103 protein-coding genes (2 of these 103 cut by a window edge) are annotated in these 115,343 nt (G+C 44.8%); 54 read left to right on the forward strand and 49 right to left on the reverse strand.

Annotation, left to right across the window (positions count from 1 at the left end; genetic code table 11):
- The 4 genes from ACYX4N_RS03500 to ACYX4N_RS03515 form a co-directional block, all read left to right on the forward strand.
- Positions 1–1,631: the 3' portion of a carbon starvation CstA family protein gene (locus tag ACYX4N_RS03500; protein WP_476055621.1), read on the forward strand. The gene continues 55 nt to the left of window position 1, outside the view; 1,631 of the gene's 1,686 nt are visible here — the last part of the coding sequence; its start codon lies off the left edge, out of view; its stop codon occupies positions 1,629–1,631.
- 269 nt (positions 1,632–1,900) lie between these two features.
- Positions 1,901–3,082 (forward strand): SO_0444 family Cu/Zn efflux transporter, encoded by a 1,182-nt coding sequence (locus tag ACYX4N_RS03505; RefSeq protein ID WP_476055622.1) that lies wholly within the window; start codon positions 1,901–1,903, stop codon positions 3,080–3,082.
- A gap of 148 nt (positions 3,083–3,230) precedes the next feature.
- On the forward strand, positions 3,231–4,313 hold the full coding sequence (locus ACYX4N_RS03510) for a CNNM domain-containing protein (RefSeq protein WP_476055623.1): 1,083 nt from the start codon (positions 3,231–3,233) through the stop codon (positions 4,311–4,313).
- 45 nt (positions 4,314–4,358) lie between these two features.
- Complete coding sequence (locus ACYX4N_RS03515) at positions 4,359–5,552, forward strand: energy transducer TonB (RefSeq protein WP_476055624.1); 1,194 nt, start codon at positions 4,359–4,361, stop codon at positions 5,550–5,552.
- Positions 5,553–5,585: 33 nt separating this feature from the next.
- On the opposite strand, the gene ACYX4N_RS03520 is transcribed toward ACYX4N_RS03515, so the two are convergent.
- The 6 genes from ACYX4N_RS03520 to pdsR form a co-directional block, all read right to left on the reverse strand.
- A complete protein-coding gene (locus ACYX4N_RS03520) occupies positions 5,586–6,812 on the reverse strand; it encodes a porin family protein (protein WP_476055625.1) in 1,227 nt (408 codons plus the stop codon).
- The gene (locus ACYX4N_RS03525) at positions 6,812–7,468 is read right to left on the reverse strand and encodes a methylamine utilization protein (RefSeq protein ID WP_476055626.1); all 657 of its coding nucleotides are present in this window, start codon (positions 7,466–7,468) and stop codon (positions 6,812–6,814) included. The genes ACYX4N_RS03520 and ACYX4N_RS03525 overlap by 1 nt, the downstream gene beginning before the upstream one ends.
- Before the next feature lie 187 nt (positions 7,469–7,655).
- Positions 7,656–8,336 (reverse strand): Fe2+-dependent dioxygenase, encoded by a 681-nt coding sequence (locus tag ACYX4N_RS03530; protein WP_476055627.1) that lies wholly within the window; start codon positions 8,334–8,336, stop codon positions 7,656–7,658.
- A gap of 72 nt (positions 8,337–8,408) precedes the next feature.
- A complete protein-coding gene (locus ACYX4N_RS03535; protein ID WP_476055628.1) occupies positions 8,409–10,715 on the reverse strand; it encodes a TonB-dependent receptor in 2,307 nt (768 codons plus the stop codon).
- 272 nt (positions 10,716–10,987) lie between these two features.
- Positions 10,988–13,156: a proteobacterial dedicated sortase system histidine kinase gene (gene pdsS / locus ACYX4N_RS03540; protein ID WP_476055629.1), complete on the reverse strand. Its 2,169-nt coding sequence runs from the start codon at positions 13,154–13,156 to the stop codon at positions 10,988–10,990.
- 60 nt (positions 13,157–13,216) lie between these two features.
- Complete coding sequence (gene pdsR / locus ACYX4N_RS03545; RefSeq protein ID WP_179984790.1) at positions 13,217–13,906, reverse strand: proteobacterial dedicated sortase system response regulator; 690 nt, start codon at positions 13,904–13,906, stop codon at positions 13,217–13,219.
- 731 nt (positions 13,907–14,637) lie between these two features.
- Between pdsR and ACYX4N_RS03550 the strand changes: the two genes are divergently transcribed.
- Genes ACYX4N_RS03550 through trmB form a run of 3 tightly spaced genes read left to right on the forward strand, consistent with a single transcriptional unit; the run spans position 14,638 to position 17,089 of the window.
- Complete coding sequence (locus tag ACYX4N_RS03550) at positions 14,638–15,570, forward strand: ABC transporter ATP-binding protein (RefSeq protein WP_476055630.1); 933 nt, start codon at positions 14,638–14,640, stop codon at positions 15,568–15,570.
- 26 nt (positions 15,571–15,596) lie between these two features.
- The gene (locus ACYX4N_RS03555) at positions 15,597–16,412 is read left to right on the forward strand and encodes an ABC transporter permease (RefSeq protein ID WP_474829535.1); all 816 of its coding nucleotides are present in this window, start codon (positions 15,597–15,599) and stop codon (positions 16,410–16,412) included.
- Complete coding sequence (gene trmB, locus ACYX4N_RS03560) at positions 16,412–17,089, forward strand: tRNA (guanine(46)-N(7))-methyltransferase TrmB (protein WP_476055631.1); 678 nt, start codon at positions 16,412–16,414, stop codon at positions 17,087–17,089. The genes ACYX4N_RS03555 and trmB overlap by 1 nt, the downstream gene beginning before the upstream one ends.
- 105 nt (positions 17,090–17,194) lie before the next feature.
- Here the strand turns inward: trmB and ACYX4N_RS03565 are convergent, their stop codons facing one another.
- On the reverse strand, positions 17,195–17,926 hold the full coding sequence (locus tag ACYX4N_RS03565) for an EAL domain-containing protein (protein WP_476055632.1): 732 nt from the start codon (positions 17,924–17,926) through the stop codon (positions 17,195–17,197).
- A 558-nt stretch (positions 17,927–18,484) separates the two neighbouring features.
- On the opposite strand from ACYX4N_RS03565, the gene panP reads away from it, so the two are divergent.
- Positions 18,485–20,119 carry a pyridoxal-dependent aspartate 1-decarboxylase PanP gene (gene panP, locus ACYX4N_RS03570; protein ID WP_476055633.1) on the forward strand — a complete coding sequence of 545 codons (1,635 nt, stop codon included), beginning with the start codon at positions 18,485–18,487 and terminating at the stop codon, positions 20,117–20,119.
- 158 nt (positions 20,120–20,277) lie between these two features.
- On the opposite strand, the gene panC is transcribed toward panP, so the two are convergent.
- The 7 genes from panC to sfsA all read right to left on the reverse strand — a co-directional run bounded on the left by panC (position 20,278) and on the right by sfsA (position 26,297).
- Complete coding sequence (gene panC / locus ACYX4N_RS03575) at positions 20,278–21,129, reverse strand: pantoate--beta-alanine ligase (RefSeq protein WP_476055634.1); 852 nt, start codon at positions 21,127–21,129, stop codon at positions 20,278–20,280.
- An 11-nt stretch (positions 21,130–21,140) separates the two neighbouring features.
- The gene (gene panB, locus ACYX4N_RS03580; RefSeq protein WP_014980494.1) at positions 21,141–21,935 is read right to left on the reverse strand and encodes a 3-methyl-2-oxobutanoate hydroxymethyltransferase; all 795 of its coding nucleotides are present in this window, start codon (positions 21,933–21,935) and stop codon (positions 21,141–21,143) included.
- Between the two features lie 41 nt (positions 21,936–21,976).
- The gene (gene folK, locus ACYX4N_RS03585) at positions 21,977–22,492 is read right to left on the reverse strand and encodes a 2-amino-4-hydroxy-6-hydroxymethyldihydropteridine diphosphokinase (protein WP_474804270.1); all 516 of its coding nucleotides are present in this window, start codon (positions 22,490–22,492) and stop codon (positions 21,977–21,979) included.
- A complete protein-coding gene (gene pcnB / locus ACYX4N_RS03590; protein ID WP_334060752.1) occupies positions 22,485–23,807 on the reverse strand; it encodes a polynucleotide adenylyltransferase PcnB in 1,323 nt (440 codons plus the stop codon). Before pcnB ends, folK begins: the two co-directional genes overlap by 8 nt.
- Before the next feature lie 98 nt (positions 23,808–23,905).
- Entirely contained in the window at positions 23,906–24,817 is a 912-nt protein-coding gene (gene gluQRS / locus ACYX4N_RS03595) for a tRNA glutamyl-Q(34) synthetase GluQRS (RefSeq protein ID WP_476055635.1), read from the reverse strand.
- A 73-nt stretch (positions 24,818–24,890) separates the two neighbouring features.
- Complete coding sequence (gene dksA, locus ACYX4N_RS03600; protein WP_012519849.1) at positions 24,891–25,340, reverse strand: RNA polymerase-binding protein DksA; 450 nt, start codon at positions 25,338–25,340, stop codon at positions 24,891–24,893.
- A 240-nt stretch (positions 25,341–25,580) separates the two neighbouring features.
- Positions 25,581–26,297, reverse strand: a complete 717-nt coding sequence (sfsA, locus tag ACYX4N_RS03605; protein WP_269918532.1) for a DNA/RNA nuclease SfsA — start codon at positions 26,295–26,297, stop codon at positions 25,581–25,583.
- A 191-nt stretch (positions 26,298–26,488) separates the two neighbouring features.
- On the opposite strand from sfsA, the gene pepB reads away from it, so the two are divergent.
- Complete coding sequence (pepB, locus tag ACYX4N_RS03610) at positions 26,489–27,772, forward strand: aminopeptidase PepB (protein ID WP_474804281.1); 1,284 nt, start codon at positions 26,489–26,491, stop codon at positions 27,770–27,772.
- A gap of 47 nt (positions 27,773–27,819) precedes the next feature.
- On the opposite strand, the gene ACYX4N_RS03615 is transcribed toward pepB, so the two are convergent.
- The gene (locus ACYX4N_RS03615) at positions 27,820–28,002 is read right to left on the reverse strand and encodes a helix-turn-helix domain-containing protein (RefSeq protein ID WP_118491748.1); all 183 of its coding nucleotides are present in this window, start codon (positions 28,000–28,002) and stop codon (positions 27,820–27,822) included.
- Positions 28,003–28,501: 499 nt separating this feature from the next.
- Here ACYX4N_RS03615 and ACYX4N_RS03620 point away from each other — a divergent pair, with 499 nt between their 5' ends.
- Positions 28,502–29,104, forward strand: coding sequence for a YhgN family NAAT transporter (locus ACYX4N_RS03620; protein ID WP_118491750.1), 603 nt, complete (start codon positions 28,502–28,504; stop codon positions 29,102–29,104).
- Entirely contained in the window at positions 29,105–29,683 is a 579-nt protein-coding gene (locus tag ACYX4N_RS03625; protein WP_476055636.1) for a YjaG family protein, read from the forward strand. It abuts the gene before it with no gap.
- Between the two features lie 63 nt (positions 29,684–29,746).
- Here ACYX4N_RS03625 and rsmD read toward each other — a convergent pair whose 3' ends face one another.
- On the reverse strand, positions 29,747–30,409 hold the full coding sequence (gene rsmD, locus ACYX4N_RS03630) for a 16S rRNA (guanine(966)-N(2))-methyltransferase RsmD (RefSeq protein ID WP_476055637.1): 663 nt from the start codon (positions 30,407–30,409) through the stop codon (positions 29,747–29,749).
- Between the two features lie 66 nt (positions 30,410–30,475).
- Here rsmD and ftsY point away from each other — a divergent pair, with 66 nt between their 5' ends.
- From ftsY to ftsX, 3 genes are read left to right on the forward strand one after another with little or no spacing between them, the layout of a single operon-like run.
- Complete coding sequence (gene ftsY, locus ACYX4N_RS03635) at positions 30,476–32,125, forward strand: signal recognition particle-docking protein FtsY (protein WP_476055638.1); 1,650 nt, start codon at positions 30,476–30,478, stop codon at positions 32,123–32,125.
- 26 nt (positions 32,126–32,151) lie between these two features.
- Complete coding sequence (gene ftsE / locus ACYX4N_RS03640; protein ID WP_474804292.1) at positions 32,152–32,865, forward strand: cell division ATP-binding protein FtsE; 714 nt, start codon at positions 32,152–32,154, stop codon at positions 32,863–32,865.
- Entirely contained in the window at positions 32,862–33,842 is a 981-nt protein-coding gene (gene ftsX / locus ACYX4N_RS03645; protein WP_474856483.1) for a permease-like cell division protein FtsX, read from the forward strand. The genes ftsE and ftsX overlap by 4 nt, the downstream gene beginning before the upstream one ends.
- Here the strand turns inward: ftsX and ACYX4N_RS03650 are convergent, their stop codons facing one another.
- Positions 33,843–35,078, reverse strand: a complete 1,236-nt coding sequence (locus ACYX4N_RS03650; protein ID WP_476055639.1) for an EAL and HDOD domain-containing protein — start codon at positions 35,076–35,078, stop codon at positions 33,843–33,845. It lies immediately after the preceding gene.
- Between the two features lie 154 nt (positions 35,079–35,232).
- A complete protein-coding gene (locus tag ACYX4N_RS03655) occupies positions 35,233–36,459 on the reverse strand; it encodes an EAL and HDOD domain-containing protein (RefSeq protein WP_476055640.1) in 1,227 nt (408 codons plus the stop codon).
- Between the two features lie 626 nt (positions 36,460–37,085).
- Between ACYX4N_RS03655 and rpoH the strand changes: the two genes are divergently transcribed.
- Positions 37,086–37,940 (forward strand): RNA polymerase sigma factor RpoH, encoded by an 855-nt coding sequence (gene rpoH, locus ACYX4N_RS03660; RefSeq protein ID WP_179984771.1) that lies wholly within the window; start codon positions 37,086–37,088, stop codon positions 37,938–37,940.
- A 199-nt stretch (positions 37,941–38,139) separates the two neighbouring features.
- Here the strand turns inward: rpoH and ACYX4N_RS03665 are convergent, their stop codons facing one another.
- The 3 genes from ACYX4N_RS03665 to pip form a co-directional block, all read right to left on the reverse strand.
- Positions 38,140–39,054, reverse strand: a complete 915-nt coding sequence (locus ACYX4N_RS03665) for a bifunctional GNAT family N-acetyltransferase/hotdog fold thioesterase (protein ID WP_474804303.1) — start codon at positions 39,052–39,054, stop codon at positions 38,140–38,142.
- 232 nt (positions 39,055–39,286) lie between these two features.
- Positions 39,287–39,724: a D-aminoacyl-tRNA deacylase gene (gene dtd / locus ACYX4N_RS03670; protein ID WP_474804305.1), complete on the reverse strand. Its 438-nt coding sequence runs from the start codon at positions 39,722–39,724 to the stop codon at positions 39,287–39,289.
- Positions 39,721–40,698 (reverse strand): prolyl aminopeptidase, encoded by a 978-nt coding sequence (gene pip, locus ACYX4N_RS03675; RefSeq protein ID WP_474804307.1) that lies wholly within the window; start codon positions 40,696–40,698, stop codon positions 39,721–39,723. Before pip ends, dtd begins: the two co-directional genes overlap by 4 nt.
- 188 nt (positions 40,699–40,886) lie before the next feature.
- Between pip and ACYX4N_RS03680 the strand changes: the two genes are divergently transcribed.
- Complete coding sequence (locus ACYX4N_RS03680) at positions 40,887–41,129, forward strand: hypothetical protein (RefSeq protein WP_025257569.1); 243 nt, start codon at positions 40,887–40,889, stop codon at positions 41,127–41,129.
- Positions 41,126–41,764, forward strand: a complete 639-nt coding sequence (locus tag ACYX4N_RS03685; RefSeq protein WP_179984767.1) for a DUF2959 domain-containing protein — start codon at positions 41,126–41,128, stop codon at positions 41,762–41,764. Before ACYX4N_RS03680 ends, ACYX4N_RS03685 begins: the two co-directional genes overlap by 4 nt.
- Before the next feature lie 116 nt (positions 41,765–41,880).
- On the opposite strand, the gene ACYX4N_RS03690 is transcribed toward ACYX4N_RS03685, so the two are convergent.
- Both ACYX4N_RS03690 and metF read right to left on the reverse strand, forming a co-directional pair.
- The gene (locus ACYX4N_RS03690; RefSeq protein WP_179984766.1) at positions 41,881–42,765 is read right to left on the reverse strand and encodes a virulence factor BrkB family protein; all 885 of its coding nucleotides are present in this window, start codon (positions 42,763–42,765) and stop codon (positions 41,881–41,883) included.
- Between the two features lie 210 nt (positions 42,766–42,975).
- Entirely contained in the window at positions 42,976–43,863 is an 888-nt protein-coding gene (metF, locus tag ACYX4N_RS03695; RefSeq protein WP_476055641.1) for a methylenetetrahydrofolate reductase, read from the reverse strand.
- A 160-nt stretch (positions 43,864–44,023) separates the two neighbouring features.
- Between metF and metJ the strand changes: the two genes are divergently transcribed.
- Positions 44,024–44,356 carry a met regulon transcriptional regulator MetJ gene (gene metJ, locus ACYX4N_RS03700; protein ID WP_014950979.1) on the forward strand — a complete coding sequence of 111 codons (333 nt, stop codon included), beginning with the start codon at positions 44,024–44,026 and terminating at the stop codon, positions 44,354–44,356.
- 162 nt (positions 44,357–44,518) lie between these two features.
- Here metJ and ACYX4N_RS03705 read toward each other — a convergent pair whose 3' ends face one another.
- Positions 44,519–45,754, reverse strand: coding sequence for a malic enzyme-like NAD(P)-binding protein (locus tag ACYX4N_RS03705; RefSeq protein WP_474829584.1), 1,236 nt, complete (start codon positions 45,752–45,754; stop codon positions 44,519–44,521).
- 646 nt (positions 45,755–46,400) lie between these two features.
- Between ACYX4N_RS03705 and ACYX4N_RS03710 the strand changes: the two genes are divergently transcribed.
- Positions 46,401–46,718 carry a hypothetical protein gene (locus ACYX4N_RS03710; RefSeq protein ID WP_476055642.1) on the forward strand — a complete coding sequence of 106 codons (318 nt, stop codon included), beginning with the start codon at positions 46,401–46,403 and terminating at the stop codon, positions 46,716–46,718.
- Between the two features lie 174 nt (positions 46,719–46,892).
- On the opposite strand, the gene rpmE is transcribed toward ACYX4N_RS03710, so the two are convergent.
- Complete coding sequence (gene rpmE, locus ACYX4N_RS03715; protein WP_012519872.1) at positions 46,893–47,105, reverse strand: 50S ribosomal protein L31; 213 nt, start codon at positions 47,103–47,105, stop codon at positions 46,893–46,895.
- A 453-nt stretch (positions 47,106–47,558) separates the two neighbouring features.
- Here rpmE and priA point away from each other — a divergent pair, with 453 nt between their 5' ends.
- The 5 genes from priA to hslU all read left to right on the forward strand — a co-directional run bounded on the left by priA (position 47,559) and on the right by hslU (position 53,380).
- The gene (priA, locus tag ACYX4N_RS03720) at positions 47,559–49,748 is read left to right on the forward strand and encodes a primosomal protein N' (RefSeq protein WP_476055643.1); all 2,190 of its coding nucleotides are present in this window, start codon (positions 47,559–47,561) and stop codon (positions 49,746–49,748) included.
- 132 nt (positions 49,749–49,880) lie between these two features.
- The gene (locus ACYX4N_RS03725; RefSeq protein ID WP_474804324.1) at positions 49,881–50,471 is read left to right on the forward strand and encodes an SPOR domain-containing protein; all 591 of its coding nucleotides are present in this window, start codon (positions 49,881–49,883) and stop codon (positions 50,469–50,471) included.
- A 72-nt stretch (positions 50,472–50,543) separates the two neighbouring features.
- Positions 50,544–51,281, forward strand: a complete 738-nt coding sequence (locus ACYX4N_RS03730; RefSeq protein ID WP_476055644.1) for a hypothetical protein — start codon at positions 50,544–50,546, stop codon at positions 51,279–51,281.
- Between the two features lie 163 nt (positions 51,282–51,444).
- Complete coding sequence (gene hslV, locus ACYX4N_RS03735) at positions 51,445–51,969, forward strand: ATP-dependent protease subunit HslV (protein ID WP_025257580.1); 525 nt, start codon at positions 51,445–51,447, stop codon at positions 51,967–51,969.
- Between the two features lie 82 nt (positions 51,970–52,051).
- Positions 52,052–53,380, forward strand: coding sequence for an HslU--HslV peptidase ATPase subunit (hslU, locus tag ACYX4N_RS03740; protein ID WP_118491788.1), 1,329 nt, complete (start codon positions 52,052–52,054; stop codon positions 53,378–53,380).
- A gap of 121 nt (positions 53,381–53,501) precedes the next feature.
- Here the strand turns inward: hslU and ACYX4N_RS03745 are convergent, their stop codons facing one another.
- The 7 genes from ACYX4N_RS03745 to ACYX4N_RS03775 form a co-directional block, all read right to left on the reverse strand.
- Entirely contained in the window at positions 53,502–53,945 is a 444-nt protein-coding gene (locus ACYX4N_RS03745; protein WP_476055645.1) for a helix-turn-helix domain-containing protein, read from the reverse strand.
- A 9-nt stretch (positions 53,946–53,954) separates the two neighbouring features.
- A complete protein-coding gene (locus ACYX4N_RS03750) occupies positions 53,955–54,230 on the reverse strand; it encodes a DUF4258 domain-containing protein (RefSeq protein WP_474856473.1) in 276 nt (91 codons plus the stop codon).
- Between the two features lie 207 nt (positions 54,231–54,437).
- On the reverse strand, positions 54,438–55,436 hold the full coding sequence (locus tag ACYX4N_RS03755) for an ATP-grasp domain-containing protein (RefSeq protein WP_476055646.1): 999 nt from the start codon (positions 55,434–55,436) through the stop codon (positions 54,438–54,440).
- 112 nt (positions 55,437–55,548) lie between these two features.
- Positions 55,549–55,770: a hypothetical protein gene (locus tag ACYX4N_RS03760; RefSeq protein WP_476055647.1), complete on the reverse strand. Its 222-nt coding sequence runs from the start codon at positions 55,768–55,770 to the stop codon at positions 55,549–55,551.
- Between the two features lie 47 nt (positions 55,771–55,817).
- On the reverse strand, positions 55,818–56,129 hold the full coding sequence (locus ACYX4N_RS03765; protein ID WP_474804341.1) for a helix-turn-helix domain-containing protein: 312 nt from the start codon (positions 56,127–56,129) through the stop codon (positions 55,818–55,820).
- Positions 56,126–58,402, reverse strand: a complete 2,277-nt coding sequence (locus tag ACYX4N_RS03770; protein ID WP_476055648.1) for a peptidase domain-containing ABC transporter — start codon at positions 58,400–58,402, stop codon at positions 56,126–56,128. The genes ACYX4N_RS03765 and ACYX4N_RS03770 overlap by 4 nt, the downstream gene beginning before the upstream one ends.
- A 2-nt stretch (positions 58,403–58,404) precedes the next feature.
- Positions 58,405–59,658, reverse strand: a complete 1,254-nt coding sequence (locus ACYX4N_RS03775; protein WP_476055649.1) for an HlyD family secretion protein — start codon at positions 59,656–59,658, stop codon at positions 58,405–58,407.
- A 432-nt stretch (positions 59,659–60,090) separates the two neighbouring features.
- On the opposite strand from ACYX4N_RS03775, the gene ACYX4N_RS03780 reads away from it, so the two are divergent.
- Positions 60,091–61,635: a hydroxymethylglutaryl-CoA reductase gene (locus ACYX4N_RS03780; protein ID WP_476055650.1), complete on the forward strand. Its 1,545-nt coding sequence runs from the start codon at positions 60,091–60,093 to the stop codon at positions 61,633–61,635.
- A gap of 76 nt (positions 61,636–61,711) precedes the next feature.
- On the opposite strand, the gene ACYX4N_RS03785 is transcribed toward ACYX4N_RS03780, so the two are convergent.
- The gene (locus ACYX4N_RS03785; RefSeq protein WP_476055651.1) at positions 61,712–65,047 is read right to left on the reverse strand and encodes an amidohydrolase family protein; all 3,336 of its coding nucleotides are present in this window, start codon (positions 65,045–65,047) and stop codon (positions 61,712–61,714) included.
- Between the two features lie 259 nt (positions 65,048–65,306).
- Between ACYX4N_RS03785 and ACYX4N_RS03790 the strand changes: the two genes are divergently transcribed.
- Positions 65,307–67,523 (forward strand): molybdopterin oxidoreductase family protein, encoded by a 2,217-nt coding sequence (locus ACYX4N_RS03790; protein ID WP_476055652.1) that lies wholly within the window; start codon positions 65,307–65,309, stop codon positions 67,521–67,523.
- Between the two features lie 173 nt (positions 67,524–67,696).
- On the opposite strand, the gene gorA is transcribed toward ACYX4N_RS03790, so the two are convergent.
- The 5 genes from gorA to ACYX4N_RS03815 form a co-directional block, all read right to left on the reverse strand.
- On the reverse strand, positions 67,697–69,046 hold the full coding sequence (gorA, locus tag ACYX4N_RS03795) for a glutathione-disulfide reductase (protein WP_476055653.1): 1,350 nt from the start codon (positions 69,044–69,046) through the stop codon (positions 67,697–67,699).
- Positions 69,047–69,288: 242 nt separating this feature from the next.
- Entirely contained in the window at positions 69,289–70,593 is a 1,305-nt protein-coding gene (nosR, locus tag ACYX4N_RS03800) for a response regulator c-di-GMP phosphodiesterase, NosR family (RefSeq protein ID WP_476055654.1), read from the reverse strand.
- Positions 70,594–70,658: 65 nt separating this feature from the next.
- Complete coding sequence (locus tag ACYX4N_RS03805; protein WP_476056414.1) at positions 70,659–72,338, reverse strand: sensor histidine kinase; 1,680 nt, start codon at positions 72,336–72,338, stop codon at positions 70,659–70,661.
- 11 nt (positions 72,339–72,349) lie between these two features.
- On the reverse strand, positions 72,350–73,174 hold the full coding sequence (locus ACYX4N_RS03810; protein WP_476055655.1) for a phosphate/phosphite/phosphonate ABC transporter substrate-binding protein: 825 nt from the start codon (positions 73,172–73,174) through the stop codon (positions 72,350–72,352).
- 22 nt (positions 73,175–73,196) lie between these two features.
- Complete coding sequence (locus ACYX4N_RS03815) at positions 73,197–73,757, reverse strand: response regulator (protein ID WP_474856461.1); 561 nt, start codon at positions 73,755–73,757, stop codon at positions 73,197–73,199.
- Positions 73,758–74,062: 305 nt separating this feature from the next.
- Between ACYX4N_RS03815 and prlC the strand changes: the two genes are divergently transcribed.
- From prlC to ACYX4N_RS03855, 8 genes are all read left to right on the forward strand, one after another.
- Entirely contained in the window at positions 74,063–76,099 is a 2,037-nt protein-coding gene (prlC, locus tag ACYX4N_RS03820) for an oligopeptidase A (RefSeq protein WP_474856460.1), read from the forward strand.
- A gap of 6 nt (positions 76,100–76,105) precedes the next feature.
- Positions 76,106–76,807: a DNA-3-methyladenine glycosylase I gene (locus tag ACYX4N_RS03825; protein WP_476055656.1), complete on the forward strand. Its 702-nt coding sequence runs from the start codon at positions 76,106–76,108 to the stop codon at positions 76,805–76,807.
- A gap of 187 nt (positions 76,808–76,994) precedes the next feature.
- Positions 76,995–77,792, forward strand: a complete 798-nt coding sequence (gene ubiE, locus ACYX4N_RS03830) for a bifunctional demethylmenaquinone methyltransferase/2-methoxy-6-polyprenyl-1,4-benzoquinol methylase UbiE (RefSeq protein ID WP_269918560.1) — start codon at positions 76,995–76,997, stop codon at positions 77,790–77,792.
- Positions 77,792–78,427: a ubiquinone biosynthesis accessory factor UbiJ gene (locus tag ACYX4N_RS03835; RefSeq protein ID WP_476055657.1), complete on the forward strand. Its 636-nt coding sequence runs from the start codon at positions 77,792–77,794 to the stop codon at positions 78,425–78,427. The genes ubiE and ACYX4N_RS03835 overlap by 1 nt, the downstream gene beginning before the upstream one ends.
- A 23-nt stretch (positions 78,428–78,450) precedes the next feature.
- Positions 78,451–80,079, forward strand: a complete 1,629-nt coding sequence (ubiB, locus tag ACYX4N_RS03840; RefSeq protein ID WP_476055658.1) for a ubiquinone biosynthesis regulatory protein kinase UbiB — start codon at positions 78,451–78,453, stop codon at positions 80,077–80,079.
- A 293-nt stretch (positions 80,080–80,372) separates the two neighbouring features.
- A complete protein-coding gene (cspE, locus tag ACYX4N_RS03845) occupies positions 80,373–80,582 on the forward strand; it encodes a transcription antiterminator/RNA stability regulator CspE (protein ID WP_012519905.1) in 210 nt (69 codons plus the stop codon).
- Positions 80,583–80,932: 350 nt separating this feature from the next.
- Positions 80,933–81,577, forward strand: a complete 645-nt coding sequence (locus tag ACYX4N_RS03850; RefSeq protein ID WP_476055659.1) for a hypothetical protein — start codon at positions 80,933–80,935, stop codon at positions 81,575–81,577.
- Positions 81,578–81,643: 66 nt separating this feature from the next.
- Complete coding sequence (locus ACYX4N_RS03855) at positions 81,644–82,126, forward strand: Lrp/AsnC family transcriptional regulator (protein WP_476055660.1); 483 nt, start codon at positions 81,644–81,646, stop codon at positions 82,124–82,126.
- Between the two features lie 42 nt (positions 82,127–82,168).
- Here ACYX4N_RS03855 and ACYX4N_RS03860 read toward each other — a convergent pair whose 3' ends face one another.
- The 4 genes from ACYX4N_RS03860 to ACYX4N_RS03875 form a co-directional block, all read right to left on the reverse strand.
- Positions 82,169–82,333, reverse strand: a complete 165-nt coding sequence (locus ACYX4N_RS03860; RefSeq protein ID WP_014950935.1) for a hypothetical protein — start codon at positions 82,331–82,333, stop codon at positions 82,169–82,171.
- Positions 82,334–82,723: 390 nt separating this feature from the next.
- Positions 82,724–83,731: a cytochrome d ubiquinol oxidase subunit II gene (locus ACYX4N_RS03865; RefSeq protein WP_474856454.1), complete on the reverse strand. Its 1,008-nt coding sequence runs from the start codon at positions 83,729–83,731 to the stop codon at positions 82,724–82,726.
- A gap of 11 nt (positions 83,732–83,742) precedes the next feature.
- Entirely contained in the window at positions 83,743–85,116 is a 1,374-nt protein-coding gene (locus ACYX4N_RS03870; RefSeq protein WP_474856453.1) for a cytochrome ubiquinol oxidase subunit I, read from the reverse strand.
- Positions 85,117–85,127: 11 nt separating this feature from the next.
- Entirely contained in the window at positions 85,128–85,685 is a 558-nt protein-coding gene (locus tag ACYX4N_RS03875) for a GbsR/MarR family transcriptional regulator (protein ID WP_136783374.1), read from the reverse strand.
- 223 nt (positions 85,686–85,908) lie between these two features.
- On the opposite strand from ACYX4N_RS03875, the gene ACYX4N_RS03880 reads away from it, so the two are divergent.
- Positions 85,909–88,635: an ATP-binding protein gene (locus ACYX4N_RS03880; protein ID WP_476055661.1), complete on the forward strand. Its 2,727-nt coding sequence runs from the start codon at positions 85,909–85,911 to the stop codon at positions 88,633–88,635.
- A gap of 159 nt (positions 88,636–88,794) precedes the next feature.
- On the opposite strand, the gene ACYX4N_RS03885 is transcribed toward ACYX4N_RS03880, so the two are convergent.
- The 4 genes from ACYX4N_RS03885 to ubiD form a co-directional block, all read right to left on the reverse strand.
- On the reverse strand, positions 88,795–89,820 hold the full coding sequence (locus ACYX4N_RS03885) for a substrate-binding periplasmic protein (protein WP_476055662.1): 1,026 nt from the start codon (positions 89,818–89,820) through the stop codon (positions 88,795–88,797).
- A gap of 274 nt (positions 89,821–90,094) precedes the next feature.
- Positions 90,095–91,507 (reverse strand): M28 family metallopeptidase, encoded by a 1,413-nt coding sequence (locus tag ACYX4N_RS03890; protein WP_476055663.1) that lies wholly within the window; start codon positions 91,505–91,507, stop codon positions 90,095–90,097.
- A 201-nt stretch (positions 91,508–91,708) separates the two neighbouring features.
- Positions 91,709–92,404 (reverse strand): NAD(P)H-flavin reductase, encoded by a 696-nt coding sequence (gene fre / locus ACYX4N_RS03895; protein ID WP_476055664.1) that lies wholly within the window; start codon positions 92,402–92,404, stop codon positions 91,709–91,711.
- A gap of 97 nt (positions 92,405–92,501) precedes the next feature.
- Positions 92,502–93,968 (reverse strand): 4-hydroxy-3-polyprenylbenzoate decarboxylase, encoded by a 1,467-nt coding sequence (gene ubiD, locus ACYX4N_RS03900; RefSeq protein ID WP_476055665.1) that lies wholly within the window; start codon positions 93,966–93,968, stop codon positions 92,502–92,504.
- 297 nt (positions 93,969–94,265) lie between these two features.
- Here ubiD and ACYX4N_RS03905 point away from each other — a divergent pair, with 297 nt between their 5' ends.
- Together ACYX4N_RS03905 and ACYX4N_RS03910 are read left to right on the forward strand one after the other, a co-directional pair.
- Complete coding sequence (locus ACYX4N_RS03905; RefSeq protein WP_118491853.1) at positions 94,266–94,517, forward strand: TIGR02647 family protein; 252 nt, start codon at positions 94,266–94,268, stop codon at positions 94,515–94,517.
- Positions 94,518–94,679: 162 nt separating this feature from the next.
- Positions 94,680–95,324, forward strand: coding sequence for a tetratricopeptide repeat protein (locus ACYX4N_RS03910; protein ID WP_476055666.1), 645 nt, complete (start codon positions 94,680–94,682; stop codon positions 95,322–95,324).
- Between the two features lie 181 nt (positions 95,325–95,505).
- Here ACYX4N_RS03910 and ACYX4N_RS03915 read toward each other — a convergent pair whose 3' ends face one another.
- Positions 95,506–96,075: a cytochrome b/b6 domain-containing protein gene (locus ACYX4N_RS03915; RefSeq protein WP_476055667.1), complete on the reverse strand. Its 570-nt coding sequence runs from the start codon at positions 96,073–96,075 to the stop codon at positions 95,506–95,508.
- A gap of 101 nt (positions 96,076–96,176) precedes the next feature.
- Entirely contained in the window at positions 96,177–96,458 is a 282-nt protein-coding gene (locus ACYX4N_RS03920) for a PepSY domain-containing protein (protein WP_476055668.1), read from the reverse strand.
- 312 nt (positions 96,459–96,770) lie between these two features.
- Between ACYX4N_RS03920 and ACYX4N_RS03925 the strand changes: the two genes are divergently transcribed.
- Complete coding sequence (locus ACYX4N_RS03925) at positions 96,771–99,134, forward strand: TonB-dependent receptor (protein WP_476055669.1); 2,364 nt, start codon at positions 96,771–96,773, stop codon at positions 99,132–99,134.
- A 63-nt stretch (positions 99,135–99,197) separates the two neighbouring features.
- Here the strand turns inward: ACYX4N_RS03925 and ACYX4N_RS03930 are convergent, their stop codons facing one another.
- The gene (locus ACYX4N_RS03930) at positions 99,198–100,898 is read right to left on the reverse strand and encodes an alkaline phosphatase D family protein (protein WP_476055670.1); all 1,701 of its coding nucleotides are present in this window, start codon (positions 100,896–100,898) and stop codon (positions 99,198–99,200) included.
- A 308-nt stretch (positions 100,899–101,206) separates the two neighbouring features.
- Between ACYX4N_RS03930 and rnr the strand changes: the two genes are divergently transcribed.
- From rnr to secY, 16 genes are all read left to right on the forward strand, one after another.
- Positions 101,207–103,624 carry a ribonuclease R gene (gene rnr, locus ACYX4N_RS03935; RefSeq protein WP_476055671.1) on the forward strand — a complete coding sequence of 806 codons (2,418 nt, stop codon included), beginning with the start codon at positions 101,207–101,209 and terminating at the stop codon, positions 103,622–103,624.
- A complete protein-coding gene (gene rlmB / locus ACYX4N_RS03940; protein ID WP_476055672.1) occupies positions 103,625–104,365 on the forward strand; it encodes a 23S rRNA (guanosine(2251)-2'-O)-methyltransferase RlmB in 741 nt (246 codons plus the stop codon).
- Positions 104,366–104,887: 522 nt separating this feature from the next.
- On the forward strand, positions 104,888–106,576 hold the full coding sequence (locus tag ACYX4N_RS03945; protein ID WP_476055673.1) for a S8 family serine peptidase: 1,689 nt from the start codon (positions 104,888–104,890) through the stop codon (positions 106,574–106,576).
- A 310-nt stretch (positions 106,577–106,886) separates the two neighbouring features.
- Positions 106,887–108,281 carry a DUF4397 domain-containing protein gene (locus ACYX4N_RS03950; RefSeq protein WP_476055674.1) on the forward strand — a complete coding sequence of 465 codons (1,395 nt, stop codon included), beginning with the start codon at positions 106,887–106,889 and terminating at the stop codon, positions 108,279–108,281.
- A 132-nt stretch (positions 108,282–108,413) separates the two neighbouring features.
- The gene (locus ACYX4N_RS03955) at positions 108,414–110,522 is read left to right on the forward strand and encodes a GAF domain-containing hybrid sensor histidine kinase/response regulator (protein ID WP_476055675.1); all 2,109 of its coding nucleotides are present in this window, start codon (positions 108,414–108,416) and stop codon (positions 110,520–110,522) included.
- Between the two features lie 220 nt (positions 110,523–110,742).
- Positions 110,743–111,111, forward strand: a complete 369-nt coding sequence (rplN, locus tag ACYX4N_RS03960) for a 50S ribosomal protein L14 (RefSeq protein WP_012519228.1) — start codon at positions 110,743–110,745, stop codon at positions 111,109–111,111.
- Between the two features lie 12 nt (positions 111,112–111,123).
- Entirely contained in the window at positions 111,124–111,438 is a 315-nt protein-coding gene (rplX, locus tag ACYX4N_RS03965) for a 50S ribosomal protein L24 (protein ID WP_014950912.1), read from the forward strand.
- A 17-nt stretch (positions 111,439–111,455) separates the two neighbouring features.
- Entirely contained in the window at positions 111,456–111,995 is a 540-nt protein-coding gene (gene rplE, locus ACYX4N_RS03970; RefSeq protein WP_012519226.1) for a 50S ribosomal protein L5, read from the forward strand.
- Between the two features lie 12 nt (positions 111,996–112,007).
- The gene (gene rpsN / locus ACYX4N_RS03975; RefSeq protein ID WP_012519225.1) at positions 112,008–112,313 is read left to right on the forward strand and encodes a 30S ribosomal protein S14; all 306 of its coding nucleotides are present in this window, start codon (positions 112,008–112,010) and stop codon (positions 112,311–112,313) included.
- A 13-nt stretch (positions 112,314–112,326) separates the two neighbouring features.
- Entirely contained in the window at positions 112,327–112,719 is a 393-nt protein-coding gene (gene rpsH / locus ACYX4N_RS03980; protein ID WP_012519224.1) for a 30S ribosomal protein S8, read from the forward strand.
- Between the two features lie 13 nt (positions 112,720–112,732).
- On the forward strand, positions 112,733–113,266 hold the full coding sequence (rplF, locus tag ACYX4N_RS03985; protein WP_334059908.1) for a 50S ribosomal protein L6: 534 nt from the start codon (positions 112,733–112,735) through the stop codon (positions 113,264–113,266).
- Between the two features lie 12 nt (positions 113,267–113,278).
- On the forward strand, positions 113,279–113,632 hold the full coding sequence (gene rplR / locus ACYX4N_RS03990) for a 50S ribosomal protein L18 (RefSeq protein ID WP_014950908.1): 354 nt from the start codon (positions 113,279–113,281) through the stop codon (positions 113,630–113,632).
- A 9-nt stretch (positions 113,633–113,641) separates the two neighbouring features.
- Positions 113,642–114,142 (forward strand): 30S ribosomal protein S5, encoded by a 501-nt coding sequence (gene rpsE / locus ACYX4N_RS03995; RefSeq protein WP_012519221.1) that lies wholly within the window; start codon positions 113,642–113,644, stop codon positions 114,140–114,142.
- Between the two features lie 6 nt (positions 114,143–114,148).
- Positions 114,149–114,328, forward strand: coding sequence for a 50S ribosomal protein L30 (gene rpmD, locus ACYX4N_RS04000; RefSeq protein WP_012519220.1), 180 nt, complete (start codon positions 114,149–114,151; stop codon positions 114,326–114,328).
- Positions 114,329–114,331: 3 nt separating this feature from the next.
- On the forward strand, positions 114,332–114,766 hold the full coding sequence (gene rplO / locus ACYX4N_RS04005; protein ID WP_012519219.1) for a 50S ribosomal protein L15: 435 nt from the start codon (positions 114,332–114,334) through the stop codon (positions 114,764–114,766).
- 5 nt (positions 114,767–114,771) lie between these two features.
- Positions 114,772–115,343, forward strand: the beginning of a protein-coding gene (gene secY / locus ACYX4N_RS04010; protein WP_012519218.1) for a preprotein translocase subunit SecY. 748 nt of this gene lie beyond the right edge of the window; the window shows 572 of its 1,320 coding nt (coding positions 1–572); it begins with the start codon at positions 114,772–114,774; its stop codon lies off the right edge, out of view.

Here is a 115,343-nt window from a genome sequence, read left to right on the forward strand (position 1 = left end):
TCGTATATTCGAAGTTTATTGCGAACCGTATATTCAAGTTGGATGATAGTTTTGTAACCCCCGCCCATACCATGCAAGATGGTGTCGACTTTGTTCCCACCAATAAAGTAGTGTTATGGGGTCACCATTTTACCTCGGTAGCCGGAGCTGCGCCGATTGTAGGCCCCGCAATTGCCGTTTATTGGGGCTGGGTACCCGCTGTTCTGTGGGTGGTATTTGGAACAATTTTGTTTGCTGGTGTGCACGATATGGGCGCCTTATGGGCCAGCGCTCGCCACAAAGGGAAATCCATGGGAGCGCTCTCTGAGAGTGTTATTGGTAAACGCTCCCGCTCACTCTTTATGATAGTGATTTTCCTAGTACTTTTAATGGTTAATGCCGTTTTCGGCGTGGTTATCGCTAATTCCTTTGTTTCCCAACCTAATGCGGTTTTCCCTGCGTGGATGGCGATTGCCGTTGCATTAGTTATTGGTCAGCTACTAAAGCGTAACTTCAGTCTTATTCCTTTGTGTCTTGTCGGTATTATCGTGCTTTACGCATCGGTCTATGCAGGCAGTTATATTCCACTGAGTCTACCGGAAACCATGTTTGGTTTAGCCGATAAAGCAAATTGGATTATCATTCTTTTCGTTTACGCTGCCATTGCATCATTACTACCAGTTTGGATGTTGCTTCAACCACGTGACTTCATTAACGGCATGCAGCTATTAGTGGGCCTATTTTTGCTTTACGGTGCGGTATTCTTTGCTATGCCAGACATCACTGCGCCAGCGTTTAACACGCAAACGGCGGTAGATTCACCAAGCCTGATTCCATTGCTGTTCGTTACCATTGCATGTGGTGCGGTTTCTGGCTTCCACGGCATAGTGTCATCAGGTACTAGTTCCAAGCAGCTTGATAAAGAAACAGACGCACGCTTCGTAGGTTACCTTGGCGCCGTGGGCGAAGGTTCACTTGCGCTTATTACTATTGTCGCGGTTAGCGGTGTAGCGTTCGCTGCGTCACCTGAAGAATGGCACGAAGTCTATAGCCACTTAGGCGCTGGAAGTGTCGGTGCATTTATCACAGGTGGTGCGAATCTTATTCAACAGGGCTGGGGATTGCCAGTAGATTTCTCTTCAACGATCCTTGCGGTAATGGTTGTCCTGTTCGCAGGCACTACTATGGATTCAGGCGTAAGGTTACAGCGCTACATCATACAGGAATGGGGCGATATCTATTCTATTGGAGCACTGAAAAACGGCGTAGTAGCGACGCTTGTGGCGGTGGGCTGCTGTTTGCTACTCGCATTTGGCGCAGGTGGTGCGTCAGGCAGTGGCGGTATGATTATTTGGCCTTTATTTGGCTCTACTAACCAGATACTAGCCAGTTTAACCCTGTTAGTAATCTCGGTGATGCTGATTAAATTAGGCCGACCAGCGAAATATACGCTCATTCCAATGGTGTTTGTGCTTATCATGGCTTTCTTTGCTGGCCTGATAAAGCTTAAAGAGTACTACGTAGAAGGAAACTATCTGTTGGTCTTCTTAGACGCAGTAGTGCTGGTGGTTTCAGTACTCGTAATGCTCGAAGCTTTCTCTGTAGTGTCTAAGCTTAAAAAAGAGAAGCAACATAAGGCTACACAAGAATAAGCACCTTAATGATTAACTGAACAATTATCCGATTTTTCATGGTTGACCTCTGAGTTTAAAAAGCACACTCACGAGACAGTCAACATTCGGCCAGTACATTTGTACTGGCCATTTTTATGCCTCTACAATCAACCTAATCAGTTTTGTTGATTTTCTGTGACACCTTATATCTGTTACTATCTCTAGTGTTCAATACAAGGTGACTTTGTCTGCAAGCAGGATATGCTTACGAGCATTGAAGCTTAAGGCAAGGTTACAAGAGAGGCTATGTGTCAGATATCATTTTACTAGGGCAAAACTTTCTAGCGCTATTCATGGAATCAGCACCATGGCTGCTATTGGGTTTACTGGTCGCAGGAGTGATGCATGAGCTAGTGCCTGTATCTTTTTTAGAAAAGCATATGGGTAGCGCATCATTTGGCTCTATTAGCAAAGCTGCTATTATCGGCGCGCCTTTACCACTTTGTTCATGTGGCGTTATTCCGGCAGCACTCGGTTTACGCCGAAGCGGCGCATCTAAGTCTTCAACGATATCTTTTTTAGTGTCCACACCAGAAACGGGTGTAGATAGTGTGTCAGTTTCCTACGCTTTGTTGGGGCCTTTGTACGCTATCGTGAGACCTATTGCAGCAATCATAAGTGCAATCTACGCAGGTTTGATGGTACGCTTTTTTGCGGAGCGCAGCGAGCTAGCAGTGCAGAGTGAACCTGTAGCTGCTTCAGCCACTTCATCGTGTTGCAGCAGTAAAGCAGAGCCAGAGGTTGTGAAGAAACCAGAGGGTAAGACCCAATGCTGTGACAGCGAGTCTGCCCATCAGCACGATCACCGTGCTGGCCAGCATGATCATAATCTACCGCGCAAATCATCTCAGGTGGCTAAGGTATTGTCTTATGCAAGTGGCAAGCTGCTAGAAGATATTGTGGTGTGGCTACTTATTGGTTTAGCCCTCGCCGCCGCCATTAAAACTTGGGTGCCCACCGACTTTCTTACCCAGTGGGGAGATGGTGTGGTCGCTATGCTTGTTATGGCACTTATTGGTATTCCTATGTACATATGCGCTACCGCGTCTACACCGCTTGCGGTTGGCTTTTTGGCTGCAGGGTTATCTCCTGGTGCCGTGCTTGTGTTTTTGATGGCAGGCCCTGCCACTAATGTGTCTACTATGGGCATGATTAAACAAGAAATGGGTACGCGAACTCTTGCGCTTTATTTGTTCAGCGTTATCTCGGCAAGCATAGGCTTTGGTTACGCGCTAAACTACCTAGTGTCCTCGTTTTCTCTATCTTCGATGATCAAAACAGCCAGCCACGTTCATGAGCACGGCGCAGGTGTTCAAATAATCTATGCTTTGTGTGCAATTTTGCTGGCGGGATTGATGTTAAGGCTGGGTGTGAAAAAGCTTCAGCAATATCGCCATAATCACGAACAGCACTCGGCATGCTGTGGTTAGGTTTAACGCTGCAGTTGCTACTCCTCATTCAAGCGCTCGAATGTTATTTACAGAGCGCTTGTATATCCCGCTCTATTATCCATAATAGTCGCTCAACTTCTTTAAATTAAAACGCGTTTAAACCTACAGGGACGCTTGGAATAATTACATGCTTTTACTTATTGTGTACGTCTTCATTGCACTGGGCTTTTCTTTTTTGTGCTCAATCGCAGAGGCTGTAATTCTGAGCGTTTCGTCAGCGTATATCTCTGTTCTAGAAAAAGAGGGCAAAGCTAGTGGTGGGCTATTGCGTAAGCAAACCGATAATATCAACACCCCGCTATCTGCTATTTTAACGCTGAACACCATTGCCCATACCATGGGGGCTGCCGGCGCAGGTGCGCAAGCAGCGGCCGTATTCGGCGACGCCTATTTAGGTGTTATTTCAGCTGTCCTTACTCTGCTTATTCTAATTTTTTCAGAGATTATTCCAAAGACGCTTGGCGCTACTTATTGGCGAACACTTGCCCCTGTAACGGCATACTTTCTCAAATACCTTTCAATCGTGCTTATGCCGTTCGTTAAAATGTCTGAGCTCATGACTAAAGGATTCAAGGAAGACAGCCCACTTCGCGGATTGAGCCGCAGTGAACTTCATGCCATGGCAGAGTTGTCAGGGCAGGAAGGGCAGTTAGCTAATCATGAAGCGGCGTTTTTGCAGAGCTTATTAAGCTTGCACGAGCTTAGAGTTAAAGATGCTATTACCCACCGAACGGCGCTATTTAAAGTATCAGAGTCGATGACGGTGGAAGCGTTTTTCCATAAACACGCCAATATTGAGTTTTCACGTATACCTGTATTTGAAGATAGTGACTCAGAGAACATTACTGGCTACGTAATGCGCTCTGACTTGTTGGTCGCGCAGGCGAGAGGTAACACTGATAAGCCGCTTTCTGAATACGCCAAAGACTTGGTCACAGTATTAAACACCATGCCTTTATCGGTAACTTTTGAGCACTTCATTAATAAGCATGTACACATGTTGTTGGTAGTAGATGAGTACGGTGGCTTAGAAGGCGTTTTAACCTTAGAAGATTTGCTTGAACGCTTATTGGGCGTAGATATTGTAGACGAAAAAGATACAACAGTGAGTATGCGTCGGTTAGCGAAGATGATGACAAAGCGTAAGGAGCAGATGATGATTAAAAATGTTCCCGATGCGTCACTTGAAAAATCATCGAGGAAAAAATAACCTATATTGCAACAAAGGCCTAAACCGTTATTAAGGATGATAGTTATGTTTAAAGCGATATTGAAAAAAGCTAAACGACGTAAAAGCCTACCAGCACCCCTATCAATGAACCGGCACGAGGCTGAGCAAAAACCGCTCGCCTTTATGGTAGCTGTTTTACTCACTTCTGGTTATATGGCTGGCGCAACTGCACAAGAGTTGAGCATTCCCTGTGATGAAGTTGAAGAGAAAGCATTAGCAGAAGCCAAGACTAACGAAGTGGAGCGGATAAGTGCATTTAAACCCGCGACCCCGTTAGAGCGCGTTGACCCTAGATATCCTTCTTCTGCAGCGAGAAAAGGCCGTGAAGGCTGGGTTAGGCTGAGCTATGTTATTGATGAGGAAGGCAGAGTGAAAGACCCTGTCGTCGAAGACTTCTTCGGAAGCCCCTCTTTCAAGCGCAGTGCACTATCAGCGGTTAAGAAGTGGCAGTATGACCCTGCAATAAAAAACGGTGAACCTACTCAACAGTGTCACCAAGCCGTTCAAATGGACTTCGCGTTAGCCGGAAAAACAGGCGCCACCCGTAAGTTTATTAAAGCCTATAAAAACGTAGATGAAATATTTAACGCCGGAGAAGTAGAGGCGGCAGATGAAGCTCTCAAAGAGTTATTAAGCTGGGATACGTTAAATCGGTACGAGAATGCGTGGTTACTCAACTTGGAGTCACAGATTGCAGGTGCTAAAGGTGACATCGAAAGAGAAGCGACAAGCTTAACGCGGTTGCTTGCTAGCAATGGACAAAAGCGCCTTGACAATGCGGTGTTCGATGATGACTACGTGGCTTACGTGCTTCAAAGAAAAGTCCTTCTAGATACGCAGCGGGGGTATTTTGCAGATGCCTTAAAGTCTTACAGCAGGCTTCAAGAAATGGAGGATCAACAAAAGCGTATCGAAGAAACTGCTTCCATAATAAATCAGATTGAAACATTTATTGCGTCTGAAAAGAATCTCCAGGTACCTGTGAACATGGGGAACAACGGGCAATGGTTCCACACGCTGGTGAGAAACAAGTTTGCTTTTAATAACATACAAGGCGAACTTGATACGGTGGAAGTTCGCTGTGACTCCCACCGAGAAAAGTTCACCGTAGCCGAGGCTCATGTTTGGCATATCCCACAAAGCTGGGGGCAATGTCAGGTTATGGTTAAAGGTGACAGTGAAACGAAATTTGACTTAATTGAGGTTGCCGAAAGTTAGATTTCGCCAGACTGAGCTTTAAAAAGCTATAGTTCAGAGTGTTGCGGTTAACGCCACTTGAAAGAGGTGTTCTGTGAAATTCTCACTAGGCTGAAAAAAGCGCAAATTTTCTTGAAGACCTGAATTTAGCTGCCATTCTGTCGTTATGGAAAAATGAGAGGTTGCGTCGTACTTTACGCTAAAAGTAAAGGCGTGCCCTCTACTTCCATTAGGGTCGTACGTAGTGTTGTCATTATCACTCACGCGATACCAGCCTATGCGTGCTGCCGCGGTTAAGTCTTTCAGTCCCACCGCATTCAAATCTAAGGCAGCGGCAATATAAGCGCTCGCAAAGCCATTATCGACAATATTTTCGCCCATTAAGGTGTCGCCATACAAAAATTGAGAAAACAGTGTTATTTCGGGGCGAGGTAAATAGCGCAGTGTTAACGAATGAAAACGTGTATGCCACGCATAAAGTCGATCTGGGTCGACTACATTGGCATCTGCGTTGTTATCGTAATAGTAATAGCGCATTTCAGCGCTGCGCTTGTACGCCACATGTGCCCCAAAATAATAGCCGAAGCGGTTGTCTATTTCTCTAAAGGGTTCGGTCCAAGCGGGCGCACCCAGGCCGTCTTCGTCAACCACACCTGGGATAGGCAAAAAGTTCACCCGATCGTTGTAAAGGGACTGTCTGTCGTGAAGAGCAAAGCCTCGCCAAGAAAGTAGGGTACCTGTGGTGTCGTTTCCTTTGAACAAACTGCCTAATATCTTCCACGACCAGTTGCTTCGCACTTGCCTACCGCTTTGCCTAAAACTTAACTCAATGCCGCCTGTTCTTAGTTCTTCACCTATCCAGCTGTTTATGGCTGAGTTAGTGAGGAAGTGAGGTGATAGCCAAGCAATGTCTGTATTTTCAGCTGAAATAGCAGGATAAAATGCACCTACTTTTACTTCTGGCTTTATAGATGAGGCGCTAAGTGGCCGATATTTTAAATAGAGCTGAGAAAAGTTGAGTCGTTCCTCACCGTCACTGTAAGCGTTTAAAGCACCAGATAATGTCCAATCGTCAAACAGACGCTGGTTGGTTGAGATAACTGCTTGAGAAAGGTGTAAGCCATCACCTTCGAATCGCTGGTGGTTTTGGCCAAAGTCTTGAAAACTTTGTGTGTTTTCTTTCAGCGCCCAGGTTCCGCGCAACAAAAAGTCTGTTTCTGCGTAGCTTGCGATAGAGAAAACTAACGACAATAGGGCTAATGATTGAGTGACAAACCGCATCAATAGTCGCCGAAACCAGAATCGAATCCGTCATCCCTAATTATGTTTGTATTAAGTGCCCATGTTACTTGAGTATCGGCAGACACAGAAATGGACTGTGCAGGGAGCGCTTTTTCACCTTCCACTTGCGGGTGCCAAAAACGGACGGTGTACTCACCATGAGGAAGTGAAATTGAAGACTGCCCTTCAGTATTAGTTTTTCCAAAAAAAGGAGAGTCTGAGACTACAATGTAGCCCAGCATCCAATCATGAATATTACAGCCAATATCCACAATACCTGCATTTTCAAAGCGTAAAGGCTCTGCCGTAAACTCTTTATAGAGCTTTAGTTCGAATTGTTTCGTAGGTGAAAATGAATAGACGTGGTGAAACAAATTATCCGCATTAGGGAAAGTCACTTCAGTACCCGCTTTTACCACAAGCACGTGAGGTTCAAACTGTTTATCTATTTGATTCATTACGGCTGGTTTTTGGTGTGGCATTTGATGCTCATCCACCTCAAACTGGGGCTCAAATAGAAATACGCCGTTAACGACAGGCTCACCATCGCTATCATTCAGTGTGATAGAAAAGCTAGCGGTTTCGCCGTTTTGTCCTAAGGCCATACTTGAACAAGCCATAAAAAGAAGGGCGGTAAAAAGTGTTTTATATTTCATTCAAGTACCACAGCACAAAGTATAAAAAGAAAGCGTCAGTTGAATTAACCATAGAATAAACCCAGTAATATACAACTGCGCTACACCATTAGTATAAGACCTTGTTGATTACGTTTTTATTTCGTTCGCTCCCAAGAAAACTTTCGCGATAGTACTTGTGCCAGATTGTGCTTGAGTTTAATAGCGGTTAAAGCTGAGAAAACTTTCTGACCAGGTTGTGGTAAACATGATGAAGTCCATCAAGCTGCTCTCGCTCTGCGGTGCCGGAGTTGACCAGCGACTGGATGCTTTGATCAAGCTGGAAGAGCGTTTCACGCATTTGTTGGTCGCTCACCATACTTTGCAGCCAGGTGATAGCGGCAATGCGCTCGCCTTTAGTGACAGGCGTAACCTTGTGTAGACTTGAAGATGGATAGAGTATGGCGCTTCCGGCATCGCATTTAACTTTTTGCTCGCCAAATCCTGTCTGAATAACAAGTTCACCGCCTTCGTAGTCATCTTTATCGGTAAGAAAAATCGTCATCGACATATCGCTGCGTAAGACATCGGGCGTATTCGGAATACGCATAATGGCGGCGTCTACATGGTAGCCATAGGTTTGCGATTCGCTGTAGCGGTTAAAGCACGGCGGGAAAATACGTTGAGGAAGGGCAGCGGAGATAACTTTGGGGTGGTTACCTAATTTGCTCAGCAATTGGTTAGCAAGCTGCTGAACACGTTTGTCCTGTGCATCTGCCTGACCGTTATTTTTGACGCCTGCAGCCATACCCATCGCCGTATTTTTACCGTCAACAAAGGGAACATCGTTAAGCTGCTGACGAAACTGCGCAACATCGCTTTTCGTCAATAAGTCATCAATAATAATCATGTTTTCAGTGCTTTTTAGAGTGTTTTTAATATAAAAAGACCTAGGCAGTCGCCTGCCTAGGTCATGCTAGCATTAAAATTCGTAGCTAACGGTACCTGTAATGTTGCGACCATCACCGATATACATGAAAGCGCCAGAACGGTAGGCTGCTGTCCAGTATTCTTCGTCAAACAAGTTACCTATGTTAACACGGAAAGTCAGTGACTCTGAGTGATAGTAGTTAGCGAATAGGTTAACCACTTGATAGTCAGGAACTACGATAGAGTACTCACCGGTTTCAGCACTATAGCCCGCTGCGGTATCTGGTTGACCGCCATACATTTCCGACTGGTAGCTGTAGTCTCCACCAAAGGCAAACTTCTCATTAGGCTGATAGCGCATTTGAATGTAGAAGCTTTCGTCAGCGAAGTTGCTTAGCGCAAGGCCGATATTATCTTCGCTGTAAGACTCAAGAATTTCTGAATCCATAAATGCAGCAGACGCCTGGATGCTAAGCTTATCTGTGATATCACCGCTTAAACCAAACTCAATACCTTCTACACGGTTTTCACCTGTGTTCAATGTACCTAGCGTTGAATAAGCATCACCAACACTCTCGTGTACGTCGCTCTTAGTGATGCGGAATAGTGCGGCGTTTGCTACAAGCTTTTCATTGAATAGTGACCACTTAGTACCTAACTCAATGTTTTCAACCTGCTCTGGATCAGCTTGAGACGCTTGCTCTGGCGTACCACAAATACCGCCATAACCACAGTTAGCACCAAGATCTGATTCACCGCCGTTTATGTTGGTTGCCGTGCTATACGAAGCGTAGATGTTACCGTTTTCGGTCACATCGTACACTAGCCCTAAGTGACCATTGTAGAGCTCATCTTCGAAGGCATACACTTGCTCACCACCACGACCCGACGTCGCATTAGTATAGTCGTAGCTATCTACACGCAAGCCTGCGAAAACATTAAAGTTATCGGTCAGCTCAAAGGTGTCCATAACGTATAGTGAGTAAGTTTCAATGTCGAATAGTGCATCCACGTCGCCACGGGTAAAGGCTTTGCCCATCAACGAACTAATGTTATCAACTTCATTGCCACTGCCATCTAATAGGCAGTAACTTTCAGATACACCGCGACGACCGCCGGTTAAACAGTTTGATGGATTAGTGTAATCCATATTGAACACGCCGTTGTCTACCGACTCATCTGTATATTCAAAACCGAATACAAAGCGGTGATCAACGCCTGCGAAAGCCGTATCCCAGAATAGGTTAAACTGGGTAGTTACGTAGTCAACTTCCTGCCAACCTTGGTGATTGCTTAAAGATAGTGTGTAAGCACCTGGTGCAGTAGGGTCGGTTGCGTCACGGTTTGTGCCACGCATACCTGTGGTAATGTATTCGTTTTCCGTTTTACCTACACGAGTTGCGTTATAAAAACGCACGTTGTCACTGATATCGTACTCAGTACGTAAAGTGAATGTAGTTACTTCCGAGTTTTGGAAGTCTTCGTCTTGTGCATATACAGGAATATCTTCAAGCGGGTAGCCAGCATCCCTGTCGTAATAGCTACCTAAGTCAGGAATGTCTTCTGCATTGAGGTAATACAAGTCGCCAGTGAATGACAAACGGTCAGTAGGCTGATTCACATAAGAAAGCTGCACCCCTTCACGATCACGTTCAATGCCTTCACGGCCAGGCTTATCTTCTGACGAGTAAAGTCCATTTAAGCGCACCGCGCTGGTTTCAGTTAGCGTTTTGTTTAAATCGACAGTTAAACGTGTGTGCTCATCGGTACCTACTGCGGCATCAACACGACCGAAGTTATAAGCGGTAGAAGCTTTTTTAGTGATAGAGTTAACCGCACCACCTGAAGAGCCACGGCCTGCAAAGGTAGAGCTAGGACCTTTGGTAATTTCAACGCGTTCGGTAGCGAAGCTTTCACGGGTTGTCATACCTGGGTCGCGAAGCCCATCAACGAATACGTCGCTACGTGCTTCATGACCACGAATTATATAGCGGTCACCAAAAGCATTACCATTCTCACCCGTACCTAAAGTTACGCCTGCCTGTGCCTGCAGTATGTCTTTTAAGTCTGTTCTTCCGCTTTCTTGAATTTGGTCTTGAGTAAGAACGCTAATGGTTTGTGGGGTATCAACAAGGTCTGCTAAGCGACGAGGATCGCCAGATTTATTGTAGCGGTAGATAGATTGCTGTACGCCGTGAATTTTAATCAGTTCTATTGCTTCGTCAGAGGCGGCTTCACATTCTGTCGAAGTTGCATCACTACACGATTCTACTTCTTCCTGAGCCATTACTGCACCACTACCAAATGCCAGTGCAGCGGCAATAGTCTGTGCGCCCATAGTTAACTTAGTGTTTTTCATCCTGTTTCCCTTGAGTGTGTGTAAGGAGGACGAAGTCTATGAAATATGTAAAGCAATGTAAATATAAATGATAAACATTCTCATTTGATATATTTAAAAGAGTTTTTAGTAACGCTTAATTTAAATATTCCTTATATTTCTGTTAGTTGTTTTTGTGAGATAGCTTGCCACTTAACAAAAAGGACGTCTCATGAGGAGAGACTTTTGCTTTGCTATTAGATTCTCCGACTATTTATAACAAGTAACTTTGCCAAAAATGGCTTATATCAGAATTAAAGCGGCAGAGTAACGGTAACGATGACACCCGTGCCATCTCCTCTGTCATTTAATAAGAGCTGACCTTTATGAAAAATGGCTATCATGTTTGCGATATAAAGTCCTAGCCCTAAATGAGGAGAGTGAGTAGCGTTTTGCACGTCATTTTCTTTTCTTACCGATACCATGGATTGGGTAAGCTGACTCTTCATTCCTTTGGGAAGTAAAGGCCCAGGGTTACTCACCGACAACCGCACGGATTTGTCCTGCTTTTCTAGTTTGACGATGATTTCATCATTGTCTTTGCTGAAGTCCACAGCGTTTGACACGATTTTATCGAAAAGCTGGGCAATAAGTTCGGGTGACCCCTTAATAAGCAAACTATTGTCAGTGGAAATAAAGGTCCATTTTCTTTGCGCATAAGCGTGCTGATAGCCCTGAACACATCCGTCAATCACCTTGATAATATTAAAGGTTTCTAAGTCTTCCTGCTCAATCGCTTGCTCTAATCGCGTAGCCTCGCTCATACTGTTTAATATGGTACTTAGACGATTTACGCCCGATTGAGCTCTTTCTACAAACACCGCTTGTTGGTCAGCATCATTAACGTGAGAAAGCATATCTAACGATGACTTCACCACAGCGATAGGTGTTCTTAGCTCATGTGACAAACGAGAGGCCATGTTCTCTAGATAAGAGTTGTATTGCTGTAAGCGTGAAAGGACGTCCGCAAATGAACGGGATAAATCGCCAATTTCATCACGTTGGTTAGATACCGGCAGTGTGCCAATAATTTTACCATTGTCATCAATGACAGCCTCGGTGTTATCACGAAGGGACCGAATACGATTTGAAATTCGCGTAGCAAATAGCAGTAGCCCTAATGTACCTATGGTCATTACTGCTAAAATAACGTGGAAAAGTTGTTCTAGGGCTCGGTTTCGCAATGTGCGAATGCCATTAGTAGTTTGTTCTACAATTACCGCCCCCATTACATTACCTTCAATAAAAATAGGGTATGCAGCAGAAAGTACAATGGCTTTGTTATCGGGTGACAAGCGCCAAAGTGATTCAGGCTGACCATTTAACGCCGTACCTAAATCCTGCCCCACTAGTGCATAGGCATCGTCTAACTCATCGATAAAGTCGGCAGGTGGGCGCGTAAGAATTTGGTAGTAAAGTGGAAGTAACCACTCACTCTCTATCCAGTGCCAAACCGCATTAGATGAGGCTTCTTTTTCATCGACTTTAATGCCTGTAGCCGATTGGATATCACCAGCGCGAGCGAGCACGCGTTTGTGCTTGTCCACAACCCACACCCGTGAATCGGCATATTTCAAGCCTGCCAAGATACGCTCAATTTCAGGGGAAGGTGTTATGACAGTGCCCAGTTCAGCGAGTTCTTTTGTATTTGCCGTGCCAAGCGCGTATTGCTTCAACCTGCTGTTTTCATCATCAACATCGACGAGTGAAAATGCTAAGCCGCCTGTAGTCATAGACAGCGGGAAGCGCAGTTCAACATTGTAGCCATTGGCGGTTTCCTGCCAGCGACCTTGAATTGAAAGAGCGTTCTCTATTGCCCGTGTTGTAGACGTGTTGCTAGCAAGTTTGTACGCGTTTACCCAGCCACTTTCATAAGGCGCAACAACGTATCTTGCTAGTTCGCCCTCTGGGGTTTCCATGCCGATAAGTAAATGGTCGCCCGTTTCTACGCTTAAGCTATTGGGTTGCCGCCATAACAGCGCGTCATCGCTCACTTCAAACATGGCATACAGAAATTGTCCGTAGCGTCCCACCATATGTTTAAATGACAAGCTAGTGGGTTCGCCAGCAAAGTCGTTGTAATACTCAATGACTTCATTACTGCCATACTCGCTCATTAATTCGCTAACTTGCTGCCAGTCATTAAGTTCGCCATCTAGCTGAATAGGATAAGGAATAGGCGGCGCGTAAAGGTCTGTACCGGGGCGTACGTCTTGAAGATAAGCTGATTGACTATCAAATAAAGCGGGTCGTTCGTGAAGAGCAGTGGCAACGGCTCGCGCCGTACCTATCATGGTTTGCTCCTGACCATTTCTAAGGTACTGCTCAAGCTCCCACACGTAGTTATAGCCCAAGTAGGGAATGGTGAATAGGAACAACGACAGCACCATAAGCTGAAGGCGGATAGAAAAGCGAAATCCCATGTGCGTAGTCGGTTGCCTCTATTTTTTTACTGATGATACACAGCGTTAAACCCACGTACTTTAAAGCTGCCAGCGATACCCCATACCGTACACGGTATCGATATGATCAAAGTTTGCGTCAAGCTGCACAAATTTCTTGCGCATACGTTTTATGTGAGACGTAATGGTGGTGTCGTCGACTACCATTCTCGACTCATCCATAAGCTGTTGACGGCTTTTTACGTGACCTGGTCGCTTGATGAGTGCGTGCAGCATCCAGAACTCTGTTACCGTCAGTAAAACAGGTTGGTTTTGCCAGCTTACCGTCATTCTCGATACATCTACTTTTAAGTCACCTACTTTTAGCTCATCTTTTTGCTCTGTGGGAGCAGCAAGCAAATCTGTACGTCTAAACAGTGCGGCAATTCGGGCTAGCAGGTGGGCCATGCTGATATCTTTAGTTAGATAATCATCAGCGCCCATTCTAAGGCCACTAATAGTATCGACATCGTTATCCCGCGCAGTAAAAAAGATAATAGGAAGGGTTTGAGAAAGACCTCGCAGTTGCTGGCAAAGCATAAAGCCACCTTCTATTTCATCTTTCAAACCAATATCAATAATGGCTAAGTCGGGTAGGGTGTGGTTAAACGCTTCGGCCGCAGAGGGTCTGTCTTCATAGGCATTTACGCTATATCCCTGCGCTTTAAGCGCCATAATGTAGTTTTCGCGAATGGCCGCGTCATCTTCCACTAATGCAATTGTCTTTGGCATACATTAACCCACAATTATAATTCCAATAGAACGCACACTATACCTATGAACAAAAGCTATTGCCTGAGTTCGACATAAAATCCTCAAACTTGCCTCATTTGCGCCATATTTGAGAGGCGTCGAGCGAAATTTTTATTAATAGAGCATTCTACAACACGAGCTTCTATCTGGCTCAGCGCTCCATTGTACTGTCTGTATGGATTGTTATTAAACCATCATTACATTTCCACAATTAGGCGTCTTTTCTGCCATTTATACCGTGTTAAATAAACATCGTCTGTCGAACACAGTGCGCATCGCTTCAAAACAGGCTTCTATACCTAGTCTGTTTTAGCAAGTGCAATGTGGTTAAAGCAGACTGTGCTGTTGACGTCTCTTTTATTCTCAAGAGAGTGACAAACAGCACCGTGGAAGCGGTAAGGCTGAACTTCTACGTGCATATTTCTATTGGCTTATAGCTACCCTTTGCGCTACGTGCTCCCCCAACGGTACGCAGCGCTTTTTTATTAGGGTTGAAAAAGTGCTTTTCGCTCTCATTTTCTAACTGTTTAAAGCAACCACTAAACGCGAGTGTATTCATTTAATAGCATGAACTAGGTTACACTTCGTTGGCTATATATTGTTAGCGACAGATAACGACATCTCACTAAAGTTGGTTAGGGCGTACTGACCTTTGGCTTTTATCAAAGGTCAGTATGTCTTAGTAGTCACACTCTCACTACGGGCAAATCATGAAAGCGTTGGACATTAAAGGGTTAACCAAAACCTACAAAGGTGGCGTACAGGCACTAAAAGGCGTCGACCTTACAGTACAAGAAGGAGACTTCTTTGCATTACTCGGCCCTAATGGGGCGGGAAAATCTACCACCATTGGCATTATAAGCTCACTTGTTAATCAAACTAACGGCAGCGTTTCGGTGTTTGGTTATGATCTCACCACGCAAAAAGAACAAGCTAAAGCCTGCATTGGTCTGGTACCACAAGAGTTCAACTTCAACCAGTTTGAGACCGTACTGCAAATTGTGCTTAACCAAGCAGGGTACTATGGCGTACCGCGTAGTGTTGCGAAAGAACGCGCTAAAAAATACCTTGCTCAACTGGATCTATGGGAAAAGCGCGATGCCCGCGCCCGCGAGTTATCAGGTGGTATGAAACGCCGCTTAATGATTGCTCGTGCGTTAATGCATGAACCAAAGCTACTTATTCTAGATGAACCAACTGCAGGCGTAGATATTGAAATTCGCCGCTCCATGTGGGGCTTTTTAGAAGAAATAAACCGTCAGGGTATTACCATTATCCTTACCACCCACTACCTTGAAGAAGCAGAGATGCTGTGCCGCAATATCGCCATTATTAATAAGGGCACCATTGTAGAGAACACCAGCATGAAGGCGCTGCTGTCTAAGCTTAATGTAGAAACCTTTGTGTTAGATATTAAAGCCCCAAATGGCGTGTCGACCACAGACAACCTGCTAACCGGTTTCGAGCACCGCTTGATTGACGACCACACCCTTGAAGTTGATGTAGAGAAGACCGAAGGACTAAACCCAGTTTTCACGCAACTCAGTGAAAAGGGCGTTCAAGTAATGAGTATGCGCAACAAATCAAATCGCCTTGAAGAATTGTTTGTGCGTTTAGTTGAATCAGTGAAACAAGCTAGCTAAGCCCACAGCAGGAAACGGTGAAAAACATGAAAACTGAAAGTACACAAATGAACACAGAAGAAAACGTGGGTTGGTTTAAACAAAACTATGTAGCGCTAACCACGATTTGGATAAAAGAATGCACGCGCTTTTTGCGCATATGGGTACAAACCCTAGTGCCACCTGCTATTACGATGAGTCTTTATTTCGTTATATTCGGTAGCCTTATCGGTAACCGTATTGGCGAAATGGGGGGCTTTACCTACATGGAGTTTATTGTGCCCGGACTTATTATGATGTCGGTGATCACAAACTCTTACGCCAATGTGTCATCTTCATTTTTTAGCGCAAAGTTCCAGCGCAATATTGAAGAGCTATTGGTATCGCCTGTACCCACTTCAGTTATCATTCTTGGGTATGTGGGTGGCGGTGTAGCACGCGCTATTCTCATAGGAATAATCGTTACCTTGGTGTCGCTATTTTTCGTTGACGTACAAATACATCATTTAGGCATTATTGCGCTGACGTTATTGCTCACCTCTACCTTGTTTGCTACAGCAGGCCTGATTAACGCAGTGTTTGCCAAAACCTTTGATGATATCAGCGTGGTGCCAACGTTTGTTTTAACGCCGTTAACTTATTTAGGCGGCGTATTCTATTCTCTTACGCTATTGCCTGAATTCTGGCAATGGGTGAGCAAAGCGAACCCTGTTGTATACATGGTTAACGGGTTTCGATACGGCTTCTTAGGTGTATCTGACGTGAACGTGACACTATCGCTTACTTTGTTAGTGGGCTTCAACGCGTTGCTATTTAGCGTAGCGTACTATTTACTTAAAACCGGTAAAGGTATACGTAGCTAATGGCGAGCGGTAACTCTAGAGAAATCACTACATCGCAGGTGGGTATTCACGATAAGTTAGACGACTTAGTAAAAAAGTACCAAGTCAGTGAAAACAAGAGGCCCATTAGCGAGCATACACAAGCCGCCTTTGACGAGGTAAGTGCGTGGCTTGATGCTGGCGACGGCTTCAACGGCGAGGTTATTCTAGACTCTTGCTGTGGTGTTGGCGAAAGTACGGCAAACATAGCAAGAGCTAACCCCGATGCCCGTGTTATCGGCATTGATAAGTCAGCTTTACGGGTAGATAAGCATGAGCATTACAGCGCGCAGCAGGATAACTATCGGGTGATCCGTGCTGATGTAAATGACTTTTGGCGCTTGGTAAAACAGTCTAACTGGAAGGTGACGCAGCACTTTTTACTGTACCCTAACCCGTACCCCAAAAAGACCCAGGTTCAAAAGCGTTGGCACGGCAGTGCGGCCATGGTGGATTTGATGGCTATTACCCCCAATATTGAGGTGCGAAGCAACTGGCTTATCTACCTGATGGAATTTGCGCAAGCGGCTAAACACTACGGCATAGTGTCAGACTTATCTGAAGTCACCGGCGACAATCACATGACGCCGTTTGAACGAAAGTACCGAGGTAGTGGGCAGTCGTGCTGGCAGCTAAATTGTCGCAGCGAAGAAAGTTAATAAGGCTCTCAATATTTGAGCGGCAGCTTACTTTGGATAAAAGGGCGGGGAGCTTACTTCAATACCTCGCCCTTTTTTCGTCTATATCGCTAAACGACTAGCCTATTAATGCCGTGCTGTGGCAGAGCGTACGTTCGCTAAAGGCGGGCTGAATACATAGCCCTGTGCATAGCGAATGGGCAGGCGCTTTACGCGTTCTAAATGCGCTTCATCTTCAACGTGTTCAGCTATGGTGCTTACGCTATGTCGTTCACACAGCGACAATAAATAGTCCACATACTCTCTTACTGCCTCTTGTTCGTCGTAATGTTTAATGAGTCCACCGGCTAGCTTTATGCCTCGAACTGGCAGGTTCATCAACGCCCGTATATTCCCTGGGCAAGAGCCGACATTGTCAATGAACACACCTAGCCCGGCGTGCATACTTTTTTCTATAAACTCGGTTAAGCTTTTAGGATTAGACAGCGCGGTAGAAGCACTGACTTCAATGCTTACTCGCTCTGGCGCTGGGTAACTCGCTAAGTGGGTTATAAGTGTGTTGGTAAGTTCCTGGTTATACAAATCTTTGGCACTTATATTAATATTCCAAGGAATATTCACATCGTGAAAGTAACTGGCACACTGAACGAACATACTTGCTGCAAGTGAATTTACATGTTGCTCTCGTTCAATAAGATAAAGAAATTCGCTGGGCAGAAAGGTTTTATCCCCTCGTGTAATAAGGCGCGCCAAGCATTCGTATCGCCATACCCCTTGGCTATTTAAATCAACAATGGGTTGAAAGTAGGGGACAATATCTTCTATGGAGAAATCCTCGGATATTTCGCGTATGGGCATAAACCGACCTCCTTGCAATAATGTATCTAATAGTGACTGATACGTCCCCGACACCTGCGCTTAACAGTTATAGCAGGTTGCGCATCTGCACTATTCATAAATTAAATATAGTTGAGAGTGCAAAATTTTGCGGTACTAATTTGAAAGAAGTATGGTTTATCCTTGCAGGTCACATCACTAGACAGCTAAAGGTATAGTGTGTCCGTCATGTCCATGAAAATTGACTAACTAGTCTGAATGTTTCACATAAGACGGTGAATTGGCGGTTTCTGCCTCTTGGCGAGCATTGCAATCTGATGTAAAGTGCCACACCCTGAAAGTATTGTGATAAGTTTCAGGTTTGGCAACGAATGGACCGCGTCAACGCGCATTAGCCTAGCCGATATCTAGTTTTTTATAGCAAAGAGGTATAGGGGTTAAATAGCTGCTGTTTAAGAAGCATGCTAAATGGCTGAAGGAAAAGTAAGTGTCAGGCCGGTATCCTACAAAACCGCCTGTTTATTTCGCCCAATAAATGTAAGCGAAATGTGTGATTGTTTAAAGTATGAGGTGTGTTGAGTGGGTGAAGCGCAAGTTAGTTTAGAGCACCTGTTTAGGGTCTTTACCAAACCTGAACACAAAGACTCAAAGCTGGCTCAAATAGAGCAGCATTTATCTGACAATATCTTAGATTTTTTGTCGCAGCATGTAGTGACAAAAAAAACGTCGTTAGAAGAAATTGAAAAAGATTTTTCAGACTCCAAAGTGCCTGAGTCGCCTGAGTTTGTGTCTACTCATGCTGAAAGCTTACTTGATAAGCTCGTTGCACACTCTGTAAATACTTACTCGCCTACTTTTATTGGTCACATGACCTCTGCGCTACCTTATTTCCACCTACCGCTTTCTAAGTTAATGGTAGGGCTTAACCAGAACTTGGTTAAAATAGAGACCTCTAAAGCTTTCACACCGCTTGAACGTCAAGTGCTGGGTATGATGCACAACCTTGTGTACGACCAGCCTCAAGATTTTTATGATGAGCATTTGCACAGTGCAGCACACTCATTAGGTGCATTCTGTTCAGGCGGTACTATCGCCAATATCACTGCTTTGTGGGTAGCTCGCAATAAATTACTCGGCCCGCAAAAAGGCTTTTCAGGCGTGGCTAAAGCGGGTCTTGCCGCTGCTTATCGTCACTACGATATTAATAACTTAGGGGTGATGTGCAGCAAACGCGGCCACTACTCATTATCAAAAGCAGTAGACGTACTAGGCTTAGGTCGTGAGCAGTTACTAACGGTCGCTGCGCCGAAACAAACCCTAGATCCAGCGAAAGCCCTTCGCATTGGTAAACGTTATCAAGAGGAAGGGAATAAGCTTCTTGCTATCGTTGGCGTGGGCGGTACCACTGAGACCGGTCACGTCGACCCACTGGATGAGCTTGCTGACGTTGCAAAAGAGCTTGGCTGCTGGTTCCACGTAGACGCAGCTTGGGGCGGCGCTACCTTATTTTCTGCGCGTTATCGCGACCGATTAAAGGGTATTGAGCGAGCAGACTCAGTCACCATTGATGCTCACAAGCAAATGTATGTGCCTATGGGCGCGGGCATGGCCCTTTTTAAAGACCCACAACATGCCAACGCGGTAAGACATCATGCTCAGTATATTCTGCGTGCAGGCTCTAAAGATTTAGGTGCTACCACGCTAGAGGGCTCCCGTAACGGTATGGCTATGATGGTTTACTCGGCGCTGCATATATTTGGTCGCAAAGGTTACGAACTCCTTATTGATCGCAGCATCGATAAAGCCAAAGACTTTTCACAAATGATAGATAAGGCGAGTGACTTTGAATTAACTACTACGCCAACGTTATCGCTATTGACCTATCGAGTGTGCCCTGAAGAAGTACAGGAAAAGTTAAAGCACGCTAACGCCCAAACGCGTAACGCAATTAACCAAAAAGTTGACGCGCTCGTTGTCGCAGTTCAAAAGCAGCAGCGTGAAGCTGGTAAGTCATTCGTATCTCGTACCCGTTTAGAAGCGCCAGATTACCCGTCTCAGTGTATTACCGTATTTCGCGTAGTGTTAGCCAACCCGCTAACGAGTCATAATGATTTGGCCGCTATTTTGGCTGAGCAGCACTTAATCGCGAAAGAAACACAGGCGTGGACGGACCTTATGGATTTTGTTCGCGAAGCAGATACCGTTGCTTCATAGGTGTTAGCTTTTCAAGTGTTAGTCTTTTAGGCGCTAACGAAAAAGTTAACTTCTCAGAACGAACAAACAAAAACGCCCGATGCAGGCTCTGTTTAGGAGTAATGCATCGGGCGTTTTCTTTCGTAGTTCGAGATTTTCCGCGAGGATTGGTATTACACTTAATCTCGCGTAATTTGCATATTATCAATTAAGCGCGTCTTACCCATAAACATAGCAACTAGCAATACTAGCTCTTTATCGCTATCGTTAGCCGCTTCAAACGTAGTTGCGTCAACTACCTGGCAGTAGTCTTTCTTAAAGCCTTTCGCTTCAAGGTTAGCAACCATGATATTTTCAAGCTCAGCAAAGTGAGTATTACCATTTTCAATGCTCGCTTTAATACGCTGCATCTCTTCAAAAATAGCGCTTGCTGTGTTTTTTTCTGCCTCTGTCAGGTAGCCATTTCTAGAGCTCATTGCCAGACCTGACGCCTCGCGCTCGGTAGGTACGCCATGAACTGTTACCGCCATCGACAAGTCGCGCGCTAGAGCGCGAATAACTTGTAGTTGTTGGAAATCTTTCTCGCCAAAGAAGGCATCGTCTGGCTGGACCATGTTAAACAGTTTAGTAACCACGGTTGCCACGCCGCGAAAATGTCCTGGACGACTTGCCCCACAGTGAGAGTCTGATATACCAGGCACTTCAACAAAGGTTTGCGCGTCTAGACCTGCCGGGTACATCTCAGCAACACTTGGTAAAAATACGGCATCTGCGCCCACCGAAATAAGCTTAGCTTTGTCTTCTTCTATGGTACGTGGGTAGGCGTCTAAATCTTCATTTGCACCAAATTGCATGGGGTTTACAAAAATGCTTACCACCACTTTGTCGTTGTGTGCTTTTGCTTTTTTAACTAGTTTAAGATGACCGTCGTGCAGGTTGCCCATCGTGGGAACAAAACCTACGGTTTCACCATTTCGACGCCACGTATTTACGGTGTCGCGCAATGCTGAAATACTATCAAGCACCTTCATATTTTACCCCGTTATTCGAAGCTGTGTTCAGCAGAAGGAAACGCACCGCTTTGCACATCTTCAATGTATTTTGATACTGCTTTGCGCATATCTCCAGTTTCTACAAGATAGTTCTTAGAAAACTTAGGCATGTAGTTGGCACTGATACCAAACATATCGTGCATTACTAGAATTTGGCCGTCGGTATCTTTACCTGCGCCTATGCCTATTACTGGTATAGTTAAGGCTTCGCTGACTGCTTTTCCTAATGATGAAGGTACACATTCAAGTACTAGTAGCTGAATACCGGCTTCTTCTAATGCTTTTGCTTCGCTAAGCAGCTTTTCCGCTTGGCTTGCTTCACGACCTTGTACTTTAAATCCACCGAAAACGTGAACTGACTGGGGTGTTAAGCCTAGATGCCCGCATACGGGCACGCCGCGAAGGTTTAAGCCTTTAATGGTGTCGCATAACCAGCTTCCGCCTTCCATCTTTACCATGCTAGCACCGGCAGCCATTAGCTTTGCTGCATTAGTGTAGGTCTGCTCTGGTGTAGCGTAAGACATGAATGGCATATCAGCTAAAACGAAAGCGCGCTCGGTACCACGTCGTACACTTTTTGTGTGGTAGGCAATATCGTCGATAGTTACCGGAAGGGTATCGTCTTCACCTTGAAGAACCATGCCTAAAGAGTCGCCGATAAGAAGGGCGTCTACGCCTTGTTCATCAAACATTTTGGCGAAGCTGGCGTCGTAAGCGGTTAAAGAGGTGATCTTTTCCCCAGCCTGCTTTTTCTTAAGCAAACCAGATACTGTTACTTTCTTCATGACATGTCTCAGAATGATATTTGTTGATATCGTGTGGCGAACTATACGGATTTTGTTGCTAATTGGAAGTCTCGCAGACGACTAAGTCCGTCTAGCGAGCAGTTAGCAACCCACGCTGAAATAGGCTTACCGTCGTGCATTACCATATTAGGGGCAATTTCAAACAAGGGGACCATAACGAACTCACGCTCTGCCATACCGTAGTGAGGGATAATCAAATCTGCAGTATCGATAGTTTCACTGCCGTATAGCAGTATATCTAGGTCCAGCGTGCGCGGGCCCCAGCGTTCACCCTTACGCTCGCGGCCTTCTTCTAGCTCGATGCGCTGAAGTTGTTTTAATAGTCCGTGAGGTTTAAGCGACGTTTCTATTAAGCATACTGCATTAATATAGTCAGGTTGGTCTTGCGGCCCCATCGGCTTACTGGAATAAAGTGAAGAGGTTTTAAGTACGCGAGTATCTTCTAATTGGTTAATGGCATCAAACGCACGCTGCGCTTTTTCTTGGCTATTGCCAAGGTTGCTACCTACGCCAATGTAAACGTGCTCTTTATGCATCTGGACCTCGTTTCGCTGCTGGTTTACGCTTGCGTTTACGGGGGGCACCTTTTCCGCCACCCTCGCTTTTGCGAAGTGCGTTAAGCATGCCTTTTTGTTTACCATTGTCAGCGTGCTGGAAGTGCGTCCACCACTGAGCTAGCTCAAGCAAATCGCCGCCTTCTACTTGGCCTCGAGCCAATAAAAAGTCATAGCCAGCTCTGAATTTCGGGTGAGTAAGCAATTGAAACGCGCGACGACCAAAGCGTTTAGGAAGTCGCTGCTGTAAAATCCAGATGTCACGTACCACGGTAGAGAAGCGCTTGGGGATCATAATGCGTTGCGTCTGACGGGCAATAACTTCGCCTGATGCAATGTTAAATGCATCGTGCGCGTTTAAGCCAGACTCACTTTGCAAGCGCTGTGACTGCTCTTCAACCGGATACCACAATAGTGCCGCATAAAGGAAAGCGGGCGTAACACGCTGATCGTTGTTAATGCGTTCATCGGTATTGGCAAGCACGCGGCGCACAAACTGCATCTCACGGCTGTTTTCATCTTTTAAAAATGGCGTAAGCTGAGGGAATAAAGGCTCAATTAAACCGTATTCGTGCAGCATTAAGAAGGTTTCTTCCCCCTTACCCGATAAAAACAGTTTAAGAGTTTCTTCAAACAAACGTGCTGGTGGTATGTTCTGAAGAAGATTCGCCAGAGATTTCATCGGTGCCGCGGTTTTTTCTTCGATGCTCATGCCAAGTTTAACGGCAAAACGTACCGCGCGTAGCATTCGCACCGGGTCTTCACGGTAGCGTGTTTCTGGGTCGCCAATTAGCTCAACTTCACGCTTTTCTATGGCGGCTAGACCATTTGCAAAGTCTTTCACCGTAAAGTCAGCCACACTGTAATACATGGCATTAAAGGTAAAATCACGGCGCTCAGCATCTTCTTCGATAGAGCCAAAAACGTTATCGCGTACTAGCTGACCATGTGCATCACGCTTCGCAATAGCTTTGCCCTTAGGCAGATTTTCGTCTTCGTCGGACTCTTGGTGGTGACCACGGAATGTGGCAACTTCAATAATTTCTCGACCAAAAACAATGTGGGCCAAACGAAAGCGCCTGCCTATCAGACGGCAGTTTCTGAATAAACCTTTAATCTGTTCAGGTGTAGCATTAGTCACTACATCGAAGTCTTTTGGTTCGTGACCCATCAAAATATCGCGTACACAGCCTCCGACCAAATAGGATTCGAAGCCAGCTCCATTAAGGCGATACATTACTTTCAATGCATTTGCGCTTACATCTTCACGAGAAATGCCGTGTTCTCCACGGGTCATTGTCCTTGGCTTCAAAGCGTCAGAGGACGAGCTCTCTTTTGAAAAAGCGCGCTTAACAGATTTAAAAACACGATGAATGATGATGGTATCTCCGCAGACTATAAAGGTTCGCTATAATAAGTGGATTCATGCTGTGGAACAATAATTTCGGGTGTTTTCACTACTTTTTTCCTATCCCACATCGAAATAGCCGCTTTAAGCGCTGAATCAATATCATCAAATTCTGATGCAATTGGAAAGGAAAAGCCTAAAAAGTCCATCACACGCACAATATTATTTAGCGCGGTATTGTTGTTAACGGGGGCTGCTCGGTTTTGTTTACTGAGTTTTCTGCCTGGCACGACAGCCGCTACCGGCACATGCCCGTATTGAGGGGCGGTGTAACCAAGTGTTTTATACACCGCGCGTTGCAATGGCGTTACATCAATTAGGTCGCACCCTCTGATTACACAGTTAACTTGCTGAAATACATCATCCAAAATGACCACAAGATTGTAAGAAAACAAACCGTCACGTCGCTTAAGTACTACATCTTCGGCGTTTGAACTAGAAGGCGTAACCTTACCCATGAGCACATCTTCAAAAGCTTCAAGTGGTGTATCTACTTTTAACCGTAGTGCACAGTCCTGTGTATCTATGCTCAACAACTTGTCTCGGCAATTACCGTTATAGATACCGCCCATAGCTTTAATTTGCTTACGTGTACAGGTACAACGATAAGCTCGCTCTTGAGCAAGTAAATCATCTAGTATCGCTTGATAACGAGGATGTTGCTGACTTTGGTAAATGACATCGCCATCCCAATACAAACCATGGGCTTCTAGCGTGGTAAGAATGTCCTTGTCGACGCCCGCTATGCAGCGTGGTTCGTCGATGTCTTCCATGCGAAGCAACCACTTGCCGTTATGGCTTTTCGCGTCTAGGTAGCTGGCAACAGCAGTAACGAGTGAACCGAAATGTAATTGGCCGGAGGGTGAGGGAGCAAAGCGCCCTACATAGTGGTTATGCATAATTAAGGTTTAACAAAAAGCCCCATCTTTTTGGGATGAGGCTTTCTATATCAACATACTCGCGGTTATTAGCTTAACCTTGAAGTTGTTTTTCTTTGATTTCAGCCATGGTCTTACAGTCGATACACAAATCAGCTGTAGGACGTGCTTCTAAGCGACGGATACCAATTTCGATACCACAAGAATCGCAGAAGCCGAAATCGTCTTCTTCAATGCGCTTAAGCGTTTTTTCAATTTTCTTTATTAGCTTACGCTCACGGTCACGTGTACGTAACTCAAGGCTGAACTCTTCTTCTTGAGCTGCACGGTCTACAGGATCAGGGAAGTTTGCTGCTTCATCCTTCATGTGCGTTACCGTACGGTCAACCTCTTCACGAAGTTGATTGCGCCACGCTTTAAGCAATAGACGAAAATGCTCAAGTTGGGGCTCGCCCATATACTCTTCGTCAGCTTTTGGCTCGTACGGCTGCAAACCTGCCAGCGCTAATAGTCCTAGGGATTTTGTTTCTTTTCCTGTTGGCATCTGCCACATCTCCTACACTACGACATCCATCTTGTCCTGATTGGACCGATATCTATATCAGACTCGACAGCTTCAGGCAATCGATCGTGTCTATGTAATTATTATGCTGGTGTGTTGTTTCTAACATTTGCCAGATGTTTAATCATTTATACGACTGGCTACCAGCAAACGCATTAGTGCGTTCTACCACTAAAACAAGGCGCAAATATGAAGACGAAATGAAAAAAATCAACCTATTTTTTATAAAATCACAGGGAGTGATTGATTTAATAGGATTTTTTGTTCATCAATTATACAGCCTGCGGCAAGTACAGTTACGCCTGCATTAGCGGCAATCTGTACGCTTTCGGCATAAGTTGGATCAATATGCTTGGCAACTTGAACACTTTCAATAGCGGTATGTTGCACGCAGAATAACAAGCTGGTCTTTATACCGCCTTGTGCTAGGCGAGCCAGTTCCAAGCAGTGTTTTGCACCTCGCTGGGTTACCGCATCGGGAAAGTAGCCTTTATTATTTTCCGCTAAAGTGACGGATTTTACTTCCATGTATTCTGTAAGTTCTTGACGCTGCGCGTTTTCCCTTGTTAACGCGAAGTCGAATCGGCTGTTGGCAGTTGGCGGTGTTACTTCTGCTTTCCAACCGCCGATATCGGAAAATTCACCTAGCACCTTGTTATCTAGTGCTTCTGCCACCAACTTATTAGCATTGTGTGTGTTAATGCCGATGAAGTGACCATCAAACGTTTGGGCTAGTTCCCATGTATACTTAAGCTTTCGCTTTGGGTTTGTCGACTCACTTAAGAAAACCGTGTACCCCGGTTCAGCGCAGCCGGTCATTGCACCTGTATTTGGACAATGAGCAGTAACGATTGAACCGTCGTCTAGCTCGACGTCGGCAAGAAACCGCTTGTACCTTTTAATCAAGGTGCCACGTAGTAACGAAGGTGAAAACTTCATGTATCGCCTTTTTTATGAAAATTAGGTTCACCGCGTAGACGCTCCCTGCCAGTACTCGTGTGCTATGGCATAGGGTTTATAGGGAACGCACAACATGTTCGCGGTATGCAGGCAAAAGAGAGTAACAAAGATTTGAGCAAGCGCAAAAAGCGCTTATCGAAAATATAACGATGTATAAGGAATAAAACGCGATGGCAGAATTTACCGTAAGCCTTTCAACCAATAGTGCTGAAGCTGTATGGGGCGAAAGCGCTAAGCTTTCTTTCACTGAATCAGGCGCAGTTATTCACCTGCCAGATGACAAGCTTAACGAGCGATTAATTCAGCAAGCAGCGAGAAAGTTAGATGGTCTAGGGTTGCCTGCCGTTGCGCTTAAGGGTAGTTGGCATAAAGAGCAACAGTGGGCTTTTGCACTTAGCTTTACACGTGCACTTAAGCCTGCCTCTATCCAATGGGCGGATACGGCTGACAAAGCCGCCTTAGAGCAGGAGTATGCGGCATTATTATTTACCCGACAGCTGGTAAACGAAACGCCGGAAGACCTTAGCCCTGAGACATTAGCGACACGTGCTGCGCAGTGGCTTAAATCACTGGGTGGGGACAAAGTCTCTTACTCAATGACTGTAGGTGAAGACCTTAAAGAGCAAGGCTGGATAGGTATTTATAACGTAGGTCGTGGTAGTGAACGCCCGCCTGCAATGTTAGTTCTTGATTACAACCCCACAGGCAACGCAGATGCTCCCGTCGATGCCGTGCTAGTAGGGAAAGGCATCACGTTCGACAGCGGCGGTTACAGCATTAAATCTAGCGAAGGCATGCTAGACATGAAATGTGACATGGGTGGCGCAGCGACTGTTACAGGGGCATTAGGGCTATCTATTTCTCAAGGCAGCGAAAAGCGTATTCAGCTTATTTTGTGCTGTGCAGAAAACCTAATTAGCGGTCACGCTTATAAGTTGGGTGATGTACTTACCTACAAAAATGGGGTAACCGTTGAAGTTGTTAACACCGATGCAGAAGGGCGTTTAGTATTGGCTGATGGTTTGATGGCGGCAACGGAAACTGGTGCGCCACTTATTATCGACGCAGCAACGTTAACCGGTGCAGCAGTGGTTGCCTTGGGCTCTGATTATCATGGCGTATTCTCGCTGGATGATAATGCGCGCGATCAAATGCTTAAAGCCGCAAAAGCAGAGAATGAACGCTTTTGGCCATTACCCCTTGAAGGCTTTCACGCAGACCGTTGCCCTTCAGCGTTTGCTGACACGGCAAATAGCCGACCGATGAAAGGTGGTGGTGGCGGTGGTGCGTCAAACGCTGCGGGCTTCTTATCGCGCTTTGTTAAGCCTGAAGGCTGGGTGCATTTAGATTTGGCTGCGGCCTATCACGGTGGTGCAACCGCTGAAATGCCGGTAGGTGCTACAGCAAAAGGCATTCGTTCAATTGCCAGAATGCTGAAAGATTTCACTGCATAAATAAAAAAACAGAGGGGGCTTCACAGGGTGTCGCCCCTTTTCGTTAACTAGATCCCGCCCAAGCGTTCAGCTAGTTTCTTATAACGTTCAACGTCACCGCTATCAAAAAGTGGGTTACCATCGGTATCTTTGTCTTTTGATACTAAAAGGCTTTCGCGCTCTAGACGCTCTACGCGTACTTCTTGCACACCCAGAAATGCCGCCACTTCTTTTACCGTCATCAAACTCATTACAATTCTTCCTATTGTGGTTGTTTTTGTTAGGTTTTAACCAGGCCTCTACTTTGGTCAAGGCTGTGTGATCTTGTCATTACATCAGAAGCGCTTTGTACAAGACATTACCTAAAAGGCGAATAAAATAATAAACCTCCAGCTATGTTGAGCGTGCCTTTCTACGCATTGCATAAACCAAAGGCTAGATAAGGCCATCGTTGCTCCGCCTGTTGCATACTGCTTCCTATTGTTTTAGTTAAGCCCATTTTTGTTATTTTTCGAGTCTTTTTTACCGATTCTTTTAATGTTCGCCAATGATAGGCACGTGCTTTTTATTTAAAAAATCGGCGTTAGATAGATATAAAGTGCAGCAGTCGAGTGTTAAAAGGTGTTTTTTACTCACTCTGCTTGGTTTACCATTGCGCGCCATAACCACCTATCTGCATGAATCTTGAGTTATACTTTACGATTCACGCTATAAATTGGGCTTACGCTCTCAACCGGAGACAATAAAAAAATGGATACCTGGTCCGCTGCCGTTATGCTTTTTTTAATCATGGATCCGCTCGGTAATCTGCCGGTTTTTATGTCGGTACTTAAATCCATTGAACCTAAAAGACGTCAATTTATTCTTATACGAGAACTATTGTTTGCGCTTGGTATTTTATTCTTATTTCTGTTCAGCGGTCAGTCGGTACTCAATTTTTTAAATGTAGAGCAAGAAACTGTAAGTATTGCCGGTGGCATTATTCTATTTCTTATCGCGCTTAAGATGATATTTCCGTCGTCTGGCAACCCAAGTGGTCTTGCTGTGGGTGAAGAGCCTTTCTTGGTGCCTCTTGCTATTCCTATGATCGCAGGTCCATCAACGTTAGCTGCGTTAATTCTACTTGCTAATCAAGCACCGGATAGAATGGTGGATTGGTCACTAGCGCTTGCCGCTTCTTGGTCGATTAGCGCTGTCATCTTATTATTTTCAAACGTATTTCATAAAATTTTAGGGGAACGTGGCCTAGTTGCGATGGAGCGATTAATGGGTATGATCCTCGTTATGATCGCTATCCAAATGTTGTTAGATGGCGTTACCAAATATTTCATGCATGCCACTGGAGCCCTTTAAATGGCAAAGCAAAAACTTAATACCTTTGGGCGTGTCCGCGCCTTGGAAGGCTGGAAAGCCGTTGCATTCGGCGCTGCGTTACTTGAACGTATGTTGCCTAACTACACGCTGTTTTGTGAGCTTACAGAAAGTGGTGATGCGAATGCCTTACGCAACTGCTTAAACTTGGTCTGGGAAACACTTAAGTCTCCTAAAAGTAAATTTAATATTACGGTACAGCTTGAAAAAGTAGAAGTTGCCACCCCGGATACCAGCGAACACGATAACTATGGCGTGTACCCTGCTATTGATGCAGCCATCGGATTAGCTGGCCTACTCAACCTAATAGCAGGTGACGACCCCCAAGGTGCTGTGGTGATCAGCAAACTATCTCAAGGTAGCGTTGAAGCTTATTTATTAGAAAGCGAAGAAGCTGATGATGAGACCGTGAAAGGTCATCCACTTATGGAATTTGAAGTAGAGGTACAAAACGAACTGCTCGATTACGTTGAGCAGGCTAAGTATCCTGCAAAGGCAGCAGACGAAATGAAAGCCCTCGCGCTGGAAGCGGGTATCTCAAACATAGGCCTTGAACTTTAAAGTAGCTAGGCCGTGCACTCTAGGTAAGTTCACGGCTTTGCGCTACGCTAAGCGTACGTTCTATTAGCTCACTTCTATTAACATATAGCGCAGTGCGCTGGTGTGTTTGTCCTTAATAACTTGCCAGTGGGTAGGTAATGTGGGTGTTGTGAGCGTACTCTCATGCTCTAAGTAAACTACGCTGCCGCTTTGCACTAGGTTATTTTCTGCAAGCGATATAAGCGAAGGTGCTACTAAATCTTTGCCGAACGGCGGATCAACGAATACTACATCGTAGGGTGATCCGTTGAGCCCCTTCAAGATGTTTAGCGCATTACCTTTATGGACATTGGCTGAACTTACTTTAAGTAAAGAAAGGTTACTTTCTAGCTGCGAAGCAGCCTGATTATCTAATTCAATAAAATCGCAATGCGCTGCATAGCGCGATAATGCTTCTAAGCCCAGTCCACCTGAGCCCGCAAATACATCTAGACAGCGTGCGTCGTTAACATAAGGCATTAGCCAGTTAAATAAGGTCTCTTTATTCCTGTCGGTAGTGGGCCTTAACCCTTCTGCGTTCAATACAGGTAGCTTTCTACCGCGCCATTGACCACCAATAATACGTATTTGACCCGTGCTATTTGCACGTTGGGCTCTACCATTTTTTGGTGAATGAGGTTTTTTTGCAGAAGATGGTGCCCGAGTAGGGCGAGAAACTCGCTTCATAGTGGCTGACAATGGTATCATGCGTTCATACATTAGGCGGCAAGTGTAGCCGAAATTGCTAAGAATTTATAAGGATTTGTCCTAACGATGTCGAAACTTTTTGGCTGGTTCAGTAAGAACAAAAAAGCAGAGAAACAAAAAGCCCAAGCGGAAGAAGAGGCTCGCTTAAAGGCAGAAGCCGAAGCACAGGCGAAAGCGCAAGCGGAAGAAGAGGCTCGCGCAAAGGCGGAAGCTGAAGCACAGGCGAAAGCGCAAGCGGAAGAAGAAGCTCGCTTAAAGTCGGAAGCCGAAGCACAGGCTAAAGCCCAAGCGGAAGAAGAGGCTCGCGCAAAGGCCGAAGCTGAAGCACAGGCTAAAGCCCAAGCGGAAGAAGAGGCTCGCGCAAAGGCAGAAGCCGAAGCGCAGGCGAAAGCGCAAGCGGAAGAAGAGGCTCGCGCAAAGGCAGAAGCCGAAGCACAGGCGAAAGCGCAAGCGGAAGAAGAGGCTCGCGCAAAGGCAGAAGCCGAAGCACAGGCGAAAGCGCAAGCGGAAGAAGAGGCTCGCGTAAAGGCGGAAGCTGAAGCACAGGCGAAAGTCCAAGCGGAAGAAGAGGCTCGCGCGAAAGCAGAAGAAGAGGCGCGCGCAAAGGCAGAAGCTGAAGCACAGGCCAAAGCCCAAGCGGAAGAAGAGGCTCGCGTAAAGGCAGAAGCTGAAGCACAGGCCAAAGCCCAGGCGGAAGAAGAGGCTCGCGTAAAGGCAGAAGCCGAAGCACAGGCTAAAGCGCAAGCGGAAGAAAAGCCAAAAGAGAAAAAGTCGCTATTCGCACGCTTAAAAGCAAGCCTATCTCGCACAAAAGAGAATTTGGGCAGCGGCATCGTTAGCCTATTTAAAGGCAAAACCATTGACGATGAGCTGTACGAGGATCTTGAAACACAGCTTTTAGTGGCCGACGTGGGCATGGATACCACTCAGAAAATTATTGACCACTTGACTGATAGTGCGTCTCGTAAAGATCTTAAAGACGCGGAAGCCTTGCTGGAGATCATGAAGCAGCAAATGTCGGGCATGTTGTCTCAAGTGAATCAGCCTCTTTCTGAAGTCATGAAAGCGCACGATTCAAGTGAAGGCCCGTTTGTTATCCTAATGGTTGGCGTAAATGGTGTAGGTAAAACCACCACTATTGGTAAGCTAGCTAAGCAGTTCCAGCAAGAAGGTAAGAAAGTGATGCTTGCTGCGGGTGATACCTTCAGAGCGGCGGCGGTTGAACAGCTTCAAGTATGGGGCGAACGCAACGATATTCCTGTAATTGCACAGCACACAGGCGCTGACAGTGCGTCTGTACTTTACGATGCACTAGAAGCAGCGAAGTCGCGCGGCACAGATATCCTTATTGCCGACACGGCAGGGCGCTTGCAAAATAAGAACAACTTGATGGAAGAGCTTAAGAAAGTGGTTCGTGTAATGAAAAAGATCAACCCGAACGCGCCTCACGAAGTCATGCTTACATTAGACGCTGGAACTGGGCAAAACGCTATTAGCCAAGCCAAGTTGTTTAATGAAGCCGTGGGCTTAACAGGCATCACACTAACCAAGTTAGACGGCACAGCGAAAGGCGGTGTTATATTCTCTATTGCCGATAAGTTCAAAATTCCTATAAGGTATATAGGTGTTGGCGAAAGCATTGATGATTTACGCCAGTTTGACGGACAAGAATTTATTGATGCGTTGTTTAGCGAAATGGACACACCTGAAAGCTAAAACCAGCAAAGTGGTAGGGAAAAATAATGATAAAGTTTGAGCAGGTAAGCAAAACCTATCCGGGCGGACAACGTGCGCTAAGCAAGGTGAATTTTCATATTGCGCCGGGTGAAATGGCCTTTTTAACAGGGCATTCTGGCGCAGGAAAAAGCACGCTACTTAAACTTATCAGCCTAATGGAGCGCCCAACAGTAGGGCGCGTTCTTATTAATGGCCACGACCTTAACGCTATTACCCGTCGAGATATTGCATATATACGCCGCGATATCGGCATGATCTTCCAAAGTCACCAGCTGTTAATGGATAAATCGGTTTTTGACAACGTGGCGTTACCTCTTGTCATTGAAGGGTACACCCATAAAGAAATTCGCAAGCGTGTAGAAGCCGCCCTTGAAATGGTGGGGCTTAGAGACAAAGCCCGTTGCTTACCCATTACGTTATCTGGTGGTGAGCAACAACGGGTGGGTATTGCGCGAGCAGTGGTAAATAAACCTCCCTTACTGCTAGCCGATGAGCCAACCGGTAACCTCGACCCCAAACTTTCAATGGAAATTATCCGCTTGTTCGAAGATTTTAACCAAGCGGGAGTATCGGTGCTTATAGCAACTCACGACTTAGGGTTAATCGCTCGTATGCGCTATCGCACGCTCACTCTTAAAAACGGGCAAATGATTACTGATGGCCTAACCGACGATATAGATGGTGCGAGCTCAGGTAATGGCGAAGGAGAGTGGTCGTGAGCATTTTATTTAAAGGTCGCGCCCAAGGCGCATCTTCAGCAAAAGTAGGCATGGTACAAACTATTATCATGTTCTTTGTTAGCCATGTGCGACAAGCTTTGTCTAGCCTTGGTGAGCTATGGCGGCAGCCCCTAGCCTCGTTAATGACAATTGGCGTATTGGGTTTAAGTATAACTTTGCCAAGTACGCTATACATCATGGTAAAAAACACAGAGAAAATTACTGCAGGCTGGGATCAGGCATCAGAAATATCCCTTTTTCTAAAGCCTAGTATCAATGCGGCAAGCTCACAACAGCTGGTCGCCAGATTGAATACCTGGTCGGAAATAGACAGTGTAGTTTACATTCCTGCCGATGACGCACTTAAAGAGTTTCAGCACCTATCTGGGTTGGGCGATGCTATCGCATACTTGGAGAAAAACCCGCTACCGGATGTCGTACTGGTAACGCCTGGTGAAAAACACGCATCACCTACTGCTGCTAAAGCGCTGTTAGACAAGCTTCGTCAGCAGCGCGAGGTAGACATCGGAAAGCTTGATATCGAGTGGTTGGAACGTTTGTACGCGGTTATTGATATTGCAAGAGACTTAGTTACCTTAATTGGCCTGCTCTTGTTTATTGCTGTAGTGCTTATTATCGGTAACACTATCCGACTGAATATACTCAACAAATACGATGAAATTGTAGTAATGAAGCTGGTGGGAGCTACCGATGCGTTTATTCACCGCCCTTTTTTATACACAGGTTTTTGGTATGGCTTACTAGGCGGATTAATGGCGTGGTTTGCCGTAATTATTATTTTGTGGTGGATGGATAGCAGCATAACCACATTTGCTGCCATGTATCAGAAAGATTTTAATATTACAGGGCTAACCGGTTCAGCATTGCTAACCATGCTAGGGCTCTCAGTACTATTAGGCTTGCTCGGATCTCTAATCTCAGTGCAACGTCACGTAAAAGAGATCGAGCCTAAATAATTAAGCAGTAGCGCGCGGGTAGTGTGAAGAAATTGCACTGCGTACACCGTTGCCCCACGTAATAGCTTGGTTGTACAGCATGTGTAATTGCTTTTGGTCAATGTTCAGCAACTTTGCTTGCTTGATTACGTTCATCCAAAGTGCACTCTCGAAGGCGCGCACTAACGTCATGTAGTTGTTAATTTCCAGGTTTTTGCCCAACAAGGCATCGTTCACCTCTTCAGACAGCGGAAGCTGTTTCACAATGTCTGTCATAGACTGGTCGAGTAAACCTTCAAGTAACGAAAATAGCCCAACTAAGAAAGATATGGGCGGGTTATTCTTAATGCCCCTGCGCTCGGCCAGTAAATCAAAAAACTTGGCGCGTACAAGCGACATATGAATGATTTCTAGGGGCTTTTCATCGCCTAAATTAGTCAGACTTAATAACGCGATAAATTTCTTAATTTCAACTTCACCCATGTAATTCAGGGCATGCTTCAACGATGTAATTTTGTAACGCTTATTGATGGTTGGGTTATTAATAAACTTTAGCAATAAGAAACTAAGCGTGGCGTCGCGTTCAATAATTTGGGTAATGCGCTCAACATCAAAGCTAGTACTTGAGCTCTCTCCCATCAAATCTACGATATTCATTTTAGAGGCTGGAAGCTGCTTAAGTATGCGCGCTTCAGGCTGTGAAAAGAAATAGCCTTGGAAGAAATCAAAGCCTAAGTCTACACAAGTAGAGAAGTTATCTTGGGTATCGACCTGCTCAGCAACAAGTTTCACGTTAGCATCATGATAGCGGGGGATGTGCTTTTCGATGGTTTCAAAGCGAGTTTTAGTGACATCTACTTTTACTATGTCGATAAGAGGGAAGACATCATGGGTTGCGCCTACCATCATAGGGTCGTCAATGGCGAGCTTAAAGCCAAGCTGTTTGATGTGCTGGCACGCTTCATACAGACCGTTAGTGTTATCGGTAGGGTCGGCAAGTTCAACAACGACCGACTCTGGATTGAGCGAAGTTGGAAAGCGCGAAATTATGGTATCAGATGAGAAAGTGATAAAGGATGTTTTCTCGCCGCTTATATCGTCAAGCCCAAGTGGATGAAAATGTTCAGAAATATACTTAGCTTTTTGGTCGCTATGTTCTGGGTATGCGCCTGATTTACCATCCCTGAACAAGAGTTCATAGGCAAATACGTTTTTGCTTTTGTCTAAAATAGGCTGGCGAGCTATGAACGCAAACATAAACTAATCCTGAGGCAACATGGTTTGACGAGGTTTTTATTGGTATCAAATGGGCTTAGAAAAAATTAAGCCCACACCCTAGTCTATGATATGTAGGTATAATCTAACAACAAATCAATGATTATTTTGAAAACCTATTCTTTTATTGAGCTCGTTAGTCATCTTTCAATGCTGAGTTATGAATGTGTTTTGCCCACTTTATTGCTTCATTGTAGTAGCTGTGTAATAGGCTTTGTTTCATTTCATATTTTGCCGCAAATTGTTTAACACCAGCCCATTTAGCTCGCTCAAAATATTGTACAAGCGTCAAGCAGTTACGCAGCATACCGGGAGTACCGCAAAGCGCGTCCTTAACATCATCACTGATTGGTACCTTGCTTACCAAATCATCAATACGTTGCTCCATCATGGCGTCAAGCAAAGACAATAGCCCAGTAAGGAAGCCTTTCAGTGGATTGTCAGACGTCTCAAGTTGGGTAAACACTAACTCACAAAATTTCGCACGAACCAGCGCCATCTGCATCAATTCGGTGGGTTGACCATCGCTTAAATTGGCAAGAGCAAGTAAAGATATAAATTTCTTCACTTCTACTTCACCCATAAAGGTTAGCGCATGCTTAAGTGACGTTATCTTATGGCGCTTATTCACCATCGGGTTATTGATAAAGCGCAGCAGCAAGTAGGTAAGCGATGGATCTCTTTCAATAATCTTATTCACATCATCGAAATTAAGCTTGGGTTGGCTGCTTAAGGTGAGCAACTCCATCATAGTTAAGCTGCTTGGCCCCAACTTCCTATGCCTAACAATTTCTGGTTTAGCTAGGAAATAGCCTTGGAAGTAATCAAAGCCCATGTCTTTGAATTTATGAAATTCTTCATAGGTTTCAATCTTTTCGGCTACTAATTTGATGCTGTTTGATTTGAAACGCGCTACCAAGGCGGGGATTTTATCGTGAGAAATTTCGGTGATATCAATTTTCACCACACTGGTGAATGGAATGAAGGCTTCCCATTTTCCCTTCATGTCATAATCGTCTAGGGCAATTGGGTAACCCAATCCTCGAATATGTTTACACGCCGCAACTAAGGCGTCATCTACCTCTACCGTTTCAACGATTTCAATTACAACTTTGTCAGCATCTAACGACGTGGGAAAGCGAAACATTAGCGTATCTCGATGAAAATTGATGAACGCTTTTTTGTCTCCGGTAATTTCTTCAATACCTAAACTTAAGTGAGTAGAGGTGAGAATTTTCGAGGTGGCCTCATCGGGGGGGATATCCGGAAAGCAATTTTCCTCGCCCACGCGAAAAAGCAGTTCGTAAGCGTAAACCTCTCGATTTACATCAAATATGGGTTGTCTAGCGACGTAAGCAAACATCGAGTTCCTCTTTGCTTTACTTGCCTTACTCCTTCCTTAAGTATTTCCCTTCCAGTTTTTTATTATTGTTGTCTGGAAAATGCCATGCAGCGGTCGTAGTGCAAAATCGATTAATACAATCTAATATTTTCAATTTCCGAACAGAAAAGCAAGGTTTAAAATACTAATATCACAAGGGTATGGTGGTACAGCAAGAACTTGAAAAGCGCTAAGAGTGCAGGTTGCTAATATTTATGCTTTCGCTGATGTAGGTAGCGCACAAACGTTAGAATTCATACCAGTGAGATTAGCTTTTAACTCTTGCTATGTAATTAAAGTATAATAGTGGTGTGGTTAAATGACTAACCCAACTACCACTAAGTGCAGGCCAGTCATTGAATGGGTGTGGCGTTAGCGGAGTATGAAGTCAAAAGAGCTAGCGCTCCTATGGAATGGCGAGAGGTTTTGACCGAGAGAGAGCTAAATGGATAGTTTTTTCTTAAGTTGAACTTTTTTTCTTATTTTAGGTCTTGATATTGTAGAAATAGTCACTATACCTACATATTGGTTAGACTTCATATCTTAATTAGGTCTCGCGCAGCTTCAGTTACTTTGCTAATATGAAGCGGCAATAAATGAGGTGAACAATGAGCAACAATTTGCAATCTATGGCCCTGTCAGTGCCACACAGCGGTAGCATTGAAGGCTACATCCAAGCTGTAAGCAGCATTGATATGCTTAGCGCTGAGGAAGAGCGCGAGTTGGCAGTGCGCCTTCGCGAAGACGAAGACTTACAAGCCGCTCGTAAGCTAGTAATGTCACACCTTCGTTTTGTAGTGCACATTGCAAAATCTTACTCAGGTTATGGCTTACCACAAGCCGACTTAATTCAAGAAGGTAACATCGGTCTGATGAAAGCCGTTAAGCGTTTCGACCCTACAGTGGGCGTGCGTTTGGTTTCTTTCGCGGTACATTGGATCAAAGCCGAAATTCACGAGTTTGTACTTAAAAACTGGAGAATAGTTAAAGTTGCGACAACTAAAGCGCAGCGTAAACTGTTTTTTAACCTTCGTAAGGCGAAAAAGCGTCTTGGTTGGTTTACCCATGCTGAAGTGCAAACGGTGGCGGACGAATTGGGCGTGAGTACAAAAGAGGTGCTTCAGATGGAAGCGCGTATGAGTTCTCAAGACCAAGCGTTCGACTTAACTGCGGATGAAGATGAAACAGGCAATTTCGCACCAGTTCAATATCTAGAAGATAAATCATCAGATGTTGAAACTGACGTGATTAACAATGACTGGGATACAGCGGCGAGCAAGCGTTTGTATTCAGCAATTAAAACGCTAGATGAGCGTAGCCAAGACATTATCGAAACCCGTTGGTTAGCAGACAACAAGATTACGCTGCAAGATTTAGCTGATAAGTATCAGGTATCTGCAGAACGTGTTCGTCAAATTGAAAAGAACGCGATGAAAAAACTTCAAGCTGCTATGGTCGCGTAGTACACGCACAACACAGCTTATACAAAAGCTTAACGTTGAAAAAAGCGCCTTAAAGGCGCTTTTTTTATGTGTAGAGTTTCATTGTAATGACGGCTCTTAGAAAAAGGTGAAGAGTATCTTTCAATTCACCGTTGAAGCAGTCATATATGTATCGATATGTTGGGAATTACATGTAAGCAACTAGGCGTTAAACCTAATGCTACTCTTCTTCGTTTTTTGAAGGGGGAAGAACGTAGAAGACACCCTCAAATTCCGCTACCGGTGTATCGCCGTCTAAAATAGCCACGCTCAATTCAAAACGTGCTTTGTTGTCGCTTTCAAGGGGCTTGAACTTACCCGATAGGGTTTCAATATTACAGATGGCCCTTGGCTTCATAGTGATAGGTTTGTGGTAGTGGATATCACCGTCGCCCAATACAATATCACCGTCTAAACCACGCTCTTTAAGCTGCAAGTAAATCATGCCCCAGCCGGTCAGTGTAGCTAAAGAAAAAATACTGCCCGCAAACATGGTGCCGTGAATATTAATATTTTTATTCAGTGAGGCGCGGGTTTCTAGAGTACGTCCGGTATACTGATATAGTTTGATACCCATGTGTTCGGTAATAGGTATAGTCTCTGACCACGTTTCCTGCAGCGATTTACACCATTTAGGGTGTAGTATTAAGGAATTGTTTTCGGTGAATTTCTTAACCATTTGCTGGCGTTTAAGCATGCCTAGTTCATTAGGGGCTTCACGCTCAATCTCAAAACCGCAGGCACTAAAAAAGTCGATAGATATTTCGCGGCTATTTGTCACTGCGCGCTCAGCACCCAAGTCTTTGGCAACGTTTTCCAGCGCTGCCATTATCATCTGACCTAAGCCTTTACGTTGATGGTCTTGGTGTACTGCGATATGTCGAATTTGTGCTTCCTCAGCAGTGTTCAAATGAACACGGCCACAGGCTACAATTTCGTTCTTACGGTTGGTAATAATCCGATGCTCAGCGACCTGTTCATATTCGTCTTTTTCAGAGCCAGGAGGGAAATTCCATGGTTGGCGCAAGTGCTCCCATCGAAAATGAAAATAGGCTTCAAATTCGGCGTCGCTTTTAGGCGTAACTACCTTGTACACAATAAACCGACCTTCTTAAATGAGTGAAGGAGTATTTAAACGTAAGAACCCATGAGGTACAAGTTTAATTATGTAAGCAAACTTGGAATGCCGAAGAAGTACTCAGTTACCAGTAAACCGAAGGGCCCAATAGTTACGGACTAAACAGCAAGGAATGCCCGAATTGCTCTCGCATAGCTGGAAAAAGAAAGATTTAGCCGCCTAGTGCAGCGAGACGCGCCCCTTTGAGCTCTTAGACACTAAACTGAAAAGTAACAGGCCCGTCATTAATAAGGCCAACCTGCATGTCTGCACCGAACTCGCCTGTGGCTACTTTCATGCCTTTATTTTTAAGGGCCTGCACAAATTGTTCATAGATAGCTTGGCCATGCTCTGGGGATGCTCCGCGAGAGAAGCCTGGACGATTCCCTTTTTGAGTGTCTGCAACAAGCGTGAACTGAGATACCACCAGTATTTCGCCATCGACTTGCTCAATATTTAAATTCATTTTGCCATCTTCGTCGCTAAACATGCGATACCGACAGAGTTTATTCGCCAGCTTCTCTATTTGCGCTTCGCTGTCTTCTTTTTCAACACCTAACAGCACCAACATGCCTTTGCCAATCTCACCAATAACGTTACCGTCTACAGTTACATTAGCTTCTGATACCCGTTGGATAAGTCCTATCACTTAGATGACTCCTGAATAAAACGTGACATGTCGCGAGTAGCGCGGCAAAGGGCATAACCTATACTGGGTTCGGATGTGCTGTGCCCCGCATCTGGGATGATTTGTAACTGGCTCTGAGGCCATGCTTTGTGAAGTGCTTCAGCGGCTTCGGTTTTACAAATCATATCGTAGCGACCATGAACAATAGTGCCCGGAATATGACTTATTTTGTCAATGTTTTCAAGAATGTAGTTTTCATCTAAAAAGCATTTGTTAGAAAGGAAGTGGCACTCCAACGTTGCAAGGCAAGTGACCAGTTGCATGGGGTAATTGTCAGTGGAATCACCTACGCCGGGGGGTAAAGTAATGCGCGACAATCGCTCTTCCCACTGATACCAGCGCTTTAAGGCTGCGTGACGCAGTACATCATTGCTAGAGCGTACCATAGCGCTATAAAAACTGCAGACTGCGCTTGAGGTCACCGGTGTAGGCACATCCTTGGTGAATTTGCGGTAGTACTCAGGAAATAACTGAGCAGCGCATCCATTTGGCGATAAAAACCAATCTCTGTCTTCTTGCCGGGCTAAAAATACGCCGCGAAGAATGAGACCTGTTACTCGCGGGGTATACTTGAGCGCATAAAGTAAGGCGAGCGTAGAGCCCCATGAGCCGCCGAATAGTAAAAATTTTGGTATAGAAAGGTGAGTTCGTAGTGCTTCTATATCTTCAACGTTAGACCAAGTGTCGTTGTTTAATGTATCGGCGAGTGGGGTAGAGCGGCCGCAACCACGTTGCTCATAACCTATAATGCGATACTTGTTGCTATCAAAAAAGCATTTGTAGTTAGGGGGTAAGCCTGCGCCAGGCCCGCCGTGAATAAAAAGCACGGGGATACCGTTTGGATTGCCACTTTGCTCGAAGTAAAGCGAATGCCCACTTCCCACTTCGATAAATCCGTTTTCATAGTAGGTAACATCGGGGTAAAGTCGTTTCATTTTGTTTCTGCGCGTTGTGTGAGTGCCTGTTTTAGTTTAGTTTATTGTTATACAAACGTTTGCGTGCTGACTGCTTCAACGCCGTTTTTGCTTTTAAATTAAGTAATAAACGTTAAGTCTATACTATAGAACAAGTGTCATTACGTGCTAGCTAATCATATTATAGTCATAAATGCGAGGATGTTTATATGGCAGGTCAAGGATCGGGCGGTAACGTAATCGCCGCAATTTGTAACTTCTTTATTCCTGGGTTAGGTCACCTGGTACAAGGAAGAATTTTAGGTGCATTGTTCTTTTTCATCACAGTAGGCGTATGTTATGCCTTAGCTGCAACTGTGGTACTAGCCATTGTCTTTTGGCCTTTAGGCGCCCTTTTGCATTTGATTTGTATTATAAGCGCAGCACGTTTTAGAGGTGGAGTAACCGCATGAAGTTAATCGCATCAGCATTTGTTGCTATGCTTGCCCTTAGTGGGTGCCAGTCTGCATATTACGCAGCATGGGAAAAGGTCGGCGTTGAAAAGCGCGATATCTTAGTTGACCGCGTTGAAAACGCAAAAGAATCACAGGAAGACGCTCAAGAGCAGTTTAACTCTGCGTTAGAAGCATTCAGTGCTGCTGTTGCGTTCGATGGTGGAGAGCTAGAAGACGTTTACAATCGCTTAAATGGTCAGTACGAAGACAGCGTTGCCGCTTCAGAAGAAGTGAGTTCACGCATCGATAAAGTGGAAAGCGTTGCTGAAGCTTTATTTGATGAGTGGGCAGAAGAGCTTGAAAAATATGAGAATGCATCGTTGAAACGGGATAGCGCGGCGAAGCTTCGCGAAACCAAGCGTCGCTACTCTTCATTAATGACAGCTATGCGTAAAGCTGAAAGCAAAATGCCTCCAGTATTAAGCGCACTTCAAGATAATGTGTTGTACTTGAAGCACAACTTAAATGCCAGCGCCATTGGTGCACTGCAGGGCGAACTTTCTACTATTGAAAACAATGTTGCTCAGCTCATCAGACAAATGAATTCAGCTATTGCTGAGTCTGACGCTTTTATATCTTCGATGAAAAACTAGCCATTAGTTAGGCATTAATTATAAAGAAGGGAGCTTGTTGCTCCCTTCTTTCGTTTCATGCATTTTTTATAGAGACGAGGCGTAAGTTAATCACTATTACGCCCGTTTTAGGTTGGCTACTCCTTTGGAACTTTGCGCGGCTCGTTCTCTGCTTTACGATTTTCAAAAGCCTCGCCTAAACTGCACGTGAATTCTGCACCGAACAGCACAATTATCCACGACAAATACACCCATAAAAACAGAATAGGTACCACCGCAAGCGCGCCATAAATTAACTCGTATGAAGGAAAGTTTGTTACATACAATGCAAAGCCCGATTTAGTAATTTCAAAAGCTATAGTGGCAACAATCGCGCCTATGAATGCATGGCGGGCAAACACTCTTCTATTTGGCACTACCATGTACAAAATAGTAAATGCGAGCATGGCAGCACCGCTTGGCACAAGGCTGAGTAAGAAGGTTCCCAATCCAGGCGTGTACTCTTCGGTAAAAGCAGCAAGGCCAGTTAAATAGGAACTTACTACTACGCTAGAGCCAATAAGCATAGGCCCTAAAGTGATCACCATCCAATAGATAGCAAAAGTATACACAATGGGTCTGTCACTTTGCGTGCGCCAAATTCTATTCAGGGTTTTATCTACGTTTGATATGAGCATTAGCGCTACGACCAGCAGTGACAAAATACCAATAGCGCTCATTTGCGAGGCGTTGCCAACAAAATCGGTCATGTATTTATGCACCACATCGCTGGCGGTAGGTACAAAGTTACTGAAAACAAAATGCTCAAGTTTACTTCTTACTGAAGCGAAGGCAGGAAAGGCCGACATTATGGTAAAGGTCACCATAATAAAGGGTACTAAAGATAACAAAGTTACATAAGCCAAGTGCCCAGCAGAAATAGTAATATTGTCTTCTCTACAGCGCTTTATAAAGATGCTGAAGAGCTCTCTTAGTTGAGGGGTAACATTGTTATATAAGGTTTTAACCTTGTCTAAATCCACTCGACTTCTCCTGGCGATACCCTTTGGCAAATAAACAGTGTGGTCTTCTGATGGGAGACCTTACGGTATCAATAGTTCAATTCATATTGCAGCAAATGGTAACTGGCGTAGGCGTCAGTGGCAAAAGGTTAATGCAATCTTTATACAACAAAGGCGCATGAATGCGCCTTTAATTATCTAACTGTATAGCTTTGTTAACGCTATACGAAATCAGTCGCCGGAGCGCACACCCAGCATGTGGCAGATAGCATAGCTTAACTCACTACGGTTGAGAGTATAGAAGTGAAAGTGCTTCACCCCTTCTTTTGCAAGAACTTTCACTTGGTCCATGGCAATGTTAGCGCCTATTAGGTTACGAGTGGCTTGATCATCTGCATCAAGACCGTCGAACATCTTGTGTAACCATCCCGGTACGTGAACATCTGTAAAGCCTGCAAACCTTACTAACGTTTGGTAGTTAGTCACGGGTAAAATGCCTGGCACTATGTCTAAGTCTACACCTGCGGCGGCTGCACGGTCTCTAAATCGCAGATAAACACTGGTGTCGAAAAAGAACTGGGTTATCGCTTCGGTAGCGCCAGCTTCTGCTTTGCGTTTAAGGTTTAGCAAGTCGAACTGCGCATTTGGCGCTTCAGGGTGTTTTTCCGGGTAGGCAGCAACTGAAATATCAAAATCGGCAACGTCTTTTAGTAAGGCAACTAAGTCAGAGGCATACATCTCTGTTTTGTCTACCCCTTTAGGCAAGTCTCCACGAAGGGCAACAATACGGCGAATACCAGAATCCCAGTAGTCTTTTGCAATTTGTGTAAGCTCCTCGCGACTAGCGTCAACACAGGTTAAGTGAGGAACGGCAGCAACGCCTGTTTGCTGTTGAATACGTTTTACCACATCGTGGGTTCTGTCACGCTCACCGCTATTGGCGCCGTAAGTAACCGACATGTAGCTTGGCTTTAACGGTGCTAGGCGTTCAACCGACTTCCACAGGGTTTGCTCCATGGCTTCCGTTTTAGGCGGAAAGAATTCAAAAGATACATCAATATCACGCAGCTCCGACAGGGACTGGTTTAATGCATCGATACCTTGTGCGTAAGAAACCATGGTTTATACTCTCAAAAATGTAATCTTATAGACGTTTAGACGTCTAAATTAAAGAATATATGTCTAGACGTCAAGAGGTTTACACTGCTCAATTGACCTTTTCGTGAACTTGTTTAGAATTTCTCTTCATAATATAAAAAGAGTAGACCGAGTTAGTACAATGGCAGAATGGAACGGTAAATATATTCACCCCTACGCAGAGCATGGGAAAAAGAGCGAGCAGGTAAAGAAAGTCACTGTTTCTATACCTATTAATGTGCTTAAAGCACTTACTGATGAGCGTACCCGCCGCCAAATCAATAATTTGCGTCACGCCACTAATTCGGAACTGTTGTGCGAAGCATTTTTACACGCGTTTACTGGCCAGCCATTGCCTAACGATGATGACTTGCGTAAAGACAATCCTAATCGCGTGCCGGCTGAAGCTAGGCGTATTATGGAAGAAATGGGCATTGACCCAAGCTTCGAAAATGATGTGTCTGAAGACGACTGATATTTAGTATTAAAGAGAAACGGCGCTGTGTTGTAAGGCTTTACTAGTTGATAGCCTACAACACAGCGCCGTTTTTTATGTACTTGTATTCTTTAAGCGCACTTTTTAGCAAATATTGGTCGAGCGTTAACAAAACCTTTTTTAGCCTTGTGCGCCAGAACTTTATTTTTCTGGGCTTTCAGGTACTCGTGCAACACCCGACTCAATAGCCGCCTTAGATACCGCGGTAGCTATACGCTCGCACAGACGTGGGTCCATAGGTTTAGGAATAATATACTCCTTACCAAATGTTAGGCTGTCACTTTTACTCGCTGCCAATACTTCCTGTGGTACAGGTTCTTTCGTAATAGCACGAAGAGCTTCAACCGCCGCCACTTTCATCTCATCATTAATGGCTGTTGCGCGAACATCTAAAGCACCGCGGAAAATAAACGGAAAGCACAGCACGTTGTTTACCTGATTAGGATAGTCTGAGCGGCCAGTAGCCATAATTAGGTCTTTACGCACTTCGTGAGCAAGTTCAGGCTTTATCTCAGGATCTGGGTTAGAACATGCAAATACAATTGGGTTTTCAGCCATCAAAGAAAGCGCTTCTGGCGGTAAAACATCAGGGCCTGATACACCGACAAAGATATCTGCGCCTTCCATTACATCTTCAAGGGTGCGCTTATCAGTATTGTTAGCAAACAGCTTCTTGTGCTCAGTTAAATCTTCGCGACGAGTGTGGATTACGCCTTTTCTATCTAACATGTAGATACGCTCACGCTGGGCACCACACTTAATCAGTAGCTCCATACAGGCAACCGCTGCTGCTCCAGCGCCCATGCAAACAATTTTAGCGTTCTCTATATTTTTGCCCTGAATTTCTAAAGCGTTAAGCATACCTGCGGCGGTTACAATAGCGGTACCGTGTTGATCATCATGGAATACTGGGATTTTACAGCGCTTAATGAGTTCTTGCTCAATTTCAAAGCACTCCGGCGCTTTGATATCTTCTAGGTTAATACCGCCAAACGTATCAGCAATATTCGCCACGGTGTTAATGAACTCTTCGGTCGTACGATGCTTTACTTCAATATCAATGGCATCTAGACCAGCAAAGCGTTTAAACAGAAGTGCTTTACCTTCCATTACTGGCTTTGAAGCTAATGGGCCTAAATTACCTAAGCCTAAAATCGCAGTTCCGTTACTGATAACAGCGACCAAGTTACCTTTGCCCGTATACTTGTAAGCGTTATCTGCATCCTCGGCGATTTCTCTCACCGGCTCGGCAACGCCCGGGCTGTAGGCAAGAGCAAGGTCGTCGACGCTATCGGCTGGCTTAGATAGCTCTACGCGAATTTTTCCAGGTGTGGGTTTGGCGTGATAGTCGAGTGCGCGTTGTCTAAAATCTGACATGTAAAAAGGTATCCTTAGATGTAGGGTTCATCGGTATTTTTGTTCACGCTCTGTAGCTATTTTATTATCGTTGTAGTTATAGATAGATAAACATAAGCGCGTTACAACTAACTAATGACAAAAGTGATTATAAATAGTTGTTAGCACCAGTGTGGTACGTTGGAAACTGCAGACCTAGCGTTAACTCTTCCTGATTTCCCTCACATATCGCTGTTGATATTAGGTCTAACATTTAGACCTGAATTTATATCCAAAAGCGCCACAAGCCTTAGCTGTAAAGCATTATTCATAAAATTAATGCTCACTATCAAGGTGCCGATCGCAACTCTAACACAGCCAATCACTGTGTACATATCTGATCAGAATTCTCATTTATCAATGTAGGTTAGGCATACTAATTAGACCAGTAAAATAAGTCTATAATTGTCATTCATAAAATTTATTTTGAAGTCTCATTTCATTTTGAAGGTGTATTATAGGCGCGGGTGCTAAAATGTAGGTGCGGGTGCTAAGATGCTTATCGATTTATATTAGAGAAAACAGCTTTGGATAATATTTCACAAAGATAGACCTCTTTATTTTCACTATTGTTTTTCTGATAAAATACAATAAATGGCCTCTCAAGCTAGCTTTGAAGACAAAGAATATGACAGAAAGAAAACTGATTGCGGTGCTAACTGATGTGTGTGAAAACGTAAAATCTGACGATAATGGTTTCGTATGGCTTACGCATTTAGGACCTTGGAAAGCGCCGAAAGTTATTGCCGTATTTAATACGGAGCAAGAGAAGCAGCAAGCATTGATTAACGGTTGGGATATGGACTTCATAAACCAGGTGAATATAGCCCTAGAATCGATAAAGTCTATTCCAGCTGGAATTTATTTTGACAGTGAGGAATCGTGTAAAAAACAAAGTAGAGGGGACTGGGATAAACACTTGTCAGGAGTCGAAAAACTTCATTAATTATAATGAGTGTTTTGATCTTAAGTGTGAGCGTTATTGATATGATCAATTAGCGTTGATTAGAGGTGCTTGCATAAGTGGGAGCTATTCAATGTTAGTTTACTAACGTGAATAGTTTTCTCTGGACAATAAAAAAGCGCCATGAAGGCGCTTTTTTCGAACTCGATATCAGGCTTACTTTTTGCCCAATGCACCGAAACGCTTCTTGAAGCGATCAACACGACCACCAGTATCAACGTTACGTTGCTTACCAGTGTAGAATGGGTGACATGAAGAACATACGTCTAGGTTAATGTCTTTACCAAGCGTAGAACGAATCTTCATTACGTTACCACATGAGCAAGTAGCTGTGATTTCTTCGTATTTAGGGTGGATATCTTGTTTCATTGGGTTACCTCAAATAATAAGGCCGTATCGCTATACAACCCGAAGTCGCACACCATACGTTACTTAGTTCAAATGATAAGTCGTTCAAAGAACAACCCATCGCAAAAAGAGCGGCGCATAATATAGGATGGATGTGGCATGATCAAGTGGTTTTTGCCCAATTGTTAAACAAAGCAGCTTGGCAATAAGGCTACCCAAGACAGCTAAACAAAAAAACATTCCTTTTATGCTTACCAGTAAAATATGTTTAAATATTTATCTTTCAAGGCTAGGCCCATTAGCGTCAATAGTAAAATTGTGCGCTATAGCAAAATGTGTAGCTAACTGTTAGCAGCGCAAACTGCCGTAATATATGGGTCTGCAAGTAGCTTCAGTATTATTAGTTTCAATATAAGAAGCTTAGTAAGCGCATTACGCGCTGTAACAGCCATCAAGTAAGGTAGAACGTTCGCAATGGCCTTTATCCAAGTTGCCGTGCCAGTGCCACTGCGCCAACTTTTCACATATACCCACAACACCGCACTCAGTGCGGGTGTAAGAGTGATTGTGCCTTTTGGCCCCCGCAAATTGGTGGGTGTGGTCGTTGAAACCCTCCAAAAACCGGAAAGTGAAATTGACAACGTCGACAAGTTAAAAGCTATCGAGTCGGTACTTGACGATAGCCCCATTATAGATGATGTGTTGCTGAAAATGGCACAGTGGCTGTGGCAGTATTATCACCATGCGCCGGGTGAAGTACTGCACGCCATGTTGCCTGTTTTATTACGCAAAGGCGAGTCGGCCGCCCCCACACCACAAGATATGCTAATGCTTACCGAAGAAGGTAGGCAAACGGCTGCAGACACGTTAACGCGGGCGCCTAAACAACAAGCCTGTTTTACTGCGCTGGCTGGTGGAGCTTTATTAGCCTCTCAAACGCGAAAGCAGTATGGTGCACCTGCGGTCAAAGCGCTTGTTGAAAAGTCACTAGCATGTATCGAAGAAATAGCTCCTGAATTTAAGCCAAGCAGTTGGCTTGCCTCGTTATCGCTTTCTGAAAAGCCAATTCCAGACACTGAACAGTCGGTTGCCATTGCTGCGCTTAATCGTCAGCAAGGCAACTTCGCGGTAAGTTTACTTGAAGGGGTTACCGGTAGCGGTAAAACGGAAGTGTACCTTCAAGCCATTGAACCCTTACTGCGCGAAGGAAAACAGGTGCTTATTCTTGTACCAGAAATTGGGCTTACACCGCAAACCGTGTCACGCTTTGAGAAGCGCTTTGGCATTGCGGTGGGCGTTTTGCATTCTCAGATTTCTGATAAAGAACGTTTACATGTTTGGCAGCGTGCAAAAGCCGGTGAACTCGGCATTATCATTGGTACTCGTTCGGCTATTTTCACGCCGCTGCATAACCCCGGCATGTTGATTGTAGATGAAGAACACGATGAGTCTTTTAAACAGCAGGATGGGTTGCGCTACCACGCTCGTGACTTAGCGGCCATGCGTGCCAAGCAGCACAATATTCCTCTTTTACTAGGCAGCGCCACACCCGCGCTTGAAACACTCAATAATGCACTAAACGGCCGCTATGCTCATTTACAGCTAACTAAGCGAGCAGGGGGGGCGAAAAGCACACATCAGCATGTGCTGGACGCACGCGACCAACCTATTCATTACGGTATTTCACAAGGCCTGTTAACGATAATGCGTCAGCATATTAACGCGGGGAATCAGGTATTGGTGTTTGTAAACCGAAGAGGTTATGCGCCAGCGCTACTTTGTCATCACTGTGGTGAAACCGTAATGTGTAAGCGCTGTGACCGACCTTATACCGTACATAAAGCGCAGAACCGTTTACAGTGTCATCACTGCGGCGGTATGCGCTCAATGCCATCAAACTGCGAAGCGTGCCATCACAATGAATTAGTTACGGCGGGTACGGGCACCGAGCAAGTCGAGCAAGGGCTTGCAAGCTTATTTCCAGGTGTTAAGCAGGTACGAATAGACAGTGACACCGTGCGGGGCAAAGACAAACTGCACCAAACACTGGATGCAATAAATCGCCAAGAGTACCAGCTGCTAGTAGGTACACAGATACTGTCAAAAGGTCACCATTTCCCTCATGTAACCTTAGTTGCTGTGCTAGATTGTGATGGTGCACTTTTTAGTGCCGATTTTAGAGCGCCAGAAAAGCTCGCCCAGCTTGTTACTCAGCTTGCTGGAAGAGCGGGGCGCGCCAGCAAACCTGGTGAAATGTGGCTTCAAACCCACAATCCTCATCATCCTTTGCTACAAGATTTAGTGCACAATGGCTATGGGCATTTCGCACGGCACGCATTAATGGAGCGTAAGGCGGCGGGGCTGCCTCCCTTTATTAGCCAGTTTGTTGTTCGCGCAGAGGCTACCGATAGCAGGTTGGCTTATCGCTTTCTACAGGAAAGTAGGCAGGTGTTTAATCAACAGCACGCCATTGATATAAACGGTCCGTTTCCTTGTTTAATTGAAAAGCGGCAAAGCAGGTTTCGGTTTATGCTGGTATGCAGCCATGAAAAGCGTGCGCCGCTTCATAACGCGCTGCGTTTGGCGCTGCCATTTTTACAGGCGTTACCACAGGCTATGAAGGTAAGGTGGTCGATAGATATCGATCCTACCGATTTCAGTTAGCTTGTTGGGTAGCAATACGTTAAAATTTTAACAAGATTGAAGAGGCTGAAACACCAGCCCTTCTAATAGACTTGGTATATGACGTTTTCTTACGCATACAAACAACGATAACAAGTAGGAATATTGCCGACTATGGCTCAACGCGATTATGTCTCTCGTGGACGCTCTCCTCAAAAAAAGAAGCCCGCTGGTAAAGGTAGAAAGCCGGCCACAAATACGCGATCAAACGCACAAGCTAACGCCCCAGTTTCTGGGAAGCTTCCTATCGTGCGTCTTATAGGCATTTTCGCTTTAGTGATTGGCTTCGGTGTATTTTTATGGTCGATAAAAGACAATGTAGAAGACGACGTAGATACTCAAGCTTCACGACCTGTTGCCCCAACAGAAGAGTCTTTACCTGAGCTGCCTGAAGAAGAGTGGGAGTACATTAAGACCCTGCCAGGGTATGAAGTAGAAGTCGAAGTAAGAGAGCAGGAAAAGTCTGACAAACGCTATCTTATGCAGTGCGCCTCGTTTAGAACCCGCGCCCAGGCTGAAGAGATGAAAGCTAAAATTGCATTCCAAGGTTTAGAAGCTCTTATCAGACACAGCACTGGCAGCAACGGCGATTGGTTCCGCGTTATTCTTGGCCCTTACGAGTCTAAGCGCGATGCGGAAAAAGCCAAGCATAGTCTGCGTAAGGTGAACATTGCCACATGCCAAATTTGGTACTGGAATTTGTAGCAGTTCATTGTAGGTGACACTTAATGCGCTGAATAGCGCGTAGCGGAAGTATGTATTTACAAGGAAGTATCAATGGGTTTTGCCATCACCGAACAACCAGATTACGCCGCTTATAGCATAGAAGAGCTTGAAGACGTTCTGGAAAATGTCGATAAGCAGGCCTTTCCAGAGCGCTATCAGGCAGCGAAGAACGAGCTCGATTCTAGGCGAGCTACGCTGTCATTTGATGATGCGGATAGCGCCCTTCAAGACGATCACATTTCTCGACCCAAATGGTCTGAACTACACCTGATCACACGCATATCGAACATTACCTTTTTGGTACTTGTCGGCGCTTTGTTTGTAACGGTTTTCACCAATTTTATCGTGATCAATGCTTGGCTAGACAATTCGAATTGGGCCATTGCTCTTCTCAATGTTGTTTATAGCGCCTTTTATTACCTCACTATTTTCGTTGATAAGCGACACGCACAGTTTGTGACTAAAGATTTGCGTGGGAAAATGACGTTATTTGGTATGCCGCTATTAGCCTTTTTCTTATGTTTTAGTTTTGTTGATGTGGCATTGCCCTACACAATTCATTTAGCGTCCGACAAACAAGAGATAGAACGAAAATTTGCTTATGAAAAAGGAAGCGGCTCTAAGCGCTGTCGACATCCCCTTTTGCTAAAAGAGAGCGGGACTTTGTCCGATGGGCGCTTATGCTTAGGGGAAAGCGAGCACAAACGCTTACCGAACAAAGGGTGGGTGTATGTAAAAGGTTATGAAAGTAGTTTTGGTTTTGACATTGAAGGATACCGATTTCGCTAAGCCTATATAGCAAGCCCCTATGAAGGCACATTCTTTTGTCTTACCCTTGAAATTAAAAAGCCTTCCCCCACTTATTTGTTATTGAATTATTACGCTGCTGCCTTAGTTCCGCGAAAAAGGTACATATAAAACGCAGCAGCGCCCAGCTAAACGGGGAAATAACGTGACAACGATTGTATCTGTACGACGTGGGAATCAAGTGGTAATGGCCGGTGACGGACAGGTATCACTGGGCAATACAGTAATGAAAGGGAATGCGCGCAAGGTGCGCCGTTTGTACCACGACAAAATTCTTGCGGGCTTTGCAGGCGGCACGGCCGACGCATTTACGCTATTTGAGCGCTTTGAAGCTAAGCTTGAAGCGCACCAAGGCCATTTAACCAAGGCAGCGGTTGAACTTGCCAAAGACTGGCGGACTGATAGGGCGCTACGCAAACTAGAAGCTCTACTTGCCGTAGCCGACGAAACCGCGTCATTTATCATTACCGGTAACGGGGACGTAGTGCAGCCAGAGCAAGATCTTATCGCTATTGGTTCTGGCGGTAACTATGCGCAAGCGGCAGCTACCGCACTTTTAGATAATACCGAGTTAAGTGCTAAGGAAATTGCTGAAAAATCGCTGACCATAGCCGGAGATATTTGCGTATTCACTAACCATAGCCAAACGGTTGATGTACTAGATTACTAAGTAATAGCGAAAGCTGTTATCGGCTTGTTGTCGCTCGTTTGCGTAGCAAGTACAACAAGTATTGTTAGAAAAGGGTTTATTCATGTCTGAGATGACACCAAGAGAAATTGTTCACGAATTAGACCGACACATTATCGGTCAACAAGATGCCAAGCGCGCTGTATCTATTGCACTTAGAAACCGCTGGCGTCGTATGCAGCTTGAGCCTGAGCTGCGCCAAGAAGTTACCCCAAAAAATATTTTGATGATTGGTCCAACGGGGGTGGGTAAAACCGAAATCGCTCGCCGTTTAGCTAAACTTGCTAACGCGCCCTTCATTAAAGTTGAAGCGACAAAGTTCACCGAAGTGGGCTATGTGGGTAAAGAAGTTGAAACCATCATTCGTGATCTTGCCGACATCGCGGTAAAAATGACGAAAGAAAACGAAATGAAGAAAGTGAAATTCCGTGCTGAAGAAGCTGCGGAAGAGCGCATTTTAGACGTTTTACTTCCTCCTCCAGAAGACGCATGGGGCAACAAAGAAGACGTTGAAGATCGCGGCACACGCCAAGCATTTCGCAAAAAGCTTCGTCAAGGGGACTTAGACGACAAAGAAATTGAAATTGATGTTGCACTTCCACAGATGGGCGTAGAAATTATGGCGCCTCCTGGTATGGAAGAAATGACTAATCAGCTTCAAGGCATGTTTCAGAATTTGTCGGGTTCGCAAAAGAAAAAGAAGAAGCTGAAAATTAAAGAAGCGTTCAAACTGCTTATTGAAGAAGAGGCAGCACGCCTTGTAAATCAAGAAGATTTGAAAGAAAAAGCCATTGAGTCAGTAGAGCAGCACGGTATTGTGTTTGTAGACGAAATTGACAAAATTTGTAAGCGTGAAGGCAATACGTCAGGCGATGTCTCTCGTGAAGGCGTACAACGTGACCTGCTTCCACTTGTAGAAGGTTCTACGGTGTCGACAAAACACGGCATGGTTAAAACCGACCATATCTTGTTTATTGCTTCAGGTGCATTCCAAATGAGCAAGCCGTCTGATCTTATCCCAGAACTTCAGGGTCGACTACCAATTCGTGTTGAGCTTGCTGCGCTGAAAGTGGGCGACTTTAAACGTATTCTTACCGAGCCAAACGCATCATTAACTCAGCAGTATGTTGCGTTAATGAAAACGGAAGGGGTTGATATCAGTTTTGACGATTCTGGCATTCAGCGTATAGCCGAAGCGGCATGGCAGGTGAACGAGCGTACTGAAAACATTGGCGCACGTCGCTTGCACACGGTGCTTGAACGCCTAATGGAAGATATCTCATTTGATGCTTCTGAAAAAAGCGGTGAGAGCTTTGTGATTGATGCAGACTACGTTAACAGCCACCTAGAAACCTTGGTGGACAATGAAGACCTATCGCGTTTCATCCTTTAAATAAATGCTAAGTAGAGGCCTCTTCCTGTAGTTCGGTCGTGAATGCTCACTTCTACACAAACAGATAGTAAAAAGCCGACTCTATGAATGTAGTCGGCTTTTTTATGTGAAAAAGTAAGAATTAGTCTTTCACTTTTTCCCATTGATCTTCAATTTCTTCAAGGCGAATTATACTCGCAGCTTCTTCAGCTTGAGTGTCGGCAAGTAGATCAAGAAAGTAACTCACAGGGTTATTCTTCTCTTGGCTTTCCATGTAAAGGGCTCTCAAAGCAGCATCTGTCGTCCTTGGAATTTTCGTTTGACCTTTCTCGTAACGTGCAATGGTCTGTTCATCTACACCAAACCGAGTCGCGAGTATTTTTTGAGAAAGATTCAATTCAATACGTAAGAATTTAAACTCATCGTGTGCAAGAGGTCTGCTGGTGTCTATAATCGCTTGAGCGATCGCGCTATGGAGGCCGTTCATGTCGTCAATACTTGTGTATTCTTCGCCGTCGACAATCTCAACAGCAACACCATTTTTCAAAAACACATTTGATAACCCACTTTCAGTGTAATGGTACATATAAACCTCTCAAACTATCCAAACAGTAACTAGAACTGAAGTTGGATTATCATGATGGTTCTTTAGTGCTACGGTTAGTTCGATAACTTTCCCCGCAGCCAAACCTTTCAGATTAAATTTCCAATCTCCGGTAATTTCAAGATATGGTCCTTCCCTAAAAACTGAGTATTTACTCTTGAGTAAAGTCATCACCTGACCTGTAGTTACTCCTCGCTCATGCATACGCTGTTTAACATGTTTACTCCATCGAATCCTATGAGTATGGTTTTCTGCAAGGTCGCTCATTATCTTCCTTGCAGTTTCCGCGCTAAGAGGGAATTCCTTAACGCCTTTGGGGGGCTTTAGGGCCATAATTATCAATCCATTACCTATCATATTGATAGGTTTGGTGGGTGTTGTCAATATGCATCTTCAAAAGTGATGTGAATAACACCTAGGGCAGTTTACAAAAGCGCCTAGAAGTAAATGGGCTTTATTAAAGTGTTATAAAAACTAAACCTCCACAAGCAGTGCCACCAATTTATCTGTTATATCTAGACCGGTATCGTTTTCTACCTTTAAAAAGTAGGGGCTGGGATTTGCCTCTAGAAAAAAGTACTTTCCCTTCGCACTTCTGCGCCAGTCGATTGCGCACCAATGCATGCCTAACGCTTGGCAAATCTTAATAGCCAGACGCTGTACCTCGTTTGGGATGATAGTCATAGATACACTGGCATAATCGTCGTTTCTATAATCCAGTTCGCTTGAGTCGATTTGTACGCTTAGCACATCATCGCCTAGTACATAGCTACGTACATTTTCGCCGGCAATGTATTTTTGGAAGGTCACAGGGCGCTCATTTAAAAGTGTATTTAGGAGCGGGCGCATATTAGGTTGTTTATTTACAAACTGCGCCGTGCGACCGCCGCGCACGGGTTTATAAACAACATCACGCATATTGTTGCAAAACTGAGAGGCGACTTCGGGGGCATTGCCTACGAAGGTGTAGGGTATATGTGCACCTAACTTGCCTGCAACCCGTGACTGGTAAGGCTTACATTGGTGGCTTCTCACTGCGTCAATAGAATTCACCCATTTGATGTCGCTATAGCTAAACCAACACAGTAAGGTGCTCGCCCGTTCTTGCTCGGTCCAAGTAGCATTTTCTAGCAGTTTAGATGGATTATCATTCGGCTTTTCGGTTTTAATGTTGTTATTCACGGCGCGTTTGGGACGACTATTCTCACCTGATGCTGTCAACGAAGCTCCCCGCAAATATTCATGCCAGTAGGCCGCTTTGGTGTTCGAAAAAGTCACTCTGGGTTGGTCACATAATGTCGGTGAATTGAAATGGACTAATCCGTCATCAAAATCAGGGTCATAGCTAATACTCCAAGCTGAACCGAACTGTTGCGTATTAGCGATATAAAAAGGGGTAGCTGTTTGACTAAGCGCCTTCGCTACGTGTTGAATTTGTGGGTCTTGCTCACTTCCTAAAAGTGCAACGTGCATTCGCATTCCTTGCTAGCGGGTTGTGGGTGAAGAGTACTGTTTTTAAAAAGCGCAACATATAGACAGTTGGTAAACACCGGCTATCCATATGCTGACGCTAAGGGGGTTAAAGCTATGACAAAATATCCGGTAGTTTGCCTCCGCCTTCACCAATAGCCATGGTGATATAAACCGGTTCTTTGGGGGCAGGGCCAACTACCGGTGAGGTATCGCTTAAACGAACGCGTAGACCGCCGGATACTTCAAACAGTTGCGCTTCCGCTAAAGCAACGGGCTCGGTGCTTGCTGGTGGGTTTAGATTTGCTTGGTTGTGATTTAGTTGATGGTGTTTCATAAAGTACGCTCCTTGTAGTGGCGTGTTGAGTGAAGAAGTGGGTGCGCTTAAAGCGAAACCACTTCTCGGTAAAGGGTTCGAAAACAGCAGGCGATAAGTGCTGAACGGCTACTGATATTGAGTTTTTTATAAATGTTGGCGCAGTGAAACTTAACGGTTCGCTCGCTGATAAATAGCTCAGAAGCGATCACTTTGTTAGAGCGGCCTTCCATAATTTTGTGTACTACCTGTAGCTCACGTTTCGACAAACAGTCCATGGGAATAACGGCGCCACGAGCGGTTATGCCACTTGCATCTATTTGCATGCGCTCAGCAGCTGTCATCAATACTGCGGGTTCTCTTACTTCATGGTTTTTCATAGTGTTTCTCCGTGTTTACCAGATGTTGCGCTTCCTGTTACTTCAGAGGGAGAGCATGGTTGTAATGTGCCTTGTTCCAGACGATAAACTTTGTCTGCCATGGCGATAGATTGGGGGCGGTGTGCCACAATAATTCGGGTCATATTCAGGGATTTGAGGTGATGATTTATCTGAGCTTCATTGGCCATATCTAGATGGCTGCTCGCTTCGTCTAAGAACAAAATGTCAGGCTCTTGATATAGTGCTCTTGCTAAAAGCAGGCGCTGCTTTTGCCCACCGCTTAAACTGCTACCCATATCGCCTACTAGCGAGTGATATTGCATAGGCATATGCATAATGTCGTGATGGATACAGGCAAGCTGTGCTACATAAACCATCTTCTTGAGGTTCGGGACTTCTTCAAAACAACAGATGTTTTGCCCAATAGTACCGCTTAAGCAAGCGTCTTCTTGAAGTACAGAAGCGATGACAGGGTTTACAGAACTAGGGTGCTCTATACTACCTTGCGAGGCTGGATAAAGGCCCATCAAGCACTTTAGCAGCGTGCTTTTACCACAGCCGCTGCCACCTGTAATGGCTACGATTTCACCGGTTTTCACTGAAAGTGTCAGGTTTTTAAATACCCACTCACTATTTTCCCCATAGCGGTAGCTAAGTGACTTCACCCTAAGCGCGGTAGCATCTGTCAAAGCGCTACCGTCAAATGTGTTTCTTTCCAGTGAGTTAGCATTGGGCAGGTTGAATAGGGGAGAGTTAGGTGAATCTGAGGTAGAGGCCGAGCGGTTACGCGTTTGTGTACTTTGAACGCCGAGCGAACGATCAGTGTTATATAGCGGCTGAACTTTAGTTTTTTGCTCTACTGGTGTAAGTAAAATATCGCTTAAGCGGTTGAAATGAACGCCTAGCATATTAAGCTCTATAAGCTTATTTACTATACCGTCGATAGCACCTACAAACCTTGTCTTATATGCCATAAAAGCCAGCAACATGCCTATTGAAAGGGAACCTTGCATGACAAGGTTCGCGCCAATATAAACAACGACTAGGTTTTCAACGCCAAATAGAAATTGGTTTGCCAGTGTGCTACCTATGTTAAATTTCCCTAAGGTGATGTCTTTGTTAAGTGTTGCAACTAGCTTGTTCTGCCATAGGCCATGGCGCTGTATCTCTTGCCCATACACGCGAATAGGTAAAATTGCCCGCACACTTTCCATGAAGTGGCTCTGTTCAGTAGCGGCCAGAGCAATGCGCTCAGTGGTATGCCTTTTAATGAATGGTAGAAGTCCCAGACGAATGGCCAGATAGATAAGCATTATCACCACGACCACTAAAGTAAGCTTGAAGGAATATAAACTCATCACGGCCAAGGTGACGATTGCCATTATTCCATCTAGCATGGCGGCAACGACCCCAGTGGTTAGAAACTCTCGAATGCTAGCCAGTGAACCAAAACGCGATACCACATCACCAATATGGCGTTTATCAAAATAGTCTAAGGGAAGGGCTAAAAGATGTTTGAATACAGATGCAGACATCTGTAGCTGTAGGCGGGATGAAACGGACAAGATAACGAACTTTCTTATACCGCTTGTAAAGGTTTCTATAACCAGTAATAGGGCAAAGCCAATAGCAAGAGCTTTGAGCAAGGCCTCGTTATTGTAAATTAATACATCATCAACCACTGTTTGCATGTAGTAAGGTGCAGCAAGGGCAAAAAGTTGCAGTACTATTGATAATGCGAAAAGCGTTAGTAAGTTGCGTTTAAAGCCGATGGCACGGGAGAAAAACTGAGTAAGCCCAAGTTGAGGCGCAGACTTTTTGGGGCTAAATGTGTCACTTGGTGAGACCTCAAGCGCAATCCCCGTAACGTACTTTGAGGCTTCTTCAAAATTGAGCTTTCTTTTACCTAGGGCGGGGTCATGAACGAAAATATGCTTCCCTCTCACTTTTGTCAAAACAACAAAGTGGTTCATATCCCAGTGCAAAATGGCTGGGCAAGATAACTGCGCAAGATGCTCCATTTCTATCTTTACCGCTCGGGTTTGAAAGCCCAGGTCACTGGCAATTCGCATTACGTCTTTTAAGGTCGTTCCTCGTAATGACACGGATATGCTTTGACGCAAAGTATTAAGGTCGCGCTTATCGGAGTAGTACTGTGCAATCATTGCCATACAAGCAAGTCCGCATTCAGCCGCTTCGCTTTGCAGAATAACCGGTACCCTGCTTGTTGTATGAAACAGTTGTGCCGAAAGAGGGTGTGTTAAACTCATCATGATTACAGCTTCCCTTTAATGCTATAAAGCGGTTCCATTAACCATTCCATAAGCGTTCGTTGACTTAATTGAACATCTGCCGAAAATGTCATGCCTGCTTTCAATGAAATACTGCTGCCGTAAGCCAATACTTCGTTTGTATCTAAGGTGGCAGTAACCAAGTAGGCTGGCTCGCTAATTGAAATAGGTGCATCGGGAAGTTCTCCCGGTAAAACAAGCGACGAAGAAATATTAACTATCTCGCCAAACTGAACACCAAACTTTTGATAAGGGAAGGCGTCATATCGTATGTGTAGGGCTTGGCCTTCTTGTAAAAATCCTGCTGAGCGCACGGGTACTGCGATTCGCGCTTGAATGTCAGCATTTTGAGGGAGTAGAGTGAGTAGAGGGCGAGCGCTGTCAACGGTATATCCCGTCTTTACATGAAGGCCTGATATCACGCCGCTGCGAGGGGCATAAATTATCTCTTCAGCATTACTTTTGTGACTCACAATTTGTTGGGTGAGGTCGCTATAAGTATTCTCTATATTTGCCAGCTCGTTGGCTTGTTGCTCAGGCAAGGTAGCGAGTTCATGATTTATTGCTGCTATGTTGGCTTGCTCGCTATTCCAATCCTTTTTTGCTAAAGCTAGTTTCTGCTCTGCATTTAAGCGATTAAGCGAATGGGTTTCAAAGTCGGCACGGCTAATATGTCCCTGCTTAAGTAAGGTTTGTGCTTTTTCCCATTGTTTAGATGCTAGAAGCCACTGTGATTGGGTTAGAGCAATAATGTCTTTCAACGTTTCTGAGGTATGTTTAGCCTGGGAAAGCTGCTCTTCCAAGCGCTGCTGCTGGGCTAGGTGCAAAGTGCGCAGGCGCTTAATACTTTGGTGAGTTCGGTTTTGTTTCGATTCTAGTTCGGCAAGTAACTGGGTACTGACTCTATGGCCTAATGCATCCTCGCTGCTGTAGCTAATTTTTATTAGCGGTGCGCCCTTTTCGACTAATTGACCTTCACTGACTATAACGTCGAGCACTTTTCCTCGCCTTGCGTCTGAATAAAGCTTGAAAACACCATGGCTGGGTTCTAGCCATCCAGTTACCGAAGCTTTTCGCGCATAACTTTCCATGTTCAGGTAAGCAGCAACCGCCACAATCCACACGACAAGCAGCCCAGCTATTGCTGAATAGGCTGGTTTAGGGGTCATTAAAAAGCTCCCCTCAACGGCATTTGATTGCTCATCAATAACTTCTTTTCTAAACAACCCTGTTCTCATCTTTATCCCTATATAATTCGCTACTTGCGCTTGGGGTCCTGTTAAAGCAACCCTTTTTCTAGGTGCTAGTTAGCACATAAAGAGTATCTGGCTGCCGCTTCCATATCGGCGATTAATCCTTGGTATCGTAATCCGTGACGCCTCCGTTTTGTTACTACCAGATACCTTGTGGTCAACGTTACTGCAGTGACGGTATTTACTTTAGGCGGAGTGAGAACTTGATGAATGGTGCTTAAGGTCTATTTTTCTGTAGCATGCAGCCTCATTGGGCTTGGCGCATTTTTGAAAGCGCTTGGCCTAAATTTGAAAGTTGATATTGCACAAGAAAACGGCGAAGAGATGCAAAGAAGTCATAGAAGTGTCTAAAGAATGTGCTATAAAAAACAAGGAAATATGAAAATAACACGGTAAGAATACGTAAAAGGAAGCAAGATGTTTGTACCCAGCATACTTTTAAAACAACTTTACACACGTGCAAGCCTTACAAAAACAAATAAAGGCTTATCTTTTTCTCTTAAAAACAGATTAAAAGACGCGACAATCAAGGAAGTAAAATGGATTTCCCTTGATGGAGAGAAAATCCCTGAAGAAAAAATTTCACTCCAGCTTACCCCCGATTCCTGTATTTCTGTTGAAGCGTTAAATAAGTCGGACGGCGAGCCGTTTGGCTTGCGTCAAACTATTACCGTTCACTTAGACATCGACGAAGCACCTTGTCCGGAAAAGCGAAAGCTAGGTATTTGTTTTTCTGCTTCTCCATTCGGAAAACTTAAATTTGAAGTAGAAGATAATATTACGGCGCCAGGACAACGCAGTGCCTTTATTCCTCGTGACGATATGGATGACTATGGCGAAAGCATTATAAAAACACGCCAAGAATATTTTGAAAGCGCTACAGGCAAGAAAATTGACCACGTAGGTAAGTACTCAATCGACCCGCAAGCGCTTAAAGGCAATATCGAGCATTTCATTGGCGTGGCGCAGGTTCCTATCGGTATTGCTGGGCCTTTGACTATAAACGGCGAACACGCTCAAGGTGATTTTGTAGTACCACTAGCGACTACTGAAGGCACATTGGTAGCGTCGTACAACCGCGGTATGAAGCTACTTAACATGAGTGGTGGCGTAACGGCAACAGTAGTTGATGATGCCATGCAGCGCGCGCCGGTATTTATCTTTGAAAATGCGCGAGGTGCCAGAGACTTCGTTAAGTGGATAAAATCAAACTTTGAAAAGATTAAAGAAGAAGCTGAAGCGACCTCAAGCGTGGCTAAGCTAACCTATATCGACCACTTTCTGTCTAACAAATTTGCGTTTTTACGGTTTAACTTTAAAACCGGTGATGCTGCAGGTCAGAACATGGTTGGACGCGCAACTTTTGCTGCCTGCGGGTGGATACTCGACCATTACGAGGGAATAGAGAACTTCTATCTTGAATCTAACTTTGCTACCGATAAAAAAGCCTCTCAAATAAACATTATGCGTACCCGTGGTAAACGGGTGACAGCTGAAGCCACTATTAAACGAGAGCATTTGTTAGAAGTAATGCGTGTTGACCCGAAGCAAATCGATTATCACGGCCGTGTGGCTGGAGTAGGGTCTTTCTTATCTGGTGTGAATAACACCGGTCTTCATTCGCCAAACGGTATTACTGCTATGTTTATAGCAACAGGGCAAGACGTAGCCAACGTATCTGAATCGTCAGCGGCCATGATGTATTCCGAACTTACCGACGATGGCGACTTATATGTGTCTATCACCATACCATCGCTTATTGTGGCTACCTATGGCGGTGGTACTGGTATTGGTACCCAGCGAGAGTGCTTGGAACTGTTAGACTGCTACGGGCGAGATCGCGTGTATAAATTTGCAGAAATCGTGGCGTCGGTTGTGCTGGCCGGTGAGATATCGCTAGCGTCAGCCATTAGTTCGTCAGACTGGGTGTCGTCACACGAACAGTATGGGCGTAACCGGTAGCAAGTAAATTTAACTAACGGAAAGTAAAAAGGGGCTTCACATTATGTGAAGCCCCTTTTGTTTAGCGGTTCATTTACTAATGCTCCCAATGATAGTGGTGCGCTTTCGCTTCCACTTCATCAGCCGTTTGTTGCGGCATAAAGGTCGCATTGTCTTGTTCAAAGAAGAACGGTTTACGTTTTTTCTTACTGCCTACTTCGTTCATGGTGGCCGACTCGTATACGCGTCCATTTAGTACAGTGTATTCTACGAATTCACTCTTTCTAATGTCGCTAAGCACATCGCCATCAATCACAACTAGGTCAGCAAGCTTACCTTTTTCGATACTGCCAAGATCTTTGCCCATACCTAGGTGTTTCGCGCCATCAATAGTACCACCGCGTAGCGCTTCCCAAGGCGTGAAGCCGCCTTGTTCCATGATCCACAGCTCCCAGTGCGCTGCTAAGCCTTCACGCTGGCCGTGAGCGCCAATATGTACACTGACCCCATTATCTCGAAGCTCTTTGGCGTAGCTTGCTACGTTTTGATGGTTGTACTGATTTTCCGGTGCAGTAGGTCTTCGAATAGCTCGTCTATCTAGAATGGTTGACGGGGTATAGCGAAGAAGGCGCGGGTTCTTCCACACTTCTGTTTTATCGTACCAATACTCTTCACCCATCATGCCGCCGTACGACACAACGAAGGTCGGCGTGTAGCCAAACTCTGTGGCTTTCCATAGTTGAGTGACGTCGCTATAGCCTTTCTCTACAGGAATGCTGTGCTCAAGACCCGTATGGCCGTCTACCAACATAGTCAGATTCTGCTGTAACTTACCACCACCCTCAGGCACCACCATCATCTCTTGATTTTTTGCTGCCCACAGCACTTGCTGACGCTGGTCACGACGGGGCTGATTGTAGCTTTTCACTGAAATAGCACCGGCTTCTTTCAAGCGCTCTACGTGGAAATAGGCATCTTCATAATTGTTGATAATCGCTTTGTAACCTAGGCCTTCTGCACCGTATAAAATCGTGCCAGTGGAGTAGATACGCGGCGCAACAATATCGCCTTTACGCTGTAATTCTGCCGCAGCAAAAATTTCTGTCGTGTCGTTTGAAGGGTCATGAATGGTAGTGACACCGAATGACACGTTCGAGTACTGACTCCAGTTTTGCTGAGGAATAATCTCATTGCGGCCCTGTGAGCCGTGAGCGTGCGCATCAACAAGCCCTGGGATAATGGTTTTACCCGTTGTATCTATTTGCATTGCATCATCAGGAATGGTCACATCACCACGTTTACCCACTGCTTCAATGCGGTTGTCTTTAATCAGCACAACGGCATCTTCAATCACCTCTTGGGTGTTGTCGGCATCGCGCATGGTTACCACTTTACCGCCAACCAAAGCTTTGTAACCAGATGGCTTGTCAGCTTTAGTGGTAAACGACAAATCCATACCTTCAGCTACCGGCTCAGGTAAGGTTTCCGCTGCGCCATCTACAAAGGCAAAGGCTTCATCAAGTGAACGGCTAAATAGCGTAGGGCCGTTAAACCAGCTAAGGGTTTTATTGTCAGGCGACCAGGTTAGGTATTCACCTGCACGGCTTGAGAGCTGCGTTACCGGCAGTGAGGTCATGTTCGGGCCTATGGTAATGCGCTTGCCATTTTCGACAAACGGCGCCACGTAGGTTTTGAACTGGTAAACAAACGCAACCCACTTCTTATCGTGTGAAAGTTTGTACTCACTTACCTTATCTGCACCATAAAGGTGAGTTCGCTTGTCGTTACCTTTAAGATTTACGCTTGAAAGCTGAGTTTCGTAGTAAGCTTCGCCGCCCGCTGATTCGGTGAAATACACTCGGTCATCGTTACCCGCGAAATGCGCGTTGTAGCCGCCTTCAGAGACTTTTTCTACGGTGTCTTCTTCAAGGTCTGCTACGTAAATTCCAGGCTCAACTGAGTATTTCGAGTCTAGCAGGTAGCCGCCTGTAAACTTGCGGAAAACTACTTTCTCGCCATCGTCAGAGAACGACGGTTCGATGTAGTGGCCTGGCTGCTGGGTAATAACCTTTCCTTTACCGCCGCGAGCAGAAACCACGCGAACGGTGCCTAAGTCTTGGTCATTCCATGTCGTATAAACAATCGACTTTCCGTCGTTAGAAAAACGCGGATAGTATTCGTCATGGTCGTTTTGTTTCGTTAAACGCTTAATTTTGCCAGATTTAACGTCGCGTACATAAAGTTTACCTAACGCTTGGAAGAGTACGGATTTACCGTTGGGCGACATTTGAGACCAGCGGATCATGCGAACGTCAAATTCATCAGGTGCGACATCTACGTCAAAACGTAACGCATCGGCAAATTTCACCGTGCCTTCAACGGTCACGTCCATGGTGCTGGTCGTTTTATCTTTCACGTCGATGGTGTGGAACTTACCACCTGTCCAATATACGATTTTGCTGCTGTCTGGCATCCAGTCGAAGTAGGCAAAATAACCTTCCGAACCAAAACCTTCCTGCATATCTCGCTCTAGTTCTAACGTTAGTGGTGTTTCTACACCTGTTTTGATGTCTTTGATGAAAAGCGCGGTTCTATCTTTAACGCGACGCACAAAAGCGATGTATTTACCGTCTGGTGAAGGAGTGGGCACTACCGCGCCGCCTGTACCGCTTATATAGCGGCTTTCTTCACCGGTTTCGCGGTCGTAGCGAGTGATAGCAAAAATGCCTTCTAACGGGTCGCGGTTATATTCAAAGCGGGCACCCGGCACTGTATTCTCGGTAAAGTAAATGTACTTACCGTCATGAGAGAATACGGGGTCGGCAATGTTTTGTTGGTCGCGCTTTCCGCTGTTACGAGCTTTAATTTGTAGGCCGTCACCACCTGATTTGTGGTACATCCAAATCTCTCCCGCCGGAATACTGCGGCTAGACATGATGCCTTTGGTTACCACTAGGTATTCGCCGTCTGGGCTCCATTTAGGAGAGTGGATAAGATTGCTTTTCTCTTTGGTTACCTGACGAAGATTACTGCCGTCAATGTCCATAACCCATACGTTACTTAACCCATCTTTATCTGAGATAAATGCGATCTGTTTGCCGTCTGGAGAAATTGAAGGGTGAATATTCCATGCGAAGTCTTGGGTAAGCGGGGTCGCATCGCCACCACTCATGCTCACTTTGTACAAGTCGCCCAGCATGTCAAAAACCATAAACTCGCCGTTTGGTGCAACGTCTAAGCTAGACCACGTGGTTTCGTTTGTTTTGATAGTGACTTCGTTTAATGCATAAGGTGGGTTGCTGACTTCCCACGTTTCAAGTTCGGATTCTGTTTTTTCTTCACTGTCGGTTTGGGCGTATAAAGTAGGTGCCACGCCCAAGCCCAGGGCGCTTACTAGCGTGATGGCCAGTAAACTCTTCTTTGTCGTTATCATAATTGTGTTTCCAACCGCTTGTTATTTATTTTTTGTCTACATCAGAGTACATGACTTAACATGAAGACACGTACTCTTGAATTGTAAAACTAAGGTTAATCTTACTGCAAAGTAGGATAGATTCACTCACCTAATGCGATTGTGGGTATAAAATTAACGTTCAACGAATGCACCATCACTTTCAGTGATGCTTGTCTATTACAGCAATAGTCGCTAATTTCGTAACAAGCTATTAACAACGAAATGTGTGGATATAATCGTGAGCGACGCTGAACAACAATTGCATTATTCTACTTGTACGCTTTGTGAAGCAATGTGTGGCATTGAAGTAGCGACGAAAGGCCGTCAAATATTGTCAATAAAAGGGGATAAAAACAACCCCTTTAGCCAAGGTCATATTTGCCCGAAAGCCAGTGCGCTCAAAGACTTATATGATGATCCTGACCGTTTAAAGCGCCCTGTAAAAAGGGTAAGACTTGAAGGAGGAGACAGCGCCTGGGAAGAGATCGGGTGGGATGAAGCCTTCGACCTAGTTACTAATAACTTGCACCGCATTCAACAGACCCACGGTAACAATGCGGTAGGTGTATATCTAGGAAATCCCAATGCGCACAACATGGGTTCAATATTATTCGGGCCTTATTTTTACCGTGCGCTGAAATCGCACAACCGCTATTCCGCTACTTCCGTTGACCAGTTGCCACATCACATTGTTAGTCGACGACTTTTTGGTCATATCTCTCAAATTCCTATTCCTGACATCGACCACACGCAGCATTTCATGATCATTGGCGGGAACCCGCTGGCATCCAATGGCAGCATTATGACAGTGCCAAACGTGAAAAAACGTTTGAAGGGTATTCAAAAACGCGGAGGGAAAGTGGTTGTTATCGACCCTAAACGCAGTGAAACCGCCGATATTAGCTGTGAACATCACTTTATAGGTCCTGGCAGTGATGCGCTCTTATTGCTGGCTATGCTGCATGTATTGTTTGAAAAGCAACTGCACAAAATGGATGAAGTTTTACCTTATGCTGAAGATATAAAAGCGGTTGAAAAATACGTTCGCGATTATTCACCACAAAAGGTGAGTGAGCTTACCGGTATTACAGCTTCACAAATCACTCAGCTTGTTTTGGACTTCTGCAATGCTGAGTCTGCAGTTTGTTATGGAAGGATGGGGGCTAGCGTACAAGCCTTTGGCACGCTCACTCAGTATCTCATTATGCTGTTCAATATGCTCACCGGAAACCTAGATAAGCGGGGTGGCATGATGTTCACCCAGCCCGCCGCTGACGTACTGCCAGTTTCAGGTAGGGGCAGCATGGGTGGATTTACCTCTCGCGTAAGAGGGCTTCCGTCATTTGCTGGTGAGTATCCGGTGGCGTGTTTAGCCGAGGAAATCTTAACCCCGGGAGAAGGGCAAATTAAGGCCATGGTAATTGGTGCAGGTAATCCAGTGGTCACTACGCCTAACGCAGAGCAGCTTGATAACGCATTTTCTCAACTCGATTTTATGGTTGCGGTGGATTTTTACGTTACCGAAACCTCCCGACATGCTGATGTCATTCTTCCTCCAGTAACCGCGCTAGAGCGCGACCACTACGACATTGTTTTTCATAACTTTGCCGTGCGAAATTTCGCTAAATACTCTGAAGCGGTGGTGGACATTGATGAAGATCAGCTTACCGATTGGCAAATATATCTGTCTTTGGCGGAAAGGCTCGACGCGCTAAACGGAAAAAACACCGCACACTATGCTGCGCTTTGGGACAAGCAGCCTAAAGGTGTGGTCGATGATTTGTTGCAAGCAGGTCTTTATGGTCGAAGCTCAAATAAAAACCAAGGCGCGGAGGCTAACTCAAGCGAAATTTCAAAGGCTAGTCCCACAAATGGATTGTCGATTGATGTGCTTAAAGCACACCCACACGGTATCGACTTAGGGCCGTTACAACCGTCATTGCCTCATGCCTTGTTCCATGAAGATAAAAAGATTCACTTAGATTTTGATTACTTCATGGCTGATTTAGACAGAGTTAATACGTATTTCTTTGGAAAAGCGAGCTATGTTACAGCGAAAAATCAGCCCCTCGTTTTGATAGGGCGCAGGCATATTAAAACCAACAATTCTTGGCTGCATAACAGCCCCCGTATGGTGAAAGGTAATAATCGCTGTACCCTACAGATTCATCCTGATGACTGCGTCAAATACGGCATTGAAGATGGTGATGAGGTATGCGTGAAATCGCGAGTGGGCGCGCTCACCATAGAGGCTGAAATCACCGATGCAATTATGCCTGGCGTGGTTTCTATACCTCATGGGTGGGGTCACAACAAAAAAGGTATTAAGTTGTCTGTAGCAAGTCAGCATCCAGGCGTGAACACCAACATACTTACTGACGACATGCAGGTTGACGAACTGTCTGGTAATGCAGTGTTAAATGGTGTGCCCGTTGAGCTAGAAAAAGTAAGTTAAGCATATAAAAAAACGGCATCTACTTAAAAGTAAATGCCGTTTTTCAGTGGTATGTTCAACAAGTAGGTCTTCTACTCATTGTGCGTTCACCTGTGAACTTTTATGTAGCTATCCTGAAAGAGTAACGCTAAAAAAGCTTTTCTACACTAAGTCAAACAGTGAAGAGCACACACTTAAGTCATAGTAACAAACTCTTCACCGCTGGTAGGGTGAATGGCCACACACGCATCAAAATCAGCTTTTGTTGCGCCCATTTTTATGGCAACAGCGAAACCCTGCAGAATTTCATCCATACCGTGACCAATACCGTGTAGGCCTACCACTTTTTCGTCTTTACCTGCACACACTAGTTTCATTTTGGTCATCTGGCGATGGCGGGTTACCGCCGTGTACATAGACGCAAAGCTAGAGGTGTACACTTTAATATTGTCCTCGCCGTATTCTTCAATAGCTTCTGGCTCAGTTAGGCCAATTGTGCCAATAGGTGGGTGACTAAAGACCACAGTTGGAATCATTGAATAATCCATGTGAGCGTCTTTTTGGCCATTGAATAAGCGTTCGCTAAGTAAGCGACCCGCTTTAATTGCCACTGGAGTAAGCTCTGCCTCACCGGTAATATCACCTACAGCGTACACGTTTTTGGCAGTGGTGTTTTGGTACTTATCTACTTTGACCGTACCGTCATCACTTAACTCAACATCGGTATTTTCTATATCAATTTTGTCGGTAGACGGCTTACGGCCAATTGCCCAAATTAAGCAGTCAGCTTTTAGCACTTCACCATTGGTTAGATGCACTGATAATTCGCCATCGTCAGCCTTTTCCACTTTCTCTACGCTAGCATGGTCGTGCAGTTTACAGCCTTCAGCGTGGATCATATCCACCAAGGTCTCATGAATGATGGGATCAAAATTTCTAAGCGGAGCGTGTTTGCGAACCACCAAATGTGACTCTGTTCCTAGCGCATGAAGTACACCAGCTAACTCAACGCCAATGTATCCAGCACCAACCACAACAGCACGCTTAGGCTGCTCTTTTAATGCAAAGAAACCATCAGAATCAATGCCGTACTCGGCGCCTTCAATATCCGGAATTACTGGGTGACCGCCAACGGCAATCGTAATATGGTCAGCCGTATACTTTTCGCCGTTTACTTCTACTGTATTGTTATCAATGAACTTTGCGAAACCGCGAATAAGTGTTACATCGTTTGCAGTAAGTACGCGGTCGTAAGAGGCATGAATTCGTTCAATGTAGGCTTGGCGGCTAGCAATAAGGCTGTCCCAGCTAAAGTGATTTAGTGACAAATCGAACCCGTATTCAGGCGCGTAGCGGTGTATAGCTTCAGCAATTTGGGCGCCGTACCACATGGCTTTTTTCGGCACGCATCCAACGTTTACACAGGTACCGCCAACGTCTTTTGCTTCAATAATAGCGGCTTTCTTTCCGTGCTTCGCCGCACGGTTTGCAGATGCGATACCACCGCTGCCACCGCCAATACAAATGTAATCAAAATGTGTCATTCAAAAAGCCTTCTTTATCGGTTTTACGATCGTGAACACAAGCATAAACGCTTAAACACGTTCGCACAGCAAATCATTTTTAAACGGTTCTGTTTGTAAGATTAATTAAAAGACCGAGGTTTGCCTAATAGTGTTTCAATTAGTTAGTCAATGGGGACAATGCAGATTAAATAAAAGGGCGTGGCGCAACCCGCCATAATTTATGTTGCGCCAGCCCCATTTAAGCTCAATGCCTTCAGAACTTACTCACTTATAGTAGCAGAAAGCTCTTCTGGTTCTATTTGAATACTAAACGCTTTTCCTCGCTCTTCTTCAAATTGCACGAGTTTTTGAATGGTAGCGTCACTAAATACGTGACCTTCAGGAAGGATTAGAATATGGCTATCGTTATATAAATTTTGAGCAAGCACCATGCCTGCTTTAAGCTGTGAAGCCTTCAATGATGTCGAAAGTAGCTTTGACGTAGTCACATCTTCTGCTTCGAGTAAAAGGTCCAAAAACTCGCCATCATAGCGGGTATTTCGGTGCTTTTTCATTTCTAATTTGGCATCGCGGGGGCTCATTTCAACGCCGCTCATTCTGCCGGTTACTAAGCGCCAATAATCTCTGGCAATCGCTAAAATGCGCGCCCCTGCGGGAATTTCTTTGGCAACTTTGTTATACAAACCAGAGCCATTGTAGTGCTCGAATTGAAACTCGATAATATCTGAAACTTGATGCAGCTCGTGAGCCGGCGCAAGGATCAGTGCAGCCTGTTTGGTTTGCGATAAATAATTTTGTTGCTGCTGATATTTAAGCTTTGAAAACGGCGCTTTAAAATCTTCGGTTTCAAGCCCTAATAGCCCAAGCTCACATATGAGACCTGCGTAGCGAACTTGTTTTATTTCGTCTTTCTCCAAACGTGCAATACGCGCAAGCTTTGAAGACAGCTCACTTACCTCAATGGCAAATTTCCCGTTAATGTTCGGGTTAATGCTAATCACGTTGAACAGCACTTGCTCCATGGCAATATTGTGCTTTTCAATTTTGTTAAGTGCAGCTTTAATTTGACGAGTACGCTTTTGGACCACTTGTTCTAGCGATGCATTCACATCTCTGAGCTTTCTATTCTGAAGGCGTGTAAGTTTTTGAAGACGCGTATTTTCAGCTTTTAATTTAACTCGCTCTAACCCTTCCTCAACTACTGCTTTTAATTCTTCGTTATCCCATGGCTTTTGAAGGTAGCGATGAATTTTTCCCTGGTTGACTGCTTTAATCGTGGATTCGATATCAGCATAGCCGGTAAGTACTACTCTAAATGTATCGGGATAATTAATAGCCACCTGTTCAAGAAGCTCAGCGCCAGACATTTGAGGCATCTTCATATCTGAGATCACAACGTGGACTTCGTTGTTGCTCATCAACTCCAGTGCCTTAGCACCGCTATCAGCAAGCAGCAGTGTAATATCCATAGTGAAGAGCGCACGTTTAATTGCACGAAGAATATTAGGTTCGTCGTCGACAAATAGGACGGTATAGGTTGTAGCTTGTTCAGTAGGCTCTGTCATAAAAATTATCCTTATACGCGACGTAACAACTATCACACGCAATGGCATGTTTTAACACTATTACTTTATGCATTATCAGCGTTACCATTACTTTGTAAGTCTTTGGATACGGGGTTGATAGGGAGCGCTAGCGTAAAGGTACTGCCGTCTCCTTCCGTGCTGCTGGCAGATAATGACCCACCGTGTTCTTGCGCGATACCAAATGAAATTGAAAGACCTAACCCCGTCCCTTGCCCTTCTGGCTTGGTCGTGAAGAAAGGATTAAACAGTTTATCAAGGTGACTAGGCGGAATACCGCAGCCTGAATCCTCTACCCGCAATTCTACAAACTCGCCAACCGTGCACGTTGTGATAATTATCTTTCCGTTTTTGCCGGTGGCTTCTATAGCTTGTCCGGCGTTAATGAGCAGGTTGGTAATCACTTGAGATATTTTACCAACGTTTATTTCTACATCCGGGATCCTTCCTAGATGGGTTTCTACCGTACAGATATATTTCAGTTGATTGTTAACCATCGCCAAAGTAGTACGTACACAATCATTAATATTGTGTTTTTGCATTTGATCGCTATCAACCCGTGAAAACAATTTAAGCCCTTTAACTATTTCAGCCACGCGCTGCAAGCCTTCACGAGAGTCACCGAGCAAGTCAGAAATATCTTCATTGATGAAAGCCATATCTTGTTTACCTAGCAATTTCTCTAGTTCAATCAGTGCTGCTGCCCGTTTGTTTTCATCCTTCTCGTCTAAAACAACCTGAATCTGTGAAAAAACCATTTGATAAGTCGCAACGTATTCACTAAGTGTTGAAATATTACTGCTTACAAAACCGACGGGGTTATTAATTTCGTGGGCAACGCCAGCGGCAAGCTGGCCTACTGATGCCATCTTTTCTGCCTGCAGAAGTTGCACTTGTGTTTCTTTTAAATCTTTGTTCGTTTCTTCTAACTGATAGTTTTTCTGATTAAGTAAAGCCGTTCTGTCTTGCACTTTTTCTTCAAGCAGCGTATTCAACTCTTTGAGTTCATCCTGCGCACGCTGACGTTGTTCATGTTCCTCTTTTAACCGCTCTACAAGTTGATTAAAAGCTTCGGCGAGCTCGCTTAACTCATCGTTGCCTCTAACTGGAACAAACACTTCCCTGTAATTATTGTGCTGAACTGCTTCACCAAGGTGTTTAGCACCCTGCAAAAGCTGCTGAAGCTGAGACATTAAAAACGAACCAAGTAAGTATGAGCACAAGCCAACTAGAACGAACTCCATCAAAGCGAGCGTGACGGTCCAGTTTCTCACTCTTGAGACCGACTCAGTTACAGAAGCGATGTTTAATCCAATTTCTACATAGCCGTAAACAGTGTCGTTGACCATAATGGGTGCGCGGGTATCGTATACCCCATCGTCAGCTGCTGACACCGACAAGTCTGCTTCAAAAGGACGGCTAAGCGCGACCTCGCTGCCTTTCTCTACAAACACATTGCCAAGTTTATCTTTTACCTTCACGTAGGAAATATTCGGGTTAGTTAGAATTTCAGATACATCTGCGTCGAGTGAAGCTAGGTCATAACTTAAAAAAGCATTTTTTGTTGTAGAAACGAAAAGCGCAACTGTGGTGTCAGCAGACTTTTTAATGTTGCTATCAACCAGATCGTTTAATAATTGGAACACGGTCACAATGAGCACCAGCAGCAAGAGCGCTGCGATGCTAGCAATGCCGGTTATTGTTTTAAATCGTAACGACAGCTTCATCTGCTCGTTTCTCATAGGTGTGGTCTAGAAAGCGATGCAATACCCAGCTCTCTAACGTCATTCCAATCGCTGTCGTTAGATTCAACAAATTCACTCAATCCAATTTTGCGAAGGATTGAAGACTTGCTAGTGTCATTAGATAATGCAATCAATGCATTAAGAATAGCTTGTCTATCTGCTAACGCCATTTTGGGGTGGGTGGCTATAGCGTGTGGCGTGTAACCTTTGCTTTCCCAAAGCACTCGTAAATCACTTTTCACTGCCTCGGGTGAGATGTTTAGCGTTCGATGAATGCCTCCACCTGCTTTAAAGAAATCGCGCTGAACCGACAAGTACACTGAATCGTGCGAATTTACATAACGCGGAATGAATGCAACGTTGTTATTGCGCAGGTGGGCGCTGGTAATAATAGTAGCCGCAAATGCCGCGGGCGCTGGGAAGGCTATTTCGGCACCATTTAGATCATCAATTGATTGAATAGTACTGTCCTGATGAACCACGATTAATCCGCGAATTTTCTTGTCACGTTGTCTCGCGAGAGAACGATAGCCTGCAGATTCGTTAAAAACTACAAAGTGATAGGGGTTCATGTAGGCAATGTCGTAAAGCCCAGCAGTCAAGTTTGCTTCGAAAGTGGGTATATCTTTAGCTGTCTTAAACTCGATGGCAAGCCCAGTATAATTACTCACATAATCAATAAGCGGTTGCCACCGTTCAGCCAAAGTTTTGGCTGACTGCTGTGGAACGACGGCGAAAGTTAGCGTTTTTGCGTTAGAAGAGAGCGTAACAACAGTAAGACATAGAGCTGTTAAAATGAACATTGCTAGCCGCGACATAGTGCACTCCCTCTCTTCAAAATTACATCGACATGAATTGTTCTAAGACATTCGTTAGATCATGGTTTGAGAAAGGCTTTTGAAGCGTTGCGTCAGCGCCTATTTCTAGCGCACGCTCAAGACTGATATCGTCTAGGGCAGAGATAACAATAATTTTTAAATCTTTGTGCTTGCTTTGATCTCGAGTGAATTCAATAACACTGTAGCCATCCATGCCTGGCATACTCAGGTCGAGGGTCATCACTTTAGGTTCGTACTGACTTAACATGATCCCGGCTTGGAATCCGCCGGTCGCAATGTATGAATCGAACCCTGCACGTCTAGCCACACGCTGTATTGATTTCGCTACCGGCATCTCGTCATCAACAATAAGAACAGATGGCGAAGCAACGCCTTTGAGTGCGTCAGGAATAGGCATATCGTGGCGTTCAAGGAACTCGATAAAGTCTTCAACTAGAATACGGTTGTTACCACGCCCTGGAAGCTTAAAGCCTTTAAGCTTCCCGCTTTCAATCCATCGAATTACAGTGCGAAGGTTCACATCGCAATACGACGCTATTTCGCCAGAGGTTAAGGTTTTCATATCTAAGCCTTGTAGATTTATTAATCAGAATTATAGCTGTTGTACTACATGGAGACAAAGTAGACAAAAGGATGAAATGTGACATTTGTGACAGAGGGCTTCGTGAGGTCACAAGTGGCTAACAACTTTATTTATATTTATTTAAGGTACGCTTCAAGCACACTAACCTCAACAAATCTTCGTGATCCTTACTTTCAAACTAGAAGTAACTTCAAGATAGGTCAACTGCGGCTTAAACAATAGCTTGCTTTTAGTCAACGAAACCCCATCATTATTCTATCAACGTGTTAAGAGTGAAAAAGATTATGACAACCCCTGCAATCGAGATGGTAGACGGCCTACCAATTTTTTCTGCTATTGAGCCTGCCTCTATAAAGCCAGCTATTGAAAAAGCCATTGAAGCTTGTAAAAGTGAAATAGAAGAAGTGGTAGCGTCGAATGATTACTCTTACAAGAATTTAGTATTACGCCTTGAAGAGGTAGACGACCGCTTAAGTAAAATGTTCTCACCTGTGTCTCATATGAACAGCGTAGTAAGCAGCGATGAATTGCGAGAGGCGCATGATGCGTGTTTGCCGCTTTTATCTGAATACGGTACTTGGGTAGGCCAGCACGAAGGCCTTTATAATGCTTATGCCTCACTAAAAGCGTCTGACGAGTTTGACACCCTGAGCGAAGAACAACAAAAAGTCATTGAGAACGCGGTACGCGACTTTACGCTTTCAGGTGTTGCCTTGCCTGCACAACAAAAGAAACGTTTTGCAGAAATCCAGGCAAAGCTTAGTGAGTTATCGTCAACCTTCTCAAACAATGTGATGGACGCCACCATGGGCTGGACCAAACACATTACCGATGAAACTGAGCTTGCAGGTATGCCAGAGTCAGCACTTGAAGCGGCAGCGCAAGCTGCGCATCAAAAAGACTTGCAGGGATGGTTATTTACCCTAGACATTCCGTCTTATTTGCCTGTTATGCTGTACGCGGATAATCGTGAGCTACGCGAAGAAATGTATCGTGCGTATGCCACAAAAGCGTCTGACCAAGGTCCGAATGCGGGTAAGTGGGATAACACCGACATTATTAAAGAGACCTTAACGCTGCGCACAGAGCTCGCTGAATTGTTAGGGTTTGCTAGCTATGCAGAGCGTTCACTGGCTACCAAGATGGCAGACTCTACCGATCAGGTAATAGGTTTCTTACGCGACTTGGCGGCTAAGTCTAAACCTCAGGCGGAAAAAGAGCTTGAAGAAGTAAGAACGTACGCCAAAGACAAACATGGTGTTACCGAATTAGCAGCATGGGATTTACCGTATTACAGCGAAAAGTTGAAGCAAGAAAAGTACACCATTTCTGATGAAATGCTGCGCCCTTATTTCCCTGAAGACAAAGTGCTATCAGGTCTTTTTGAAGTAGTGCATCGCTTATATGGCTTGAAAATCATTGAGCAGCCTGGCATCGATACCTGGCATAAAGATGTACGTTATTTCACTATAACCGACGATGCTGACGCATTGCGTGGCAGCTTTTACTTAGATCTGTACGCCCGTGCTAAAAAACGTGGCGGGGCATGGATGGATGAATGCCGAGTACGACGTGAAATGATAGACGGCGAGCTACAGCTACCAGTGGCGTACCTGACCTGTAACTTCAATGCCCCTGTTGGCGATAAGCCTGCGCTGTTTACTCACGATGAAGTCGTCACCCTTTTCCATGAGTTTGGTCATGGCATCCATCACATGCTTACAAAAATGAGTGTGGCTGGCGTATCTGGCATTAACGGTGTGCCTTGGGATGCTGTTGAACTACCAAGTCAGTTCTTAGAGAACTGGTGTTGGGAAGAAGACGCTCTAAACTTTATTTCTGGTCATTATGAGACTGGAGAGCCGCTTCCAGCTGATTTACTCGATCGCATGCTTGCCGCTCGGGATTACCAGTCTGCTATGCAGATGGTACGTCAGCTTGAATTTAGTCTTTTTGATTTCTTACTGCATAGCGAAAAGGGCAGCGAGGTAGACGTACAGGGCACATTGGATAAAGTGCGTGAAGAAGTTGCCGTAGTTATTCCTCCATCGTTTAACCGTTTCCAAAACGGCTTTGGTCACATATTTGCTGGTGGCTACGCAGCGGGTTACTACAGCTATAAGTGGGCTGAGGTTCTTTCTGCCGATGCCTACAGTAAGTTTGAAGAAGATGGCATCTTCAATCGCGACACAGGCAAAGCCTTTTTAGAAAACATTCTAGAAATGGGCGGCAGCAAGCCTCCTATGGATTTATTTGTTGCCTTCAGAGGGCGCGAGCCGAAGGTTGACGCTTTGCTTCGTCATAGCGGTATAAAGGGCTAGGCATACATGAAAGAGTCGAAGTTAGAGTCTTTCCAATCTATATACCGCCGTGCGTGCGAGCGCAAAGGCGGTGAGAGGGAGCTTGAGGCAATGCTTCAAGCTCCGCTTTCTAAAGCGCAAACTGAAGCCATTAGTGATGATCGCTTTTTAGCAGCTATGACTAAGCAAGTTTTCAAATCTGGCTTTGTATGGCGAGTCATCGAGCAAAAATGGCCAGATTTTGAAACCGTATTTTTCGGTTTCAACGTGGATAAAGTGTTGCTGATGCCAGATGAGATGCTAGAACAAAAAGCGTCGGATAAGCGCATTGTTCGCAACTATAAAAAAGTGATGACTGTGCGAGATAACGCCATGATGATTAAAGACGTGGCTATGGAGCACGGTAGCTTTGGCAAGTTTGTCGCCAGCTTTGATAAAGACAACATCACCGAACTATGGGCGTTTTTGAAAAAGCGCGGCGCGCGATTAGGTGGAAATACAGGCCCGTACATGCTTCGGGCAATAGGCATTGATACTTTCTTGTTCTCTCGTGACGTTGAAGATTACTTGCGAAAAAACGAAGTTATTGATGGCGGGTTAACATCGAAAAAGTCGCTGTCTGCAGCAAATTCAGCGTTTGCCCAATGGCATAAAGAAAGTGGCCGTTCGCTGCAAGAAATCAGTTCCATTGTCGCATTTAGCTGGGGCACGAATAATCTTACAACGTAATACGGATTAGGACTATTTAGGGCTTCTTTGCGTATATTAAAAGCAGGCGTGCATCTCGCAGGCTAATGCAGAAGCAAAGCTAGCAACTTGGCTTTCAATATGAGGCAGACAGGCATAAAGCTTTTGCTTCAGCACACAATCCTATACACTTCGGCATTAATAAAAATATTCAAATTACAGGACTGTCATGAGCGACAATCAAACTCCCGCTACGCAAGCAGACTCTGCAATCGACAATGCTAGCGAGCATACGACACACTTCGGTTTTAAGCAGGTAGATAAAGGGCAAAAAGCCTCTTTGGTTGCTAATGTTTTTGATTCCGTTGCTGCGAAGTACGACGTAATGAACGACTTTATGTCAATGGGAGTACATCGTTTATGGAAGCGATTTACCATTGATTGCAGCGGTGTGCGTGCGGGTAATAAAGTACTGGATATTGCAGGTGGTACTGGCGATTTAACCGCTAAGTTTTCGCGTTTGGTGGGCCCTACAGGCCGCGTCACGTTAGCTGATATTAACTTGTCTATGCTTAAGGTGGGGCGTGATAAATTGCGTGACCGCGGTTTGGTTAGCAATATTGATTATGTACAAGCCGACGCAGAAGCGCTGCCGTTTCCTGACAACCATTTCGATGTGGTGACCATGGCATTTGGTCTTCGAAACGTGACGGAAAAGCAAAATGCACTGAATTCTATTTTTCGTGTGTTAAAACCCGGTGGTCGCTTACTGGTTTTAGAGTTTTCTAAGCCTACGTCAGAGCAGCTAAGTAAGCTTTACGACATGTATTCTTTCCACATCTTGCCGAAAATGGGGCAGCTGGTGGCGAATGATGCAGAAAGCTACCAATATCTTGCTGAAAGTATTCGCATGCACCCTGATCAAGAAACATTAAAAGGCATGTTTGAACAGGCTGGATTTGAACAATGTGATTACCAGAATCTAACCGGTGGTATTGTGGCTCTGCACAGAGGCTACAAGTTTTAATGCCTACGTCAGCGCTTGTTACCGCTACGGTTGAAACGGCTCTAAACAAACTGCTGTCTTTAGATGAAGACAGCGAAAAAAGGTTAAAAGCCCTTAACGGCGCGAGACTTACCGCGTTTATTTCGCCGCTGCCTTACGGTATCACCTTGTCTTTTTCTGACCGAGTAGACGTACTCTGCGAGCAAGGCTCGTTCGAAGACGCCGTCGCCTCCCTTGGGCCGAAAGACTGTTGTATTAAAACGTCGCTACAGACTTTGCCTGAATTAAAAGAAACCAGCCAGCTGACCCGCCTTATTCAACAAAAAGCACTCTTTTTAGAAGGGGAGCTTAACGTTGCCCAGCAAGTCAGTGCTTTGTTTCAGCAGCTCGACATCGATATTGAAGAGTTGATTGCTCAAAAGACCAATGACGTCATCGCACATCAAACCGTGAAAACGGTAAAAACAGTGCATGAGAAGTCGATGGCGGCGTTAGCGTCTATGGCGAAGGTCTTCGGCAATGCCGTGGTAGAAGAAAAACAGCTGGCTGCACATAAGCTTGCGGTAATACACTTTAGTGATGAAGTGAATGCGCTTCGCGACAGGGCAGAAAGTGCCGATGCGCGACTGCGCCGTTTAGAAGAAAAATTTAAGTAAGATTGAGAGAAACAGGCTCATAAATGCGTATTGTTAGGTTATACCGAATTAACAAGGTATTGTTGGAACACGGCTTAGATGAACTTATTCCAGCAAAGTGGTTACCCTGGTACGCGCGAATTATGCGCCATGTCATTTTCTGGGTGCGCAATAAGCACAAAGGGAAATCTCCTGGCGAGCGCATTACTCTTGCATTGCAAAATCTTGGTCCAGTCTTTATCAAGTTTGGTCAAATGCTTTCTACACGCCGCGACCTGCTTCCCCCAGCTATTGCTAATGAGCTGGCCCGCTTACAAGACAAAGTACCACCTTTCTCGTCAGAGGCTGCGCAAGACATCATCAGGCAGGCACTAGGGCTCTCTGATCTGAACGAGTTGTTTAGCGAATTTGAAACCGCGCCACTCGCGTCGGCCTCTATCGCCCAAGTTCACGCGGCAAAGTTAAAGCACAATAACGAAGATGTTGTAGTAAAGGTATTAAGGCCGGATATTCGCGATACCATAGTGGCGGATATGGAGCTTTTATTTAGCCTAGCAAATGTCCTACAGCGTTGGTTGCCAGACGGCAAGCGTTTACGCCCTGTAGAAGTGGTAGTGGAATACCGCAAAACCATTGTAGATGAGCTTGATCTGCTCCGTGAGTCAGCTAACGGTATCCAGCTAGGACGTAATTTTGAGGGCTCAGACGCCTTATACGTACCTAAGATCTACAGCGATTATTGTCGCAGTAATGTATTGGTTATGGAGCGTATTTACGGCTTACCTATTTCCAATATTGATGCTTTGTTAACCCAAAACACCAACATGAAAAAGTTAGCAGAACGCGGGGTTGAAGTTTTCTTTACCCAAGTATTCCGGGATAGCTTTTTCCATGCTGATATGCATCCGGGCAACATTTTTGTATCTACGGAACATCCTGAAAACCCAAAATACATCGCAATCGATTTTGGCATTGTTGGTACGCTTAATCGCGAAGATAAGCGCTATTTGGCCGAAAACTTTATCGCCTTTTTTAATCGCGACTATCGCAAAGTGGCGCAACTTCACGCCGACTCAGGTTGGGTGCCGCAAGATACCAATATTGATGAGTTCGAAATGGCCATTCGCACAGTATGCGAACCTATTTTTCAAAAGCCTTTGGCAGAAATATCCTTTGGTAATGTGCTGCTACAGCTATTTAACACGGCACGTCGTTTCAATATGGTGGTGCAGCCGCAGCTAGTGTTACTGCAAAAAACCTTGCTGTATATCGAAGGTTTAGGTCGTCAGCTTTACCCCCAGCTCGACTTATGGAAAACCGCCAAGCCATTTCTTGAAAACTGGATGAAAGAGCAGATTGGCTTTACCGCCATGATGGGAAAGGTGAAAGACAATTTACCTTTCTGGTCTGAAAAACTCCCTGAAATGCCAGACCTGCTGTACGACAGTTTACAGCAAATGAAGCGCTTGCCATTGCAACAGCAAAGGGCACATTTGGCACTGATTCAAGAGCAAAAGAAAACAACTCAGACCACTCATTTGAGCCTAGTAGGTGCAACCTTTGTACTGATGTCAGCAATATTGCCAATTTATGACTTATCCTGGTATTTCCCTGCAAGTACAGGTGTAATTGGCGCAATTTGTTGGTATTTGGCGTGGCGAAAAGGACTGTGATTATTGTTACGTTGGGGTGAAATATTTATGAAATCCGTAGTTAATTAATTAATTTGTATAGTAATCGTCCCGAAGAGTGTTATAGTGGATACGGCTCTAAGCCAAAGTCTTTAAATAGACGCGATTTTGTATTATTTGCTATATGTAAAACCACTCGAGTTACCCGGTAATTTGTTGTAAGTTGTTTGTCCATTCGTAAGTAAGACCCAATACTCCGCCAATTTAAAGACTCTAAAGAACTTTGTTACACGCGCTTATGCGCAATTTAATACGATATTTGAGGTCTATACGACATGTCTAAAGTTACAGGCACAGTTAAGTGGTTCAACGCTGATAAAGGTTACGGTTTCCTAACTCAAGATAACGGCGGCAAGGACGTTTTCGTTCATTTCCGTGCGATCATCTCTGACGGTTACAAAACGCTTCCAGAAGGTCAGCGAGTAGAATTTGAAGTTGAAGAAGGTCAAAAAGGTCTTCAAGCTGCTAACGTGCAAGCTATCTAAGAATTCAAAAACGGCGGTCATTTGACCGCCGTTTTTCTTTCTATTGTCTGCATTTCCCACGCTCACGCTAAATGCTTGACTAGGATTTTAGTGCATAACGCTTTTATTCTATAACGTTTTTGGTATAACTCACTTTTAACGAATAGCGCTTTCTTCAATTGCCAGTTTTCAGCGTAACTATCGTTACCGTTTCTTGTGTACACCGCACCAGATCACAAAGGCACTCGTTCACCCCAATAAATTTGATGCTCGCAGCATATTCCTAATATCAGTACGCCACAGTATTGCGTAGTCATGGTGTTTAATGCTTTACTCGATATAACGATGAATACGCCTTCAGGGAGTGCTTTATGCGCATCACATCAATAATTCGAACCACACTAGCTGCTTTACTACTTCTTCTTTGTTCAAACTCTACTTATGCCGCCCAAGCAGATGGGCTAGTCGTTGGCGAGAACGTTTTGGCAACAGTGCTAAATACCGAAATTCGAGTAGTAGACGTAATGCCCAGTGAAGAAAAGCGTCAAAACATGAAAGAGCAGGCGAAAGATAACTACGCCGAAATGCTCGAATATGTCGCCCATGTAAACGCGTCTAACAAAATTTTCGAACTAGTGTTAGAGGATTACGTTAAGGAAAAAGGTATTACGCTTGACCAAGCGCTAGTAAATAAGTTTATCGATAAGTTTAAGAGTCAGGTATCTAGCGAAACTTCATCTAAACCTATCGAAGAAATAGCGGTTAAGCAGGTAATGCAATTCCAAGCAGAAAAAGCCATGTTCGAAGAGTTTGGCGGTCGTGTCGTTTTTCGTCAGTCTAATCCGCAAATGCCTATTGATGCTTACAATGAACTACTCTCTCGCTATCGTGATGTGGGTAAACTTAACATAGCGGATGAAGACCTACGCGACGCATTTTGGGACTTATTTAAACCTCCCTATCAGTATGAAATTGCCACTGAAAACGTGGATTTTTCAAAGCCTTGGTGGCTTTAAATAAAGCATGAGCAACAAAACAAATGTACAACTGAAAGTGTTGGGGATGAAGGGCCAGATTCAACTATGGCTAATGATAAAATGAGCGTTATAGACGCAATAGATAAAGCCATTTTGGCCATGCTTCAGAATAATGCTGATACGCCTGTTGCAGAAATCGCCGAGCAAGTCGGGCTCACGGTCACGCCCTGCTGGCGACGCATTCAAAAGCTAGAAGATAAGGGCATAATTTCTAAACGAGTGGCGCTGTTGCAAGCAAAGCAGCTAGGCCTTGCAATGACGGTTTTCGTTCAAGTGAAAGCAGGAAGGCACGATGGGAAATGGCTGGCAAACTTTGCCAAGCACGCCGCGTCATTTGATGAAGTTGTTGAATGTTATCGTATGTCTGGCGAGTACGATTATCTGCTAAAAGTCCTCGTCACCGATATGGATTGCTTCGACCACTTTTATAAGCGATTAGTTAACGGTATAGAGTTTTCAGACGTTACGTCTAGCTTTGCCATGGAACAGATTAAGTACACAACCTCAGTCCCTTTAAACCACATTTAATACGCCAAAAAAATGGGGCCGGTTTGACGGGCCCCATATAAATTAATGATTTTGGTCTTCAACGTGCTGGTCGGCAAATATCTTGGATTTCTTTTTAATTTTACATCCTAAGATACGCTGCGCATTTTTACGGCCGATGTAATGAGCGACTGTATAGGGGTGCGCGCGTTTGAAGAACCGTGAGAACGAATGGAATACATTTTCCATAGTATTGGCTCCTTCTAGTAAAAATTGCCCCAAATAAAATATAGTAATATTACATTTTGATGTCAACAAAATAATTGTCATTAAACAATTTAGATATCTCGTTCACATGATAAGGATAGACTAAGTACAACTGAGCACCCTCTATTCATTGGTATACATTGTTCGAGAGAAAGGATCATATTTTGATCGAAGGTTTTCAGATTGAGTTTCCTAGCAGGTTATAGTCGTCGCCGAAAACGCTACAGGGCAGGAGAGCGTTGGAGGCAGCAAAAACTAACAACGTATAAGCGCTCATAATAGCGCTGAATAGAAAGTGAACACCACTGACTTTCAATGATGTTCACTATTGTTTTGAGCAATTAGGATCTGCTGGGATCCCATTAATGAATACTAGTAGTAAGAAAGCTTCTCTGACTTGCCGGAGAAAATTTTATATACCATGGCCGTATAAGCAAGAATGATAGGCACAACAATAACTACACCGACTAGCAAGAAGCGCAGGGAGTTAGCGTCACTGAGCGCATCCATCACCGTCATCTGCCCAGGTATAATAAACGGGTAGTAGCTAATGCCAAATGCGCAAAAGCAAAGTAAAAATACAAGCAAGGCTATAAAGAACGGAAGCCATTCACCTTTACCTTGAGCGTCAGGCAGCTTTTTAAGCAACACGCCACATAAGGCTAAAAGCGCAAAACATGCTACGGGTATTGCGAATAGCACATAGCCCCAGGGCGCTGATAGCCATAAGTCTCGCACATCATCGTGTAAGGTTAAGTTTGCGATACTTACTGCAGTAATTCCCACAGCCAGTACAACCAACCCTCGGCGTGCCCAATAATATGCTTTTTCTTGAAGCTCTCCTTCGCCTTTGAGTATTAACCAGCATGAGCCAATAAATGCATAGGCCGCTGTTACTCCAAATGCCGCAAGTAGAGCAAAGCCTTGAGCCCAAATATCAGTGCGAAGGCCCGTCACGTAAATGCCCAACATGTAACCTTGCGCGAGCGTAGTTAAAAGCGAACCGTATTTAAATACCAAATCCCATTTCCGCTTTTTCACTTGCACAACTTTAGCGCGAAAATCGAACGCCACGCCGCGCAAAATAAGCCCTAACAACATGAAAGTTGCAGGTAAGTACAGAGTTTGCAGAAACTCGCTATGGGCTTCAGGGAAAGCGATAAGCAGCAAGCCTATGGCAAGCACAAGCCAGGTTTCATTGGCATCCCAGTAAGGCCCAATAGAGGCTATCATATCGTCGCGAAAAGCCTCTTTTCTTGGCGGTATTAATACGCCAACACCTAAGTCATAGCCATCTAAAATAGCGTACAGTAATACAGATAAACCAAGTAAGCCGACGTAGATGTTTCCAAGCATTTCTGCTGATACATTTTCAAACATGTTCGCTCTCCTTATACCGTGCTTGGGTCAGGTTCAGAGGGTTGCATCTTAGCCTTCGCTACTTCGCGTTCTTCCGTCGTTATTTCCTCGATTTCCACTGCTTTTCTACACATCAACATAAGCGTTCCCATGTATGCGATTAAGAGCACCGTGTAAATGACGAGGTAAAGCGTGAACGACAGAGCAATATTGGCCGGTGGCAATTGGGTAACAGCATCAGCGGTTCTCAATACGCCACTCACTAAATAAGGCTGTCGACCTATTTCTGTAACGTACCAGCCTGCTAACGTTGCTATCCAGCCGCTAAATGCCATACCTGCAAACGTGCGTTTCAGCCACACAGGAAATTCTTTCTTGCGAATAAGGTAAAGACTACCAAGCCATGAAACAGCCAGCATTAGCATGCCCATACCTACCATGACTCTGAAGCCGAAGAAAACAGGGGCTACAGGTGGGTGCTCTCCCTCAAACTCATTAAGCCCTTTTATCTCTCCTTTGAGCTCATGGGTAAGAATTAAACTTGCACCGTAGGGAATGGGAATTTCAAAGTGGTTCTCTTTGCTTTCTTCATCTGGAATAGCAAAAAGCAATAAAGGTGCACCTTCAGTGGTTTCCCATAAACCCTCCATCGCCGCCACTTTTTGAGGTTGATGCTCAAGGGTATTTAAACCGTGCATGTCACCCGCAAAAATTTGCAAAGGAATTAGCACGGCCGCCGTGTAGGTAGCTGTTTTAAGCGCTAGTTTGGGGGCAAGTTTATCGTCACCTTTTAGCATACGGTATGCTGAAAGACCGGCAATAAGGAAGCTAGCGGTTAATCCAGACGCCAACATCATATGAGCAAAGCGATAGGGGAAAGATGGGTTAAAGATGATTTCTTTCCAATTCGTGGCATAAACCACACCATCAATTACTTCAAAACCTTGTGGCGTTTGCATCCAGCTATTAAGCGCTAATATCCAAAATGCAGACGTTGTGGTGCCAAGAGCGACAATGAGGGTGGACGCTGTATGTAGCCAGTTAGGAACACGGCGTATCCCAAATAGCATGATCCCCAAGAACGTGGCTTCTAAGAAAAAAGCGGTCAGTACCTCGTAACCTAAGAGCGGACCGGCCACGTTACCCACTTTCTCCATGAATCCAGGCCAATTAGTGCCGAACTGAAATGACATGGTGACGCCGCTAACCACGCCTAATGCAAAGCTTAGGGCAAATACACGGACCCAAAAACGATACATGCGCATCCAAACAGGGTGACCTGAGGTGTTAGAGCGCAGCTTAAAATAAAAAAGAAACCAACCCATCGCCATGGTGATGGTTGGAAATAAAATATGGAAACTAATATTTAACGCAAATTGTAAACGAGACAGCAAGAATGCATCCACAGAGAGCCCCCTTAGTTAACGCTGTTTTTCCCCGGAAGTAGCTTGTCCTTAAGCTCAAGCATACGGCCCACGCCAGAACCTAATTTCATCAAGGTGTTTAGCTTTTCAGGTCCAAGATTTTGAAGCTCTTCAGACCATGCAGTAATTGATTCGAGTAAATCATGAATTTCGTTCAGTTTATGCTGAGCGTTCGCCTCCTTTTCATTAGCAGGTGCATCGAGCAGCAGATCCCGAAGCAGGCTCATTGTTGGGTCTATTTCGCGCTTCCTGCGCTCTTCAAAAACCCGGTTTGCTAATGTCCAGATATCGCCAGCGGGAATAAAGAATTCTTTTCTCTCGCCGGGAACGTGATGTTGTTTTACTAGGCGCCATGATTGAAGCTCTTTTAAACCCATACTGGTATTGCCTCTGGAGATATTGAGCGCATCGGCAACCTCTTGTGCCGAAATGGGCTCTTCGTTTAATACAATAAGCGCAAGAATTTGCCCTACTGTACGATTAAAACCCCAGCGGCTTCCCATTTCGCCGAAGTGCATGACTGCAGATGTAATTAAAGGCGTCATTTTCATTCTTATTTTCCAGAAGTTTCAGAAATTATTGAAAGTTTATTGTGTAGGATCAAAAAAGGCAACAATAAAGTGCTTTGTAAGCTAAATTTTATTGATAATTTAATAAAAGTTAATTAGGAAAGTTTCAACGATATTGCATGCTTTGGTTGCAATAAGTTGTTATCGTGGTTGTGTAATTAAAACCCTCATGAAAGTTCGCTTTCAAAATTTCTCGGCCAAGGCAATGCAGCACGTTACAGATAAAAAGATAAAGACGCTTCAGAACTGCGAAGATGAAGCTATTCACCTAATCGAAAGTGTTCAAAGCTTTGGTTACGTTATAGCGGTAGACCCTGAAACTAAAAAAATTCAGGTGTTCAGTGAAAACATTAATGAGCTATTTAAAGTCAGTATCATTGCGGGTGAAACTCTCATCACTGAGCTCATAGATACCCCTTCCGAAGATGCTCCCACTTTTCAAAGTATTTATCAAAGCGTAAAAGGCGGAGACACGCGCCGAGCGTATCAATGGAAATTTGCCGACAACGCGCTTCATTTAGACAACTGGGAAAAAGAGGGGAGCGGTGTCGCGTTCGATTCAAACGGTTTACTTGTTATTGAATTAGAGCCTACCCCGCAGCTTAGCTATGAAGCTGCCCAACAATGGGTACCGATGGACGTAGATATTCGCACATTGCTTCCTGATGTGGATGGGTGCGAGTCTATCGGTGATGTCGCAGACGCCATTGCGGGCGTATTCAAGCGCTACATAGGGTTTGATTCGGTGATGGTTTATCAGTTCGATAAAACCTATAGCGGAGAAGTAATTGGCGAAGCAAAATTACCAGCTTCACGCTCTTTCAAAGGTTTGAAATTTCCGGCATCTGATATTCCTAGCCAAGCCCGAGCTCTGTACTTAAAAAATCGCGTACGTTGCGTATTTGACGTAGAACAAAACCCTATTGCTTTAAAGCCAACAGTGCAAGAAGCAGAGCGACCGCCACTGGATTTATCCATGTCTATGGTTCGTTCAGTGTCGCCGGTTCATATTACTTATCTTAAAAACATGGGTATACGTTCATCGTTTTCAGTGTCCCTTGTGTTTGAAGGTAAACTTTGGGGGTTACTTGCTTGTCACAATAACGAGCCTAAATATATCGACCAAAAAAAGCGTTTGGTATGCGAATCCCTCGGTCATCTCTATGCGTGGCAGCTACATACTAAAGCCTTGCATGAAAAGAAAGAGCAGTTTCAAATTCGCCAACGTAAGCTAAACACTATTATTCACCAGCTTACTGGCTTTGCTAACCCGCTTGAGGCGATAACCCAAAAAGAAAAAGGCCTTTTGGATGTTGCCAATGCATGTGGTATGGCGGTTATTACCCCTGTAGATAAGTATTTAGTAGGAAAAACGCCCTCTGAACAAACATTAACTCGCCTTCTTGACAAATTCGTCATTCCAAACTCTGAAGAGTCAATTGCTATTAGCAAGTTGGCGGAAGAAGTGTCGGAACAATGTGACCTTAATGGCATTCGCGGCATGTATATTTCCTGTGTATCCGCCAAGCTTGGTTACTACACGGTTTGGTTTAGAGAGCAAAAAGACAAAACTATACGATGGGCGGGCCGCGAGGCCGCAAACAAAGATATTGGTAAGGTACTAACGCCTCGTAATTCCTTTGATATGTACTTACAAAGTGTTGCTGATGAGTCGGTAGAGTGGAGCGAGGATGATCAGCTTATAATAGAAGGTTTTGATCACCTATTTATACCTTACGCGCTAAGCTTAAAAGCGTCGCTCGATAAGCAAATTAGTAAATTAGAAGAGTTAGATAAAGCTAAAGATCAGTTTTTGGCGAGTATTTCCCATGAACTTCGTTCGCCCCTTAATTCTATCGTAGGTTGGACGGACTTAGCACTGATGGATGTGACGAATGTCGATAGAATGTCCGATGCATTAGGCGTTATCAAACGCGCTGCGTCTACACAGGCCGCGTTAATTAACGATATCTTAGATTTATCGCGCATTATCTCCGGCACCATGAAGCTCAGCACGCATTCACTTAATATTGCTTCATCTATTTCTGAGGTGGCTAAATCATTTGAAGCGGGCTTTGCCAGTAAAAATATTCAACTTTCAATCAATTGCGAAGATGAGCATACTCAAATTCTGGGTGATAATTTGCGTATTAAGCAGGTGATAAATAATCTGCTCAGTAACGCTCTTAAATTTACAGCAAAAGGTGGAACCGTACATGTGCGGGGGCGAAGGGAACATTCTAACTACTTGTTTCGTGTAAAAGACAACGGTAAAGGAATGACCCAAGATCAGATAGCCCGGGTTTTTGAACGCTTTTACCAAGGTAAAGACTCTCATAACAAACTTGGCTTGGGGCTGGGTTTATCTATTGTAAAGAGCCTAGTTGAAATGCACGGCGGGGAAATTCGCGCCGAAAGCGATGGACTAAATTCCGGGACTACTTTCTTTGTATCTTTGCCTATTGCTCCTCTTAGTTTGCACGATGACATTATCGAAACCAAGAATAGCGAAATCAGTGATTTAACCGAGTCTTTGCGTTTAAGCGGTTTACGAATCTTGGTAGCAGAAGACGAGCAAGACGCCCGTGACTTTATAAAGCTGTTTTTAGAGTCTAACGGTGCCCGCGTCAACGTAGTTAAAAACGGGCTGCTCGCATGGAAAGAGCTAAACGATATGCCCGAAGCTTTCGATCTATTACTGTCGGATATTGGCATGCCGGAAATGGATGGGTTAGGTCTAGTGTTAAAAATAAGAGCTAGCGAAATCCCCGAGATTGCGAAGCTCAACGCTGTGGCACTTACCGCATACGCCTATACATCAGACCGCGTTAAAGCCCTTAAAGCAGGCTTTAATAATTATGTATCTAAACCCGTTGACGGAGAAGAGTTGCTGACTATTTTGGAAATGTATATGCCAGAAACGTCACTCTAATAGCTGAAAACCGCGCCTGTAAGTCTAGTCAGCCTTCAGCGCGCGGATAAGTGCCTACTGCGTGGCATTGTATTGACTACAACCTGAATATAGAGTCTTAAATCAGGCTCCGTTGATGCCCAACAGCGAGTTAGGATCTGTTAGGCTTTCAAAATTTATCTACCAGCGGCGAAGCAGCTGTTCATAGACACTTTTATCTAAAAGTGACTCGCGGGCCGATAAGCTTTCTTTAGCTGAGAGTACTGCGCGTGCCTCTTCTAACGATACATATTGCTTACCATCAACATAAAACATGCTGCTTTCAGAGGTAGGCTTACCATCTAGCGAGTAAACTGTGTCTAATAAGTCCGCAGTTGTAGTTATGCTGCTATGTCCAATATAGTCGGCTACGCCATCTCCATTCACATCTTTCGTTAGCCATGCCAATGCAAGAGGCTGATTAAGTTCACCGTTATTTTGTAACGTTGATATGGCTTGGTTAAATTTTGCAATAATGCTCTCAGCACTGGCAACATTTTTACTGATAGCTATTTGAAACCCCGTTTTGGCTAAAGGCTTTGCTGAAAAGTGCAAAGTTTCTTCGTTATCGTTCGCCAGCAGTATGTTTAGCTCTCGCGTGAGAAGCTGGGTAGTAATCAAGTAAGGTGCTCTATCATCGGCAAGTTGGCGAAAGGCATCAAACGTTGTGGGGTTGCGCGACCACTTTATATCTTTAAGTAGTCTGAACGAGGGCGTGTTTGCAAAGCGGTTTTCAATCGCAACTCGATTGCCTTTTAAGTGAGGAAAAAGTTTTATGTCTTCTACGTTTGCCTTCTTACTTACCGCGTAAAGGTAAACAGGTAAGTAAATATCGGATAGAAAATAATTACTGCTGTCTTCGCCCAAATTTACGTAGGCAAACTCACCGTCTAGTTTCCCTGTTAGTACAGAGCTACCTAAAAAAGCTTGTCGCATAACCCGAAGTTGAATATCCAACTCCGCCTTTTCAAACACCTTTTCAAGCAAAGCATTAATTCGAGCAGGCTCACCATCATCGCTTATATAAGTTTCAAAGGTAGCGGCACCCAAAGTCGTTGTGGCAGCTTTTAAAGGAGAAATGTTAACTAAACAAAGTGCTAGGCTTATACCTAACAGGGAAAGGCGTCGAGTGAAAAAAGAGAGCGAAAACGCGCTGAATCTTACCAAAGGTGAACTCCGAACTGCCGTCATGCATTTATTACACTGTAATGTAGTTAGTCATTTAATTCCAATAAACCCGCATTGGTTTAAATTAACAAAATGTAAGCGGCATCAATAGATTGTGTGTCATGCTGACGTCTAGGCAGGCTTTTGTTGAGTAAAGTCATTCGTGACGATAAGCCAGTTTCCATTACCCACTTAACGTCACGAACTTGATTGGATACGTAATTGGATGAGTAAGCGTATAGGTACGCTCAATATAAGCGCTCAATACAAACGCTTATTCTCCAAAGCTTCCCGCAGGACCTGGATAAACCACAACGCTTTCAACACCGTCTTTGTTCACGCTGGCAACGCCAAAAAAGTAGTTGTCGATAACAACGTTCTCAAGCATGGCTTCGGTCACATTGCCCACATACTTACTGTATTCCCATTGCGGAGCATCAGTATGACGCCAATATACTTTGTATCCTTTAAGCTGAGGGTTCTCTTCAGCATCTAGTGCATCCCATTTTAAAAAGGTTGAAGGCTGAACTGCACCGGCAATTTGTACGTTTGCAGGTGGGTTCGGTGCCCACGCCATTGCTGCAAGAGAAACAGCGTTTAACCCGGTAAGCTTAGCCGCGTAGTCAAAGTTAACACCATCTAAAGTATCACCATAGGCAATTCCGTCTTCTACGCGAAGATCTTGGTGTTGACGGGTGTAGTTTTCATTGGTCTCCATAATACGAATACCTGGGTAGCCCAAGTCGTTAAACGGGCGATGGTGACCACCACGGCCAAAGCGGTCTAGGCGATAAATCACCATAGTGTCTAAATTCTCTATGTATTTATCCGCGATTTTATCAATATAGCGGGCAAGGTTCCGGCTTGGTGAGTCAACTTCACCCCCGGTGAAACGGCGCATTCGCGCTTCTTTTTCCGTTTCGGTTACGCGTGTACCTTCGGCAAATAAGCGAGCGGTGGTGTTATTAATCACACCGTTAACCCCTTCGATGTTGCCTATCATGTCATTATTGAGCACGGCTTTAATTCTCCAGCCGTCTTTTTTGGCTTGGTTTGCCATAATACGTCCGCCGAAAAGCCCTTGCTCTTCGCCAGATAGTGCAGCATACACGATACTGCCGTTAAACTTGTACTTTGATAATACTCGTGCCGCTTCAAGAGTTCCGGCAACACCCGAGGCGTTGTCGTTTGCACCCGGTGAGTCAGACGTGAAATCCATGACATCAGATACTCGTGAGTCAATGTCGCCAGACATAATCACATAGCGGTCCGGATCAGTACTACCACGCTGAATCGCAATTACGCTAACCACTTCCACTGGGTCTGGAATACGTTTCTCACCACTAATCACTTCTGATTGGTAGTACACTTCTAAGCAACCACCGCACTCAGCTGAAATTTTATCAAATTCAGATTTAATCCAGCGACGCGCAGCGCCTATACCGCGGGTATCAGACTCGGTTTCAGAGAGAGTATGGCGTGTACCAAAGTTCACCAACTTGGTAATGTCTTTTTCAATGTTTTCGGCAGAGACATTTTTAGCAATATCGTAAAGTGCTTGCTGCTGTTCGCTTTGTGCGTGAGCAGCGAAAGATGCAGTGCTACTTAGCAATATGGCTGAGGCCAGCAGACTATTTGTTCTTATTATGGCGCTTATGTTAGCGAGTGTGGATAGGTTTTTTATCATTGTTTTCTCCAGTAATTATCTTTTCACCATAACCAATACGTGGCTTGTCTACAATTGGAGTAAACCTGTTTAATGGTTGGTCATCGCAAGTCATTGCGATTGAAAAGCGGAGTAAGGCGCTGAGTATAAAAAACGATCTGTAACAAAGAACGAAAAAACCGGCATTCGCCGGCTTTCACAATATGAGGTTTACGCTAGCGCTTAAATAAAGGCAAACGCGTCGCCGAATAGGTTTTCAACTTTTAAACCGCGCTGAGTAAAATCGTCGCGCACTACTTTTGCCATTTCGAAGCGGCCGGCAACATATACTTGAACGTTCGCAAAGTCAGCGTGGTCTGCCATGACTGCGTGATGCACCCAGCCCGTTCTGCCTTTCCACTCGTCACATGCAAACTCTACAACCGGCACAAAAGTGAAGTGATCGTTAGCTTCAGCGAGTTCAGTTAGCTTGTCAGCTAAATACAAATCAGCCGCGTGTTTTCCACCCCAATAAAGGGTAAGTGGTGTTTTGTCACCGCTATTAAGATGCTCTTGCAGAATTGAGTAGGTATACGAGAAGCCAGTACCACCAGCAATAAGCACCATAGGCAGGCCATTACTTTGCAAAAACGCATTGCCACTACCTACATTTACGGTAATTTCGCCATCTGCACGCATGCGCTCTAGCACGTCACCTGCGTAACTGTTGCCAGGCTCTGCGCCAATGTGTAATTCAATGCGGCCATTATCAAATGCGGCATTAGCAATAGAAAATGGGCGCATATCTTTTTCGCCCATTACCACCATAGCGTACTGACCCGCCTTAAATTCAACAGGGCTTTCTGGCGTTAATTCAACTTTTTGTACCACTTCGGTTAAAGGCGTGATGCTTGCAACCTTACACTTAATCTCTGACATGTATTCTCTTTAAACCTTCTTGCTAGCGTGTCGCCTTTTTATGCGCTTTAAGACAAGCGCATGCTCAATACAAAATAAATAGCACTAAAAATAGTCGCTACATAATACCAAGACTGTCCCAAATATCATCAACCCGTTTTTTAACGTCTTCGTCCATGACAATGGGAACGCCCCATTCACGGTCGGTCTCGCCGGGCATCTTGTTTGTCGCGTCCATGCCCATTTTCGAACCTAGCCCTGAAACCGGGGACGCAAAGTCCAAGTAATCGATAGGCGTATTTTCTATCATCACCGTGTCGCGGGCTGGGTCCATACGGGTAGTGATAGCCCAGATAACATCATTCCAGTCGCGCGCGTTAACGTCGTCATCGCACACTATCACAAATTTCGTGTACATGAACTGTCTTAGAAAAGACCACACGCCCATCATCACTCGTTTGGCGTGACCCGGGTACTGTTTCTTCATGGTAACTACCGCCATACGATAAGAACAACCTTCTGGCGGCAAATAGAAGTCGACAATTTCAGGGAACTGCTTTTGCAAAATTGGTACAAACACTTCGTTTAGCGCAACACCTAAAATGGCTGGTTCATCGGGTGGACGGCCTGTATAGGTTGAATGGTAGATTGGATCTTTGCGATGGGTTATATGCGTTACCGTAAACACAGGGAAGTCGTCGACTTCATTATAATAACCGGTGTGATCGCCATAAGGGCCTTCAGGCGCAGTTTCATCTTGTGCAATATAGCCTTCAAGTACAATCTCAGCGCTGGCTGGTACTTGTAGGTCGTTACTAATTGACTTAATCACTTCGGTTTTATCACCGCGCAGTAGGCCTGCAAAAGCATATTCTGAAAGTGTATCTGGTACAGGAGTAACCGCGCCCAAAATAGTGGCGGGATCTGCACCGAGCGCAACAGATACAGGGTAGGGTTCACCCGGATGAGTTTGACACCACTCACGAAAATCTAGCGCACCACCACGGTGTGATAGCCAGCGCATAATGAGTTTGTTTTTGCCAATAACTTGCTGACGGTAAATCCCCAAATTCTGGCGCTTTTTGTGTGGTCCTTTAGTAACACTCAAACCCCAGGTTACCAAAGGTGCAGCGTCACCCGGCCAACAGCGCTGAACCGGAATTTTTGATAAGTCTACATCGTCACCGGTAAGCACCACTTCCTGACAAGGGGCTTTTTTTAACACTTTAGCAGGCATGTTCAGCACCTGTTTAAACACAGGTAACTTTTCCCAAAGATCTTTAAGCCCTTTTGGAGGCTCTGGCTCTTTTAAGTAGGCCAGCAGTTTGCCCACTTCACGTAGCGCTTCAACAGAGTCTTGCCCCATGCCCATCGCTACGCGTTCGGGGGTACCAAATAAATTGGCCAGTACCGGCATATCGTGGTTTTTAGGGTTTTCAAACAACAGCGCAGGGCCACCAGCACGCAAAGTCCTATCGGCAATTTCTGTCATTTCAAGGTCGGTCTCAATGGGCTGGCTAATGCGCACTAACTCGCCTTTTGCTTCAAGCTGGCGAATAAAGTCGCGTAAATCTTTGTACTTCATCTGTTTGGCGTATCCACACACGTTATTTATGGCAAGAATATACCATTTTAGTGCAAAGTCCGATCAGTAAGCGGTGTGAAACCAACATTAAACGTTCTACAGACAAATTAACCTTTACAGTGGCGCCATTTAAGTGTGATATAGCAATATGTTATTAAATTTAACAATTACGGGCCAATAGCGCACGGCGTGCGTATTCTTACTTAGCCCTTCTATTTTAGTGCTTTGCGATAACACGCCGCAGTAATGCGCGTGCATTAAAACCCTAATAACCCTTTTTTTGCCTAAGGTGGTTACATGAGTTCATTCGATCAGGACATGCTAGACGAGTTAAATTTGCTACTGAAGTTTCCTGCAGACAGTCTACTTCAGGGGCTGAAAATTCATCACGATGCCAGTCAAAGCATGGTGAACGCAGCATCCAGGCTGTACTCGAAAGGCTTAATTACCCAGCCAGACGGTGGTTACCTAACTGATTTAGGTATTGATTTAGCCGACCACGCCCGTCATATCCAATCCGCCATGTGCCCGCGAAAAAGTAGTCATTAGCCTGAACGTTTTTTGCTATATCTTTTAGCAGATAGGCTAAAGTGAAATAGGCTTTGGCCGCTCGCGATTATTTACGTAAAGAAAAGCGTCTCTTGGTTAAGTTAATCTATAATAGGTCGATAACTAAACTAAGTTTGCGTTATCAACATTTATTGCTTAGCTATGAAACGAATTATATCTACCGCTTTATTAATCTGTGCCTCCGTAGCGGGGTTTTCTGCTCATGCGCTTGAAGGTGAGACGATAGAAGAACTGCGTGCCGTTCAGCTTTACAGTCAAGACGCGCTCATCGACATGATTAACGCGAATACTCACCTAGATAAAGTGGTAGAAGACAGATGTCAGCTTGTTCAAGACATCGAAGCTCGCGCCGATGTGCTAAAAGTTCCAGCCTACCAATTTTTATGGGGCGATATGCTGGCGTGGGGGGTATGCGTAGATGCTGAACCCGCTCGTGGAATTGGTTATATGGAAGACGCAGCGAATCAAGGTTTGCCAGCGGCACTTGAGCAGCTTGGACGTTACTATGCAAAGGGCACGCTGGTACAGCAGGATAAAGCACGCGCGGTGGTGTACTTGCGAGAAGCCGCGGCACTTAAAAACCTAAAAGCGCAGATTCGTTTGGTCGAGTTGTTTTTAGACGGTCACGGCAGCCCTTACGATTATGAAGATGCCTACCACTGGCTTTATAACTCTGTGACCAACGATAAAAAACAGCATCAGCAAATATCGTCTTACCTCGCTCGCTTAGAAAAATTAATGCATCCGAAAGCTGTGCGTGAAGCAAAGCGTCCTTTAGATAGCTAAATAACATTAGTACCTAATTGGTATCAAACGCCTAATTGATTACGAGAGTAGATTTAAACACAACGGGCAGCAGGCAATCAGAGCAACAGGAAAAAGCTAGCAGTTAGCATGAGCTGGCTTCTGCAATAGCGATAGCCTTTGTGCATTTATGGCTTCAGTGCATTTTCACTCGAAAAGGGGCTTAACGCCTTCGCCAGCCTGTAAGCATTGGACGAACTAATTGAATATTTCCCCTATATTGCACAGCAAATACGGCAGCTACATGTACTAGCACGCATGCGTAGAGAATGTCGGCCATAATGCTGTGTATCCATTCCAACGTACTATTACCGAACATGGCATCTATTTCTTCCATCATAAAACCGGTAATACCTAAACCCAGCAGTAGCGTGATAACGGCCATTATCATTAGCCAGCCGAACGGGTTGTGTCCATGGTGAGTGGGAATTTTCTTTTGTTTTACGTGTTGTATATGTTGGACGAAGGCTTGTCGATGCAATGACACGCTAGAAAAGCTTGCGTATTTAGTGGCAACCTTGTTACTAGCTTCGAATTTGGCTGACAAAAAGCCCCAGCCAACCCGTATGGATATAAATGCTACCGCTATATAGCCGGTTATTTCATGATAAAGGCGACCTGGCTCTACAATAAAATAGTTGGTCACAAAGGTAGCGACAAGACCCCAGTGGCATAGGCGCACCACCCAATCCCAAATATAAATGTCCGAAGGCTTATCTTTAGGTCTGTACATTACATAACTTTCTTAAGGTAAAACAAAAACGCTGCAATAGGTTGCAGCGTTTTTATCAAGTATTAAAGCAAGCGAGCTATCAGCCGTTTGCTAAAACACACCTAGTGCATTTCTTTCTTAACAATGCTGCCATCAACAGGGTTAAAGTAAATTTCTACTTTGTTTTCTTCTTTATCAAAACCATAGATTTCGTAGCAGTTGCCGCCTGTTACTTTAAACTCGTTTATTTTGTAGCCTTGTGCTAAAAGCTGAGCCTGAAACGCATCTTGGTTCTGCCATTCAGCTTCAGGTGCAGTAGTACACTGCGTAGTGCCATGTTCTGCACTACACGCACTTAAAAGGGTTGCAGCGCCAATAGCCGTAGCCATCATTAATTTTCTCATTGCAGTCTCCATTTCGCTTTTTAGTTAAACGTTATTTCTGTCCTACGTGGAATGAGTGTACTTAGTTTGCTCTATGATTCAAAGGGGTGTTTTTGCAATAGACATATATCGCGGCTTAGATTATTCGAATGGTATATATCTGTCACAAAAGTGCCTTTGACTTGTCACCTATGCTTCATCGAACCGTCTCAAAAGCGTTCTACATTCTTGTGCTTCGATAATTCTAAAAAGTAGGCAATGTCGCCAATCTACCGGTGAACTGCTTATAAAAACACATAAAACACCCACTAAGCACACGAAAGGAATGATTTGATGCGTCCTCTGTACCCTAGATCCTTTTATTCACGCTCTTTACTTGCTACAACGATTGCGTTTGCTCTATCAAGCGCTTCAATTGCACAAGAAGTAGCGCCCGACACAGCAAACGAAACTGACTATATAGAAGAGATTACAGTAACTGCCCAAATGCGTGAGCAGTCCGTAATGGATGTGCCTGTTACTATGGATGTAATCGGCAGTGAATTTTTAGAGCGTACTAATATCATGGAGCTTGATGAGCTTTCTCGCATATTGCCTAACGTTCAAATTCAGGAACAGGCTGTAAGCCTACCGTCTTTTAATATTCGCGGTGTCACCGATGATGTTTCGTCAGTGTCGGCAACACCTCGTATATCGGTATACCAAGATGGCTTTGATATCAGTAAAAAAACCGTAGCCAGTGTGGCGCTTTACGATATTGCCCGCGTAGAGGTTTTAAAAGGCCCACAGCCGACCCTATTTGGTGTGGCTGCAGCCAACGGCGCGGTAAGCATTCACTCTAATCTTCCTATCTTGGAACAGGAAGGTAAAGTGCAGGTTGGCTATAACTCAGAGCAAGGCCAAGAAGTTGAGTTTATGTACAACCAGCCTATTAACGACAACCACAGTTTTCGAATTGCCGGACTTTACCGAGAAATGGACGGCATTGTAGAAAACAATGCCTGTAGCGCTGATTCATACTACGGTAATGCCAACATGTATAACCATTTAGGTGAAGAAGTACCGTGCAATAGCGAAGATCTTCAAGGGGTGTCGGTGCAAGCACTTCGCGCAACTTGGCTTGCAAGCTATGAGAAGCTAGAAATTATTGCTCGTGCGGCCATGGAGTATAATGACCAGCCGGGCATTGCTTTCAAGTCAGGTTCTATTGCACCAAATGATGGAGATACTAGCCCTTTTACCGATGCTGAGTTCAGCTTGGGCAGTGAGTTAGGTATTGAGCGTACGCTTCAAGCCTACGACTTAACTGTAAACTACGATTTCAACCAAATGCTTAGCCTACACGCCGATGCCTACTATAAAGATGTAGAAGTAAGCGAAGGTTTTGATGCAGACGGTTCTGCACTTCGTATTCAAGATGCTTATTTCGATAACGATGCCACACTTCAAGGTGCGTCAATGCGTTTGGTGTATGACTCAGGTGACAAGCTTGCAGCGTTTGTTGGCGCGTCTATTACTCAAGATGAATCGATTTTGCCTTACTATGTGATGGTAGACCCATTTATACGAGGAACGTTTGATGCAGTAAGAGCACAGCTTGAGGCCACCTCGAACATTCCACTTAACCAAAATATCGCGACTAACGCATCGCTAGAAGACATTGAAGCGCTACGTGCTATGTTGGTGTCACAGCTATTTAATGCCGATGGCTCGCCTATTTCTAACCCAGCGCTACCGCCTATTTTTATACAAGGGCCGTTTACCTTTGAAGCAGAGCTAGACATTGCTTCCTACGTCGCTGAAGTGTCGTATTTTGTTACCGACAGTATTAACGTAACGGCTGGTATACGCTACATTGATGAAACCCGTTATACCCGCAATACCTTTACTACCGCTGACGGTGTATTTACGTTCGATGCCGAGCGCGACTTTGACGATACTCTGCCACGCTTCGCGGTAAGCTATGACGTAAACAACAACTGGAACTTATATGCGAACTACGCCAAGGGCCGACGCTCACCGGTTGTAGATGCTAACGCGGGTGGCGTTAACGTGACAAAAGCTGAAATTGTAGATAGCTACGATTTGGGTGTTAAGTATCAAAGCGCCAACTTCCTGTTCTCGGGCGCCATTTTTACCTACGAATACAGCGACTATCAGCAAAGCTTTACCGATGCGGAAACCTTGCAGTCTATTACCGTAACAGTAGGCGACTCGACCATGTCGGGTATTGAAGGCATGGCGACCTATAACTACAGCGAAACGCTGACGCTAACAGCAAGCCTTGGTTTCTTAGACGCTGAGTTTGCTGACAGTACTGCTGATGGTTCTGAATTTCAGTACGGCGGTAACAAATTCCGCCTTGCGCCAGAAGTCAGCGGTGCCATCAACATCAACAAAGTATTCAATATGAATAACTTCGATATTGATGTTAACTGGCTAACCAGCTTCCAGTCTGAAGTGTTCTTTGAAAGCAGTAATTACCCTGGTCTTTCTCAAGACACTTACTCACTTACCGATGTCTCGGTGAAACTGCTTCAAGACAACAGCAAGTTTGCCTACGAATTTTACGTAAACAACCTGTTTGATAAAGAGTTCTTAATTGATGCAGGTAACACGGGTGGCGGCTTGGGCATTCCTACCTTCGTTCGCGGTATGCCTCGTATTGCCGGTGTGCGTGTTTATTACGAGTTTTAGAAATACCTAAAAATTAAGGCGCTTAACTGGGTTAAGCGCCTTAATCTAAACAAATTCTATTTACTATGCATTTATTTCATAGCTATGCGTATTAACCACTTTTCCTGTCTTGGTCAAAATCGCATCCACATAGTGCCAAGCGGCTGTAGCGCTATCTTGACTAACGGTTAATGTCATAAAGCCACGCTGGTGAAGATTACAGTACTGTAAGTCTTCAATAAGAAGGGGGAGATCATCAGCAAGGGTTTCTGCCATTTCATCATCCATACTTAAATAATGTTCCATACCGGGTGATGTCACGCCTGGTGTAGCAAGCTCAACGCCCACTTCTGTGCCATCTTTCAGGGTTAACTTATTGTGCCAAGCGTTATGTGTGTCACCTGCAAGGGCAATAACTGGCTTACCGATGGATTTTAGCTGCATCAGAACCTGTTCCCGCTCAACGGGGTAGCCGTCCCATGCGTCTAAGTTGTAAGGCATTACCGTATTGATAAGCGCAAGTTCTTGTTCGCTAAGTGCGCCACCTTGCTTTTGTTTGCGTTTGATATTGGCGAGCCTATGTACATGAGCAGGAATATCTTTTCGCTCAACCCCGTTAAAAATAGATACAGGGAAGAGCATGCGGCCAATTAATAGCTGCTGGCCTAATACCTGCCATTTAGCCTGGCTTTGCTGCATAGAAGAGTGCAGCCAGTTGCGCTGGGTTTCACCAAGCAGTCCGCGCTTAGGGTTACCGATATCTTTCATAAAGCCAGCTTGATCAAACGCTTTTGTTTCAGCATCGCGATAGTCGCCGTACTCAAGCTGTTTGTCGCGAGCAAGAACGCGGGTGTCGAGCATGTATAAATCAAGAAGTTTACCAAAGGTAAACTGGCGATAAATTTCTAAGCGCTCGGTGCCAAACGGTGGGCGAATAGGTAGCCATTCATAATAGGCTTGAACGGCCGCTGCACGGCGTGCATAAAAATCACCTTCATCGGCTTGATGATTTTCCGCACCGTCTTTATAGGTGTCGTTAGTAATTTCATGGTCATCCCACACCACAATAAATGGCTTGTTTTGATGCAACGACAGCAAGCCTTCATCCGTGCGATATAGCGCATAGCGATTGCGATAGTCGGTTAGCGTATAAAGCTCGGTATCGTTATCAGGCGCATAGGTTCGGCCAATCTCTTTTGCATGCTCTGTCGCATAACCTTTGCCATCGTACTCATAAATGTAGTCGCCAAGGTGCAATACATAGTCGATGTTGTCGTTTTTCGCTGCTTCCATATAAGGCGTGAAAAAGCCAGCAGGGTAGTTGGAGCAAGAAAATATGCCGAACGTAACGTTAGACACATCAGCTTCAGGCAGTGTACGGGTTTCACCCACTGGGCTTGTATTATCAGCGCTTTTAAACCGGTAAAAATAACGGCTTGCTGGGGTAAGGCCTGTGACGTCTACCTTTACGGTAAAGTCATGCGTTGCTTTAGCTTCAACTATCCCGCTACTTACCACGTTGGCAAAATCAGCATCGCTTGCCATTTCCCATAAAATATCGGCTTTGGCTAAACCTGAGCCTGACTCTGTTGTCGGGACGGCGCGCGTCCAGATAATAACGGCGTCTTTTAACGGGTCGCCACTAGCCACACCATGGGTAAAGGTAGCGTTAGTTTGCGGTTGGCTATTTGCTGAATTGCTCACTGTGCAGCCCGCTAGCCCTGTAGACACTGCCACGCTCGCACCTGCGAATGACGACAGCTTTATAAACGTTCTTCTATCCATATGCCTGCTCTTTATAAGTTTGTAAGGTAACTGGTGATGTCATTGTTTTGTTGAACGCTCATGCAACAAAAACCAAAACCCATTTTTATACTGAGTGTTTGTGACATAGAGATGTCAGGTTGTGATTCCACAATAACGCACAATCTTTTAGTGCAAATACTGTTATACTGTGCAGCAAATAACCACATGAACCAAAAATGGTTTGTGTGTCTAAAAAATCATATTCAATGTTTTCCATAGTGCTTTGAAGAACTAAGCCACCAACGAAGACGTTTTGAACAAAGCAATTAAAGGTAATTTAAAAATACATGAGTGATGATCCGCATTATCAGCGCGAGAAAGAAAAGTACGAAAATCCGGTAGCCAGCCGCGAATATTTAATAAGTTTATTAAAAGAGCACGACAAGCCGTTGTCGTTTCTTGATATCTGTAATTTGGTGAACGCGTTCGATGAAGAAGCGCGAATTGGTATTCAGCGCCGACTACGTGCCATGGAGCGCGAAGGGCAGGTGCAATTCACTAAGCAGAAAAAGTACATACTTCAAAACCGTGATGAACTCATAAAAGGCAGAATTATTGGTCACCGAGATGGTTACGGCTTCTTGCGTCCTGAAGACAAAAGCGGTGACTTATTTATAAGTGCTGGGCAAATGAATTTGTTCCTTCACGATGACGTGGTAGAAGCGCGTATTAGCGGTACCGACCGTCGCGGCCGAAAAGAAGCCTTTGTGACGCAAGTCATAGAGCCGCGCAGCGAGCCTATTGTTGGTCGTTATTTTGTTGAGCAAGGCTTTGGCATGGTAGTGCCAGACGACAGCCGTTTGCAGCATGAAATTGTAATTCCTCCAGAAAGCACTAACGGCGCACGCATGGGGCAGGTGGTGGTGGTAGAGCTTACTCAGCGTCCACGCCGTAAAATGAGCCCGGTGGGCAAAATTGTTGAAGTACTTGGTGAGCATATGGCGCCGGGTATGGAAATAGAAATGGCGCTTCGCACGTTCGATATTCCACACCAGTGGCCGAAAGGCGTGACTAAACAGGTCGAAAAGCTTACCGATCAGGTGCCAGATGAAGCCAAAGAAGGTCGCATCGACTTGCGCCAGCTTCCCCTTGTTACCATTGATGGTGAAGATGCTCGCGACTTTGATGACGCAGTATATTGCGAACCGCTAGACGATGGTGGCTGGCAACTATGGGTAGCCATAGCCGATGTAAGTCATTATGTAAGAACAGGCTCTGCCCTTGATGATGAAGCCCAGCAGCGCGGTAACTCGGTCTATTTCCCTGACCAAGTAATTCCTATGCTTCCAGAGGTATTGTCTAACGGTTTGTGTTCACTAAACCCTGAAGTAGACCGCCTTTGTATGGTGTGTGAAATGACTATCAGTGCAAATGGCAAACTAGAAGAATTCCAGTTTTACGAAGCGGTCATGAACTCACACGCCCGTTTAACCTACACTAAAGTGTGGAATATTCTGCAGGGCGACAAAGAACTTCATCAGCGTTACGAGCCTCATGTACCTCATTTACGTAATCTTCACGACTTGTACCGCGCGCTCAAAAAAGCCCGTGCCAAGCGTGGTGCTATTGAGTTTGAAACCCAGGAAGTGAAGTTTGTATTCAACGCCCAGCGCAAAATTGAAAATATCGTGCCTTTAGTGCGTAACGATGCGCATAAGCTTATTGAAGAATGCATGATTATGGCGAACGTAAGTGCGGCGTTGATGTTAGAAAAGCATGAAGCGCCAGCGCTATATCGTGTACACGATAAGCCAGACGCCGACAGACTTACTGCTTTTACCAGCTACTTAAGTGAAATTGGTATCCCTCATGCCATTGTAGAAGATGCTGAGCCAGCCGCGTTTACCGATGTAGTGCTTAAAACCCGCGGTCGAGTAGACGAAGAGCTTATTCAAACCATGCTGCTACGCTCAATGAAGCAAGCGGTTTACGATGGCGAAAACGTAGGGCACTTTGGTTTGGCACTAGAAGCTTACGCCCACTTTACATCACCTATCCGTCGTTACCCTGATTTAGTGGTACACCGTGCGCTGAAAGGCATTATTGCTAAACAGCAGGGTAAAAAGGCGGTAAGCGGTGCTAAAAACTACTCTGTTGAAGAAATTGAGCAGCTTGGTGAACAGTGTTCAATGACAGAGCGCCGCGCTGATGATGCGACTCGCGATGTGGCTGACTGGCTTAAATGCGAGTTCATGCTTGATCACGTAGGCGACACTTTTGAAGGGGTAGTGAGCTCGGTTACAAACTTTGGCTTATTTGTGCGTCTTACTGAATACCATATTGACGGCTTAGTACATATAACCTCACTAGATGATGACTATTATCACTATGATGATGTTAAACAAGCGCTAGTGGGTGAGTCGGGCCATCGTCAGTTTAGACTTGGTGATACGGTTGAAGTAACCGTTGCGGCGGTAAATCTTGATGAAAGAAAGATTGATTTATTACTCGATAAGTCTATGCTGCGCAGCACTAAAGGCAAGAAGGTAAAAGTGAAGACAGCTAAAAAGGCTTCAGACAAACCTACTCGCTTCGATAACAAGCCCCGCTCTGGTAAAGACTCCCGTTCGGACAAGAAGGGGAGCAAAGGTAGAGGCGGCACAAAGTCGTCTAGTCGAAGCGGTGGAAAATCGTCAAGTCGCGGCAGCGCAAAAGGCGGTAGCAGCGGAAAAACATTGTCATTGAATAAAAGAGGTAAGCGTTAAATGGCGCAGCAAGAATGGTTATACGGTTTACATGCCATGCAGTCGGTACTTGAAAAAGAGCCCGAGCGTGTAATGGAAGTGTGGGTTTTAAAAGGGCGTAACGATGAACGCTTGACCAACATTGTTAACCAAGCCCGCCGTTTCGGAATTTCAGTTCAGTTTAGTCAGCGTAAAGCGTTAGACGAGAAAGTAAACGGCGAACAGCATCAAGGCGTTGTTGCCAAAGCAAAGCCTGCTCGCGTAATGGATGAAGCGGACCTTGATAAAATACTTGAGCGAGAGTCGCAGCCGCTAATTTTAGTGTTAGATGGTATTACCGACCCTCATAACCTAGGGGCATGCCTACGTACAGCTGATGGTGCGGGCGTACACGCTGTGGTTGTACCTAAAGACAAGTCGGCAAGTTTAAACGGTACAGTGCGAAAAGTGGCCTGTGGGGCAGCTGAAGTTATGCCACTAATCCAAATTACAAACCTTGCTAGAACCTTAAAACACCTTCAAGACAAAGGGCTTTGGATTGTGGGTACCGCCGGTGAAACCGATAAAACCCTTTATGATGTAGACCTGAAAGGCCCAACTGCACTAGTGATGGGTGCAGAAGGTAAGGGCATGCGTCGACTAACAAAAGAAACCTGTGACGAATTGGTTAAGTTACCCATGGCTGGTAGCGTAACAAGTTTGAACGTGTCGGTAGCAACTGGCGTGTGTTTATACGAAATCGTAAGGCAGCGCAGTATGTAAAGACTAGCGGCCTGTATTAGATGGCTTATTGCAACTAATATAATAATACTTATGAAAAAAGCGCGTGATCCGAGAGGGTCACGCGCTTTTTATTTTTAAGTGGAAATAATAAAAGTTCTAATATTTTGTTACATTTGAAATTGTAAAATAAATGTTAATTATGAAATTTTATTCCTAACATGAATTTGCTCGTAGAACGCATTTGGCGCGCTTTTCATCAAGTGTGGTGTTTTTTTAAGTATTTTTAAAGGTATAAAAAATACTCACCAGGGTTAAGGCAACATACTCAACTGTTTGATTAGCCGCCTAATATGAGCTCTGTAGCTAACCTGCTTATCGCTGGTTAGCTATTAACCTGACAAACGGGTAGGTCGTTGCAACGCTGTTGCGTCGGTTGTCATGGATGAGCTTTTCGTATGAGGTAATGGTTATACCTGTATGTCATTTAATAACAAATAGCTTCAAAAGCACGAACTAAAACAGTGCTGAAGTTAATAAGACAGATAAAACAGGAAATAAGTTTTGAACTCAAAATTAAATAAGAAACACACATGTCTAACAGCAGCTGCACTAGCTGTATCATTTGGTTTAATGACTAATTCTGCAATGGCAGCAGGCGAAGGTCTGGTAAAAGTCAAAGAAAAACCGCAAACCCTTAAACAAGCGCTAGGCAAAAGGCTAACTGTTGACCGCCTTGTTACAGTAGACCAAGAACGCTACATCATTAAGTTTAAAGACGAAATGATAAGTGAAACGGTAGAGGTAGCCAGTTCAAGTGATACGCTTACCAGCAGCAAAGCCAAGTCAAAGGTTAAGACTAAACTGAAAAACAAGAAGCCTTTCAGCATTGCTTCAGCTAAATCTGAAGTTAGAAAAGCCGGTGGTTCAATTAAGAAAGAGCTTAAGAAGCATAAAATGGTGGCGGCTACGATGAGTAAGTCTGCGCTAAACAAGCTTCGTAAAAACCCTAATGTAGAAAGTATTGAAGTAGATGTTCGCCGTAAGCCTATGGCGCAAACTACGCCTTACGGCTACACCATGGTACAAGCAAATCAGTTTGGTCAGTCAGATACTACAGCTCGCAAGGTATGTATCATTGATACAGGTTATAACCTAGGTCATCCAGATTTGCCTGGAACCAACGATGGCGTTACAGGTCAAGCTAACAACAGTGCTGTTGGCAACTGGTATAACGACGGTAATGGTCACGGTACTCACGTAGCGGGTACCATTGCAGCCTACGATAACAATGAAGGTGTAGTGGGTGTATATCCAGGTGTAGATATGCATATCGTTAAAATATTTAATGACAATGGCCAATGGACTTATGCATCTGACCTGATTGATGCGATTACTCAGTGTCAAGACGCGGGCTCAAACGTAGTTAACATGAGCTTAGGTGGCGGCAGTTCATCTACTACCGAACGCAATGCTATGCAGAGCTTCACTGATGCCGGAATGTTATTGGTAGCGGCTGCGGGTAACGATGGTAACAGTGCAAAGTCTTATCCTGCTTCTTACGATGCAGTAATGTCGGTGGCAGCGGTAGACTCAAACGAAAACCGCGCAAGCTACAGCCAGTATAACGACCAAGTTGAAATTGCTGCGCCAGGAAGTGCCGTGCAATCTACTTACCCAACTAATACCTACGCGTCTTTAAGCGGCACATCAATGGCTACGCCACACGTGGCGGGCGGTGCAGCGTTAGTGTGGAGCTACTTCCCGCAATGTTCAAACAACCAAATTCGTAGTGCACTAAATGCAACAGCTGAAGATAAAGGCAGTGCTGGACGCGACAACTTTTATGGCTATGGTTTGATGCAGTTAGCTGATGCGTATAACTACTTGAACACCAATGGCTGTGATGGAAGCGGCACGGGTGGTGGTGGCGGCTCTGAGCCTGGCGTCGAGCCAGTATCAGGTCAACTAACAGGCCTTTCAGGTACTCGCAGAAACTGGGATCGCTACACCTGGACTATCCCAGAAGGCGTATCGCAAATGACCATCCGCACCTCTGGTGGCTCGGGCGATGCTGACCTTTATGTGAAGTTTGGCTCACAACCGGAAACCAATAGCTACGATTGTCGCCCTTATCAAAACGGTAATAGCGAAGTATGTACATTTGACGCACCAGCATCGGGTACTTGGCACATAGGTATCCGCGCATACTCATCATATAGCGGTGTGACGCTGTCATACTCGTATGAATAACTAACGCCGTAACCAAACGACACTTTCAAAGCCTGCATTTGCAGGCTTTTTTATTTCTTTTCTACCAGCATTTTATCAATACATCCCCCGTCGAGAGAGCTTCTGCAAAAAGTTGCTGCTGGTTGCGAACTGTCAAGTTATACAAAGAAAAGTCAGCTTTGCAAAGATAGCGTAAAGCTCTGAACTAAGACCTTCTCAGATAGCCATATCGCTGTATTGTGCGAGCCAATATAAGCACTTTTTACGTGTGCCTGCTTGTGTTAACGCAGTCTTAAACCAATAAAGAACAACTTCAAAGGACATTCAATTTATGCAATTGACCTATCACTCTTTGCTTAGGGGAACTTGGTTCCGTGCAGCAGCAATGGGGCTTGTAGCGCTACTAGGGCTTACCGCATGTGGTGGCTCAGACAGTAGTAGCTCAGATTACTCTTATGCTTACATACAGTTTTATAACGCATCACCTAATGGCGCGAATGTTGAAATGCGAGAGGTTGATGGAGATAGCTTTGGTTCAGCTCAATTTGGTGATGCTACCTCAATGTACTCGATGGATGACGGCGAATACGAAATTGAGTTCATTCGTACTGACTCAGATGACCAAGAAGTTTACATTGACGAAATTACCGTAGATTTAAAAAATGGCTATAAAACCATTGTTGTGATGAGCGGTGATTTTAGCAATCCAACTTTTACTACGTATTCGTATGAGCGCGAAACACTAGAAGATCATTTCCGTTTGTTTGCGCTCTCTGTGGCCGTAGATGATTCATCATATGATTTCTACATGAGTGAATCAGGTGACCCGTTTGAAGCGGCTAATTTTCTTGGCACAGTGACTACTGGCGATATGATAGAGTTCGACTATTGGGATGCTGATGACGACAGCGAATACTTTGATGAAGATGAATATACAATTTACCTTACCGAGCCAGGTAGCGATGAGGTGGTATTCGAATCGCAAACGATAGATTTCGTTTACGAAACTGAGTATTTAATGACGCTTCGTGATGTAAGCGGCGCTATTCAAGAAGGGCTTGTGGTCGACACGGTATTAAACTCTTCAACAGTAACAGCGTTGACCGACGTTGAAGCTGATTCGCAGTATCGTATATACAACTCTACCAATCTAGATGCCGAGCTAAATGTTACCTTTGGCGGTAATACAGACGAAGAAGACGTGAGCTTTACGCTGGCAGCGGGTGAGATGTCAGAATTTAGTGCTATACGCTATGGCGATTATCGCGTAACCGTTACTGACCCATCAGGTACAGTTACATCGCTTAGCAATAAGCTAATCACCCTCAACCAGGGTGAGAGTAAAGCTATCCTTATCTACAACACTAACAACCAACTAGGTGCTGCCACCTTTGTTGAAAGTGGTTTGCCGCAGGCATATGACAAGACCGTTAACTTTATCAACTTAGTCAGCGACTTCGATGATGTGGATTTTTACTTAGTAAGAAACGACGAAACCATTGATACCGCAGAATATGATATTCAGAACTTGGAGTTTGCAGAAAGCACCAGCGAAGTGTTGCCGTCAGATTATTACGAAGTAATTGCGGTTTACGAGGACGATAATGAAGAGCAAGTGCTTCTAGATAGAACGTCTCTGTATGGCTTTACTGAAGAGGAAAACTACATCGTAACTGTAGAACCAGCAGATACCGCAACAGGATATGAAATTAACGTGCTTTATTAATTAGTTAGTCTATTTATTATACTAATTGATAATGCGGAAAACTTTCATCTCGTAAAATATCCCATAAATTTAAAAGGTCAATGTTAGTACATTGGCCTTTTTTATCTGCAGTCTGGGAGGGCTAAAATCCTCATGAGTATTATTCGAGATCTTCAAGTTATATCTGATGATAAGGCTATGTCATTAGATGAAAAGTTAGAAAGTTTGCTGCGTATCGGTACAGAAGCGCTTCGTTTAGAAACAGGGATCGTAAGTAATATTCAGGGAGAGCGGTATAGCGTGCTAAGCGTTGTCACGCCCAACGGTGACATACCAAAAGGCGCTGAATTTTCCCTTTGCGATACGTATTGTGCTGATGCTGCAAGGGCCGACTCAGTCATTGCGTACCATAATATCGATGTTCAACCTGGTGCTTCACATCCTTGTTTCGATAAATACACGCTAAAAAGTTACCTCGCTTCTCCTATTCGCGTATTCGGTGAGTTCTACGGTACGGTAAACTTTTCCTCGCTGTCTTCAAGAGATGAACCGTTTAATGAACTAGAAACGGATTACTTATTACTGCTTGCCACCTGGATTGGCAATGAACTTGAACGGCAGCAGTCTATGAGTAATCTGAATGCCCAAAAGGTCATGTTTGAGGAGCGAAACTCCCTGTTAAAACAAGTAACAAATTTGGCTGGGGTTGGAACATGGGAACTAGATGTAGAAAGCGGCTCGATAATCTGGTCGGGTGCACTAAAGCGCATGCTTCATGTTCACAGTGATCGCGTGATGGTAGCCGAGGATATACTGAAATTTATCGTCGATGAGGAGCATCGTAAAAAATACGCTGAAAAATTTAAGCAAACAATGCAAACAGGGGAAGATTTCTTATACAAAGTAGAGATTCGAACCGATGCAGGTGAAAAGCGTTGGATTGAAAGCAGAGCCCATCCCATAATGGACAACGGCAGGTGCGTAAGAGTAGTAGGTGCTACCGTCGATATTACGCAAATGCAGATAGACAAGGCTGTTCTACAGCATAAAAGCGACTTGGCGCAGAACGCCCTCAAAGCGAGAGGTGAATTTTTGGCTAATGTGAGCCAGGAAATACGTACGCCAATTCATGGCGTTCAGGGGATGCTAGAAGCGCTAATGGCGTCGCCATTAAATTCGAAACAAATGGAATTAGCCTCCCTTGCTGCGCAAAGCGCAGATTCCCTCCTCAATATTGTGAACGACATCTTGGACTTTTCAAAAATTGACGAAGGGGAGCTAGTCTTTGAAGACGGGCCTACTAACTTTGAAGAAACGATTGAAGAACAGATACCCATGTTCACAAGTCTTGCACAGGAAAAAGGGATAACGTTTAGCGTAAATACATCAGCGCTCAAAGGCCAAACTTTTATCGCTGATAAGTTGCGGTTAGGGCAGGTACTCATCAACCTGGTAAACAACGCTTTTAAGTTTACCAAAGAAGGTGAAGTAACCGTCGAGACAAGGTGTTTGCGTTACGGTAAAGGGCGCTATCGGGTTAAATTAATTGTGACTGACACAGGTATTGGTATCAGCGCTCAGCAGCAGAAAATAATCTTCACGCCGTTCATGCAAGCAGACAGTTCTACACAACAACTTTTTGGTGGAACAGGTTTAGGCTTATCAATCGTTAAACGAATAGTAGAACACTATAACGGAAAAATTGAAGTGAGTAGTGAGTTGGGTATTGGCGCTCGCTTTACCGTTACGCTCACATTAGATGATGCAAATGCAGGCGCTATTGCAAGTAAAACAATTGCTCAGAACGATACTTACATACCAAGTAAAGAAGAGCTGAGGGCGTTTAAAGCGCTTGTCGTAGAAGATAACGAGATAAACCAGCTTGTTATCAAAGAGCAGTTGAAAGAGATAGGTCTTGTTAGTGATTTAGCGGTAAACGGTGAGGATGCCCTAGAAAAGGTTAAGCGTTCAATGGCTGAAAAGTCACCCTACGCGCTAATATTTATGGACTGCCATATGCCCGTTATGGACGGCTTAGAGGCAACCAAACAAATTAGGCTATTAAATCAACAGGCCGCCGAAGTTCCTATAATCGCCTTAACGGCAAACGTTTCGACAGGAGAAAAAGAAAAATGCTTGAAATCTGGCATGGACGACTTCATATCAAAACCTGTTGGTGTAAGTCGCTTGAAAGAATGCGTTTTTCGACATATGAGTAAGCAGTTTGTAAACACTGTTTCAGCGTTAAAAGATCCTGCTTGATAACCTATGACGTGGTTATCGGCCCCGACTTTTAGTCGGGGCTTTTTTATTGCTCACATAGTTTAAAAATAATTCAATTTACCGCTATCACTTCCTAAAGTTTTCTGTTATTATTTCGCGCCCTTTTTATGGGGGTATGTACATAAAAGCAACGATATCCAGTTGTTTTTAGCAGCACTAACGACTCGGGAGAGTCTTAATTTAAGAGCGGAGCACTAACATGATCCAAATGCAAACTAACCTGGACGTTGCAGACAACAGCGGCGCTCGCAGGGTTCAGTGTATTAAGGTTCTTGGTGGCTCGCATCGCCGTTATGCAGGTATCGGTGACATCATCAAAGTTACTGTTAAGGAAGCAATTCCTCGCGGTAAAGTTAAAAAAGGTGACGTACTGAATGCAGTGGTGGTGCGTACTAGAAAAGGCGTTCGTCGTGCAGATGGTTCTACCATTCGTTTTGACGGTAACGCGGCTGTTATGCTTAATGCTAACAAGCAACCAATTGGTACGCGTATCTTTGGCCCGGTTACCCGTGAGTTGAGAAGTGAAAACTTCATGAAAATCATCTCATTGGCCCCAGAGGTACTATAAGGAGTCACGATAATGGCTAATAAAATTCGTCGTGATGATGAAGTAGTCGTATTAGCGGGTAAAGACAAAGGCAAACAAGGCAAAGTCCTTAAAGTGCTTATTGCTGATAACCGTGTAATTGTAGAAGGCGTTAATCTTGTCAAGAAGCACACTAAGCCAAACCCACAACTGGGCGTAGCTGGTGGCATTGTTGAGAAAGAAGCTTCTATTCACGTTTCTAATGTTGCGATTGTTAACCCGGCAACGGGCAAAGCAGATCGCGTTGGTTTCCGTTTCGAAGATGAGAAGAAAGTACGTTTCTTCAAGTCTAACGGCGAACTTGTTTAATTATATTGGAGAGTACGATGGCGAAACTGCATGATTTCTATAAAGAAACAGTAGTAGCTGAACTTGCTAAGCAGTTCGGATACAAAAGCGTCATGCAAGTCCCTCGGATTGAAAAAATCACTCTAAACATGGGTTTAGGTGAAGCAGTTGCTGACAAAAAGGTACTTGAGAATGCTCAAGCTGACATGACGGCTATCGCCGGTCAGAAGCCTGTTGTTACAGTTGCTAGAAAATCAGTAGCGGGTTTTAAAATCCGTGAAGGTTATCCGATTGGCTGTAAAGTAACCCTACGCGGCGAGCGTATGTGGGAATTCCTAGAGCGTTTGATTTCAATCGCTATTCCACGTGTTCGCGATTTCCGTGGTTTGAATCCTAAATCATTCGACGGACGTGGTAACTACAGCATGGGCGTGCGTGAGCAAATCATTTTCCCTGAAATCGATTTCGATAAAGTGGATAAGGTTCGCGGTATGGATATTACTATCACTACCAGTGCGAATACTAATGACGAAGCACGTGCTCTGCTGGACGCGTTTAACTTCCCATTCAAAAAGTAGGGGTGTAGGGTTATGGCAAAAGAATCAATGAAGGCACGCGAAGCTAAGCGTACTAAGCTAGTAGCTAAGTATGCTGAGAAGCGCGCCGCACTTAAAGCGATTATCAGCGATGTTAACGTTTCTGAAGAAGAGCGTTGGGACGCTGTTCTGAAGCTACAACAACTGCCACGTGACTCTAGTTCTTCACGTCAACGTAACCGTTGCCGTGTAACTGGTCGTCCACATGGTTACCTACGCAAATTCGGTCTTAGCCGTATTAAGCTTCGCGAAGCAGCGATGCGCGGTGAAGTCCCTGGCCTTAAGAAAGCCAGCTGGTAAGGAGTAGCTGATAATGAGCATGCAAGATCCTATCGCGGATATGTTTACCCGCATCCGTAACGGCCAGATGGCACAGAAAGTTTCTGTGACTATGCCTTCTTCAAAACTTCGCGTTGCAATCTGTGAAGTATTGAAAGCAGAAGGTTATATCACTGACTTCGCTGCTTCTGGTGACGTTAAGCCTGTTTTAGAAGTTACGCTTAAGTACTTCGAAGGCAAGCAAGTAATTGACACTATCGAACGTGTAAGCCGTCCTGGTCTGCGCATCTATAAGAAAAAAGATGAGCTTCCAAAGGTTATGGGTGGTTTAGGCGTAGCTATCGTGTCGACTTCTAAAGGTGTGATGACTGACCGTGCAGCGCGTAACGCTGGCATGGGCGGTGAGATCATCGGTTATGTAGCATAACGGAGGAGTTGAAATGTCACGTATAGCAAAAGCCCCAGTAGACGTTGTATCAGGTGTAGAAGTTTCTATCTCTGGTCAAGAAGTTACTGTTAAAGGTAGTAAAGGCACTTTGACCCGCGTTTTCAACGACGCTGTAGAAGTTGCACAGGAAGAGAACCAACTTAAAGCACTTCCACGTGAAGGTTTCGCTGACAGCTGGGCACAAGCAGGTACTGCTCGCTCTATCCTAAACGCAATGGTTCAAGGTGTTTCAGAAGGTTTCGAGAAAAAACTTACATTGTTAGGTGTTGGTTACCGTGCACAAGCACAAGGTGCCAAGCTAAACCTTACACTAGGTTTCTCTCACCCTGTAGTATACGAAATGCCTGAAGGCATTACGGTTGAAACTCCTAGCCAAACTGAAATCGTCGTTAAAGGCGCCGATAAGCAGGTGGTTGGTCAGGTTGCGGCGAACATTCGTGGTTACCGTCCACCAGAGCCTTACAAAGGTAAAGGTGTACGTTACGCTGACGAACACGTACGTCGTAAAGAAGCTAAGAAAAAGTAGGTGGGTGATACGATGGATAAGAAAACAGCTCGCATTCGTCGCGCTACTCGCGCACGAGCAAAAATTCGTGAACTGGCCGCGCATCGCTTGGTAGTTAACCGTACACCTCGCCACATCTACGCTCAGTTAATCGCTCCTTGCGGTTCTGAAGTGTTGGCAGCGGCTTCAACTGTTGAGAAAGATCTTGCGAAAGATCTTAAGTCTACAGGTAACGCTGAAGCAGCGACGGTAGTCGGTAAAGCAATCGCAGAGCGCGCGCTTGAGAAAGGCATTAAAACAGTGGCTTTCGATCGTAGTGGTTTCCAATACCACGGTCGCGTTAAAGCATTAGCTGATGCAGCTCGCGAAGCTGGTCTTCAGTTCTAGGAGTTTATAATGGCTAAACAAGACGTTCAAAATGGTGAATTTCTAGAGAAATTGATCGCTGTAAACCGCGTTTCTAAAGTGGTTAAAGGTGGTCGTATCTTTAGTTTCACTGCATTGACAGTAGTGGGTGACGGTAACGGTCGCGTTGGTTTTGGTTACGGTAAGGCACGTGAAGTACCTGCTGCAATCCAAAAAGCAATGGAAAAGGCACGTCGCAACATGGTTGACGTAGACCTTAACGGTCACACGTTACAGCACCCGATTAAAGGTCGTCACTCTGGCTCTAAAGTTTACATGCAGCCAGCATCTGAAGGTACCGGTATTATTGCCGGTGGTGCGATGCGTGCAGTACTTGAAGTAGCTGGTGTACAAAACGTACTTTCAAAATGTTACGGCTCTACAAACCCAATCAACGTTGTACGTGCAACAATCAACGCGCTAACAGAAATGAATAGCCCGGCGAAAGTTGCTGCGAAGCGTGGATTGTCTGTAGAAGAAATTTTGGGGTAATCAGACATGGCAACGATTAAAGTAAAGCAAACTAAAAGTGCAATTGGCCGCTTGCCAAAGCACAAAGCTACGCTTAAAGGTTTAGGCCTTCGTAAAATCAACCATGTTCGTGAACTGGAAGATACCCCAGCCGTTCGTGGCATGATCAACCGTGTACATTACATGGTTGAGATAGTGGAGGAGTAAGACATGCGTTTAAATACAATTTCTCCAGCCGAAGGTTCAAAGCCTACTGGTAAGCGTTCTGGTCGTGGTATCGGCTCAGGTCTTGGTAAAACAGGTGGCGTAGGTCACAAAGGTCAAAAAAGCCGTTCAGGTGGCCGTGTTAAGCCAGGATTCGAAGGTGGTCAGATGCCTATCCAGCGTCGTCTTCCTAAGTTCGGTTTCACTTCACGCAAGAGCTTTGTTACTGATCAAGTAACTCTTGCTGAAATCGCGAAGGTTGATGGTGATACTGCGTCTCTTGAGACTTTAAAAGCAGCTGGACTTGTTAAGAAAGAAATCCAGTTCGTTAAAGTTGTAAAGAGCGGTGAAGTTTCACGCGCTGTTACAGTAAGCGGGTTAAAGGTTACTAAAGGCGCTAAAGAAGCGATTGAAGCTGCTGGCGGTAAAGTAGAGGAATAAGCTAGATGGCTAAACCAGGATTGGATTCAGGCGCTAAAAGCGGCTTGAGTGAGCTTAAGGCAAGATTGTTGTTCGTACTTGGTGCGATTGTTGTATTCAGACTAGGTTCTTATGTTCCTATCCCTGGCATCGATCCAGCGGTACTTGCTGACTTGTTCGAGCAACAAAAAGGCACCATTGTAGAAATGTTTAACATGTTCTCTGGTGGTGCGCTTGAGCGTGCATCCGTTCTGGCTTTGGGCATTATGCCATACATTACTGCATCCATTATCATGCAGTTGCTCTCGGTGGTTCACCCACCGATGGTGGAGCTTAAAAAAGAAGGCGAAGCAGGCCGTCGTAAAATCAGTCAGTACACGCGTTATCTAACGCTTGTATTGGCTATCTTCCAATCTATTGGAATTTCGACTGGTTTGCCTAACCTGATTAATGGATTGGTGATAAACCCTGGCTTCGGATTCTACTTTACGGCAGTGGTGAGTCTAGTCACAGGAACTATGTTCCTTATGTGGTTAGGTGAGCAAATTACCGAACGAGGTATTGGTAACGGTATCTCTATATTGATTTTTGCTGGTAT

It is taken from the genome of Alteromonas sp. ABH4_452 (assembly GCF_056311825.1).

What these genes read in the sequence shown, in the direction of transcription:
- ACYX4N_RS03920 (WP_476055668.1), bottom strand. Translation starts at nt 96,458, where the DNA reads ATGAGAAAATTAATGATGGCTACGGCTATTGGCGCTGCAACCCTTTTA.
- fre (WP_476055664.1), bottom strand. Translation starts at nt 92,404, where the DNA reads ATGTCAGAGATTAAGTGTAAGGTTGCAAGCATCACGCCTTTAACCGAA.
- ACYX4N_RS03815 (WP_474856461.1), bottom strand. Translation starts at nt 73,757, where the DNA reads ATGAAAACCTTAACCTCTGGCGAAATAGCGTCGTATTGCGATGTGAAC.
- panC (WP_476055634.1), bottom strand. Translation starts at nt 21,129, where the DNA reads ATGAAGGTGCTTGATAGTATTTCAGCATTGCGCGACACCGTAAATACG.
- rpsE (WP_012519221.1), top strand. Translation starts at nt 113,642, where the DNA reads ATGGCTAAACAAGACGTTCAAAATGGTGAATTTCTAGAGAAATTGATC.
- folK (WP_474804270.1), bottom strand. Translation starts at nt 22,492, where the DNA reads ATGCATAAAGAGCACGTTTACATTGGCGTAGGTAGCAACCTTGGCAAT.
- ACYX4N_RS03530 (WP_476055627.1), bottom strand. Translation starts at nt 8,336, where the DNA reads ATGATTATTATTGATGACTTATTGACGAAAAGCGATGTTGCGCAGTTT.
- rlmB (WP_476055672.1), top strand. Translation starts at nt 103,625, where the DNA reads ATGGCGCAGCAAGAATGGTTATACGGTTTACATGCCATGCAGTCGGTA.
- rplO (WP_012519219.1), top strand. Translation starts at nt 114,332, where the DNA reads ATGCGTTTAAATACAATTTCTCCAGCCGAAGGTTCAAAGCCTACTGGT.
- ACYX4N_RS03835 (WP_476055657.1), top strand. Translation starts at nt 77,792, where the DNA reads ATGCCTACGTCAGCGCTTGTTACCGCTACGGTTGAAACGGCTCTAAAC.
- ACYX4N_RS03765 (WP_474804341.1), bottom strand. Translation starts at nt 56,129, where the DNA reads ATGAAAAACCATGAAGTAAGAGAACCCGCAGTATTGATGACAGCTGCT.
- dksA (WP_012519849.1), bottom strand. Translation starts at nt 25,340, where the DNA reads ATGCCAACAGGAAAAGAAACAAAATCCCTAGGACTATTAGCGCTGGCA.
- ACYX4N_RS03825 (WP_476055656.1), top strand. Translation starts at nt 76,106, where the DNA reads ATGAAAGAGTCGAAGTTAGAGTCTTTCCAATCTATATACCGCCGTGCG.
- rpsN (WP_012519225.1), top strand. Translation starts at nt 112,008, where the DNA reads ATGGCAAAAGAATCAATGAAGGCACGCGAAGCTAAGCGTACTAAGCTA.
- ACYX4N_RS03805 (WP_476056414.1), bottom strand. Translation starts at nt 72,338, where the DNA reads ATGAAGCTGTCGTTACGATTTAAAACAATAACCGGCATTGCTAGCATC.
- ubiD (WP_476055665.1), bottom strand. Translation starts at nt 93,968, where the DNA reads ATGAAGTACAAAGATTTACGCGACTTTATTCGCCAGCTTGAAGCAAAA.
- ACYX4N_RS03685 (WP_179984767.1), top strand. Translation starts at nt 41,126, where the DNA reads ATGAAGTTAATCGCATCAGCATTTGTTGCTATGCTTGCCCTTAGTGGG.
- ACYX4N_RS03860 (WP_014950935.1), bottom strand. Translation starts at nt 82,333, where the DNA reads ATGGAAAATGTATTCCATTCGTTCTCACGGTTCTTCAAACGCGCGCAC.
- ACYX4N_RS03810 (WP_476055655.1), bottom strand. Translation starts at nt 73,174, where the DNA reads ATGTCGCGGCTAGCAATGTTCATTTTAACAGCTCTATGTCTTACTGTT.
- ACYX4N_RS03730 (WP_476055644.1), top strand. Translation starts at nt 50,544, where the DNA reads ATGGGTTTTGCCATCACCGAACAACCAGATTACGCCGCTTATAGCATA.
- ACYX4N_RS03710 (WP_476055642.1), top strand. Translation starts at nt 46,401, where the DNA reads ATGACAGAAAGAAAACTGATTGCGGTGCTAACTGATGTGTGTGAAAAC.
- ACYX4N_RS03515 (WP_476055624.1), top strand. Translation starts at nt 4,359, where the DNA reads ATGTTTAAAGCGATATTGAAAAAAGCTAAACGACGTAAAAGCCTACCA.
- ACYX4N_RS03525 (WP_476055626.1), bottom strand. Translation starts at nt 7,468, where the DNA reads ATGAAATATAAAACACTTTTTACCGCCCTTCTTTTTATGGCTTGTTCA.
- ACYX4N_RS03535 (WP_476055628.1), bottom strand. Translation starts at nt 10,715, where the DNA reads ATGAAAAACACTAAGTTAACTATGGGCGCACAGACTATTGCCGCTGCA.
- ubiE (WP_269918560.1), top strand. Translation starts at nt 76,995, where the DNA reads ATGAGCGACAATCAAACTCCCGCTACGCAAGCAGACTCTGCAATCGAC.
- ACYX4N_RS03750 (WP_474856473.1), bottom strand. Translation starts at nt 54,230, where the DNA reads ATGAGCGACCTTGCAGAAAACCATACTCATAGGATTCGATGGAGTAAA.
- ACYX4N_RS03785 (WP_476055651.1), bottom strand. Translation starts at nt 65,047, where the DNA reads ATGATAACGACAAAGAAGAGTTTACTGGCCATCACGCTAGTAAGCGCC.
- rplN (WP_012519228.1), top strand. Translation starts at nt 110,743, where the DNA reads ATGATCCAAATGCAAACTAACCTGGACGTTGCAGACAACAGCGGCGCT.
- priA (WP_476055643.1), top strand. Translation starts at nt 47,559, where the DNA reads ATGGCCTTTATCCAAGTTGCCGTGCCAGTGCCACTGCGCCAACTTTTC.
- ACYX4N_RS03655 (WP_476055640.1), bottom strand. Translation starts at nt 36,459, where the DNA reads ATGTTTGCTTACGTCGCTAGACAACCCATATTTGATGTAAATCGAGAG.
- ACYX4N_RS03520 (WP_476055625.1), bottom strand. Translation starts at nt 6,812, where the DNA reads ATGCGGTTTGTCACTCAATCATTAGCCCTATTGTCGTTAGTTTTCTCT.
- nosR (WP_476055654.1), bottom strand. Translation starts at nt 70,593, where the DNA reads ATGACAGAGCCTACTGAACAAGCTACAACCTATACCGTCCTATTTGTC.
- gorA (WP_476055653.1), bottom strand. Translation starts at nt 69,046, where the DNA reads ATGACACATTTTGATTACATTTGTATTGGCGGTGGCAGCGGTGGTATC.
- ACYX4N_RS03850 (WP_476055659.1), top strand. Translation starts at nt 80,933, where the DNA reads ATGCGCATCACATCAATAATTCGAACCACACTAGCTGCTTTACTACTT.
- ftsE (WP_474804292.1), top strand. Translation starts at nt 32,152, where the DNA reads ATGATAAAGTTTGAGCAGGTAAGCAAAACCTATCCGGGCGGACAACGT.
- panB (WP_014980494.1), bottom strand. Translation starts at nt 21,935, where the DNA reads ATGAAGAAAGTAACAGTATCTGGTTTGCTTAAGAAAAAGCAGGCTGGG.
- ACYX4N_RS03555 (WP_474829535.1), top strand. Translation starts at nt 15,597, where the DNA reads ATGAAAACTGAAAGTACACAAATGAACACAGAAGAAAACGTGGGTTGG.
- pepB (WP_474804281.1), top strand. Translation starts at nt 26,489, where the DNA reads ATGGCAGAATTTACCGTAAGCCTTTCAACCAATAGTGCTGAAGCTGTA.
- ACYX4N_RS03760 (WP_476055647.1), bottom strand. Translation starts at nt 55,770, where the DNA reads ATGAAACACCATCAACTAAATCACAACCAAGCAAATCTAAACCCACCA.
- ACYX4N_RS03925 (WP_476055669.1), top strand. Translation starts at nt 96,771, where the DNA reads ATGCGTCCTCTGTACCCTAGATCCTTTTATTCACGCTCTTTACTTGCT.
- ACYX4N_RS03955 (WP_476055675.1), top strand. Translation starts at nt 108,414, where the DNA reads ATGAGTATTATTCGAGATCTTCAAGTTATATCTGATGATAAGGCTATG.
- ACYX4N_RS03915 (WP_476055667.1), bottom strand. Translation starts at nt 96,075, where the DNA reads ATGTACAGACCTAAAGATAAGCCTTCGGACATTTATATTTGGGATTGG.
- ACYX4N_RS03510 (WP_476055623.1), top strand. Translation starts at nt 3,231, where the DNA reads ATGCTTTTACTTATTGTGTACGTCTTCATTGCACTGGGCTTTTCTTTT.
- ftsY (WP_476055638.1), top strand. Translation starts at nt 30,476, where the DNA reads ATGTCGAAACTTTTTGGCTGGTTCAGTAAGAACAAAAAAGCAGAGAAA.
- metF (WP_476055641.1), bottom strand. Translation starts at nt 43,863, where the DNA reads ATGGTTTCTTACGCACAAGGTATCGATGCATTAAACCAGTCCCTGTCG.
- ACYX4N_RS03565 (WP_476055632.1), bottom strand. Translation starts at nt 17,926, where the DNA reads ATGCCCATACGCGAAATATCCGAGGATTTCTCCATAGAAGATATTGTC.
- ACYX4N_RS03615 (WP_118491748.1), bottom strand. Translation starts at nt 28,002, where the DNA reads ATGAGTTTGATGACGGTAAAAGAAGTGGCGGCATTTCTGGGTGTGCAA.
- ACYX4N_RS03745 (WP_476055645.1), bottom strand. Translation starts at nt 53,945, where the DNA reads ATGTACCATTACACTGAAAGTGGGTTATCAAATGTGTTTTTGAAAAAT.
- rpmD (WP_012519220.1), top strand. Translation starts at nt 114,149, where the DNA reads ATGGCAACGATTAAAGTAAAGCAAACTAAAAGTGCAATTGGCCGCTTG.
- hslU (WP_118491788.1), top strand. Translation starts at nt 52,052, where the DNA reads ATGTCTGAGATGACACCAAGAGAAATTGTTCACGAATTAGACCGACAC.
- ACYX4N_RS03905 (WP_118491853.1), top strand. Translation starts at nt 94,266, where the DNA reads ATGAGTTCATTCGATCAGGACATGCTAGACGAGTTAAATTTGCTACTG.
- gluQRS (WP_476055635.1), bottom strand. Translation starts at nt 24,817, where the DNA reads ATGCATAACCACTATGTAGGGCGCTTTGCTCCCTCACCCTCCGGCCAA.
- ACYX4N_RS03875 (WP_136783374.1), bottom strand. Translation starts at nt 85,685, where the DNA reads ATGAAAATGACGCCTTTAATTACATCTGCAGTCATGCACTTCGGCGAA.
- ACYX4N_RS03780 (WP_476055650.1), top strand. Translation starts at nt 60,091, where the DNA reads ATGTTTGTACCCAGCATACTTTTAAAACAACTTTACACACGTGCAAGC.
- rplF (WP_334059908.1), top strand. Translation starts at nt 112,733, where the DNA reads ATGTCACGTATAGCAAAAGCCCCAGTAGACGTTGTATCAGGTGTAGAA.
- ACYX4N_RS03620 (WP_118491750.1), top strand. Translation starts at nt 28,502, where the DNA reads ATGGATACCTGGTCCGCTGCCGTTATGCTTTTTTTAATCATGGATCCG.
- rplR (WP_014950908.1), top strand. Translation starts at nt 113,279, where the DNA reads ATGGATAAGAAAACAGCTCGCATTCGTCGCGCTACTCGCGCACGAGCA.
- rplE (WP_012519226.1), top strand. Translation starts at nt 111,456, where the DNA reads ATGGCGAAACTGCATGATTTCTATAAAGAAACAGTAGTAGCTGAACTT.
- ACYX4N_RS03625 (WP_476055636.1), top strand. Translation starts at nt 29,105, where the DNA reads ATGGCAAAGCAAAAACTTAATACCTTTGGGCGTGTCCGCGCCTTGGAA.
- cspE (WP_012519905.1), top strand. Translation starts at nt 80,373, where the DNA reads ATGTCTAAAGTTACAGGCACAGTTAAGTGGTTCAACGCTGATAAAGGT.
- sfsA (WP_269918532.1), bottom strand. Translation starts at nt 26,297, where the DNA reads ATGAAGTTTTCACCTTCGTTACTACGTGGCACCTTGATTAAAAGGTAC.
- ACYX4N_RS03880 (WP_476055661.1), top strand. Translation starts at nt 85,909, where the DNA reads ATGCAGCACGTTACAGATAAAAAGATAAAGACGCTTCAGAACTGCGAA.
- ACYX4N_RS03775 (WP_476055649.1), bottom strand. Translation starts at nt 59,658, where the DNA reads ATGAGAACAGGGTTGTTTAGAAAAGAAGTTATTGATGAGCAATCAAAT.
- rpmE (WP_012519872.1), bottom strand. Translation starts at nt 47,105, where the DNA reads ATGAAACAAGATATCCACCCTAAATACGAAGAAATCACAGCTACTTGC.
- ACYX4N_RS03680 (WP_025257569.1), top strand. Translation starts at nt 40,887, where the DNA reads ATGGCAGGTCAAGGATCGGGCGGTAACGTAATCGCCGCAATTTGTAAC.
- rpsH (WP_012519224.1), top strand. Translation starts at nt 112,327, where the DNA reads ATGAGCATGCAAGATCCTATCGCGGATATGTTTACCCGCATCCGTAAC.
- pip (WP_474804307.1), bottom strand. Translation starts at nt 40,698, where the DNA reads ATGAAACGACTTTACCCCGATGTTACCTACTATGAAAACGGATTTATC.
- ACYX4N_RS03725 (WP_474804324.1), top strand. Translation starts at nt 49,881, where the DNA reads ATGGCTCAACGCGATTATGTCTCTCGTGGACGCTCTCCTCAAAAAAAG.
- pdsS (WP_476055629.1), bottom strand. Translation starts at nt 13,156, where the DNA reads ATGGGATTTCGCTTTTCTATCCGCCTTCAGCTTATGGTGCTGTCGTTG.
- ACYX4N_RS03705 (WP_474829584.1), bottom strand. Translation starts at nt 45,754, where the DNA reads ATGTCAGATTTTAGACAACGCGCACTCGACTATCACGCCAAACCCACA.
- ACYX4N_RS03855 (WP_476055660.1), top strand. Translation starts at nt 81,644, where the DNA reads ATGGCTAATGATAAAATGAGCGTTATAGACGCAATAGATAAAGCCATT.
- ubiB (WP_476055658.1), top strand. Translation starts at nt 78,451, where the DNA reads ATGCGTATTGTTAGGTTATACCGAATTAACAAGGTATTGTTGGAACAC.
- rnr (WP_476055671.1), top strand. Translation starts at nt 101,207, where the DNA reads ATGAGTGATGATCCGCATTATCAGCGCGAGAAAGAAAAGTACGAAAAT.
- trmB (WP_476055631.1), top strand. Translation starts at nt 16,412, where the DNA reads ATGGCGAGCGGTAACTCTAGAGAAATCACTACATCGCAGGTGGGTATT.
- ACYX4N_RS03910 (WP_476055666.1), top strand. Translation starts at nt 94,680, where the DNA reads ATGAAACGAATTATATCTACCGCTTTATTAATCTGTGCCTCCGTAGCG.
- ACYX4N_RS03890 (WP_476055663.1), bottom strand. Translation starts at nt 91,507, where the DNA reads ATGATAAAAAACCTATCCACACTCGCTAACATAAGCGCCATAATAAGA.
- pdsR (WP_179984790.1), bottom strand. Translation starts at nt 13,906, where the DNA reads ATGCCAAAGACAATTGCATTAGTGGAAGATGACGCGGCCATTCGCGAA.
- pcnB (WP_334060752.1), bottom strand. Translation starts at nt 23,807, where the DNA reads ATGACCCGTGGAGAACACGGCATTTCTCGTGAAGATGTAAGCGCAAAT.
- ACYX4N_RS03755 (WP_476055646.1), bottom strand. Translation starts at nt 55,436, where the DNA reads ATGCACGTTGCACTTTTAGGAAGTGAGCAAGACCCACAAATTCAACAC.
- ACYX4N_RS03930 (WP_476055670.1), bottom strand. Translation starts at nt 100,898, where the DNA reads ATGGATAGAAGAACGTTTATAAAGCTGTCGTCATTCGCAGGTGCGAGC.
- prlC (WP_474856460.1), top strand. Translation starts at nt 74,063, where the DNA reads ATGACAACCCCTGCAATCGAGATGGTAGACGGCCTACCAATTTTTTCT.
- ACYX4N_RS03650 (WP_476055639.1), bottom strand. Translation starts at nt 35,078, where the DNA reads ATGTTTGCGTTCATAGCTCGCCAGCCTATTTTAGACAAAAGCAAAAAC.
- rpoH (WP_179984771.1), top strand. Translation starts at nt 37,086, where the DNA reads ATGAGCAACAATTTGCAATCTATGGCCCTGTCAGTGCCACACAGCGGT.
- ACYX4N_RS03950 (WP_476055674.1), top strand. Translation starts at nt 106,887, where the DNA reads ATGCAATTGACCTATCACTCTTTGCTTAGGGGAACTTGGTTCCGTGCA.
- rplX (WP_014950912.1), top strand. Translation starts at nt 111,124, where the DNA reads ATGGCTAATAAAATTCGTCGTGATGATGAAGTAGTCGTATTAGCGGGT.
- ACYX4N_RS03865 (WP_474856454.1), bottom strand. Translation starts at nt 83,731, where the DNA reads ATGTTTGAAAATGTATCAGCAGAAATGCTTGGAAACATCTACGTCGGC.
- rsmD (WP_476055637.1), bottom strand. Translation starts at nt 30,409, where the DNA reads ATGATACCATTGTCAGCCACTATGAAGCGAGTTTCTCGCCCTACTCGG.
- ACYX4N_RS03770 (WP_476055648.1), bottom strand. Translation starts at nt 58,402, where the DNA reads ATGATGAGTTTAACACACCCTCTTTCGGCACAACTGTTTCATACAACA.
- ACYX4N_RS03550 (WP_476055630.1), top strand. Translation starts at nt 14,638, where the DNA reads ATGAAAGCGTTGGACATTAAAGGGTTAACCAAAACCTACAAAGGTGGC.
- metJ (WP_014950979.1), top strand. Translation starts at nt 44,024, where the DNA reads ATGGCAGAATGGAACGGTAAATATATTCACCCCTACGCAGAGCATGGG.